Annotated in this window: 73 protein-coding genes and 5 tRNA genes; 35 read left to right on the top strand and 43 right to left on the bottom strand. The window is 37.1% G+C overall.

All coding sequences use genetic code 11. The features are described 5' to 3' along the window. Positions 1-59: 59 nt before the first annotated feature. The 8 genes from LIV57_RS18990 to LIV57_RS18955 all read left to right on the top strand — a co-directional run bounded on the left by LIV57_RS18990 (position 60) and on the right by LIV57_RS18955 (position 9,479). Entirely contained in the window at positions 60-965 is a 906-nt protein-coding gene (locus LIV57_RS18990; RefSeq protein WP_110008921.1) for a GLPGLI family protein, read from the top strand. A gap of 133 nt (positions 966-1,098) precedes the next feature. Further along, positions 1,099-1,353, top strand: a complete 255-nt coding sequence (locus LIV57_RS18985; RefSeq protein ID WP_082798751.1) for a ferrous iron transport protein A — start codon at positions 1,099-1,101, stop codon at positions 1,351-1,353. After that, on the top strand, positions 1,353-3,386 hold the full coding sequence (gene feoB / locus LIV57_RS18980; RefSeq protein WP_227943867.1) for a ferrous iron transport protein B: 2,034 nt from the start codon (positions 1,353-1,355) through the stop codon (positions 3,384-3,386). Before LIV57_RS18985 ends, feoB begins: the two co-directional genes overlap by 1 nt. A gap of 290 nt (positions 3,387-3,676) precedes the next feature. Next, positions 3,677-4,597 carry a DUF4421 family protein gene (locus tag LIV57_RS18975; protein WP_227943866.1) on the top strand — a complete coding sequence of 307 codons (921 nt, stop codon included), beginning with the start codon at positions 3,677-3,679 and terminating at the stop codon, positions 4,595-4,597. 69 nt (positions 4,598-4,666) lie between these two features. Next, positions 4,667-6,049: a phosphoglucosamine mutase gene (gene glmM, locus LIV57_RS18970; protein ID WP_227943865.1), complete on the top strand. Its 1,383-nt coding sequence runs from the start codon at positions 4,667-4,669 to the stop codon at positions 6,047-6,049. Between the two features lie 47 nt (positions 6,050-6,096). After that, complete coding sequence (locus LIV57_RS18965; RefSeq protein ID WP_227943864.1) at positions 6,097-6,675, top strand: Crp/Fnr family transcriptional regulator; 579 nt, start codon at positions 6,097-6,099, stop codon at positions 6,673-6,675. A gap of 245 nt (positions 6,676-6,920) precedes the next feature. Continuing rightward, the gene (locus LIV57_RS18960; protein WP_227943863.1) at positions 6,921-7,889 is read left to right on the top strand and encodes a zinc-binding alcohol dehydrogenase family protein; all 969 of its coding nucleotides are present in this window, start codon (positions 6,921-6,923) and stop codon (positions 7,887-7,889) included. 207 nt (positions 7,890-8,096) lie between these two features. Continuing rightward, a complete protein-coding gene (locus tag LIV57_RS18955; RefSeq protein WP_227943862.1) occupies positions 8,097-9,479 on the top strand; it encodes a tetratricopeptide repeat protein in 1,383 nt (460 codons plus the stop codon). Between the two features lie 44 nt (positions 9,480-9,523). Here LIV57_RS18955 and LIV57_RS18950 read toward each other — a convergent pair whose 3' ends face one another. The 4 genes from LIV57_RS18950 to LIV57_RS18935 are packed head-to-tail and all read right to left on the bottom strand — an operon-like array spanning position 9,524 to position 12,394. Then, positions 9,524-10,390 carry a hypothetical protein gene (locus LIV57_RS18950; RefSeq protein WP_227943861.1) on the bottom strand — a complete coding sequence of 289 codons (867 nt, stop codon included), beginning with the start codon at positions 10,388-10,390 and terminating at the stop codon, positions 9,524-9,526. Between the two features lie 47 nt (positions 10,391-10,437). Continuing rightward, the gene (locus tag LIV57_RS18945) at positions 10,438-11,316 is read right to left on the bottom strand and encodes a DMT family transporter (RefSeq protein WP_137904585.1); all 879 of its coding nucleotides are present in this window, start codon (positions 11,314-11,316) and stop codon (positions 10,438-10,440) included. Beyond that, entirely contained in the window at positions 11,303-11,956 is a 654-nt protein-coding gene (gene aat / locus LIV57_RS18940; protein ID WP_202842248.1) for a leucyl/phenylalanyl-tRNA--protein transferase, read from the bottom strand. The genes LIV57_RS18945 and aat overlap by 14 nt, the downstream gene beginning before the upstream one ends. Positions 11,957-12,016: 60 nt before the next feature. Further along, positions 12,017-12,394 (bottom strand): DUF3127 domain-containing protein, encoded by a 378-nt coding sequence (locus LIV57_RS18935; RefSeq protein ID WP_041461994.1) that lies wholly within the window; start codon positions 12,392-12,394, stop codon positions 12,017-12,019. 178 nt (positions 12,395-12,572) lie between these two features. Here LIV57_RS18935 and LIV57_RS18930 point away from each other — a divergent pair. From LIV57_RS18930 to LIV57_RS18910, 5 genes are all read left to right on the top strand, one after another. After that, positions 12,573-12,654 (top strand) — tRNA-Leu (locus LIV57_RS18930). A 4-nt stretch (positions 12,655-12,658) separates the two neighbouring features. Further along, a tRNA-Gly gene (locus tag LIV57_RS18925) sits at positions 12,659-12,734 on the top strand. Between the two features lie 6 nt (positions 12,735-12,740). Next, positions 12,741-12,824, top strand: a tRNA-Leu gene (locus LIV57_RS18920). A gap of 119 nt (positions 12,825-12,943) precedes the next feature. Beyond that, positions 12,944-13,025 (top strand) — tRNA-Leu (locus tag LIV57_RS18915). 77 nt (positions 13,026-13,102) lie between these two features. Beyond that, positions 13,103-13,186 (top strand) — tRNA-Leu (locus LIV57_RS18910). Positions 13,187-13,235: 49 nt separating this feature from the next. On the opposite strand, the gene LIV57_RS18905 is transcribed toward LIV57_RS18910, so the two are convergent. Then, positions 13,236-13,874: a helix-turn-helix domain-containing protein gene (locus LIV57_RS18905; protein ID WP_227943860.1), complete on the bottom strand. Its 639-nt coding sequence runs from the start codon at positions 13,872-13,874 to the stop codon at positions 13,236-13,238. A 205-nt stretch (positions 13,875-14,079) separates the two neighbouring features. On the opposite strand from LIV57_RS18905, the gene LIV57_RS18900 reads away from it, so the two are divergent. The 3 genes from LIV57_RS18900 to LIV57_RS18890 are packed head-to-tail and all read left to right on the top strand — an operon-like array spanning position 14,080 to position 16,405. Beyond that, positions 14,080-14,448, top strand: coding sequence for a hypothetical protein (locus tag LIV57_RS18900; protein WP_227943859.1), 369 nt, complete (start codon positions 14,080-14,082; stop codon positions 14,446-14,448). 41 nt (positions 14,449-14,489) lie between these two features. Beyond that, positions 14,490-15,908, top strand: a complete 1,419-nt coding sequence (locus tag LIV57_RS18895; RefSeq protein ID WP_227943858.1) for a PLP-dependent aminotransferase family protein — start codon at positions 14,490-14,492, stop codon at positions 15,906-15,908. A gap of 11 nt (positions 15,909-15,919) precedes the next feature. Beyond that, complete coding sequence (locus LIV57_RS18890; RefSeq protein WP_227943857.1) at positions 15,920-16,405, top strand: GNAT family N-acetyltransferase; 486 nt, start codon at positions 15,920-15,922, stop codon at positions 16,403-16,405. Between the two features lie 74 nt (positions 16,406-16,479). On the opposite strand, the gene LIV57_RS18885 is transcribed toward LIV57_RS18890, so the two are convergent. The 6 genes from LIV57_RS18885 to LIV57_RS18860 all read right to left on the bottom strand — a co-directional run bounded on the left by LIV57_RS18885 (position 16,480) and on the right by LIV57_RS18860 (position 25,876). Further along, complete coding sequence (locus tag LIV57_RS18885) at positions 16,480-18,333, bottom strand: alkaline phosphatase family protein (RefSeq protein ID WP_227943856.1); 1,854 nt, start codon at positions 18,331-18,333, stop codon at positions 16,480-16,482. A 398-nt stretch (positions 18,334-18,731) separates the two neighbouring features. Beyond that, positions 18,732-19,400: an HAD-IA family hydrolase gene (locus LIV57_RS18880; protein WP_227943855.1), complete on the bottom strand. Its 669-nt coding sequence runs from the start codon at positions 19,398-19,400 to the stop codon at positions 18,732-18,734. Between the two features lie 7 nt (positions 19,401-19,407). Next, on the bottom strand, positions 19,408-20,562 hold the full coding sequence (locus LIV57_RS18875) for a TIGR03364 family FAD-dependent oxidoreductase (protein WP_227943854.1): 1,155 nt from the start codon (positions 20,560-20,562) through the stop codon (positions 19,408-19,410). Between the two features lie 11 nt (positions 20,563-20,573). Beyond that, on the bottom strand, positions 20,574-21,872 hold the full coding sequence (locus LIV57_RS18870) for a DUF5690 family protein (RefSeq protein ID WP_227943853.1): 1,299 nt from the start codon (positions 21,870-21,872) through the stop codon (positions 20,574-20,576). A gap of 9 nt (positions 21,873-21,881) precedes the next feature. Further along, positions 21,882-24,707 carry a TonB-dependent receptor gene (locus LIV57_RS18865; RefSeq protein WP_227943852.1) on the bottom strand — a complete coding sequence of 942 codons (2,826 nt, stop codon included), beginning with the start codon at positions 24,705-24,707 and terminating at the stop codon, positions 21,882-21,884. A 599-nt stretch (positions 24,708-25,306) separates the two neighbouring features. Further along, entirely contained in the window at positions 25,307-25,876 is a 570-nt protein-coding gene (locus LIV57_RS18860; RefSeq protein ID WP_227943850.1) for a helix-turn-helix domain-containing protein, read from the bottom strand. Positions 25,877-26,068: 192 nt separating this feature from the next. On the opposite strand from LIV57_RS18860, the gene LIV57_RS18855 reads away from it, so the two are divergent. The 10 genes from LIV57_RS18855 (at position 26,069) to LIV57_RS18810 (ending at position 35,448) form a co-directional block, all read left to right on the top strand. Further along, positions 26,069-26,776: a response regulator transcription factor gene (locus LIV57_RS18855; RefSeq protein ID WP_227943849.1), complete on the top strand. Its 708-nt coding sequence runs from the start codon at positions 26,069-26,071 to the stop codon at positions 26,774-26,776. A gap of 3 nt (positions 26,777-26,779) precedes the next feature. Beyond that, the gene (locus LIV57_RS18850) at positions 26,780-28,192 is read left to right on the top strand and encodes a sensor histidine kinase (RefSeq protein WP_227943848.1); all 1,413 of its coding nucleotides are present in this window, start codon (positions 26,780-26,782) and stop codon (positions 28,190-28,192) included. 214 nt (positions 28,193-28,406) lie between these two features. Then, complete coding sequence (locus LIV57_RS18845) at positions 28,407-28,901, top strand: hypothetical protein (RefSeq protein WP_227943847.1); 495 nt, start codon at positions 28,407-28,409, stop codon at positions 28,899-28,901. 29 nt (positions 28,902-28,930) lie between these two features. Then, positions 28,931-29,758, top strand: coding sequence for a YoaK family protein (locus LIV57_RS18840; RefSeq protein WP_137904592.1), 828 nt, complete (start codon positions 28,931-28,933; stop codon positions 29,756-29,758). A gap of 315 nt (positions 29,759-30,073) precedes the next feature. Next, a complete protein-coding gene (gene mutL / locus LIV57_RS18835; RefSeq protein WP_110011301.1) occupies positions 30,074-31,870 on the top strand; it encodes a DNA mismatch repair endonuclease MutL in 1,797 nt (598 codons plus the stop codon). A 5-nt stretch (positions 31,871-31,875) separates the two neighbouring features. After that, complete coding sequence (locus LIV57_RS18830; RefSeq protein WP_202842281.1) at positions 31,876-32,631, top strand: rhomboid family intramembrane serine protease; 756 nt, start codon at positions 31,876-31,878, stop codon at positions 32,629-32,631. A 9-nt stretch (positions 32,632-32,640) separates the two neighbouring features. Continuing rightward, positions 32,641-33,630, top strand: a complete 990-nt coding sequence (locus tag LIV57_RS18825; RefSeq protein WP_227943846.1) for an endonuclease/exonuclease/phosphatase family protein — start codon at positions 32,641-32,643, stop codon at positions 33,628-33,630. A gap of 73 nt (positions 33,631-33,703) precedes the next feature. Beyond that, positions 33,704-34,675 (top strand): endonuclease/exonuclease/phosphatase family protein, encoded by a 972-nt coding sequence (locus tag LIV57_RS18820; RefSeq protein WP_227943845.1) that lies wholly within the window; start codon positions 33,704-33,706, stop codon positions 34,673-34,675. A 4-nt stretch (positions 34,676-34,679) separates the two neighbouring features. Continuing rightward, the gene (locus LIV57_RS18815; RefSeq protein ID WP_227943844.1) at positions 34,680-35,042 is read left to right on the top strand and encodes a hypothetical protein; all 363 of its coding nucleotides are present in this window, start codon (positions 34,680-34,682) and stop codon (positions 35,040-35,042) included. A 28-nt stretch (positions 35,043-35,070) separates the two neighbouring features. Then, entirely contained in the window at positions 35,071-35,448 is a 378-nt protein-coding gene (locus LIV57_RS18810) for a hypothetical protein (protein ID WP_227943843.1), read from the top strand. Positions 35,449-35,690: 242 nt separating this feature from the next. On the opposite strand, the gene LIV57_RS18805 is transcribed toward LIV57_RS18810, so the two are convergent. From LIV57_RS18805 to mraZ, 17 genes are all read right to left on the bottom strand, one after another. After that, the gene (locus LIV57_RS18805; RefSeq protein ID WP_227943842.1) at positions 35,691-37,205 is read right to left on the bottom strand and encodes a GH3 auxin-responsive promoter family protein; all 1,515 of its coding nucleotides are present in this window, start codon (positions 37,203-37,205) and stop codon (positions 35,691-35,693) included. Positions 37,206-37,310: 105 nt separating this feature from the next. Then, positions 37,311-37,721 (bottom strand): BrxA/BrxB family bacilliredoxin, encoded by a 411-nt coding sequence (locus LIV57_RS18800; RefSeq protein WP_047099553.1) that lies wholly within the window; start codon positions 37,719-37,721, stop codon positions 37,311-37,313. Positions 37,722-38,175: 454 nt separating this feature from the next. Then, on the bottom strand, positions 38,176-38,622 hold the full coding sequence (locus tag LIV57_RS18795) for a GatB/YqeY domain-containing protein (protein WP_227943841.1): 447 nt from the start codon (positions 38,620-38,622) through the stop codon (positions 38,176-38,178). Positions 38,623-38,713: 91 nt separating this feature from the next. Further along, positions 38,714-40,627, bottom strand: coding sequence for a cell division protein FtsZ (ftsZ, locus tag LIV57_RS18790; RefSeq protein WP_227943839.1), 1,914 nt, complete (start codon positions 40,625-40,627; stop codon positions 38,714-38,716). Between the two features lie 125 nt (positions 40,628-40,752). Next, complete coding sequence (ftsA, locus tag LIV57_RS18785; RefSeq protein WP_110011294.1) at positions 40,753-42,138, bottom strand: cell division protein FtsA; 1,386 nt, start codon at positions 42,136-42,138, stop codon at positions 40,753-40,755. A gap of 77 nt (positions 42,139-42,215) precedes the next feature. Next, positions 42,216-43,184 carry a cell division protein FtsQ/DivIB gene (locus LIV57_RS18780; protein ID WP_227943838.1) on the bottom strand — a complete coding sequence of 323 codons (969 nt, stop codon included), beginning with the start codon at positions 43,182-43,184 and terminating at the stop codon, positions 42,216-42,218. Between the two features lie 63 nt (positions 43,185-43,247). Next, a complete protein-coding gene (gene murC, locus LIV57_RS18775; protein WP_227943837.1) occupies positions 43,248-44,606 on the bottom strand; it encodes a UDP-N-acetylmuramate--L-alanine ligase in 1,359 nt (452 codons plus the stop codon). Between the two features lie 149 nt (positions 44,607-44,755). Further along, positions 44,756-45,850, bottom strand: a complete 1,095-nt coding sequence (murG, locus tag LIV57_RS18770) for an undecaprenyldiphospho-muramoylpentapeptide beta-N-acetylglucosaminyltransferase (protein ID WP_227943836.1) — start codon at positions 45,848-45,850, stop codon at positions 44,756-44,758. A 1-nt stretch (position 45,851) separates the two neighbouring features. Next, a complete protein-coding gene (locus tag LIV57_RS18765; protein ID WP_202842300.1) occupies positions 45,852-47,090 on the bottom strand; it encodes an FtsW/RodA/SpoVE family cell cycle protein in 1,239 nt (412 codons plus the stop codon). A 22-nt stretch (positions 47,091-47,112) separates the two neighbouring features. Next, positions 47,113-48,450, bottom strand: coding sequence for a UDP-N-acetylmuramoyl-L-alanine--D-glutamate ligase (murD, locus tag LIV57_RS18760; protein WP_227943835.1), 1,338 nt, complete (start codon positions 48,448-48,450; stop codon positions 47,113-47,115). Positions 48,451-48,512: 62 nt separating this feature from the next. Further along, entirely contained in the window at positions 48,513-49,754 is a 1,242-nt protein-coding gene (gene mraY / locus LIV57_RS18755) for a phospho-N-acetylmuramoyl-pentapeptide-transferase (RefSeq protein WP_114819545.1), read from the bottom strand. A 43-nt stretch (positions 49,755-49,797) separates the two neighbouring features. Further along, positions 49,798-50,175 carry a four helix bundle protein gene (locus tag LIV57_RS18750; protein ID WP_227943834.1) on the bottom strand — a complete coding sequence of 126 codons (378 nt, stop codon included), beginning with the start codon at positions 50,173-50,175 and terminating at the stop codon, positions 49,798-49,800. 41 nt (positions 50,176-50,216) lie between these two features. Continuing rightward, positions 50,217-51,677, bottom strand: a complete 1,461-nt coding sequence (locus LIV57_RS18745) for a UDP-N-acetylmuramoyl-L-alanyl-D-glutamate--2,6-diaminopimelate ligase (protein WP_227943833.1) — start codon at positions 51,675-51,677, stop codon at positions 50,217-50,219. A gap of 57 nt (positions 51,678-51,734) precedes the next feature. Continuing rightward, a complete protein-coding gene (locus LIV57_RS18740; RefSeq protein ID WP_227943831.1) occupies positions 51,735-53,726 on the bottom strand; it encodes a penicillin-binding transpeptidase domain-containing protein in 1,992 nt (663 codons plus the stop codon). Then, positions 53,710-54,075: an FtsL-like putative cell division protein gene (locus LIV57_RS18735; protein ID WP_002981890.1), complete on the bottom strand. Its 366-nt coding sequence runs from the start codon at positions 54,073-54,075 to the stop codon at positions 53,710-53,712. Before LIV57_RS18735 ends, LIV57_RS18740 begins: the two co-directional genes overlap by 17 nt. A gap of 91 nt (positions 54,076-54,166) precedes the next feature. Next, positions 54,167-55,060, bottom strand: a complete 894-nt coding sequence (gene rsmH, locus LIV57_RS18730; protein WP_227943830.1) for a 16S rRNA (cytosine(1402)-N(4))-methyltransferase RsmH — start codon at positions 55,058-55,060, stop codon at positions 54,167-54,169. Between the two features lie 50 nt (positions 55,061-55,110). Further along, a complete protein-coding gene (gene mraZ / locus LIV57_RS18725) occupies positions 55,111-55,569 on the bottom strand; it encodes a division/cell wall cluster transcriptional repressor MraZ (protein ID WP_227943829.1) in 459 nt (152 codons plus the stop codon). Between the two features lie 272 nt (positions 55,570-55,841). Here mraZ and LIV57_RS18720 point away from each other — a divergent pair, with 272 nt between their 5' ends. The 3 genes from LIV57_RS18720 to LIV57_RS18710 all read left to right on the top strand — a co-directional run bounded on the left by LIV57_RS18720 (position 55,842) and on the right by LIV57_RS18710 (position 57,730). Next, positions 55,842-56,603 (top strand): alpha/beta fold hydrolase, encoded by a 762-nt coding sequence (locus LIV57_RS18720; RefSeq protein ID WP_047426276.1) that lies wholly within the window; start codon positions 55,842-55,844, stop codon positions 56,601-56,603. A gap of 61 nt (positions 56,604-56,664) precedes the next feature. After that, entirely contained in the window at positions 56,665-57,288 is a 624-nt protein-coding gene (gene yihA, locus LIV57_RS18715) for a ribosome biogenesis GTP-binding protein YihA/YsxC (protein ID WP_202842310.1), read from the top strand. Then, positions 57,281-57,730: a GNAT family N-acetyltransferase gene (locus tag LIV57_RS18710; RefSeq protein WP_227943828.1), complete on the top strand. Its 450-nt coding sequence runs from the start codon at positions 57,281-57,283 to the stop codon at positions 57,728-57,730. Before yihA ends, LIV57_RS18710 begins: the two co-directional genes overlap by 8 nt. Positions 57,731-57,877: 147 nt before the next feature. Here the strand turns inward: LIV57_RS18710 and LIV57_RS18705 are convergent, their stop codons facing one another. The 5 genes from LIV57_RS18705 to LIV57_RS18685 form a co-directional block, all read right to left on the bottom strand. Next, entirely contained in the window at positions 57,878-58,177 is a 300-nt protein-coding gene (locus LIV57_RS18705) for a hypothetical protein (RefSeq protein ID WP_227943827.1), read from the bottom strand. A 20-nt stretch (positions 58,178-58,197) separates the two neighbouring features. Then, the gene (locus tag LIV57_RS18700; RefSeq protein WP_227943826.1) at positions 58,198-58,578 is read right to left on the bottom strand and encodes a DUF6232 family protein; all 381 of its coding nucleotides are present in this window, start codon (positions 58,576-58,578) and stop codon (positions 58,198-58,200) included. Positions 58,579-58,784: 206 nt separating this feature from the next. Further along, on the bottom strand, positions 58,785-59,450 hold the full coding sequence (locus tag LIV57_RS18695) for a response regulator (RefSeq protein WP_110011280.1): 666 nt from the start codon (positions 59,448-59,450) through the stop codon (positions 58,785-58,787). A gap of 12 nt (positions 59,451-59,462) precedes the next feature. Beyond that, on the bottom strand, positions 59,463-61,148 hold the full coding sequence (locus tag LIV57_RS18690; RefSeq protein ID WP_227943825.1) for a tetratricopeptide repeat-containing sensor histidine kinase: 1,686 nt from the start codon (positions 61,146-61,148) through the stop codon (positions 59,463-59,465). Positions 61,149-61,212: 64 nt separating this feature from the next. Continuing rightward, positions 61,213-61,389: a hypothetical protein gene (locus LIV57_RS18685; RefSeq protein ID WP_202842316.1), complete on the bottom strand. Its 177-nt coding sequence runs from the start codon at positions 61,387-61,389 to the stop codon at positions 61,213-61,215. 363 nt (positions 61,390-61,752) lie between these two features. Here LIV57_RS18685 and LIV57_RS18680 point away from each other — a divergent pair, with 363 nt between their 5' ends. Then, complete coding sequence (locus LIV57_RS18680; RefSeq protein ID WP_227943824.1) at positions 61,753-62,589, top strand: hypothetical protein; 837 nt, start codon at positions 61,753-61,755, stop codon at positions 62,587-62,589. Between the two features lie 225 nt (positions 62,590-62,814). Here the strand turns inward: LIV57_RS18680 and msrA are convergent, their stop codons facing one another. The 9 genes from msrA to LIV57_RS18635 form a co-directional block, all read right to left on the bottom strand. Next, positions 62,815-63,369, bottom strand: a complete 555-nt coding sequence (msrA, locus tag LIV57_RS18675) for a peptide-methionine (S)-S-oxide reductase MsrA (protein WP_227943823.1) — start codon at positions 63,367-63,369, stop codon at positions 62,815-62,817. 850 nt (positions 63,370-64,219) lie between these two features. Continuing rightward, a complete protein-coding gene (locus LIV57_RS18670; RefSeq protein ID WP_227943822.1) occupies positions 64,220-65,188 on the bottom strand; it encodes an ROK family protein in 969 nt (322 codons plus the stop codon). 79 nt (positions 65,189-65,267) lie between these two features. Beyond that, positions 65,268-66,479 (bottom strand): PepSY-associated TM helix domain-containing protein, encoded by a 1,212-nt coding sequence (locus tag LIV57_RS18665; protein WP_227943821.1) that lies wholly within the window; start codon positions 66,477-66,479, stop codon positions 65,268-65,270. Between the two features lie 50 nt (positions 66,480-66,529). Then, positions 66,530-68,644 carry a TonB-dependent receptor gene (locus LIV57_RS18660; protein ID WP_227943820.1) on the bottom strand — a complete coding sequence of 705 codons (2,115 nt, stop codon included), beginning with the start codon at positions 68,642-68,644 and terminating at the stop codon, positions 66,530-66,532. Further along, a complete protein-coding gene (locus tag LIV57_RS18655; RefSeq protein ID WP_227943819.1) occupies positions 68,644-69,846 on the bottom strand; it encodes a PepSY-associated TM helix domain-containing protein in 1,203 nt (400 codons plus the stop codon). Before LIV57_RS18655 ends, LIV57_RS18660 begins: the two co-directional genes overlap by 1 nt. A 40-nt stretch (positions 69,847-69,886) precedes the next feature. Beyond that, positions 69,887-72,043 (bottom strand): TonB-dependent siderophore receptor, encoded by a 2,157-nt coding sequence (locus tag LIV57_RS18650; protein ID WP_227943818.1) that lies wholly within the window; start codon positions 72,041-72,043, stop codon positions 69,887-69,889. A gap of 151 nt (positions 72,044-72,194) precedes the next feature. Continuing rightward, positions 72,195-75,269: a preprotein translocase subunit SecA gene (gene secA, locus LIV57_RS18645; RefSeq protein ID WP_202842337.1), complete on the bottom strand. Its 3,075-nt coding sequence runs from the start codon at positions 75,267-75,269 to the stop codon at positions 72,195-72,197. 122 nt (positions 75,270-75,391) lie between these two features. Further along, positions 75,392-75,613, bottom strand: a complete 222-nt coding sequence (locus LIV57_RS18640; protein WP_002662059.1) for a DUF2795 domain-containing protein — start codon at positions 75,611-75,613, stop codon at positions 75,392-75,394. A gap of 136 nt (positions 75,614-75,749) precedes the next feature. Then, positions 75,750-76,778, bottom strand: a complete 1,029-nt coding sequence (locus LIV57_RS18635; protein ID WP_227943817.1) for a GDP-mannose 4,6-dehydratase — start codon at positions 76,776-76,778, stop codon at positions 75,750-75,752. A 76-nt stretch (positions 76,779-76,854) separates the two neighbouring features. On the opposite strand from LIV57_RS18635, the gene LIV57_RS18630 reads away from it, so the two are divergent. From LIV57_RS18630 to LIV57_RS18620, 3 genes are read left to right on the top strand one after another with little or no spacing between them, the layout of a single operon-like run. Further along, positions 76,855-77,910, top strand: coding sequence for a DUF389 domain-containing protein (locus LIV57_RS18630; RefSeq protein ID WP_227943816.1), 1,056 nt, complete (start codon positions 76,855-76,857; stop codon positions 77,908-77,910). A gap of 35 nt (positions 77,911-77,945) precedes the next feature. Beyond that, a complete protein-coding gene (locus tag LIV57_RS18625) occupies positions 77,946-78,752 on the top strand; it encodes a DUF2797 domain-containing protein (RefSeq protein ID WP_227943815.1) in 807 nt (268 codons plus the stop codon). Positions 78,753-78,776: 24 nt separating this feature from the next. Beyond that, positions 78,777-81,428 (top strand): hypothetical protein, encoded by a 2,652-nt coding sequence (locus LIV57_RS18620; protein WP_227943814.1) that lies wholly within the window; start codon positions 78,777-78,779, stop codon positions 81,426-81,428. A gap of 109 nt (positions 81,429-81,537) precedes the next feature. Here LIV57_RS18620 and LIV57_RS18615 read toward each other — a convergent pair whose 3' ends face one another. Continuing rightward, a complete protein-coding gene (locus LIV57_RS18615) occupies positions 81,538-81,888 on the bottom strand; it encodes a hypothetical protein (protein ID WP_110011835.1) in 351 nt (116 codons plus the stop codon). Between the two features lie 175 nt (positions 81,889-82,063). Between LIV57_RS18615 and LIV57_RS18610 the strand changes: the two genes are divergently transcribed. Beyond that, on the top strand, positions 82,064-82,258 hold the full coding sequence (locus LIV57_RS18610) for a hypothetical protein (RefSeq protein WP_047426218.1): 195 nt from the start codon (positions 82,064-82,066) through the stop codon (positions 82,256-82,258). Between the two features lie 122 nt (positions 82,259-82,380). After that, on the top strand, positions 82,381-83,427 hold the full coding sequence (locus tag LIV57_RS18605; protein ID WP_227943813.1) for a PA0069 family radical SAM protein: 1,047 nt from the start codon (positions 82,381-82,383) through the stop codon (positions 83,425-83,427). Positions 83,428-84,433: the final 1,006 nt, after the last annotated feature.

Below are 84,433 nucleotides of genomic sequence, written 5' to 3'. Positions count from 1 at the left end.
TTTGAAAAGAACTGTAACAAAAGAAGACATATGATTACTAATTATATAAACTTGCTACAATGAAAAAGTTATTCTCTATATTTTTGATCACTCTGTTTGCTTTTGCAGGCGCTCAGGAATCTAAAGAAACAGCCAACCGTTTCTTTTATGAACTGACTTTTAAGCCTAAGAAAGATTCAGCAAAATTGGATAAAGTCATTACAATTTTAGATATTACAGATAAAAACAGATCTATTTATCAGGATTATACAGTGATTGCTCAAGATTCTATCATGAAAATTGAAATGGAAGCAATTAAGAAATCAGGAATGATGAGAGACTTTTCAAAATCTCTTAAAACACCAAAAATTTCATCCAGAATATATAAGTCTTACCCAAGTATGAAAGTACAATACGTGGATAAGATAGCTAACGGATTTACTCCAACAAATATTGGTTATAGTGAAGAATTAAAATTCAATTGGAATATCTTAGCTGATAAACAAAAAATAGGAGAATATAACGCACAAAAGGCGACAACTGATTTTGGAGGAAGAACTTGGACTGCTTGGTTTAGTACAGATATTCCATTTCAGGACGGACCTTATAAGTTTTACGGGCTTCCCGGTTTAATTGTAAAAATTGAAGATGCTGATAAAAATTACTCTTGGGTATTGCAGGGAAATAAAAAAGTGAAAGATTATACGGAATTCTCTTACATTGAAAATTTAATGCACGCTTCAGGAGGAAAAGTAAATGAGTTAACAAGAGAAAAATTTGAAAAAACTTTTAATGACTTTAAAAAGGATCCGTTTTCTTCTGTAAGACCTATGATGACACAGGAAATGATGTCTAAAACCATCCCTGGAATGGATGGGACGGTAGGAGATATGATGAAAAAGCAGGAAAAGCAGTATAAGGATTTTTACAATGCTAACGACAATCCAATAGAAAAAGAACAGCCTTCTGACAAGAAGAAAAAATAAGACTTCATATCAACTAAATTATATTTTGAATCACCCCAGATACAGCAATGTGTTTGGGGTGATTTCTTTTATGCTAAAACGTTATTTAGATTAAATTTAAATAGCGTATATTTGCAGGACTAAAAATTAGGCTTTGAAAGAGAAAGGATTACATAAATTAAGTGGATTCCCTAAAAATAAAATGGGGAAGATATTGGGATATGATAACGACCATCTTAAAATGCCCAATAAAATTATTGAAATGGGACTTCTTCCGGAGACTATTTTCAGAATTTTGTATCAGGCTCCGTTCAGCGGGCCAATGTATGTAGAATTTGGAGCAGAAAAAAGCCGGATTGCTCTTCGTGAGGAGGAAGGAGATTACATCATTGTTGAAGAATTGAATTAATGCAGGAAAACAAGAAAAAACAGATACTTTTAGTCGGGAATCCTAATGTAGGGAAGTCAACGGTTTTTAACACGCTTTGCAACAAAAAGCAGAAGACCGGGAACTACGCCGGCGTTACCGTTGCAAGTCATTCGGGGAACTATGTTTACAAAAACGAAGAAGTAGAGGTTATCGACCTTCCAGGTTCTTACAGTGTATACCCGAGTTCAGAAGATGAGGCTATTTTTTCCAAATATCTTATTGATGAGCAGAAAAACTATGCAGGAGTTGTTTATATTCTTGAAGCATTAAGTTTAAAAAGAGGACTGCTTCTGTTTCAGCAGATTCAGGATCTTGGAATTCCAATGATTCTGATTGTCAATCAGATTGACCAGGCAGAAAGAAGAGGAATTACTATAGATATTCAAAAATTTTCCGAAGCATTAGGTATTCGTATTATTCAAACCAATGCCAAGGAACAGATCGGGATTGATACAGTAAGGGAAGCTGTTTATAACAATGAGTTTGTAAAAACAGATAAAGTTTCTTTCGAAACCCCAAACGAACACAGAGATTTTATTCAGAAACTGGCTGCCCATAAAGGGTTTGACAATGAATATAAAGCATGGATGAGCCTTTCACTGGGAACCGATCTTGGAAGAATAGGCTCTGTCATGGAACAGCTGAATGAACCGGATTCTAAAAGCTTAGTACCGAAAAGGCTGCAGGTTCAGGAAACCGTAAGAAGGTATCAGAATGTGGACAAAATTCTGGCTGATGTCATTTCTAAAAAGGCTCAGTTCAAAGAATTATTAACCGAAAAACTGGATAAAGTTTTAGTTCATAAATTCTGGGGTTATGTAGTCTTTTTGGCAATTCTGCTGATTATTTTCCAAAGTGTTTTCTTCCTTGCAGAATATCCGATGAGCTGGATTGAAGATACATTCTCCTGGCTGGCTGCATTTACCAGCGAACATCTTCCCGAAGGACCGATTAATTCATTGATTTCAAATGGAATCGTTCCCGGAATAGGAGGAATTGTGGTTTTTGCACCACAGATCGGAATTCTCCTGTATTTCCTTTACCTGCTTGAAGATTCAGGATATATGGCAAGAGTAGTATTCCTGATGGACAGACTGCTGCGTCCCTTCGGACTTAACGGTAAAAGTATCGTTCCGCTTGTATCAGGAACTGCCTGCGCCATTCCTGCCGTGATTTCTACAAGAAATATTGAGAATGTAAAAGAAAGATTGCTTACGATATTGGTAACACCATTCATGACATGCTCTGCCAGACTTCCGGTATACAGTATTATTATCGGACTGATTATCTCAGAAGGAACATTTTTAGGAATAAAATATAAAGCCCTGGTATTGATGGGAATGTATCTTCTTGGTTTCCTGGTCGCTTTATTCTCCGCATCAATTCTCAAAAGATTTATTAAAAGCAAAGGAAAAACCTATCTTGTAATGGATCTTCCTGCTTATAAAAAACCGCTTTTCGGATATGACTTTAAAATGGTTTTGGGAAAAGTATGGGATTTCATTACCGGAGCAGGAAAAATAATTTTCATTGTAAGTATCATTATCTGGTTTTTAAGCTATTTCGGGCCAAGCCAGAAAACAAATGAATTTGTAGCTACAGATGTTCACTTAGACCATTCTTATCTTGCTAAGATGGGTAAAGGAATAGAACCCGTAATTGCTCCTCTTGGTTACGACTGGAAAATGGGTGTAGGAATCCTTACAAGCTTCGTGGCAAGGGAAGTCTTTGTGGGAACAATGTCTACGCTCTATAGTCTGGAAGATGATGCTCCGGAAGTGAAAGTTATTGATAAAATGAGAAGAGATGTAAAACCCAACGGTGAAAAAGTCTTCAGTTTTGCAACCGGAATTTCGGTGCTTCTTTTTTATGCATTTGCAATGCAGTGTGTTTCTACACTTGCAGTAGTCTACAGAGAAACCAAAAGCTGGAAATGGACCGGCTTTCAGGTAGTCATGATGACAGGTTTGGCATATTTTGTGTCGATGATAGTATATCAGATTTTAAAATAATGGAATCATCATTAATCATTCAGTACGTACTTATTGTATTAATCGTGGCATTTGCTTGCTACTCTTTATTTAAAGTACTTAAAAAGAATTTCGCACCAAAGAAATTCAGCTCCAAAAGAACCAATTGCGATAAAGATTGCGGCTGTTCTTAAACAATACTTAACCGGAATATTAAAAAAATAATAGTACTTTCATCCTTTGAAAATACTATTATTTTGAATTTAAAAAACACAATTTCGGTTCTCCTTTTGTTCTCATGCATTTTTTATGCTAAATGCCAGACAGATACAATGCTTGTTAAATCCTATAGAGATAAGGTGATGATCCGCCTTAATCTGGATACCAATCTTGAAAAGTATATTCTTTCCCAAGGAGGAAACGATAAAATGGAGCTGTCCATCAATAACAAAACAAGAACGTCTGTATCTATTGACTACCGCGCCATTAGCGCAACCCTTTCTTTCTCACCCAAATTTATCCCGGGAAATAATCAGGATGATCTGAAAGGAAAAAGTTCTTATACAGATCTGAGCTTCAGGTTTTTTCCAAAAAGATTTATCCAGACTCTTTATTATAAAAAAGTAAAAGGGTTTTACGTGGAAAATATGAAAGATTTTATTCCGGATTGGAAAGAGACAGATGCATATTTACAATTCCCGGACTTAAAGGTATTGAGCTTTGGAGGAACAACATCGTATGTGCTCAATAAAAACTTCTCGGCCAAAAGTGTATATACTCACAGTGAATGGCAGAAAAAAAGCAACGGAAGCTGGATTCCCTATCTGGATTATGATGTCAGCTTTTTCACCAATACAATAAATGAAGTGAAAAGCAAGGAAGTTCAGTATAAAATAGGGGCCAATATGGGATACTTTTATAATTGGATTATAAGAGATAAAGTGAATGTTGCTCCCTACCTTTCTGTAGGACTTGGAGGACAGTTTTCAAGCTCCCGGCAGAACAATCAGCAGAAAGAAAACGAACAGTTTGTAACCCTGAGAATGGAAGGAGGTCTTCACGTGGGATATAATTCAGACCGCTTTCTTTTTGGAGGAAGGATGAACTTTAGGGCTTACACGTATCAGAAAAACGGAGAAGCAGTTGAAAATAATAACCTTTATGGACTGTTATATATTGGGTATCGTTTTGCACCACCGAAAGTTGTGAAAAATACCTATGATAAAATCCAAAAAAAGATTCCGGTTTTATAAGTTGAAGGGTCTTTTAAGTATCTTTGCGTTGGAAAATTTAGAGAAAACAAAATAAATTAAAAAAACATCATGTCATTAATAAAATCTATTTCCGGAATTCGCGGAACCATTGGTGGTAAAGTAAATGATAACTTAACACCGCTGGATGTTGTAAAATTCGCATCCGCTTTCGGAACCTGGCTTCAGAATAATAAAAACAAAAAAGATCTTACTCTTATCATCGGAAGAGATGCCAGAATTTCCGGCCAGATGGTTTCTTCCTTAGTTACAGCTACATTGCAGGGATTGGGGATTAATGTGATAGATCTTGGCCTTTCTACAACCCCTACTGTTGAAGTAATGGTGCCTGAGCTGAATGCAGACGGAGGAATTATCCTTACCGCTTCTCATAATCCAAAACAATGGAATGCCCTTAAATTATTAAACGAAAAAGGAGAATTCATCAGCGGTGAAAACGGTGCTGAAGTTCTGGCGCTGGCAGAAAGTGAAGACTTCAACTATGCAGAAGTGGATGATCTTGGAAAATATGAAACAAGAGACGATGCTTTCGATATCCATATTCAGCAGATCCTGGATTTGCCAATGGTAGATGTGGATGCGATCAAAGCGAAGAACTTTAAGGTTGTTCTGGATGCGGTAAACTCTACAGGAGGGATTGCTATTCCAATGCTTTTAGATAAATTAGGTTGTGAAACCATCAAATTATATTGTGAACCTACAGGACACTTCCCACACAATCCTGAGCCTTTGAAAGAACATTTGGGAGATATCTGCGAATTGGTGAAGAAAGAAAATGCAGATTTGGGAATCGTTGTAGATCCGGATGTAGACAGATTGGCCCTGATTGATGAAAAAGGAGAAATGTTTGGAGAAGAATACACCCTGGTTGCCGTTGCAGATTACTTACTGAAACATAAAAACGGAGTAGCTGTTTCTAATCTTTCTTCAAGCCGTGCTCTAAGAGATGTGGCACAGGCTCACAACTCAGAATACTTTGCGAGTGCTGTAGGAGAAGTAAACGTTGTTACTTTGATGAAAGAGAAAAATGCTGTCATTGGAGGAGAAGGAAACGGAGGAATTATCTACCCTGATTTACATTACGGAAGAGACTCTTTAGTGGGAGTTGCACTGTTCTTAACGCATTTAGCCAAAGAAAACAAAACTGTTTCTGAACTGAGAGCAGGATATCCAGGCTATTTTATGGGTAAAAAGAAAATAGAACTTACACCGGAGATTGATGTAGATGCTATCTTAAGCAAAATGGAACAGGAATACCAGAATGAAGAAGTTTCTACAGTAGATGGTGTAAAAATAGACTTTGAAAACAACTGGGTTCACCTTAGAAAATCCAATACAGAGCCAATCATCAGAATTTATACTGAAGCTAAATCTCAGGAAGAGGCAGATCAGTTAGGAGATGATATCATTGCTAAAATCAAGAGTTTAATCTAAAAATATAGGAAGAACGGGCATATTGTCCGTTCTTTTTTATATCAGAAATGTTTGAACATATCAAAGACAGATTTCCTTTCCCCAAAGAAAAGTGGGGAAAATTTCTGGGCAGTTTCCAGCGTATGGAAGTCCCTGCCAAGACTTTGCTTTTAAAAGAAGGCGAAGTGTCCTGTAATGCCTATTACATTGAAAAAGGTATAGTAAGAGCCTGGTACAATAACGACGGAAAAGATGTAACATTCCAGTTTTTTCTTGAAAGTACCATGTTTTCATCCCTTGAAAGTTTTAAAAAAGGTCTGCCGAGTATGGTGTCGTTCGAGACCATAGAACCGTGTATTTTATACAGAATCAACAAACCTGATGTGGAAGTTTTCTTTGAAGAAGTTTATGAAAATCCCGAGCTCAGAAATTTCTTTATGGATGCTCTTTTTGAAAGAGTATTCGATTATATGAAACATTTCTTTTCATTCATTAAAGACTCACCACAGCAGCGATACCTGAACCTTGTCAGGCAAAAACCGGAAATTATAAAAAGAGTTCCGCAGCATTATATCGCTTCCTATCTTGGGATTACAACCGTACATCTCAGCAGAATCAAAAGTAAAATATTAAAAGAAAGACTTTAAGAGGCTGGAAGATGGAAGTCAGAAGCTAGAGGTTTAAAAAGATACACATAATTTCGGACTCATATTAAAAGCGATGTCCGCAAATAATAATGCATAATACTTGCTGTATAGCGAGTTCTGCAACTTTTAGCTCTATTTCCGGCTTTATAAACTCCCATCTTCCAGCTCCCTTTCCTTAAACTCATAACAAATGTTATCGCCCGACAGCAGTCATTCCTCATAATTTTGTATAAAAATTAAAAAGAATGAAAGCAGCAGTAGTATTTGAAAAAGGAAGTATTCCACAATATGCAGATTTTCCAGACCCTGAAGTAAAGGAAAATGAAATTTTGATTTCTGTAAAAGCAGCGTCGATTAAAAACCTCGACAGGGCCAGAGCAGGCGGAAATCACTATTCAACCGAAAACCAGGAACACCGGCCAATGGTTATCGGAACAGATGGAGCAGGATATCTTGAAAACGGAGATAAAGTGTATTTTTTCAGCAAAAAAGGGACCGTAGCGGAAAAGGCCGTGGCTGATAAAAAAATGATTATTCCAATTCCCGAAGAACTGGATTTTTCTTTAGCAGCAGCCTTACCCAATGCAGTAATGGGATCTGCAATGGCCTTAAAGTTCAAAGCAGGATTGCAGCCGGGAAATACCATTCTGATTAACGGAGCAACAGGAATTACAGGAAGAATAGCTGTTCAGATGGCCAGACTATACGGAGCTGGTAAGATCATTGTTACCGGAAGAAATGAACAATCTTTGCAGTCTTTACTTGAATTAGGTGCCGATGAGATCGTTTCTCTAAAACTGGAGGACAATGATTTTAAGCAAAAAATAAAAGAAATTCATAAGGTAACCCCTATAGATATTATCATAGATTATATCTGGGGACATTCTGTAGAAATGTTATTGTCTGCCCTTAAAGGTGACGGAACCTTCTCCCACAAAACAAAACTGGTAACGATCGGAGGGATGAGCGGAGATACCATTCAGCTGTCTTCACAGATTCTCAGAGGAACGGATATTCAGATTTCCGGATCAGGATTGGGAAGCTGGACGAAAGAAGAATCTCACCTTCTGTTCTCAAAAATCATCCCTGAAATGTTTCAGGCAGCAGCAGAAGGAAAAATTAAAATGGAAACACAGGATGTTGATATTAAAAATATCGAAGCCGTATGGAATGCTGAGATACAAAGCAGAAAACGCCTGGTCATAAGAATTTAACCCCAATTTCCGTTTTTTTATCCACAATCCTTTTATCGGTTTTCTTTTTTTACTATTTTTATAATAGAAATTTATGAAATGGAATATTCAAAAAAAAGTTGCAACTTTGCATAAATATTTGAATATCAGTTTCAGATATATTATTAATTAAACGTTTGCCGAGGTTTGTAAGCAAATTCAGACATCAGGCCGACAAAGAGGACACTATTGGAAGAGTATTTTGGAAATGAACTTGTAAAAAAGTTCGAGGAAATGATGGAAAACAATGACGAATTCTACTTTGATACAGAGGAGTTGGAAGATATCATTGTTTATTATTTGGAGCTTGGTGATTTTAATTACGCTGACATGGCTGTTAATTATGGACTGAAGCTTCACCCTAATTCGTTGGATATTAAGATCAAAAGACTTGAAATCCTTTTGGAGTGGGAAGACTATAATACGGCGAAAGAACTTATTGACGAACTGAAAGGCGCTTCTATGGAGAATACAGACTTTTTGGTTTGTTACGCCAAGTATTATTCGAACCTAGGAAATCCCAGAAAATCCATTGAAATCTGCAAAAAAGCTTTGACATTAGAGGAAGAAGAAAACTTTCTCCACAACTTTATTGCGGACGAATATGTGAATCTCGGAGATCCTTTTAACGCTCTTAAACATTACAGGAAAGCACTGAAGGAAGATCCTACGGATGAATATTCGCTGGAAAATGCTATGGTATGCTTCAGTGACCTGAATAAGAGCGAGGAGGCTATTGCCTTCCTTAATGAGTATTTAGATGAATTCCCTTATTCTGAAACCGCCTGGTTTGAATACGGACAATTCTACTTCAACAGAAAAAATTATGATGAAGCGATAAGAGGCTACGACTATTTACTGGCAATCAACTCAAACTCTGTGGGAGTATATGCCAATAAAGCAGCTTGTTATGAAGCTTTGGGACAATACCAGAAGGCGATCGAAACGTATGAAGAAATGCTGGAGCTGGAATACACAAAAGCATTTACTTATTATAAGATCGGATTATGCAATAAGGCCTTGAAACAGCCTATTTTAGCTTTAAATGCATTCCAGAAATCATTAAGAGAAGACCCTCAGTTTTATCTTGCCATGATGGAACAGTCTTATCTTTACGAAGAAATGGGAGGAATGTCTGAAGCATTGCATTTTGCCAAAGAAGCTACCCAGCTGAATGAAAACAATCTTGATTATCAAAAGAGATTAGCGTTCTTATTCATTGATTCAGGAAAATTTGAAGAAAGCCTTTCCTGTCTTAAAAAACTGGTAGATGCAGAACCTTCAAGGTTTTACAACTGGTATGCCTATTCAGAAGTTTTGATGTTGGTAGGAGAGTATGAAGATGCGGTAACAGTCTTGAACAGAGCCATAAAAAAACATTACAGAGCAGAGCTTTTTTATCAGCTGAGCAATTGCTATTACAATCTGAAAGATCAGGATAAAGGTTTTGAATCTCTTCAAAAAGCATTGGAACTTGACCCTTCTTTAGCAAAGGATATGCAGAAAAAATATCCTTTCATTAAAGATGAGGTGAAAAAGGTAAAAGCCAGCAAAGTGAAAAAAAAGAACTAGAATAATCTGAAATAAAAGAAAAACCTGCAGAAATGCAGGTTTTTTTATTGATAATTGTATTCGTAGAAAAACTTATCCGGAGCGCTGCTGTTTGCATTTCCGTTCATATCAAGCGTCTGTCTGCTTTCTTCAGACGGATATCCTGCAGTGTTAAATGTTGTAGTATACTTATGAGAAGTTGTTCCGGTGGCTGTTCCCCCTCCGGCTGCGGTGCTGGTAAACTCACCCTTATAAGCACTTAAGCTGTTTTTTATATTCGAAAATAACATGCTAACGCCATCACTGCTTTCATTTCCATTGAATATGATTTTGTCAAAACCTTTCACATTTTTAAAAGGATAATTTTTATCAGTATAGGTATAGGTCTCTTTTTCCGTATAATTAACTGTATTTCCATTGACAATTCCGGTTCCTGAACCTGCATTGCTTACCATATTTCCATTATTATAGGTAAATACACTGTTGATAATAGAAGAGCCTGCCGCTCCTGAATTCGTTTGTTTTTTTACGCTGATTTCTGTAGTGCTGGTGTAGGTATAAGAAAACGTAACGGTGTTCTCTATGGTTCCGGTTGTAGAATATTCCTTCGTAACCGCTGTAGCCATACGTCCGTTAGTATATCCGTATTCAACAGCACTTTCAAGAACATTATTTTCGTAATGTTTAATACCCGTAATATAATCATCGGCATAGGTGAACTCAATTCTTTGCCCGTGATTAATATTGTTAATCATGCTTATGATTTTAGTTCCGTTGTAATTGATTTTCATGACAATCCCGTCCATTGTCATCTTTGTAGGAAGAATCACATTTTGATTAGAAGGATCACTGTTATCAAAAGGGGTATCATCAGAACTGTAGCATGATATTGCAGATAAGGCTACAGACCCAAAAAGTAGAAGTTTTTTCATAGTTATAAGTTAAATCATCCAAATATAATTTAATTTATAATATGATTTTATTTTTTCGGATTGGTTCTTAAAAAGATGAGGCCGCCAATGATAATACCTGCTCCTATAAATTGCAAATAAGTCAGCTTTTCACCATCTATAATTCCCCAGATAATAGCCACAATGGGCATTACCAAAGTTACTGTTGAAGCAAAAAGAGGGCTGGAAACTTTAAGTAAACGATAATTCATCATCATCGCCAGACCTGTTCCGAAAACTGATAACAGGCTGACAAACATAAGCCCCATCAGATTATCTTTCGAAAAACTGAATTCCGAAAAGAATCCTGTCCCTGTAAGCGCAAGAATGGAAGGCAGCAATAAAACAAAAGAGAATACAAAAGCAGATAAAACCGTAGAAGAGACTTCCATAAGCTTTGATTTAACAGTGGTTGTACTCAACGCATAGCATAAAGTAGCTAATAAAAGCAATAGAATCGGAATCATTTTCAGTTCTGCGCTGTCACCACCACCAAATGCCAGAATACAGACTCCTGTGAAGCTTATCAGTGTCCCTATAATCTGTTTTTTCGTAGTTTCGAACTTCCAGACCAATGCGCCGACAATAATCACAAAAATAGGCATCATTGAGTTGATAATTCCGGCAATGCTGCTGCTTACTTCAGTTTCTGCAATCGGAAATAAAAACATAGGAATGAAATTTCCTGTAAAAGCAGCCAGAACTAGCCACTTCAGATGTTTTCTGGGAAAAAGTTTATAATTGGAAATCGCGACCGGAAGTAAAATAATTCCGGCAATAAGAACCCTTAAAGAACCTACCTGAAACGGATTGAAATGTTCCAGTGATTTTTTGATCAAAATAAATGATGATCCCCAGATAATACTCAGGACAATCAGAAGAACCCACTTTTCTTTATCTGCGTTCATTATTTTCGTGTAAGATTTTTAGAAATTCTTTTTTGGGAATCATTTTTGCCCCTAAGCTTTCCAGGTGCTCTGTATGGGATTGACAATCAATTAATTCAAGACTATTTTTATTGCTTTCCACAAAGTTGATAAAGCCTGCTTTTGAAGCATTACTTACTTTGGCAAACATGCTTTCTCCGCAGAATACATTTCCAATCTGCAACCCGTAAAAACCCCCTACAAGTTCTCCATCCTGCCATACTTCAATACTTTTGGCCAAACCGTATTGATGAAGCTGGATAAAAGACTCCATCAGTTCATCAGAAAGCCACGTTCCCGACTGCCCCTTTCTTGTAGCCTGCTGGCAATTTCTGATTACCTCCCTGAAATTCTTATTCTCGGAGAAAGTAAAAACATTTCTGTTGAGTATCTTTCTCATAGATTTTGAAACTTTTAATTCTTCAGGAATAAGCACAAACCTTGGATCGGGACACCACCAAAGGATTTCCTCTCCGGGGTTGTACCAGGGAAAGATACCGAGCTGATAGGCAAACCAGATACGCTCTACGGACAGGTCGCCACCAAAAGCAACCACTCCCTCATGGCCATCATACAGCTCCGGGTCGGGAAATGAAATCTCGTTTTCGTCTAATCGGACCATTTTTAGCAAAAAAATCCCACTTCAAAAAGCAGGATTTATAATTGATCTTTTATTCTTTAATTAGAAAGGTAAATCATCATCGTCGTCTCCGGCAAAAGGATTCTCATTAGAAACTGGAGATGCAGACTGCTGAGGCATTGCCTGAGTTGGTTCTGAAGCATTATCAAAAACTTTCTCTACTCTCCACCCTGTAATAGAGTTGAAGTATTTAGTTTCACCCTGCGGAGAAACCCATTCTCTACCTCTGATGTTGATTCCTACCTTTACGTTTTCTCCTTCTTTAAGGTTATCTAATAAACTGATTTTATCAGATAAAAATTCTATGTTTATCGGCTGTGGATACTGTTCCTGGGTCAAAATAACCATTTCTCTTTTTTGAAACCCGCTCGCAAATGTTTGAGCATCAAAAAGTTTCTTTACCGTTCCTTGTAATTCCATATCGTAAATATTAACGATGTAAAAGTAAGAAAATGAAATGTAATAAAAGAAGCTGTGAAAAAAAAATGTGGAAATTTTATTTTTTTTTCCTGAAAAGTTTGGTAGTAAAGGAAATTGTCCTATATTTGCACTCACAAAAACGAAGCAAGCTCTTTAAAACTTACAATATAAAAAACCAGCGGATGTGGTGTAATTGGTAGCCACGCCAGACTTAGGATCTGGTGCCGTGAGGCGTGGGGGTTCGAGTCCCTTCATCCGCACTATGCGAAAATAGCTCAGCTGGTAGAGCACAACCTTGCCAAGGTTGGGGTCGCGGGTTCGAATCCCGTTTTTCGCTCCACACCATGCCCTGGTGGTGGAACTGGTAGACACGCAGGACTTAAAATCCTGTGTCCGCAAGGACGTACGGGTTCAAGTCCCGTCTGGGGTACAAGACCCTCTGTAATATCTTACGGAGGGTTTTTTGTTTTAATAGAGAGTGTTCTTTAAATAAAAATCTTATATTTGTAAGAAATCAGGTTGAATCTGAGTATTCAGATCAGCGAATCAGCGGATGTGGTGTAATTGGTAGCCACGCCAGACTTAGGATCTGGTGCCGTGAGGCGTGGGGGTTCGAGTCCCTTCATCCGCACAATTCGAAAAGACTCTTATTGAGTCGTTAAGAAGGTTGGAACCTCTGGTTCGAATCTTTTTTTTTGCCCACACCATGCCCTGGTGGTGGAACTGGTAGACACGCAGGACTTAAAATCCTGTGTCCGCAAGGACGTACGGGTTCAAGTCCCGTCTGGGGTACAAAGCCCTCTGTAGGTTATTACGGAGGGCTTTTTTGTTTTTGTAACCTTTAGAGGATCAGACTGTTTCCCGCTTTCTTTTCAAGTTTTTCCAGCCTTTCAAAAATACCAGTGAAAATATTCTTGTTTCCTGTCGAAATGTATCCTACAATCTTATAATATTCCTGATGATTTTTGTTTGTGCGTTGATTTTCAATTGCATATTGAAGATTTCCATTGATATAAACCACTAGATTGCTAATGGGATCTGCTGCCAGATTTGTTTTATTCAGAAATAAAATATCACCGGATTGATACTGGGGAAGCAGTATTTTTTCAGGAGAAAATTCATAGACCAGATCAACAAATGCTAATATTTTTTGCAATATTACTGAGTTGGCATTATTTACGGACTGTGTTTTCTCTATTTCCAAAATAGTCTCTCCTGTTGATTCAGGGAAAAGTACGGGCTGACTGGCACCAGGAGTGCCTGCCAGCTGGTTTGCCTGCACTGGCTCAGTCAGTAATTTGTCAAGACTAAGGTTAAAGTGATTCGCAACTTTCAGTATGGTTTCAATTTTTGGCTCAGCACGTCCTTCCTCATATGAGCTTATTACGCCTCTGTTGAGATCAAACAGATCTGCAAAAGCCTTTTGACTCAACCCTTTCACCTGTCTTATTTTCTTAATATTAATTCCAAATAAGCTCATCCTGTCCAATATTTTTTGCAAATATAGAAAATGTAAATAAATGTTGCTAAATATATTTGCATGGATGCTATTTCTGATGGAGCTAATTTTTAAAAGAAAAAGGTAAAGCACATTATATAAAAATCTGTACCCATAATATTGTATAGTTCTGTATCTGTATCCAGGATTAAATACTCCATAATTTTGTTTAGCTAAAGAAGAAAATATGGAAACAATCACTCAACAACAGAAACAGTTTCAATATGCTGAGGCTTACATATCAGATATGTGGATGCTGAAAAATATTTTTCTGGAAACACAGAATCTGAAAATAGCAGATCAGAATTTCGGACTTCCTTTTCTTTTGGCTAAAAATGGGAAGCAGATTGTTGCTTTTGCCAGTCTTATCGTGAACGAAAAGGATGAAATATCTTTCAGGATCTATGATAAAAATAAGATGTCAGGTACCGAAAAGAGAAATTTCTTTTCCCGTGCTGAAAGATATCTTAAAAATACTCACACCCCCAATTTTAAGGATCCGGAACAGTTAAAAAGCAGTATCAGCAGTATGATCAGCTGGCTGAATCCCGAATAAAGACCGGATAAAATTGTACATTTACCTAAAACCCGGATTCTATGCATAAAGATGTTCTGTACCTCAAAATAGCCAATTCTGTCACAGAGCAGATTAAAAGTGAAACCCTCCAGTTTGGAGACAGGCTGCCTTCATTGCGAAGTGCCCAAAAACTCTATAATGTAAGCCTGAATACCGTAAAGCAGGCTTATATGGAATTGGAAAGCCGTTCTCTCGTAGAATCGCGGCCGAAATATGGCTACTATGTAAGCCAGACTTCCCAGCGAAAACTGGCACTGCCTTCCGTGGCACCGATGAAAGATTCAGAGAAAAAGAATACACCACAGGACCTTATTGATAAAGTATTTGGTGTCATCGGGGGAACAGATATCACACAGTTTGGATTGGGCATTCCGGGGAAAAGCCTTCTTCCGGTGGCCAAGATGAAGAAATGTATGATTGATGTGATCAAAAGAAAGAGCGACAGCGGAACCAACTATGAACCTGTACAGGGAAGTGAGGTGCTTCGCCGGGAAATTGCCAAATGGTCGATGGTGATGGAAGGGAAAATCACAGAAGATGATCTGGTGATTACATCCGGAGCTATGAACGCCGTTTATAATTGCTTAATGGCAGTTACTCAGCCGGGAGATTCCGTGGCGGTGGAAAGTCCTGTATATTTCGGAATTCTTCAGGCTATCCAGTTATTAGGACTTAAGGCTGTGGAAATTCCTACGCATCCCATTACAGGAGTAGATCTGGATGAGTTAAAAAAGGTAATGCCAAAGCTTTCTGCGTGCTGTTTTGTGGTGAATTATAATAATCCGTTGGGATTTCAGATGCCTGATGATAACAAGAAGGAACTGGTAAGGATGCTTACTGAATATAATGTCCCTTTGGTGGAGGATGATGTCTATGGTAACATTTATTTCGGGGCGGGAAGACCCAAGCCGTGTAAATTTTATGATGAAGCAGGAATTGTGATGTGGGTAGGCTCGGTTTCCAAAACACTAGCACCGGGTTTCAGGGTTGGATGGGTAGCTCCCGGAAAATTTAAAGAAAAAATTATCCGTCAGAAACTGGTTCAGACGGTAAGCGGACCTTCTTTGTTTTCTGATGTAATTACGGATTTTCTTGCCCACGGGCGTTATGATCACCACCTCAGAATGTTCAGAAAAAAGCTTTATGCAAATTACCTTCAGATTCAAAAGGCGGTGACTGAGTATTTTCCGGATAATACAAAAATTTCAGAACCCAAAGGAGGCTTTATGCTTTGGCTGGAGCTGGATAAAAGAATTTGTACGGAAGATCTCTACGATGTGGCTTTTGAGCAGAAAATCAATTTTGCTCCCGGAAGAATGTTTTCACAGCACAATCAGTATCAGAACTGCATGCGTTTGAACTATGCACTGGAATGGACAGACAGGGTGGAAAATGATCTGGAAAAGCTTGGAAAAATGATAAAAAACAGAATTAAATAAACCTTATAGCGATGAATGATAACAATAATGAAGTAAAAATCGTAGCCTATGAACCTCAGTATAAAGAAGCTTTCAAAGCTTTGAATGAAGAATGGATCAAAACATACTTTGTCATGGAAGCCGGCGATTATAAGCTGCTGGATAATCCTGATGAGCATATCTTACATAAAGGAGGGCACATTGTTTTTGCTTTGCTGGATGGAGAAGCAGTAGGAACCTGTGCATTAGTAAAAACAGAAGACAGTCCTCTCACTTTTGAATTGTCAAAAATGGCAGTAAGTCCCAAAGCGCAAGGGAAAAAACTAGGCTACCTTTTGGGAAAAACTTTAGTGGAAAAAGCAAAGGAATTAAAAGCTGAAAAAGTATTTTTGGTTACCAATTCTATACTGGTTCCGGCCATTACACTTTATGAAAAGCTGGGCTTTATCCATACTCCCATCAGCAATGCTGAGTATGACCGTGCCGATGTGCAGATGGAGCTGATTTTCAATAAATAAGAAAAAAATATTAGAACTCGGATAGGAATATCCTTGTTCTAATATCAAAATTTAAATCTAATTGCTTTACTGTTTTATTTCTTGATAAAAGTCCTGGTCAGTGACTTTCTGCTGCCGTTGATTTTTATGAAATACACTCCTGAAGGAAGGTTTTCAATATTAATTTTTTCATCATAATATCCTCTTAAAGACTGCAAATGCGAAGTTGAAACAACCGATCCTTTATTGTCAATGATTTCTGCCTTAATTTCCTTATCTTCAGATTGATACTGGATTCCAATGAAGGTAGAAACGGGATTTGGATATATTTTTAAATCATCAGCGGTTACCTTTGTCTCTTTTGCTGTCAATACTTCTTTGGAACATGCCGGAATTCTGTTTACTCCGTCAATTCCCCATGAAGACTGCACGGGAATACAAAGCCAGTTCAATACAGTTGGAAAATGATCTGTTTCTCTTGTTGTAGAGGTATAATCATACACTTTAAAATTATTAACAGTATTGGCATTATAGGTTGGAGAGCCTGTAACAGTCATATGATTCGCGTTCGGACTAGAATCAGTCAATGTATTTCCTGAAGTTCCATTACATTTCCAGTTGGCCAGTAATTGAGAATAATAAGGGTGCGAAGAGGTAATATCCTGGTTGGCCCAATTCACAATAACATCATTGGGAAGAGCAGATTTCCAGATTCTTATGTCTTTATAAGAAGCCGCCAGATTGATTCCATAAACATTGGTTCCATCCTGATTTAATGTAAAAGGAAGCCCGGAATCAATATTTCCGATGGTATTCATTTTAGCAAAAGTTACCGGAACGCCATCTTCATACAACGTTACAAGACCATCTCTGTCAAAACTTGCAGCAATATGTTTCCATTTGTTGGTTTCTGCTTTTCCACCAACAAGGTCAATCCTGTTAGTGCCATCGCCAATATTCATTTTAAAAGTCTGTCCTGAATATCCTGAAAAAACAAATCCTTTATTTTTCCCATTAGCCCAGTTTTTATTACTGATCATAACCGGATCACTTGAATAAGAAGCATTAGGTTTTACCCAAAATTCAATGGTAAAATCCTGACTGGCTCCAAAATTGAAAGAAGTCTGGCTGGCTGGTTTGGCATAAGTCCCTGCCGGGAAATTCAACTGATTGAAGGTTTTATTGGATTCCAGAACGGTTTTGCTGATTTGTTGTGGAGTAAATCCCGGGTTGGAATATACTGTAAAAATGTTTCTTTCAGAAAGGTTTCCGCCCCCGTGTGAAGAGTCTATAGCTCCATGATCTGTTGTCAATACCACCAACCAATCTTCATTGTTGTATGATGGCCTGTTTTTCATCGCTGCAACAATTTCTCCGATATAAGAATCTGTTGTTTTAATGGAATTTACATACTGTGAAACTGTTGATGAGAATCCATAAGAATGGCCTGCATGGTCTACATCATCAAAATCTACAAAGAGAATATCAGGATTGTCATTCTGCAAAGCCGTTACAGCAGCATTTTTTACGGCAAGATCCGTTGCCAGATTGGTTTTTACATCTGCGGTTTGGATGATTTTGTCGTTGATGGGTGACCAATGCGCCAGGGAGATTGTTCTTAAACCAGGGTTGTAATTTTCTGCTCTTGTCAGAAAATCAGGGTAATTGACATAGTTTGGGCTTGTGAAATTATTGTCCTGAACATTATGTTTGGTGTGCCATACTCCGGTCAGCATGGTGCTCCATCCGTTTCCGCTCCAGGTCGTAGCAGCACAAAGCCCGTCGGTAGAATAGATCGATTGGCTGATGAGGTTTTGAATGTTGGGAGTAGGTGTAGACATCATGACATCTGCACGGCATCCGTCAATACCAATAAAAAGGACTTTTTTAGTCTGAGCTCCAAGGAAACAGCTCATTACAACAGCCATTGAGAATAGTTTTGTTTTCATGGGGAAAAAGGGTTTTTAGAATTGTGAAAGTTTACAAATAGTAATTTATTTTTTAACTATTGTAAAATTAGTTTACTATTTGTAAAAATTTATGAACTGAAAGTTAATTAATTGATAATTAAAAAGTTCACTCAAAAAGTTTAGATTTTAACCACAAAAGTCACAAAAGAAAAATGACTTTGTTTATTTTAAATTTCAGGCTTTGCGAATAGAAGATCAAAAAAGATTGCCGGATATGTAGGTTATAACAAATACCTAATGATCCGTACTACATTCCCCTCCTCCGGAGGGGTGTCAAATTGGAAATTTGACGGGGTGGTAAAAACACAAACATTTTCTATAGAAAAACCATGAAAACGTTTGTGTCAAGAAGTATTTAAAAATAATCTGAAAAGTGTTTAAAGAATCCCCTCAGCTTCAGAAATCGTGTTCAGAATATAATCAGGAGCTGCCTTTTCAAGCTCTGACTGCGTCTGAGCACCAGAAAGAACGGCTACCGTTAATCCGCAGCCTGCATTTTTACCCTCTTCAATATCAATGACAGAATCTCCTGCCTTTAAAACCTTATGCGCTTCAGTGATATTGAATTTCTTCATGGCAAGGTAGATCATCTCCGGGCTTGGACGGCTTTCCGAAACATCATCTGCGGTAATCAAGGCATCAAAATGAATACTTTCTTTCCAGTTCAGTTTATGTAAAAGCTGGTGGGCGATTTCTGATGTATATCCTGTATTTAAAACGATCTTCTTGTTCTGAGACTTCATGTTCAGCAGAAAATCTTCTGTTCCGTTGATGGGTTTTACATCCAGATTTTGATAAGATTCTTTCAGTTGGTCAGAAAAATTCTCAAAAATAGCAGGAGCATCCTCTTCGTTCCCATTGATTTCCTTTAAAAGACTTGTGATGGCTTCCAGTTTTTCCATTCCGGCACAACTGGATAATACTTTTTCCAGGCTTACTGCGTAGCCGTAATCATTTACGGCATTGGTAAGTGTTTTGTAAACTACATTATCTTCATCAATTGTTGTTCCGGCCATATCCAGAACCAGTAATTCTATATTTTTCATGTAAAAGTTATGCGTAAATTTTTTCAATATTAAACTTAGAGAAGCCACCGCTTCCCGTCATTCCCTTTCCTCCGATACCCGTTACAATATGAATATTGGCAGATGGGCTGTGCTCAAAAATATCTTTTGTTTTGCACTGGGAATAGATTCCGAACCATCTCCTCTGAATTTCATAAGTAGGAAGATCAATAATTTTCTTAGCCTCATGAATCATAAATTCATCAATCTCCATATTAAGGTCGTACCCAAGGTCATCTGCATTTTTAGCATCTGCATATTCGTGAGAATCTCCGATGATGACAGAGCCGTCAAGAGCCTGTTTGAATAAAATGTGAATGCCGTATTTCTTTTCAAATGAGTTTGGATCTTCTAAAGCCTTGATTTTCTGAAAAGAAGGACATTCGCTGAAAGACTCATATCTTCTCACAGAAAGCCCTGTAAGGATATTTCCCTGAAGTGAATAGATTCCCTGCGGCATTGTCTGAAGCATCTGCAGTTTACTTACTTCCAGATCGCTGTCATTGAATACGTTAGGGTATAAAGTCTTGAACTCATGTCCGCCGCAGACAATGATTTTAGAAGCATTAAATTCTGTTCCGTCAGCAGTTACAGCTGTACATTTCTGATCATCTTCATGGGTTTCAAGAACCGTTGTATTGTAGAAAATCTGCAATCCCATTTTTTCCTGAAGCAGCTTGTGTAGCTTTAGAATCATATCTGCAGAATCTACGGAAAGTTCCTGAGGAAAAAACAAACCTCCCTTGCAATAGTCTGAACGGAGACCGTCAAATTTCTTGATGCAGTCGTTCTTAGATAATAAAACAGATTCATACTCATTATTTCTGTTGATTTCATATAACTCTTCAATCAGTTGAAGCTCTTCATCATTGGAAGCAATATAGATGGAACCGTTTTGCCTGATGGTAAGATCTGCCTGATCATGAAGTTCATTGTAGATGGCCAGACTTTCCCTTCCGAAGTTTTGCCATTTAAGATCCATTCCGGAGGGTACTACCTGTCCGAAATTTCTTACCGTGGCACCCTGAGGAACAGAATTCCTTTCCAGTAAAGCTACCTTAAGATTTTTCTTCAGCGCATGATAAGCATGGAATGTTCCTAAAATTCCGCCTCCTACAACGAGTAAATCAAATTTTGTTGTCATTGTACTATTGTTTATAAAATTTTCGACGTATCGAAATTGATGAATTGATTAGATTTAGATTTGGGTTTTGACTTTTTTCTGAAAGCCAGACAAGCAATCACCGAAAGAATGAAAACCGTTATGGTGATGATATAATTTAAGTTAATATAAAAATGTAACCACGAAGTCTGGGCCGAGCCAAAGTTTTTATACAAAAGAATCAGAACACTTCCCAGGTAACCGAAAGAATCTACAATATAAATCAGAAAACCTACATTTCCTTTGATTTCAAAAGCGGCGATCATCCGGTCAAAATAAATTCCATTGAAAGGAATATAGCAGATGTACATTCCGAAGCCGGAAATTGTCATCCATAAAAAAGGCGACAGAGAACCCTGCTGAAACAGATAAGTAGAAAGTCCTACCGTAAGAATTCCTGCAAAAAGAATGTAATGATAATAGGCAAATGCCTTTTTATTATTCTTTACTTTTACCATAAAGCTTAAAATCACCAAAACCATTACGGCGATAGGAATTTCCGTTAAAGTGAAAATAGAACTGTCGAAACCAAAATGCAGTCCGTCCCAGATTTCCCGGTTGAAATTATCTCTGAAATCCCTTAAAACCGTTAAGCTGATATATAAAAATATGATGCAAACAATCGGAACAAAAAACTGCTGGATCAAAGCTTTTCTTTCCTTACTATTCAACGGTTGTCTCTTGTTTTTGAGTAAAATATCTTCTTCTGAAGGTTGAGGAATTCTTTCAAGAAGCAGGCCGAAAAGAACCAATGGAATGATAAAAACAAGGCCGGCTGTAAATGGCATCCAGAATTCGGAAATCGGGAAGGTATCCATTAAAAATTTTCCTACTGATTTTGTAAACCCTGAAGAAACCACAAAGCTTGAACATAAAAACAATCCGATGATTTCAGTGGCTTTCCGTCCTTCAATATACGAGAAAACAATTCCCCAGATCATTCCCAGTGGAATACCGTTGATAAACATAAACAGAATATTGTAAGGAGCAGGAACGGCTGCAAATCCTAACAATGCAAGCTCTGCAACAGTAATAAAAATAAAAAGATAAGTAAGTCTTTTCTGGGGTTTCAGCTCGGAAATAAATTTGATCCCGATGAATTTGGAAACAAAGTAGCCTACGGCCTGTGCAATGATAATCAGAATCTTATAATCTACCCCAAAATAAGAAAGTCCTTCGAAGGATGCTACGGTAAAAGGTTTCCTGAAACCGTACATGCAGAAGTAAACACCGAAAGCAGCAAAAGCAGCCTTCAGTGTTACCAGTGTTTTTTGATTGATGGTTCTGGCCATGGTTCTGGTTTAAAAATTCAGTTTTACTCCAAGATTGAATCGGACTCCATAATATTCCACCTGTTCCGGACGGTCTTCACTTTTTCCGAAGTGATAGATCAGTGGTTTGTTCAGGATATTGTTCACATCCGCATATAAAGTCAGGTATTTGGTAAATTGATAAGAACCTCCGAAGTCCAGATTACTATACTTGCCATAGTAAGAATCATTGATATCTTCCTCTGCATATTCTACAGCATATTTTCCTTTATAATTATAAGCCAGCCTTGCGTTGAATCCTTTTTTCTCAAAGAAAAGCTGCGCGTTGTACAGTTCCTTTGCCTGATAAGGGAGGGCAACCTTTCTTCCGCTTGGTTTTTCCATTTCAGAAGTCATGAATGTAGCGTTCAGTTGTACTCCAAAGTACTGTAACAATCCTGGTAGGAAATCAAATCTCTTATTAATTCCAAGTTCAAGACCTCCAAGCCATGCAGCTTTTCCGTTATTGGGAGCGGTAAACTGTACTCCGTTGTTTCCGTTATAGTTTCCGATAAAAGAGTCCTGGAAAATAGGATCTGTAATGGATTTATAGAAAACACCGCCACTCAGAATCCCTACGTTGGAAAAATAATATTCTCCCATCAGGTCAAAATTCAAAGAATAGGTAGGATTAAGATTTGGGTTTCCCCCTTTGAACTCGTTATCTGCTTCAATATAAGTTCCGCCCGGAGTAAGATCTCCGAAATTAGGTCTTGAAAAAGTTCTCGTCGCAGCAAAACGAAGATTGGTTTTATCGTTCAACGTATATTTTAAATGAATCATCGGAAGAACAGCCAGATAGTTTTTAGTATTTTCTACCGGTGTCAGTACGTCATCATTCACGCTGTATCCTCTTACTTTAGTATTGGTATTGGATAGCCTGATTCCTCCTAAAATGATGATCTTATCATTCAGTTTGTACGTTGCCATTCCATAAGCATCTGCATGTTTTTCAAACACATCAAAGTTTCTTCCTAATGCTTTATTGTATTCCAGTGCTTCGGAATCAGCAGTATTGATCTTCAGATTACCCTGATTCTGATACCAGAACTGATTCATTCCATTGGTGGAAAGTACGGGTCCGAAAGTATTGCCGATGTGTGCATTCATTTCACTTAAATATTTTGGTCCGTTGGACTGTGTTGTGATATATTGTGAGAAATCAGACAGAAGAGGCGATGTTCCGTTGTTCCAGTTGTAGAAAATATCAGAGAATTTTGCATTACGTTCTTTATCTCTGTATTTAAAACCATACTTTAAATTCAGTTTATCAGAGGCATTGATCTCATGGTTAAAAGCTGCAACAATTTTATCCTTTTCTTCTACAAAAACTTTGTAAAATTCAAGATCCGTAAATCTCATCTGGGAAGCATCCATTTTAAAGTTCGGATCGCTGTAGAAACCAAATAACGCATCAGGATTTTTATAATCTAATTTTCCACCATCAGCTTTCCAATAAGCTCTGGGGCCATTTCCATGGTCTGAAATATAATCAGGATTGATGCCTACACCAGATTGAGTGTACTTGATGACATAATATGAGTTGTTCTGTTTGTCAGGAATATTCCCATACTTGAATTGGTTGTCGTAGTAAGATAAATCCCAGTCGATTTTTCCTTTATTGAATTGATGAACCGCTCCCAAAGAAACAGAAGTAAGCTCCGTTATCAGTAAATTGTGGATATTCTGGAGCTCTACTCTTGCTGTATTATTAGCACTGCTGAATTTATCAAAACGGATTCTGTGTTTATAATGGGTCTCGTCATCCGATAAGGTACCATACATTCCTTTTAAATAGAAAGTCGTTTTTGGAGATAGTACGTATTCGAAAGCAGTATTGATCCCTGTTGTTTTTCTGACTCCGTTATAATCACGAAGTTCCAGTCTGAAAACTCCTTCATCGCCACTTCTTCTAGCCTCAAAATTATCTGTAGACCAGTTTCTTATGAAATGCGCAAAGTTGAATAAATACCCGAACTTTTTATCCTTCGTTCTTCCCCCATACAAAAATCCAAGGTTGTAAACGCCTTTATCAGCTTTGGCATTGTAACCACTTCCTATGGTCGCTTTGAATTCTGTTTTCATCGGTGGGGTTTTGGTAATAAAATTGACACCGCCGCCTATTCCGTCAGCTTCCATATCTGGGGTAAAAGACTTGTTTACATGTACATAGGAGATCAGTTCTGTAGGAAAGAAATCAAATGCCGTAGCTCTGGAAGTCGTTTCTTCCTCTGCGGTGGGAAGTCTGTTTCCATTAATGGTTGTGGATGCCCAGAATGGCGGAAGTCCTCTCAGGGACACAAATCTTCCTTCTCCCTGATCCCTTTCAATAGAAACTCCTTGTACACGCTGTACGGTTTCTGCTGCATTTCTGTCCGGTAGCTTTCCGATTCCGTCAGAAGCGATGACATTGGTGATATTAATGGCATTCTTCTGAAGGTTTAAAGCTCTCGCTTCCGTATTTTTTAACGTTCCGGTAACGACAATTTCGTCAATATTTTTTCTCGGTTGAGATAGTTTGATAATTCCTAAGTCAACCGTTTGTTCCGGTTTAAGATCTACATTGATATCTGAAGATTCATAACCGATGTAGCTGATTTGTAAAGTATATTGGCCTTCTTTAATATCGTTGATGGTAAATTTTCCTTCAATATCAGTTGTTATATTTTTAAATAAGCCTTTTATTTTGACGGTGGCCCCGGGGAGAGGCTGGCTGTCGTCAAGCACAGTTCCTATAATTAACTGTTTTTGCGCTGTAACAAAGACTATGAAACAGACAAAAACAAGGGTAAGTAATTTCTCTAATTTTGTTTTCATTTTTACATATATTAAATTTTTTATGCAAATCACGCTAATAATTTTAATATATATAAATATTTTGTATTAAGTATTGTTTAACAAATAAGCCAGGTTTGTTACGCTTTTTTTACTTTAAAACCAATATAAGTTAACCTTTGAAAATTCAAGAAAACAAGCTTTAAAGTGACTGTTTCAACGTTTTTAGTAAATATTTCCTAACAATAAAAGGAATTGAAATCGGTTGAAAATTGGTCTGTTTTAGTTCATATTTCGTTCATCTTGGAAGAATGACGAAAATCAAAAGTTGCATATTTGTAAACTTTTGTATGCTTCAGAAAATCAAAATTAAAGCATGATGTAAAATTGAAATATGATTTAAACGCAAAGTTTAATAATTATAATATCACATTATAAGTGTGCAAAGGTTACGACGTTGTCGTTAAAGAAGCTTGATTATTATATGTGTATTTATAAGGAATCTACACTACAATTGTCATTCTGAATGAAATGAAATGTAATGAAGAATCTCGCGTTATTGAATGCAAATAAGAGATTTTTCCTTCGTCAGAATGACAAAAGCAAATAATAAAAAACTTTGCGTTAAAAAAATGAAATAGTTAAGCAGTATAAAAATAAAGAACAAGCATCACACAGCTCTCATCACTGATGCTTACCGGAACGTGAGGAAACTTTCCGTTGAAATACAAAGAATCTCCTTCTTTTAAAATGACTTCTTCATTATCAATCACATATTTCACTTCTCCCTTCAGAATATATTTAAATTCCCAGGCATCCGTAATGACCTTTTCCCTTTTAGAATTAGGTTCTAGAGTCAATAATACAGCTTCAAATCCTAAAGAATGAAGGCTCTTGCTGAAGATGTGCATATATCTGAATCCCTCAGCTTCCACTTCTTTTTCAATGATTTGCTGGCTTTCCTTTGGAACATAGATGAATTTGGCGTTGGACTTTTTCTCAACCCCTTCAAAAAAATAACTGGCATCAATCTCCAGCGACTGAATCAGATCCAATAACACAGGCAGCGAAGGAATCGTTCTTCCGTTTTCAATTCTGGAAACAAGTCCGTTGCTTACATTCGCTTTGAAGGCCAGCTCATTAATGGTTAAATTATTCTTTTTTCTAATATCCTTTAATCTCTTGCCGATACCTATTAAAAAGTCATTCATACTGTGTGTAATTTAACCTGAATTATTTTTTCATCATTCTATTAAAGCAAAGGTAATATTATTCTATAGAGTTTAGGTACAGGAGGGAATCAATTCATTGAAAATTATTATTTGCTACTTGACTCTCTGATATTCCTCGCTTTTTCTCCCCAGGAAAATTTCCCTATTTTTGTAAAACTCCTTATTTCATCTATGAAAAAAATTATTCTTATCGAAGACGAAACCAGTGTAGTATCTTTTATAAAAAAGGGACTCCAGGAAAACGGATATGAAATTTCTGTAGCTTTTGACGGCCGTACAGGAGTTCAGCTGGTGCAGGCTAACGATTTTGATCTGGTAATTTTAGACATTATGCTTCCGGAAATGAACGGTCTGGATGTGTGCAAAGAAATAAGAAAAACCAATCAGAGCGTTCCTATTTTATTTCTGACTGCTTTGGGAACTTCTGAAAATATTGTTCTCGGATTGGAAAGCGGAGGAGACGATTATCTGGTGAAGCCATTTAAATTCATTGAGTTGGTTGCACGTGTAAAATCCCTGCTAAGAAGGAGCAATAACAATGGTCCGCAGGAAATTGCTGAACCGGAGCCGGATAATGAACATATATTCCAGTTTTCGGATCTGATGGTGAATGATTATACCAAGAAAGTAACCCGTGCCGGAGAAGAGATTTCTCTTACTTCCACAGAATATAAACTGCTGCTGTATTTCCTGAATAATCCTGAAAAAGTAATTTCAAGAGCAGAAATTCTGGATGCGGTCTGGGGAGTAAACTATGAACTGGGAACCAACGTGGTAGATGTTTATGTCAATTATTTAAGGAAAAAACTGGACAGCCAGGATGATAATAAACTGATTCATACCGTGATAGGAATGGGTTATGTGTTGAAAAAGACATAATGAATGTTTAACAGAGTCATTACAAATCAAACCAAAACGATGGTACTTTTGATGTTGGTTTTTACCGCCATCATTTTGCTGTTCAGTGGTTTGGTGTATTTTTCTATCGTTAATTTTTCACATCAGAGGTTTTATGAGCTGCTGAAGATAAGGACAGCGACCATTGTTCAGATCGAAAAAAGTAAAGATCATCTCGACCTTCCTGAAAACTATATTCTCAGCAACCTGAATGATGAGGAACTTCCGATGGAAAAAGACTATGTTTTTGCGGTTCCTGCCGATTCCAATTTCAAAAAAATATCTCAGGAAGTTCATATCCCCGATTATTTCTTTAAAAATATTATCAGAGAAGGAGAATCCAATTATAATGACGAAGAATTCTATTATATAGGACAAAGTTTCAGATATGATGATAAAGATTATATTGCCATCGCTTCTGCCAAAAACCATTATGTGGTTTATTATCTGGGCTTTTTAAAGAGAACACTGCTTACCTGTATCGTACTGTCTCTGTTTTTTAGTATGATTTTTTCTTTTTATCTGTCCAAAACCTTATTCAGGCCGATCTTAAAAATTACAGGAAAAGTAAAAGAAATCAGTTCTGAAAACCTTCACTTAAGATTGGAATCACATCCTGATAATAAAGAGCTTAATGAGCTGGTAGATACCTTTAATGATATGCTCAACCGCATTGAAACGTCTTTTGAAACCCAGAACCACCTGATTGGCAATGTTTCCCACGAATTGAGGACACCTCTTACATCCATTATGGGGGAAGCCGACGTTGCCCTTTCCATCAGCAGAACGGCTGATGAATACAAAGAAACCCTCGGAATCATTCTGGATGAAGCTGAAAAGCTGGATAAAAAGATTAAAGCCCTCTTAATGATTGCCCAAACCGGATTCGACGGGAAAATCCAGAAAATGGATAAGGTGAGAATTGATCAGCTTCTTTGGGACGTTATTGAAACTTTAAGGAGAATTGACTCCCGAAACAATATCTATCTGGATATCAGCATGCTTCCCGATAATCCTAAGAAATTAAAAGTTCAGGGGAATGAGCAGCTACTGCATCTTGCAGTGGCTAATATCATCAGTAATGGCTGTAAATATTCTAATTTTCAGCAGGTTAAAGTCTCTCTTGGCGCCACCAATACAGATGTCTACATCATTATAAAAGACAACGGGATCGGAATTCCTGAAGTGGAAATGAATAAAATCTACGATCCGTTTTTCAGAGCTTCCAATACCAATAATTATGAAGGCTACGGAATCGGACTTCCACTGGCAAGAAATATCGTCAGAATGCACCACGGTGAACTGATTGTAAGCTCTCACGAAAATCAGGGAACAACGGTACAGATGCGTTTTCCTAATTTCTACAGCACTCAGAAGGGCGAACAAGCCAAAGTGTAAACCAGAATAACAATAGGCAAAATCGCAAATTGACGAAAAAGCGAAATGGCAAAATGCAAAAGAGCTTTTCGGCATATTAACTCCTGTTAACAATTTTCTAATCTCATTTTAATCTCTTTAATCACATTTTAATTCCATTCCAAAGATCTTCTAATATGGTCGTTCTAGTTTTGTATCATCAAAAAAGATAAACACAATACAAAATAATAAGAACATGACTAAAACAATTTTAATTGCAACAGATTACTCTCTTGAGTCATTGAATATATTGAAAAAAGTACTTAAAGAGAAAGAAGCAGCAGAAGATCAGAACCAATATAACATTCTTCTTACTTCCGGCTATGATTCCGGAGATTCTATCAGAGATCTTTTGTTCAGTACCAAAACATCGATATTCAATAAAATAAGACCTGCGGAATTTTGTGATGCTTTGGGAATTATCAGCAATAAATATCCCCATCTGGTCAATAAAATCATCTGCGACATTTTTACAGGAAGTTTCCAGAGAACATTCAACCAATATGTAAAGGCGGAAAACATTGAGGAAGCTTATTATTCTTCATCCATCAAAAGCAGAGGAAACGGAAAATTCGATCTGACTCCTTATATCAGGAAATGCAAAGAACTCAAATCTCATGAAATTACGGTCGAAGTAAGAGAAAAACTTCCGGAAAGAGGAAGGCTGGCAGAGATTTTTGTAGAAGTCTGAAAATTAAACACAATTTAAAAAAATAAAAAATGTTAAGAAATTATAGTAACAGCAGAACATTGGGAGACAACATCAGGTTGGGAACGCTGACTGCCTTCACGGCAGGTACTATAAACATTGCTTCCCTGTTGATATTCCTCTCTTTTACGTCAAACGTAACAGGACATTACGCTATTTTAGCGGCAGAAATCAGTAAAGGAAACTGGACACAGGTAGGAGTTGTAGGAGGATGGATCTTTTTGTTCTTCTTCGGAAGCTTCCTGTCCAACTTTATTGTTATCAATTTTAATAAGAAAAGTAAATATTTCGCCCATGCCATGCCGATTGTGCTGGAAATCATATGTCTTTTGTTTGTAGGAATATACGGACAGTTTTATTACCAGAAAACATTGGAAGAAACAGAATATTTAGTGGCATTGATGCTTTTTGCCACCGGACTTCAGAACGGTCTTACCGCAAGTATTTCCAACTTCTCTGTGAAAACGACCCACCTTACCGGAACCACTACCGACCTGGGAATTCTGGTATCCATGTTTACCCAGAAAAAATACAGAAAAAACGGAGAGCTGATTGGCAGGGCAAAACTTCTCATGAGTATTATGCTTGCTTATGTAATGGGCGCTGTATTCTCGGGGTTAACATATTATTATCTGGAATTCAGAGTATTCTATGTAATCAGCATATGTCTTCTGATTGTCATCGGATATGATGCTTATAAAATTCATATTCGTCATTTCAACACGAAATACAGATACAGCAGGATTTATAAAAAACCTAATCTCTTTGCTTATCTGTATGATAAAATCCACGGAATTCCTAAAAGAGAAAAGAAAAGAAAGCTTGTCTTTGAGGATTAAAATATAAAACACACTATTAATTTTTTGTATAAACTAGCTGTAAGTGCCCTTATTTTATCATAGAATAGGGGCATTTTTCTTAAAAATTAATTTAATTATATAAAAATGACTTGTTTTTGTCCTGTTTTTAACGATTGTTGAAATAAAGATTTCCGGATTGGAGCAATAAACTTGCTAACGCCCTTCATTACAAACATTAAAAAAACCGGTTGGGGATAAATAGGCAAAAATGTTGATAATTAAATATTAAATCACGATTTTAGTATTTTAATTCCCGTTTTCATTGACTATTTTTGTAAGTTGATTTACGTTTTTATGTCAGATATTATTCAGCTTTTACCGGATCATGTAGCCAACCAAATTGCAGCAGGAGAGGTGGTGCAGAGGCCTGCATCCATCGTGAAAGAACTTTTGGAAAATGCTATTGATGCAGATGCAACGAAAATTGAACTGATCATCAGAGATGCCGGGAAAAACCTTATTCAGGTGGTGGATGACGGAAAAGGAATGTCTGAAACAGATGCCCGTATGGCGTTTGAAAGGCATGCTACCTCCAAAATCAAAGGAACTGAAGATATCTTTAAGATAGCCACCAAAGGATTTCGTGGTGAAGCGCTGGCTTCTATAGCGGCAGTTTCCCAGGTGGAGCTCAGAACAAAACAGAAGGATACTTCCATTGGTACCAATATCTATATCGAAGGAGGGGTTTTCCAGTTTCAGGATCCGGTTCAGACAGCAGACGGATCAAACTTTTTAGTAAAAAACCTTTTCTATAACGTTCCTGCAAGAAGGAAATTTTTGAAAAATAATAATATTGAATTCAGACACGTAATTGATGAATTTCAGCGTGTTGCACTAGCCCATGAGAACCTTGAGTTTTCCCTTTTTCATGATGATGAAGCTGTTTTCAGACTGAGGAAAGGGAGCCAGATGCAGCGTATTGTGGATGTTTTCGGAAGAAAGCTTCAGCCGCTTCTGATTCCTATTAAAGAAGACATTATCTGGTGTAAACTTCATGGTTTTGTTGCCAAACCTGAAGGGGCCAAGAAAGCAAGAGGCGAGCAGTTCCTTTTTGTTAACGGAAGATACTTCAGAAGTCCATACTTCAATAAAGCAGTACAGGAAGCTTTTGAAGGCTTGCTTCAGCCTGGATATGTGCCATCCTTTTTCCTTTTTCTGGAACTTGATCCGGAGAAAATAGATGTGAACATCCACCCACAGAAAACTGAAGTGAAATTTGAGGACGAGCATCTTATTTTTGCTTTGCTTCGTTCAACCATTAAGAGATCTTTAGGAATTTATAATGTTTCTCCAAGTCTGGATTTCGACAGAGATCCCGAACTGGATGAAATGATGAATAAACCGATTCCGAGCAAAGGAAATGGAGGAGGTTCCGGCGGAGGTGTTTTCAAAATGCCGGAAATCATTGTAGACAAAGACTATAATCCGTTTCTGGAAGAGAAAAATGTAGTACATCCGGAGGAAATTCAGAACCTTACGGAAATGTACCATCAGAATATTACAGCAGAGCCTTCAAAGATTAACCTGTTTGAAGATGAGGATTTTGATGAAGATCTGATGAGGCTTCCCAATGGATACTGGCTTTTTAACAAAGGAGATGTTACTTTAATGCTGGATTTGGGAAGAATGCACAGACTGTTGGTTTCTGAAGGAAACAAATCCACCAGAAAATCAAGCACAAACAGCCATGCTCTTCTTTTCTCCCTGGAGTATCATATGAATGAAATCGAAAAGACAAAATACAATTCGATCAAAAAATATTTGCCGGAATTGGGGTTTGACATGAAAATTGCTCATGAAAGTGTACTTCGAATAGATTCACTTCCGGAAGGACTGAAAGAAACCCAGGCCATGAAGTTCCTGGAGAACCTTTTTGAGATCCTTGATTACAAGACGGAAGAAGAATTCATGCAGTATTACCATAACCAATGGAATAAAATGCAGTCGAAATCCAGATTTGACTTTATTTATAAAAAAGATGCGGAACAGCTTATTAAAGACTTTACAGCATTAGGCTTCCCGGAATTTTTGCCGGATGGCAAAAGATGCTTTTATGAAGTTCCGTTTAATGACTTTAAAAACAAATTTTAAAAAATATGTTTAACAATATACCACCCATTACAAGGAACATAATTATTATCAACATTATTGTTTATTTGGTTGCTAATTTTATGCTTCCGAATTTATACGATACACTTTCTGGGTTTTATCCATTCTCTCCCAATTTTAAATCCTGGCAGGTTATTACCCATATGTTTATGCACGCTCCATTTAGAGAGCCTGGGGGTATAATGCATATTTTATTTAATATGTTTACATTATTTAGCTTTGGACCTATTCTGGAGCAAACATTGGGAGATAAAAAATATCTGATACTATATTTCGCAAGTGGACTAGGCTCGTTTTTCTTATTCAATCTTTGGAATTTTGTAGAAGCTCAGCAAATTATTTCTGGTTTACAAGATATGGGACTTAGCGCGGCCGAAATTTATCCAAAAGCCGCACTTGATTATGTGGGAAGTCTGAAGATCAGTGCTACAACAGTTGAAGGACAGGAATTATCCAGTCAATATTATAACCTGCTTATATCTCGTATGATGGGTGCTTCCGGCGCTATTTTCGGAGTAGTAGCTGCTTTTGCCACATTATATCCGGATGCAAAAATTGGAATCATGTTTATTCCTGTTCCAATAAAAGTAAAATATCTTTTACCAATTATTGTTGTCATTTCAATATATCTTGGGGTGTCAGGAAACGGAGGAGGCATTGCCCACCTTGCTCACGTAGGAGGAGCTTTGGTTGGATGGCTTTTGGCAAGGATATGGAAAAAGCATTTATACAGATTCAACTAAAGTAACATTGTGAAGATTTTCCGACTCATAGTATTGATTATCCATCTGGGAATTTTGTTTCTGCTGCTGGGTACTTTACTGAACGGTTACGTACCGCCAAAGATTTTTCCATGGTTTAATCTGCTATCATTAGGATTCCCGGTTCTTATGATTCTGTATATCATCCTGACCATATTCTGGGTATTAAGCTGGAAAAAAAGGGCTTTTGTATTTATGTTGGCGGGTTTGGCATTTATGAATCCTGTAAAACGTTGGGTTAACTATTCTGATCAGAAAGGAAACGCTGAAATAAAAGTGATTTCTTTTAATACAAGGGCTGGCAGAATAGGAAACAAAGAGGTCGGACCGTACCTGAAATCTCAGGATGCGGATGTTATTCTTTTACAGGAGGATGCAGGTATTAAATATCAGTTTGATGGCTATCAGAAAGCAAATCCAGGTGGAGGTTTAACGATTTTAACCAAGCACAAAATCATTAACCAGCAGATTATTGATCCTCAAGATGAAGAAGTAAGAATTCCCGGTGTGCTGGCTGATATTGAAATTAAAGGCAAAACCTACAGGTTCATTGATGTCTATCTCAATCCTTTTCGCTTTCAAAAAGATATGGTGAGGCTTAATGGAAATACTGATACCGACGAACAAAAAATAAAAGATGTTGTTAAAAGGCTGATTCCCACCTTTAAAAAACATCAGGATCAGGTAGCGCTTATTCGTGCAGTAATTGACAATTCGCCTTACCCTGTTATCCTTACAGGTGATTTCAATTCTGTACCCAATTCTTACGAATATTATCATTTATCTGATGGGCTTGACGATGCATTTCTGACTGCAGGAAAAGGAAGTGCAACCAGTTTTCACGATTATAAATTCCCCATCAGGATCGACTATATTTTTTCTTCAAAGTCATTAAAGGCAATATCTTACGAAATTGACCGTTCTGTAAGTATTTCAGATCATTATCCTGTCGCAGTAACATTTTCTACGGAGAATAAATAATCATAAAAAGAGTTAAAATTGTTTGCTTGGTAGGGTTTTTGTTGAAAGAAAATCGTACCAAGACCGTTTTTTCATGAAGTCGAACCAGATATTACTATTTATACATATCGTTGTTGCTGTTTTGCTGTTATGCACATTGGGGAATGCATGGATTCCACCAAACATTTTAGGCAACCTGAATCTTCTGTCTCTTGGTTTTCCTTATCTGATACTGGCACATGTAATTCTAACGCTGATCTGGATCTTCAAAAAAGAAAAAATAGCCATTGCTTTTGTATTAGGTACATTTATTTTCTATAATCCGATCAGACGATGGATCAACTTTTCCCCAAAAACAGAAAATTTAAAAACAATCCGTGATATTAAGGTATTGACTTTTAATGTGAAATACGGAGAATATGGCTGGGATAAAGTAAAAGATTATATCAAAGCACAGGATGCAGACATTATTCTGGTACAGGAAAAAGATACAAACCGTGTTATAAAACGTGATCTTATAAAATACCCGTCGGTTATTCTTAAAACCAAGCATAAAATTGTAAGACAAGCAGAGCTTATTGACGAAAAAGCCCGCGGAAATTCATTTTATGCTGATATAGACATTAATGGAAAAGTAATCAGAATTATTAATGTGTATCTTGAACCTTTCAGACTTCATAAATCTATGTTTACAAAACTTGATAAACTAGGTTTGGGAAATGTTTCAACGTTACTTTCTCATATGACTCCTACATTTCAGGCACATGAAGACCAGGTAAAAAGAATCAGAAAAATGATCGATTTATCACCTTATCCTGTTATTCTGGCCGGAGATTTTAATTCTGTTCCCAATTCATATGAGTATTATAACCTTGGAAAAGACCTTCAGGATGCATTCCTGGTAGCCGGAAAGGGCAGTGCCAGCAGTTTCCATGATTATAAAGTACCTTTGAGAATTGATTATATTTTCAGTTCGAAATCAATCATTCCGCTAAGCTATAAAGTAGACCAGTCTGTGAAATTATCGGATCACTATCCTGTAATTGCGGAATTTCTATTAAATTAGTTCCATGAAAAATTTACTGGCTGCGATTTTTATTTTTATCATTCTTTTTACTGCTTGTTCGAAGAAAGAATCACCGGGATTCGGGGCTGAGCAGGAAGTTAAAATAAGTTATGATACTACTGCTGTAGATTCCTTTTCTACAGGAGCCGTTTCAGTGGATATTGCACGCAAAATACGAATGTCTTCTCCCCAGTATATTGATTCGGTAAAACAGGCTAAAAAGCTTCAGGACGAAGAAAATAAAATTAAAGCCGAGCTTGAAAAAGAAAATAAAGCAAAACAGGAAGAAGAAAAGAAAAAAGCAGAAGCCGAAAAGAAGCTAAAGACAGCTGAAAAGACGGCTGTGCAGGAAACCAAATCAGAATAAATCCAGATTCCATTAAAAAATAAACAATATGAAAAAACAAATTTTAGCTGCAGTGGTGATCTCAGTATTCACGGTAGCATGTACAAAATCAACAACAAAAACAGAACAGGTAGAAAATCCTGACGGATCAGTTACAACTACAACCACTACCACTACAGAAACACCGAACGTTGTGGATACTGCAAAGATCAACAATGCTAAAGAAGATGTGAAAGCTAAGGTAGATGAAGCAGGTAATAAGATTGATGATGCCGCGCAGAAAGCAAAAGATAAAATTGATGCTACTGCAGATAAGACAAAACAGGATCTTAATAAAGTAGGGCAGGACGCCAAAGAGGCCGCGAAAAAAGGAGCTTCGAAAGTTGAGGAAGCTGCCAAAAAAGTGCAGGAAGATCTAAGTAAATAAATAATAAAAAAGCCGTAGTTCAACAGAATTACGGCTTTTTATTTATGATTTGTGAATAGAGTTTCTTAACGCAAAGTTTCTGTTTTGATACCGTACTATTTCGAGAGAGCAAAAGTTGAATCAATAGGTTGATTCTAACGAAGTATACGTATAGCCATTACGACTAATAAGTGGCGAAGTTGCCATATTCTTAGCCTCCTTAAATATTCGGATTACTAATTCTTTGCTTTTTAAAAAAAACTTTATTTATTCATTTCCAGCAACGGATCAATATATTCTCTGTCATTGCTTAGCCTTGGTACCTTATTCTGTCCGCCCAATTTCCCTTTAGCTTCCAGCCAGTGATAAAACAGATTTTCTTTAGCGATATGTACAATCGGCCTTTTCAGAGTCATATTGTTGTATCGTTTCGCCTCATAGTCTGAATTGATGGTCTTTAAATGCTTGTCAAAAGCATCAATAAAATGGTCCAGATTATCCGGGTGCTGGCTGAATTCAAAAATCCATTCATGGGCGCCTCCTTCGTTTCCTTTCATGAAAACCGGTGCTCCCGTGAAATCTGTGATCTGTGCTCCCGTTGCTTCGCAGGCTTTTGCAAGAGCAGATTCTACATTGGTAATCATCAGTTCTTCCCCAAAAGCATTGATATAGTGCTTTGTCCTTCCTGTTATTTTTATTCTGAACGGATTGATTGAAGTAAAGACAACGGTATCGCCAATCAGGTACCTCCAGAGTCCTCCATTGGTGGTGATCACCATTGCGTAGTTTTTCCCAACTTCCACATCTTCCAGGCTTACGACCTTAGGATTTGAAAAATGGAACTGATCCATTGGAATAAACTCATAAAATATCCCATAATCCAGCATTAAAAGCATCTCATCACTGTCTGGTCTGTCCTGGATACCGAAGAAGCCTTCGGAAGCATTATAAATTTCGTAGTAATTGATGTTTTTTCCGATGATCTGTCTGAATTGTTCCCTGTAGGGCTTAAAGCTGATTCCACCGTGAAAAAACACCTCTAAATTAGGCCACAGCTCCGAAATACTTCCTACATTGGTTTCCTTTAATACTCTTTGCAGAAGAACCATCATCCAGCTTGGTACTCCAAGAATGCTTCCCACATCTTCATTTTTTACTTCAGAAGTAATTGCTTTAAGCTTGCTTTCCCATTCTCCCATCAAGGAAACTTTCTTGCTGGGTGTGGTGGTAATTTCTACCCAAAAGGGAAGGTTATCAATAAGGATGGCGGATAAATCTCCAAATTTTGTATTAAAATCCGCATAAAGCTCGGAACTTCCGCCTAAGCGTAAATTTTTATAATTAAAAAGCTGGTTTTCGGGATGGTTGTTGGCATAAATCGAAACCATGTCTTTTCCGGCTTTCATGTGGCAGTATTCAAGGCTTTCGGCAGAGATCGGAATGAATTTGCTTTTAGCATTGGTGGTACCCGATGATTTGGCAAAATGTTTAATAAGTCCCGGCCAGCTTACGTCTTTATGTCCCTGTCTTGCTTTTTCAATAAAAGGCTCCATTTCTTCATAGGTAACAATAGGAACTTTGTTTTTAAAATCCTGATAACTTGAGATAGAATTGAATCCGTATAATTTACCATATTCCGTATCTTCCGCATGAAACAGCTGAGAAAAGAGTATACCTTTCTGAGTTTCAATCGGATGGTCTATAAAATTCTGTATCTGATCAATCCTTTGACGGATAAACCAGTTAACTACGGTATTGAAAAGTGCTTTGGTTGCCATTTCAACAAATATAATGATATTTGAATTTTCAGAAAATTTTTTACGGTATTAAATAAAAAAACCGTTACAAAATTTGTAACGGTTTGGTATTTAGTTGATTGCTTGTTAGCAATATTCGTCGTATGCTGCCTGAAGATTTGCTGCGATAGCTCCTGCAGGGTTTCCTTCAATGTGATGTCTTTCCAGCATGTGAACCAATTCACCATCCTTGAAAAGTGCTACACATGGAGAACTTGGAGGGAATGGAGCAAGGTGTTTTCTTGCTTCTACTACCGCTTCAGTATCAAATCCTGCAAATACAGTCGTTAAATGATCTGGTTTTTTATCTCCTGTCAAAGAGTATACTACTCCTGGTCTTGCAGCACCTGCCGCGCAACCACATACAGAGTTGATAACCAATAATGTGGTTCCGGACTGCTTCAAAGCTTCCTCTACCTGAGCCGGAGTTGTTAAATCCTGAAAACCTTTATCTGTAAGCTCTGCCTTCATAGGCATTACTAAATCTGTTGGATACATATATTTTGTTTTTTATCCCTACAAAGTTAAGCAATTCTTTGCGTTTGTTCAATATATAAAAACTATCAATTGATTAGTCATATAAAATTAACTAACTATTAATATTGCAATAATATTCTAAAAAACATGAATTAACTATAGGAATATTGAAATATTATTATTAAATTTGAAATGATTCTGAAAAACAAACGACCGTGAAAAAAACATTTAAAGCTTTCCCTCAAGCAATCAACCACTTAAATACTCTCTGAAATATGGTAGTAGTTTAATTCTTTTTCAGTTTAGAATTAAAAACTGATCAACAAACTTTAATATCCAAAGAAAGTGAAGCCCGGAACTGAACAGTTCCGGGCTTCTAATCAAATCGATATGCAAAGGTTGTATATCCTAAGTTATGGAATGAGACATAGTTTTGCAGGATTGAGATCAACTCAAAATCCCAAAACCGATCACATTAAGAAAGGAGCTTTTTAGCCATCTCGGAAATACTTTTTCCGTCTGATTTTCCGGCTAATGCTTTTGATGCAACTCCCATTACCTTCCCTAAATCTTTAACGGATTCAGCTCCGGTTTCAGAAATAATATTTTTCATTTCTGTTTCCAATTCTTCAGCAGAAAGCTGTTTGGGCAGAAACTGCTCGATAACTTTCATCTGAGCATCTTCTACTTCTGCAAGATCATTTCTTCCCTGTGCAGTAAATTGGTCGTAAGAATCCTTACGTTGTTTTACCATTCTCTGAAGAATAGCAATTTCCTGTTCTGCTGTTACTTCGGCACCGATAGCCTCTGTTTTAAGCAGTAATATCTGAGATTTCACAGCACGAAGAGAATCCAAAGCCACTTTGTCTTTAGCTCTCATTGCTGTTTTTATAGCTTCGTTTATGGTATTTTCTAAACTCATGGTTTGTTTGCTTTTGGCTTCTGGCAGTTGGCTGATAGCTTTTATAATGGTCTCGAAAGCCATTTGCTAGTAGCCAGCTGCCAATAGCAATTTAGTCTACATCTTTATTTAAAAATCTGTTTTCTCTGATCTGCATGGATCCGTTGTTATCAGACAGGTAAGTATTGATGTTCTGGTCTGAAGCATTGTTTCCGTCAATTGAGATGTTTTTTCTTTTAAAAGCCGGAATAGATTCGAATTCACTTGTGCTGTCAAAATTCTGGTAGCGCGAGTTGAATTCTTTTAATTTATTTCTTCTTTCAATAACTCTATCCTGATCAATCGTTTTATTCACGAAAGTGAATTCTGATTCTTCAGTTTTTGGAGTTTCAATTTCTGTTTTGTTTTCAAAAGCTGGCCTTGTTTCAACTTTTGGCTCTTCCTGTTTCTGGTAGAAAGTTTCAATCTTTTGAGCTGGTTCTGCTACAGCGGCATTTGTAGGTGTATTAAACTCTGCCTTTGGCTGTCCGAAATCCGTATTTGGTTCATTTCTGATAGGCTCATTTACAAAGAAACTGAATTCAACAGGCTTTTCATTTGAAAACGAGTTGTTAAAAGGAGTTCCCGATTGTGGTTCTTCTTTTTTATTTTCAAAATCAAATGAGAAAGACTGGATCTCAAGATCATTAGGATCTTCATTCTCTTCATCAATAGAGAATAAGCTGTATTCTTCTTCTCCTTCCTCCTCATTTCTCCAGTTCTGTTCAGGAGTATTTACCGTATCTTCCTCTTTATCAAAGAATTTTATTTCAGTTCTTGGCTGTTCTTCTTCAATAATCATTTTTTTTTCAGTAGACGTCACATTGAAAGGAGTGTCGTGTTCTTCGTCATCAAGTCTGAAAAGGTTTTTCCCGCCAAAATCATGCGTTGCCTCAGGAGCTGATTCTCTTTCTTCTCTTGTTTTGAAAGGAGAATTTTTAGGAGCCTCAAAACTGTCGTTAAGACTGATTCTGATTTTCTCTGTAGGTCCTGCAAACTTTTTATTGTCATTAGAGAATCCTGTGGCGATCACAAGAACGCTTACCGCATCTCCTAATTCTTCATCTGCACCTACCCCGAAAATGATATCCGCTGTGTTTCCAGCTTCTTTCTGAATGTGGTCCATGATAATACCGATCTCATCCATAGTCACTTCTTCAGCACCACTTCTGATCAATAACAATACGTTTTTAGCACCTGTAATCTTATTATCATTCAATAATGGGGAATCAAGTGCTTTTCTTACCGCTTCTTCAGCTTTATTTTCACCTGAAGCTGTTCCTGTAGACATCAATGCAGTACCTGAATTCTGAAGTACAGACTTAGCATCTCTAAAGTCAATGTTTACATCAAAGTAACCGGTAATAACCTCTGCCATACCTTTGGCAGCATTGGTTAACACTTCATCGGCTTTTGAGAATCCCTGCTTGAATCCAAGGTTTCCGAATTGCTGTCTTAGTTTATCATTGTTGATGACAATAAGTGAGTCAACATTGTTTCTTAATTTATCAAGACCGTTTTCTGCCTGTTCCAGTCTTCTTTTCCCTTCAAAGCTGAAAGGAACGGTAACAATACCTACGGTAAGAATTCCCATGTCTTTCGCTACTTTAGCAATGACAGGAGCGGCTCCGGTACCTGTACCACCACCCATTCCGGCAGTGATGAACACCATTTTGGTGTTTTGACCCATAGCAGCTTTGATATCTTCAATACTTTCGATGGCTGATTTCTCACCAACTTCAGGATCGGCACCAGCTCCAAGACCCTCTGTGATAGAAGTTCCCAACTGAACTTTATTGGCTACCGGGTTATTATCTAAAGTCTGAGCATCCGTATTGCAAATCACGAAATCTACTCCGTGGATTCCTTTCTCGTACATGTGCTTCAGAGCGTTATTTCCACCGCCCCCTACACCGATTACTTTTATAATGGATGAATTTCCTTTTGGTAAATCAAATGAAAATCCTTGTGTACCTATATTTTCCATAACTATACTTTTAATAATTGATAAGTGATAGATGATAATTGATGAATGATATTCGTCTTTAATTTAATAAATATTAATCTATTTCAGGTATCATTGATCATTAATCTTTTATCATTTATATTTATTTACTCTACTTCTTCAAAGAATTTTTTTACTTTTTCCATCAGCGACTGCCCGAAGGTCAGTTTCGCTTTTCTGTTCTCTTGCTTTTCATTTTCGAAAGACTGCTGCTCCTGAACCGGGGCTGCCTGCTGAACAGGTTGAGCTGTTTCTGTCTGTGCTGCAGTAACTTCCGGTTTTGGCTGCTCTGTAACAACTTCTACAACTTCGTCAATATTCTGCTTTTTATCTCTGATCTTTAAACTCTCCATCAGTAATCCGATAGAGGTAGCAAATTCAGGGCCTTTCAGGTATTGATTTTTATCATTGGCGATATATTCATTCGCAAAACCGATTCTGCTGTCAAAACCTGTCGTATAATTGGCCAGCTGACGAAGATGTTTCAGATTTGAACCACCACCCGTAAGAACAATTCCGGCAATCAGTTTTTTCTTTTGTTCGAAAGCACCGTAAGCTTTTAGCTCTGTATTCACCATTTCCAAAACTTCTTCTACTCTCGCATTGATGATCTGAGCCAGAGTTTTTAAAGAAATTTCTTTGTCCGGTCTTCCGTGAAGCCCGGGAATAGTTACAAAAGTACTGTCTTTTTCTAATTCGGGAACAGCCGAACCAAACTTTACTTTCAGTTGTTCTGCATGTTTCTCTATGATGGAACAGCCTTCTTTGATATCTTCGGTAATAATTCCGCCTCCGTATGGAATCACACAGGTATGACGGATGATATTATCTTTAAAGATCGCAATATCTGTTGTACCACCACCAATGTCAACAATGGCTACACCGGCTTCTTTTTCTTCTTTTGTAAGGACAGCTTCTGAAGATGCCAATGGCTCTAAAGTAAGGGCTTCCATTTCTAATCCGGCTTCACGAACACATCTTGCAATATTTCTGATGCTGCCCATTTGCCCAACTACAACGTGGAAGTTGGCCTCTAAACGTTTTCCGTGCATTCCGACAGGTTCCTGAATTTCCCCCTCGGAATCCACTTTATATTCTTGAGGAAGTACGTGGATAATTTCTTCTCCGGGAAGCATAACCAGTTTTTTTACCTGATCTTTTAATGCTTCGATGTCGTCGTCTGTAATAAATTTGTCAGGATGTTCACGCATAATATAATCGGAGTGCTGCAGAGAACGGATGTGTTTTCCTGCAATACCTACCGTAACTTTGCGGATAGGAACTCCGGCGCTGGATTGTGCTTCGGAGACTGCAGCCTTGATTGAATTAATGGTTTGTGAAATGTTATTCACAATACCTTTATGAACACCAAGACTCTTAGCTTTTCCTACACCGAGAACTTCTATCTTCCCGTGTGCATTCCTTCTTCCGACAATCGCGACTATCTTCGTTGTCCCGATGTCCAGACCTACTGAATACTCTTGATTTTCCATTTTATATCGATTTGATTTTTTCTACTTTTTATCTATAAGGATAGTTTCCTATTTGTGTATTAAATGCCCTGAGGGACTTATTCTATTTTTACTTTTGCCTTAGGCTTGGACTGCGCCTTGACGGGTGGCTTTTTCTCCGCTTTTTTGGTTTCTTTTGCTTGTCCTTTCGGTTTGGTAATCTCTTTCGGTTTTACCGAGGTGGAGCTGCTTTTTTTTACCGCTGCTATTTTGGGGTTTGCTTCCGTCTTTTTAGCGGCTGTTGGGGAAGGAACTTTTGCCAGTTCCATCTTTCCTGCCTTTAAAATACTGTCATTTTCTTTAAAATAAGGGTTTAAAGTAGTGACAATCTGATTCTGATATTTTACAGAAACCATGCTGTATTTCTGAGGGTCCTGATACACAAGGTATTTTTCCACAAACGTTTTAAATCCTCTTACTTTAAAATCAATATTATCAAGGTCTCCGATTTCAACTCTGTAGTTTCCTTCGCTGGTCAAAAGACTGTAACTGTCTTTACTTTTAGAGATTCCGATAAAATATTTTTTACTGAAATCATCTTTGTCAATCTTTTCTACCAGTTCTGCCAGTTTTTCATATTCATCCGGATGTACGTTTCCGGTTACCAGCATACATGGGTGTGAATAGGTTCTTGAAATTGGGAATTCAATTCCTTTTTCGTCCACATAAAAGTCTTTTCCATCTTTATTCAATCTGAAGACCGGAACCCTCTGTTTGATATCCAGGTTCAGTTTTCCGTTCAGGTTCAGATAAACATTGGCACTGTCTACTGCCGGTAAGGAATTGATCTTTTTTTCTAAAGCAGGAATATTAAGGTCGCCTACTTTCCCTGATGGGTTTTCTTTTTTTACAATCTCCCTGATGTCCTTTTCATCCACGAAATACACAGGTGTTTTCTCACTCATTTTTACAGAAATCTTATTGTCCGTAATCTGCTCACGGCTGAATCTCCTCAATGAGAAGCTCAGTAACAATCCCAGGATAATTACAGTGACAACAATTTTTAATATTCTGTATTTATTTTTCATATTTTTATTTTAACGCCTTTGCGAACGATTTTATATTTTTCTTCGCGAGCATTGCGTTTATATTCAAATTTTCTCGATCCAATCACAAATAGGGTCATACAGGGTGTCTATATTTCCTGCACCTACAGTAAGGAGGATGTCAAAATCTTTTTCTTTTATTTTTTCAAAAGCATCGGATAAAGCCGATACCTCTTTTTTATCTAATGTTACTTTCTCCAGCAGCCAGTTTGAAGTAATTCCCTCAAAATTTTCCTGCAGCTCTCTTGCAGGGTAAATATCAAGAAGAATGAGTTCATCCGCTTTGCTTAAACTTTCCGCAAATCCGTCTGCGAAATCTCTTGTTCTGCTGAAAAGGTGAGGCTGGAAGGTTACCAGAAGTTTTTTATCCGGATAAAATGTTCTGATTGAGCTCATTACAGCATTGATTTCTGTAGGATGGTGAGCATAATCGTCAATATAAATTTTACCGTTTTGATAAATATGTTTGGTATATCTTCTTTTAATTCCCTTAAAATTGGCAATGGCCTTTTTCAGCGTATCAAAATCTGCGCCTAAATTATGCAGAATAGCCAGTGCTGCAGTGGCATTTTCCACATTATGGATTCCCGGTATTTCCCAGACAAAATCTTTCACTGTTTCAGTGGGGGTATGGAAGTCAAAATAAATTTTATCATGTTCCATACGCAGGTTGTCTGAATAATAATCCGCGGGCTCATTGACTGCATAAGTCTGATGTCCTCTGCCAATCTCCAACCCTTTTCTTACAAAAAGTTGTTTGTCCTGAGGAACTAAAGCAGCAAACTGTCTGAAACCTTCTTCGATATGGTTCTTATCTCCGTAAATATCAAGATGGTCCGCATCTGTAGAGGTCACCACTGCCCAGTCCGGAGACAGGTTCAGGAAGCTTCTGTCGTATTCATCTGCTTCTACTACGGAATAGGTGGAACCGTTGTACAGGAAGTTGGATTTAAAGTTTTCAGAAATTCCTCCCAGAAAACATGAGAAAGGAAGGTCTGCTTCTTTACACAAGTGGGCCACAAGGGTAGACGTGGTGGTTTTCCCATGAGTTCCTGCAATGGCAATACAGTCTGTATTTTCAGTAATTAAGCCTAAAACTTTAGCACGTTTTAAAACTTCAAACTGATTTTGATTGAAATAATCCAATATTCCAAGCGTTTTGATCGCCGGAGTATAAATTACCAACGTGTCTTCTTTCTGAAGGGATATGATCCTTTCATCAATAAGGTCTTCAAAAACAATATCAATGCCTTCATTCATCAGATTCTGAGTAAGCTTTGTATTGGTTTTGTCGTAACCCAATACTTTTTTTCCGGACGCATTGAAATAACGTGCTAATGCACTCATTCCTATACCTCCGATTCCGACGAAGTAAAAAGTCTGATATGTTTGTAAAATGTTCATTTATATTTTAATCTTTAATAACTCTTTAATCAGTTCAGAGTTTTATTACTATATTTTGTATTATAAGGCTTTCATCAACTTACGCTAGTGACTCGTTAATGAATTAAATTTTAACGGTGTCAGGCTGAGCTTGTCGAAGCCTTTCCTAATTATTTTATTACGTTTAAAATCTCGTCTACAATCTCTTTTGCGGCATTTGGCTTGGCAAAATATTTCAGATTGTCCGACATTTCTTTTCTTACATTTTCATTTTCGCAGATTTCTGACAATGTATTCCAGAATTTTGCCTGCATTTCAGAGTCTTTCACCATTCTGGCTGCGTTTTTTTCAACCAGGTTCATCGCATTTTTGGTTTGATGATCTTCCGCTGCAAACGGGAAAGGAACCAAAAGCACCGGCTTTTGTGCTACAGCCAACTCTGAAATGGCAATAGCTCCGGCTCTGGAAACAATGATATCAGCAGCAGAGTAGGCCAGTTCCATGTCTTTGATGAATTCTTTCAAATGAACAGAAGATGGAAGCTGGAGGCTGGAAGACAATTCTCTGTAATCCAACTTTCCTGTTTGCCAAATTAATTGATACCCTTTTTCTTTCAGATTCTCAATATTTTCTTTCCAGGCATTATTCAATGTTCTGGATCCTAAAGAACCTCCTACAGAAAGAATCGTAAGTTTGTCTTTATCCAGTCCCATTTTTTCTTTTGCCTGAGCGGTATCCTGCATTCCTGAAACGATGTTCTCACGAATCGGATTTCCCAGAAACTTTATTTTCTCCGTTGGAAAACCTTCAACTTTAGGATAAGCTGTGAAAACGGCTTTCGCTTTCTTGCTTAAGATTTTATTGGTAACTCCTGCGTGGGCATTTTGTTCCTGAATAAAAATCGGAATTCCCATTTTACTCGCTTCATAAAGCGCGGGTCCACTGGCAAATCCTCCTGTTCCTACTGCAAAATCAGGAGCGAAGTTTTTGATAATCTTTTTAGATTTTGATAAACTTTTCAGAATCTTGAAAGGAAGTCCCAGATTGGAAAGCAGATTCCCCCTGTCAATTCCTGCGATATCAATTCCTTCTATTTTGTAGCCTGCCTGAGGAACTTTTTCCATTTCCATTTTCCCGTTGGCACCAATGAACAAAAATTCTGCATCAGGAAATCTTTTTCTGATCTCATCTGCAATGGCAATGGCAGGGAAGATATGTCCTCCTGTTCCTCCGCCGGATAATAATATTCTTAATTTTTTGTCCATTTTAAGCGATATCGTTTATTTCTGCTATACTTTGTTTTTTGCCCATTCCTTCTTCGTCATAAATCTGAATTCTTGAGCTTATATTTAAAATAATACCTAACTGTAAATAGGTCACCAGCATGGATGTTCCTCCATAACTGATCAAAGGCAGAGGCTGTCCTGTCACCGGGATAAGGTTGACAGCAACGGCTATGTTGACCGAAAGCTGGATAAAGATCATTACCCCAAGACTGAGCACTAGCAACGATCCGAAGAATGCCGGCATTTTACTGGCGATCATGACAATCCTTATCATCATGATCAGATATAAACTGATCAGGAAGGCGGCTCCTATCACCCCGTATTCTTCTACGATAACCGCAAAAATAAAGTCGGAGGCAGATTGAGGAAGCATTTGTTTCAATGCACTTTTTCCTGGCCCCATTCCGGTAATTCCGCCGTGTACAATGGCTGCTTTGGCCTGCATTACCTGATAATTTTTTGCTTTTACGCTTTCATCATCTACATCTGCTGTTTTGGCTTTGCTTGATGTAAAGGTTTCGATACGGCTCATCCATGTGTGAACACGGTTTCCACCTATCATATTGGTATTTAAAGCAATCAATAAAAAGAACACAATGGCTACAAATGATGCGGAGATAAATCCTGCAATGTATTTCCAGTGAAGCTGTCCTATGATAAGAACCACCACGGAAACCATTAAAATCATCAATGCTGTTGAACCGTTATCTTTGGCTACCAATACAAAAACAAGCAGGATAGGCCCAAAAATATACATGATATTCTCTATCGGAAGCCTTTCCCTGGTGATCTTTTTGGTCAGATACCTGCACAGATAGATGATCAGCATTAAAAAGGCAAATGATGAAGGCTGAAAAGAGATTGGTGTTCCCGGAATTTTCAGCCATCTGGAAGCACTTGCTCCATCAATGGTTTGTCCGGTGAACATAGTGACAATCAACAGAATAATCATCAGGCCGAGCAGGATACTGCTGAGCTTTCCTATGTATTCATATTTTATAGTTCCTACCAGTCTCATAATGGCTAGTCCCAGAACTACAAAGAACATATGTTTGATAACGTGGCCTGTTGTGGTCCCGTTATTGACAATGTATTCGAGATTTGAACTTGCAGAGTATACCGGGAAAATAGAGAAAATGGAGATCACAAGGATGACCATCCAAAGTACTTTATCGCCCTTTAGAAATTCAAATCTGTTTTCTGTGTTCTGTTCGTCCATATTTAATGCTATTGGCTAATGGCTAATGGCCATTGGCATTTAATACCTGTTCTTTAAACTGGCGTCCTCTGTCTTCATAGCTTTTGAACAAGTCAAAGCTTGCGCAGCATGGAGATAATAAAACGGTATCGCCTTTTTTAGCCAGTGATTTTGAAATTCTCACGGCTTCTTCCATGCTTGAAGTATCATAAATAAGCTCTTTTTTATCTTTAAAGAAATCAATGATCTTCTTGTTATCCACTCCAAGACAAACAATTGCCTTTACTTTTCTTTTGACTAAATCTTCAATTTCGGTATAGTCATTTCCTTTATCTAATCCACCAACAATCCATACAGTTGGTGTTTTCATACTTTCTAAGGCGTAATAAGTAGCGTTAACATTGGTTGCTTTACTGTCGTTAATGTATTTTACGTTATCAATTTCAGTAACGAACTCCAATCTGTGTTCTACGGCCTGGAAAGTCATCAATGAATGTCTGATGCTTTCATTGTTGATTTTTAATATCTTACCGGCAATAGACGCTGCGAGACTGTTGGCTACATTATGATTTCCCAGCAGAGACAATTCATCAACTTTCATTGCGAATTCGTCTTTCATTTTTACCACAATTTCATCATCACTCACAAAACCTCCTTCCGTTAATTTCTCTTTGGTTGAGAAAGGAATCATTTTCGCCTTTATTTCAAGCTTTTCCAGAAGATTTTTACTCATTTCATCATCCTTGTTGTAGATGAAGAAGTTATCATTCTCCTGATTTTCTGTGATTCGGAATTTGGCCAATGCATATTCTTCATAATTGTAGTTGTACTGATCCAGGTGATCCTGAGACAGATTCAACAATAAAGAAATATAAGGTCTGAAATTCTGAATATCATCCAGCTGGAAAGAGCTTACCTCCAGTACATAATATTCATGGTTTTCATCTGCCACCTGCTTGGCAAAGCTGTATCCGATATTTCCTCCTAAACCTACATTCAATCCGTCATTTTTCAGGATATAGTAGATCAGGGAAGTTGTGGTTGTTTTTCCGTTGCTTCCGGTAATGGCAATGATTTTGGCATCTGTAAATTCAGAAGCAAATTCAATTTCAGAGGAAAGTCTGATTCCTTTTTCATGAATTTTATTGATGATATCAGCCTTTTTCGGAATTCCCGGGCTTTTTACGATCCAGTCAGCATTTAAAATCCTTTCTTCATCGTGGTTTCCTTCTTCAAATTCAATTTCATTTTCGGTAAGAAACTGCTTATAGTTATCCTTAATGGCTCCTTTATCTGAAAGAAATACTTCCAGACCTTTCTTTTTAGCCAGATAAGCAGCTCCGCATCCGCTTTCTCCTCCTCCTAAAACAACTATTTTCATATTATAAAAGCTTTATGCTATAGGCTTTAAGCTTTAGGCTTATTGCTTACAGCTTTTATTTTTTATCTCATTTTTAATGTGATCAGACATACAATGGCCAATATTACTCCGATGATAATCATTCGGTTCACGATTTTACTCTCGTGGAAACCTTCTTTCTGATAATGATGGTGTAATGGTGACATTTTGAATAGTCTGTTGTTTTGAGCATATTCCAGCCCATATTTTCTTTTTCTGTATTTGAAAACAACTACCTGAAGCATTACAGAGAGGTTTTCAATTAAGAAGATTCCGCATAATACAGGAATCAGCAATTCTTTTCTTAAAATAATGGCTAAAACAGCAATTACGCCTCCCAGCATTAAGCTTCCGGTATCTCCCATGAAAACCTGCGCAGGATAAGTGTTGTACCAGAAGAATCCAATTACAGCACCTACCATTGCGACTGCAAAAATGGTGGTTTCCCCCATGTTGGGAAGGAACATGATATTGAGATAGTCTGCAAAGATGATGTTCCCGGAAAGGTAAGCGAAAAGAGCCAGCGTGAGCAGTATAATAGCACTTGTTCCTGCTGCAAGACCATCAATTCCGTCGGTGATGTTGGCTCCATTGGAAACGGCTGTTACAATGAAGATTACAATGGGAATAAAGACAATCCATGCCCACTCATGGGCATCTTTATCATTCATCCAGAATAAAATTCCACTATAATCGAATTCATTATTTTTGGCAAAAGGAACAGTGGAAACGGTAATTTTTTCTGTAGGCATAAAGTTTTGCTCTACATTGTTCCTGTTCACTACTTTAGCATCTGCATATTTTCTTTTAACGGTAATGTCCGGGTGGAAATACATTGTAATTCCGACAATTAGCCCTAATCCGACCTGACCAACAATTTTGAATTTACCACTTAAACCGTCTTTATTTTTTTTAATTTTCTTTAAGTAATCATCAAGGAAACCAATAGCACCCATCCAGAACATAGAAACCAACAACAGCACAATGTACACATTGGTAATTCTCGTAAACAGCAATACCGGAATGATGGTTGCCAAAATAATAATAAGCCCTCCCATGGTAGGAGTTCCTTCTTTTTGTTTCTGCCCATCCAATCCCAGATCACGCACCAATTCTCCCATTTGTTTTGTTCTCAGGTAATTGATTACTCTTTTTCCGTAGACAAGAGCAATAATCAATGAGAATAGTACAGCCATTCCGGCACGGAAGGAAATGTATTTTAACATTCCTAATCCCGGAACGTGAATTCCATGGTTGGTTAGATATTCGTATAGATAGTATAGCATGTTTCTGTTTTTTATTATTTAAAAATTTAATTTATTTAAAGATTTAAAGATTGGGTTTCTCAATATTTTCACTTAAATACTTAATGAACTTTGATATGTTTGAAGAAACTTCTCTTGAAAGGACAATAATTTCTTCCGCTTTATTTTCGTCACCTAATTTTAATCTTTTACTTACAATCAGCATGCTTTTGACTTCAGCACAGCTGCCTTTCGCAATTTTTAAATATCTAATAAATTGTCTGTTATTATTATATTCTGAGCCTTCTGCAATATTATTACTTATAGAAAAACTCGCTCTTTTTATCTGGTTAATAAATTCATATTCTTTTTCAAAACTTTGACTTTGAAGAAAAATATAGACTTTTTCAATAAGATCTAAGCTTTTGATGTATACAGGAAAATTTTCAAAATTCTTTGTCATTATCAAATTTTTAAATCTTTAAATGAATTCAATCTTTCAATCTATTTGGACATTAATTTCCAAAGCTCATTAATTACTTCTTTGTCGTCAAAATGATGTTTCACACCATTGATCTCCTGATAGTTTTCGTGGCCTTTTCCGGCAACTAAAACGATATCTTTAGGTTCTGCAAACTTGATGGCCATTTTTATGGCTTCTTTTCTGTCCGGAATTGAAGTGTATTTGCTGAAGTTCTGTGGTTCAACGCCTGCTTCAATTTCTTTGATGATCTGTGCAGGATCTTCTGTTCTCGGATTGTCTGAAGTGATGATTGCCAGGGTTGATTTTTTAGTGGCAATATTTCCCATTTCAGGTCTTTTGGAGTGATCTCTGTCTCCTCCGCAGCCGAATACGGTGATTAATCTTTCGTTTTTGGTTCTGATATCGTTGATGCTGTCCAGAATGTTTTCCAAAGCATCCGGAGTGTGTGCATAATCTACGATAAAGAAAATTCCACCATCGGATTTGAAGGTTTCAAATCTTCCGGAAACTCTTTTTAATTGGCTGATAGCCTGAAGAATTTCATCCTGCTCAAATCCTAGTTCAGCAGCAATTCCGAAGACAAGCAGTAAATTATATACATTGAATTTCCCGGTCAGTGTCGTCCAGAATTCTTTTCCGTTGAAGTTCAACAGCATTCCGTTGAAATCCACTTCCAATAATTTTCCGTGATAATCTGCCATGGTTTTCAAAGCGTAAGACTTCTTTTTAGCCTTGGTGTTCTGAAGCATGACATTCCCGTTTTTGTCATCCACATTGGTGATGGCAATGGCGGTATCTTCTAATTGATCAAAGAATCTTTTCTTTGTTTTTAAATATTCTTCGAACGTTTTATGATAATCTAAATGATCATGAGTAAGGTTGGTGAAGCCTGCTATTTTGAAGTGTAATCCTTCAATTCTGTTTTGGGCAATTCCATGTGAGCTTACTTCCATGAAAGCAAATTCACATCCTTTTTCTACGGCCTCAGCTAGGATCCTGTTGATGGTAATCACATCAGGAGTGGTGTGGGTTGCCGGAATAACTTCTTCACCAATTCTGATTTCAACAGTAGAAAGTAACGCAGCAGGATAACCCAGGTTTTTAAAAACATCAAAAAGAAGGGTCGAAACGGATGTTTTTCCGTTAGTTCCTGTAACTCCTATCAGTTTTAATTTCTGAGAAGGATTTCCATAGAAGTTTGAAGCAAGATGACCAAGGGCTTTAGAAGAATCTTTTACCTGAACATAGGTTACATTTTCCACCAATGTTTCAGGGAGTTCTTCGCAAACAATTGCGGAAGCTCCTTTTTCAATAGCAGATGCAATGAATGAATGTCCATCCACCACTGTTCCTCTCATGGCAATATAAAGAGAGTTTTCTGTAACCTTTCTGCTGTCGATCACCAATTCAGTTACCTCACGGTTGCTATCGCCGTGGATTTCCATTACTGGGATTCTGTTTACTAATTCTGTTATAATCATCTTTATCAATAAGGCTTTGCCCTATTCCGGTTTAAATGGTTCTTCCGAACCTCGTTTTTAATTTTGCAGAGATAAATAAATTCTCTGGTTTTTACTTATCGTGGTGCCTTCCAGAGGGAATTGTTCTTTGATTCTTCCGACTCCTTTATAATCGACACGGTAGCCTAAGTTTTCCAACTGCGGGATTACATTTTTCCCGATTAATCCTACCACATTAGGCATCTGTTTATCATTGACCGCTACTTTGACATTAGGCTCCACCATTTTGCTAAGGTTTACCTTTTTGTCTACAAGCATTTCTTTTTCAATATTCTGAGGCGTTTTCAGGAATGTTTTTCCTGCAATTTCCTTAAACACCGGCGCTGAAACGGAACCTCCATAAAATCCTTTTGCGGTATTGGGTTCACTGATCATGACATAGCAAGTATATTTTGGAGCATCAGCCGGATAAAATCCTGCAAACGATGCACGATATTTCATTGGGCCAGGCAGCCAGTATTCAAATCTTGCGGTACCTGTTTTTCCTGCCATTTTCAGGTTGGGAGTAAAGATGCTACGTCCAGTTCCTTTTTCTACTGCTTTGGTTAATGCACTGGTCATCATTTTAATAGCTTTTTCAGAAGCCATTTTGTTTACCATTACTTCAGGTTTTGCGCTGTACATCACTTTTCCGTCTTTCATGATTTTATCAATGAATAAAGGCTTAAGCATTTTTCCTCCGTTGGCAACTCCGTTGTAGAAGGTTGTCAATTGCAAGAGGTTGATGTTGGAAGAGTATCCGTAAGAAATAGAAGCCAGTGTTGCAGCATTCCATCTTTTATTTTGCGGTGTTACGATCTTCGGTTTTGTGATTCCCGGAAGCTCGATATCCATTTTATCGAATAATTTCCAGCGTTTCAGGTGATCAAGGAAAATCTGTGGCTTTTCAGCATAATACTTTGTGATCAGTTTAGCTGTACCCACATTACTGGACTTCGCCAACACATCACTGATATCGTATGTTCCTCCACCGTGGCCGTCAGAGATTCTTTGTTTTGCATAGACCCAAACTCCGTTTCCTACATTTACTGTTGTATTTTCATCAATGAATCCGTCATCCATTGCTGCTAAAAGCGAAATGGTTTTAAAAGTAGATCCAGGTTCGATATTATCTTTCAGGGCATAGTTGTAAGAGTCTTCATAATCTCCTGATTCTGTTCTTCTTAAATTAACAAGAGCACGTACTTTTCCGGTTTCAACTTCCATGACAATTACGGTGCCATGTTTGGCTTCGAAATTAATCAGTTGTTTCTCAAGAGCAGAGTGTGCAATATCCTGAATTCTAAGATCTAAAGTCGTATAAACATCCTCACCGTCTACCGGTTCCTGAACCTTCCAGAAGTCGATAGGTTTCCACTGGGAAGAATTGATTCTTTGTTCGAGTCTTTTGCCGTCTGTCCCGGTTAAATATTTTGAGAAAGCACCTTCCAGTCCTGACTTCAGCTCTCCGTTGTCCATACCGATGGTTCCGGCTCCGATTTCTGATGTTGCTAACTCTCTTTTATAGTTTCTGTCAACGATAAATCCTCCTTTATTTTTACCTTTTTTGAAGATCGGGAACTTTCGGATTCTGTCATATTGATCAAAATCAAGTCCTTTCACCAAAGTGTAATACTGGTTTTTCTTTTTCTTCTGCTCGTCAAACTTCTTTCTGAATTCACTTCTTGGTTTTCCGAACATTTTGCTCAGAGAATCAGTAAGCGCTCCGATGTTGTTGGAGTACACCGTATCTTTCATTGTTTTGAAGTCAAGATAGATGTCATATCTCATTACCGTGGTGGCAAGGATAGAGCCGTCAGAAGCAAAAAGGTTACCGCGGGCAGCTTTTAAAGTGGCTTCACGATAGTTTTTATTAATGTAATCATCTTTTATTTCCTGGACATTGGTATTCTGGAGGATCACAATCCTCGCCAAGAACATGACAAACACGCACAAAGCTACCACTGCAAAGAGGTAGCCCCATCGTAACGTTTTCTTACGTTTATTGTCGTATTCATTTTGCTTTTGCATCTGTACTATCCAGTTTTATTAGCAATTTGTGAGGGTGGTTTTCCAGGGTCATCAATGAATCCCGTGCAACCTCTTTTCCCAGCTCTGATTCCATTTTTACCTTGATCAGCTTACTTTGGGCGTAAGCGTTTCGTGATTTGTATTCTTCCGTTTCTTCCTTTAAGGCGTTTACAATTTTTATTTTTTTATTGACGAGATGGTTGGTATAAATCATGGCCATCATCAGAACAAACAAGAGGAGAAAATACTTGTAATGTATTTTGATCTCATCACGATTCAGAAAGTTTCCTTTTATAATGTCTATAAAAGTGAGTCTTTTCTGAGGGCGATTTGTTGTTCTTTTTGCCAATTTATTACGTCAATTTGCTTCGCAGTGAATTTACTTCGTGTCAATAGTCAATTTTATTTTGCTAAATGATTCACGATTCACTCATTCACATTTATACTTTAATTCCTGTTCTCATCTTGGCACTTCTTGCTCTTGAGTTTTCTTCAATTTCCTTTTCATCAGGAATGATTGCTTTACTCTTGATCAGCTCAAATGCTTTTTTATAATTTCCGTAGATATCTCTTTCCGGTTCTCCTTCAAACATTCCGTTTTTCAGGAATCTTTTTACCAAACGGTCTTCCAGAGAGTGGTAAGAAATAACGACTAATCTTCCTTCCGGTTTCAACACATTGAAGGCTTGAACCAGCATTTCTTTCAATACTTCAAGCTCCTGGTTGACTTCAATTCTTACTGCCTGGAAGAGTTGGGCATAGAATTTATTCACTTTGTGAGGCGGAATGTAGTTGAAAAGCTTTTTCAGATCCTCTGTGGTCTCTATGCTTTTTGTTTTCCTGTGGTGAACAATCTCTCTCGCCAGCTTCCTAGCTTCTCTCAATTCGCCGTAGTGGTAAAAAATGTCTGCAAGTTCTTCTTCCCCATATTCATTAATCACTCTTTTGGCATCAAGATTCTGCATCACATTCATTCTCATATCCAAAGGAGCATTGCTTCTTGTTGAGAATCCTCTGTCTGCTTCATCAAACTGATGGGAAGACACACCTAAGTCTGCCAAAACACCATCCACCTGTGAAATGCCATACATCAGCAAAGAGTTTTCCAGAAATCTGAAATTCTGATTAACTAATGTAAACCTTGGGTCATCAATTGTATTTTTAAGTGCATCCAGATCCTGATCAAAGCTGAACAATCTCCCTTTATCGGAAAGTCTGCTCAGGATTTCTCTTGAGTGGCCTCCGCCTCCAAAGGTGCAGTCCACATATATTCCGTCAGGATTCGTCACCAAATCATCAACACTCTGCTTCAACAAAACGGGGTTATGATACATGCTTAATTGTGTTTTTTATTTACTACTAATCAATTAATAACCTACTGCTATTATTCTTCATCGAAAGTGCCCATCACATCTTCAGCAAGGCTTGCAAAATCAGCTTCGTTGGTGGCAATTACCTTTTCATAAGCTTCTTTATCCCAAATCTCAAATAGTTCTCCTGCACTGGTGATCACAATATCTTTCTGAAGATTTGCGAAAACCGTAAGGTCTTTAGAAATCTGTAATCGTCCTGCATTATCCAACTCTACTGTTTTTACTCCTGCCGTAAACATTCGTATGAAATCAGCATTCTTTTTTATGAATCTGTTCAGTTTATTAATTTTACCCATCAGTTTGTCCCATGCATTCATAGGATAAACTTCCAGACAAGGTTGGAACACAGATCTTTTGACTACAAACGCCTTATCGTCGAAGTTTTCCATCTGTTTGATTAAAGATGAAGGAACTTTTAAGCGGCCTTTGTCGTCAATTTTACACTCATATGTTCCAATGAAATTTTTCATTTGGGACAAATTTATATAATAATTTCCAAAATTTCCCACTTTTTCCCACTTTTTGACTCAATGTTAATAAGTTTTATTAAAGATTGAATTTCAATAATGTAAAATACTGATATGAAGAGACTTGTTGAAAGTGTTATTTAATCCATAATAAAGAGGTTCTGAAAAAAAAAGTTAAAAAGGAGAATATTATATTATTTTTATCTTAAATTAGGATTATCAAAATTTTTTTGAGGTTTAATTTGTATTTTTGCAGGGCTTTATTAAGGCGTTTTATGATATTTAGTACAAAAAAAGAAAAGAAATATTCCTATGTAGAAGCGGGAGAAGGACATCCATTAGTGCTGTTGCACGGGTTAATGGGTGGTTTGAGTAATTTCGATAAAATGGTAGATTTTTTTTCGGATAGAGGCTTTAAAGTATATGTTCCTCAGCTGCCGATCTATGATCTGCCGGTACTCAATACGAATCTTACCACGATTGCAAAATATATTATCAAGTTTATAGAAAGTCATATTTCCGGTCCCGTAACTATTGTAGGAAACTCAATGGGTGGGCATGTAGGACTTATATTGACTTTGGCGAGACCTGATCTGGTTAAGAATCTTGTTCTTACTGGAAGCTCCGGTCTTTATGAAAGGACTTTCGGAGACAGCTTTCCAAGAAAAAATGACCGTTCTTATATCAGGAAGAAGACGGAGGAAGTTTTCTATGATCCAAAGGTAGCCACAGAAGATCTTGTAGATGAAGTTTTTGCTGTCGTTAATGACAGAATGAAGGGAATAAAGACGGTAATGCTGGCAAGAAGTGCCATCAAACACAACATGCTGAATGATCTTCCGAAGATTGTGACACCTACCTGTCTGATCTGGGGTAAACAGGATAATGTTACTCCACCGGAAGTGGCAGAAGATATGCACAAGTTTATTCCGAATTCCGATTTATTCTGGATTGACAAATGCGGCCATGCTGCCATGATGGAAAAGCCGGATGAATTCAATGAAATCCTGTACAACTGGATAAAAGATAAAGTTTAAAACATATAATGACCATTAAGAGCTTTTCTTAATGGTTTATTTTTCTAAAATACATTCAAAAATGATTATCAAAACAGCAGAGTTTGTAAAGAGCAGTGGAAAATGGCAGGAATGCCCTGAACCCAATATTCCCGAATATGCTTTTATCGGAAGGTCGAACGTAGGAAAGTCATCACTGATCAATGCCATGATGAATCATAAAGATCTGGCCAAGACATCGCAGACTCCCGGGAAAACCCAGCTGATCAATCATTTTTTAGTGAACGAAAACTGGTATCTTACCGATTTACCGGGATATGGTTATGCAAAAGTTTCAAAAGTTCAGCGAAAGGATTTTGAAAAGCTGATCACCAATTATATTCTGAACAGAAGAAATCTGGTCAACCTTTTTGTATTGGTAGATGTAAGGCATACTCCGCAGAAAATTGATCTGGAATTTATCCAGTGGTGTGGTGAAAGCGGAATACCGTTTTCGATTGTCTTCACAAAGGCAGATAAACTGAAACCAAATGCCGTTATCAAAAATGTTGAAGACTATAAAGCTGAACTTCATAAAACATGGGAAGATCTTCCCGAATTGTATATCACCTCAGCAGAAAAGAAAGAAGGAGGAGATAAAATTCTTGATTTTATCCAAAAGACCAATGAGTTTTTAACTAATAATAATATAAGTTTCGATGAGTAATATGATCTGGAAAATCAAAACATTTGATGAGTTTACTGTTCCGGAATTATATGCAGTACTGAAAGCTCGTATTGATGTTTTCGTTATCGAGCAAAATTGTCCTTATCCTGATCTGGATAATTATGACCAGAAAGCCGTTCATATCTGGGCTGAAGAAGAAGGACAGGTACTGGCCTACTGCCGGATTTTTGATAAAGGGATAAAGTATAATGAAACTTCTATCGGAAGGGTTCTGACCACAGAGCTGGCGAGAGGTAAAAGTCTGGGTAAACAGTTGATACAATATGCCGTAGAAACTATAGAAAACCGTTTTCACACTTCTGAAATCAAAATATCCGCACAGGATTATCTTTTAAGATTTTACAGCGGGTTCGGATTTGTAGATACAGGGAAAAAATATCTGGAAGATGATATTCCGCATACGGAAATGATAAGAAAGTAAAAAGGTATCTCAGACGAGATACCTTTTTCGAACTGTATAAAATTATATTGGGTGTTATTAGTTTTTTTCATCATTTCTTACATCAAAATTAAGTCTATTGTGAAAAAGAACCTTACGGAAAACCGTAATTAACTTAATTTTTTAATATTAATTGCAGTTGGTACAATATGATCTGTCCACATATTGTTTGCTGCTTCCTGAATAATAATAACATCCTCCTCTGGATCCTACATATAATTGTTGACCATTATACGAACATCCTTTACTGGAAGTGTATGATCTTGCATAAACTTGTCTTTTCGACTTGTTTTTTTTATTCATCTTACTTTTTCTGGGTTTTTTGCCAGAAAGTTCTTTGATAAAAATCACATTGGCGCTATAAGCTGAAAGGCTGTCGGGAAATAATATTGCTAAACCAAAGAGGCCTGTAAAAAATAGTTTTTTCATGGTATTTATTTAATTTTTACTTATCCTCGATGAATAATTGCTTCATTTAATGCGTTTACAATTTTTTGAATGTAATCTCTGTCTTTTGATACAATACTATTAACTTCTCCAGCATTTGTGCTTATTCGTACTGCATATTGATTTTTAATAGTAAAAAACCACCAAAAACCTAGAATTAAAATTATTATTCCCATCCAAAAAATCTCTTTTGAGAAAAGGAGTATAAAACCTACAATGATCAGTAGAAGGGCCTTGTTTTTACTTTTAATAATTTCAAAAATATAAACAGAAGAGATATTCCTCATAGCATATGTTTTTGAATGTGTTATATATCTTGACTGCGTAACTTTTATAGAGCTGTCATGATAAAATATTGTTTCATTTTGGGTGATCGCTTCCATTATTTAGTATTTTTAATTATTGTAAAGGTTTAGATCAAAATCCTAATTCTGAGACTTTCGAAAAGCTATCTGTGAACTCATAAAATTATTTATTGATTAACATCCCAAAAGTACAATCCTCTAAAAACCAATCCTTACGGAAAACCGTAAAGCAAAAACCTTCCAAAAAATGAAAGGTTTGTATACGAAAATGACTCTGATAAAGTTTAAATTATTCCCAGATCTTTACAAAAAGCAACAAGCTGTTCATTACTTGTTATCTGAAGATCTTCTTTCATACTGTTGAGTTTTTTCTCTACGCTGCTTAAGCTGTTGGGCTTAATATCGTTGTTTTGAAGATAAACAGGTATATTTTTCTGTAAAACTCCCTGCGATAAGAGAGACACCAAAGTAATGTCATAGTTGGAAAACTCATAATTGTTGAGCTTCTTTACTTCCTGTTTAAGATCCAGGGAAAGATAATTTTCATTCACGTAGGTAGAAGCGATGGCTTTTTTCAGTTCTTTTGAATCATTTCTGGCCTTACGGACAAAACCATTGATTTTGTATTCATTAAACAGGCTATCTATAATCCCGGATCTGTGCTCAGCTGAAAATACAATAACTTTCAGCGAAGGATGAAGCTCTCTAACGGTTTTTATCAGTTCTTTTCCATCTTTAAGATTCTGTATATTATGGTCTTCTTCAAAAGAAAGGTCTGTAATTAACAAATCATAAAGATCATCTTCACGAATGGATTTTTGAATTTTAGCTAATGCATCATCACAATAATAAACATAATCTGTGTTGGAAATATGGAGGTCTTCTAATGTTTTCTGTACAGAAATACTGCTACTTTCGTGATCTTCAGCTATTAAAATTTTTTTGAACATTCTTTTTCTTTTTTAAGAAGCAGGAAATGAAATATAAATTTTCAATCCCTTTTCGGTTTCAGTGTCAAAAATAATTTCTCCATGAATAGTTTCAATACGGGAATCCGTATTTGTTAAACCATTTTTGTAGATAATTCCTCCCGGAATACCGATGCCATTGTCTGTATACTGAATTTGTATAATGTTATTTTTTCTTTCAAATTTAAAGGCAACAAGGGTGGCATGACTGTGTTTTTTCATGTTGATAAGAAGTTCCCGCATCACCTGATAAATTTCTTCCCGGGTAAAATCATTCAAGGTCTTCCATATAGTTTCGTCGTTTCCGGCAAGATAAGTTTTTACATTTTCATTATTAAACGATGCAATAAGGGTAGATATTCTTTTACTGAATTCCGGCTTATTTTCAGAAGCGGTCTTCTCATAAGAAATATCCCTGGACTTTTCGTAGACAAATTCCAGCTCATCAAGTACTCTTTCTTTGTCAAAATCTTCCTGATTTTCGATCTTCGTCATCACCTGGTAAATCCCATTGGCCACCACATCATGTACTTTTTTGGAAAGATGAAGTTGATTTTCTTTTATTCTTAATTCGTTTTCCCGCTGCAGTCCTTTTTTTCTTCTCTTGTAAACAATCCAGCCGCCAATCAGAGTTAAAGACAGAATTCCTAAAATCACATTCTGCTTCAGAATCCTGTTTTGTTTTTGAACAGTAATAATTTTTAACTTTTGGTTTTCTGCATTCTTCTTTTCTACATCAAATTCTATTAATGCAAATCTGTTTTTTGCTTTATCTTTAGATAGCTGGATGCTGTCATTCAGATACTGATATTCTGCAAAATAGTCTTGTAAGTTGCTTTTTGTATCACTTTTTACCAGAAATTCGATGGCTTCTATTCTGTCCCCTGGGTTTTTGATTACTTTTGCTAAAAGATATTTTTGATGGTTATGATACAAGGCTTTTGATTTATCCGAGTGTAAGTAATACTCAGCAAGATGAGAATGACTGGATATCATACCCGCTTTATCGTTGATTTTTTGTCTGAGAGCAAAAGCTTTTAACAGATTGGGTTCTGCATTGTAGTTTTTGTTTTCAAGCCAGCTTATATAACTGTAATTATCTAAAATCCGGGCATAATCAATCTCATTTTTTTGCAGGTTTTTTTCCTTAAGAAGAGTTTGATAGATATGAATTGCCTTCGGATAATTTTTCAGCTTTCCGTAGGTGTCTGCAATATTATTTTTAATAGTGATTTTCTGAGAATTATCCGAACTCAGCTGTAAAGCTTTATGATACCAGTTGAGAGCCTCAGAATAATGCTTGAGATTTTTTTCAGATATTGCAAGGTTATTATAAATGGAAGGAAGATAGGCAGAGTCTCTGGGCAGTTTTAAAAAGGACAATGCATCGATAGCTCTTTCATTACTGCTAAGGTAATCTCCGATATCATTGAGGATAATAGCCTTGGTAATTAAGCACGATGCAATATCAGCTGAATCATTTTTTAGTTTATAAATGCTTTCTGCTTTAGATAGAAGGGTAAATGCCTTTTCATTATCATTATTATATAAAGCTGCCGCTTCATTATACATTTTGTCCGCTTCAGTGGAAGGGGCTTTTACCGGAGGATTTCTGTTTTCAGAAAAATTGCAGCTAATGAATAAAAGAAAAATTCCTACAAATTTAAAACCGGGATACATGATAGTAATTGATAACAACTAAAGATATTAAAAAAAGGACAATTTTCATTGCCCTTTTGTTTAATTATTTTTTTGGAGGCAAAATCTGCCCTGTTTCTCCACTGGTGTCTTCCGGAGCCATTCCTGTTTCGGTTGTAAAACTCATTGTAGAGGATTCGTAGTTATTGTTATCAGTTGCTGTTGTATTGGCATTATTATCTGAAAATGCTAAGCCTAATAGCATCATTATAATTTGGATCATTTCCTTTAAAATTTTCGAAATTGAAATCGTATTTCTTCCTCTCACGATGCATTGATCATGAGCTGTACACTGTTAAAATTTCGAAGCGCTTCTTAATTTTTTAGGGAAGTGAACCTTTAAAAACGGAGGCGAAACATCTGCTTCCCGATCCGGAGTTTAATCTCTGTTTTCTCTGGTTTTTTTGAAATCAGTTTTTGGTCATGTTTTGTTGATTTCTAAGGCAAATTTGCGGCAAAAAAGAATAGAGATGTTAGACAAAACATAGACATCAATAGACAGTAATGAAGTGTGGAGTTATTACGGAAATCCGTAATGAGGTATGACTGAAAATCATCTACTTTGTAATGCCCGAAAACACTGTTTATGTCCAAGAAAAAACTACTGATTAATGAAGTATTTGAGCAGGCAAGAAAAGAGTCGGAGAAAACCACAAAAAGTGGATTGGCTTCTTATCTGCATCTTTGTTTTATTGATAATCTGAAATTCTATGATATTTCAGAGAAAACATTCATCCGATATTATGAAGACTTTGTAGAAGGGAATAGCTGCAGGAATATTGAGGCAGAGAGGCTCAACAAGATGAGCCAGTATATAGGCTATAAAGACTTCACTGATTTTTCAAGGACTTTTATCAGAAATGATGAAAAAAAGAATCTGACCACGGTAAAAATAAGTGTGGATCAGGATGAGGAGGTTATATCAGAGAGGCTGTCTAAAATCAATATTAATATCATTAATGAGCAGCACTTTAAAATGCCGGAATTTGCCAGACAAAATAGTTTTGGTCTCTTAGGGATATTAATGCTTGGAGGATTTTTGATCGGAAATTATTACTGCTCATCAGGAAACAGAAATGTATATGAACCATTCGGTTTTTTGACTCTTCCCGCAGTTGAAAAGAATTGTATGTACTGGGATCAAAATGAATACAAGCTTGCCGATTGCAATGAAGAAAATCTTGTATTGAATATTGTTCCTAAGGATGATATTCAGATTAAGTACTTTAAACGGGTTACAAGAAAAGATACACTTACAGTAGAAAATGCTTTGGGAAAAATGTGGTATTCAAAAGTCAGAGGGAAAGTTGAGTTTTTTACTATGGATGGAGTTGATCCGGAAAACAAAAAAGAATTAAAACCGGCCACAGAATACATCATCAGAAAATATTCGGGTAAAAATGAAATGATACAGGCAGAATAGAATTCCTTCACCAATATTTAAAATTCAATACGAATGTTTCCCGGGTACTCATTTTTGTATCAGACAAAAAAGCGAAGAGATTTCCTCTTCGCTTCTATTATTTATATTGATCGGTAGATGTCCGAACTACATTTTGTAAAAAATATCAATAGGAACGGAATTTAGTCCGTTTAATAAAATATATATGTCAAATCCTGCTTTAGCCAAAACTTAAAAATGTAAGGTTTATTCTGCATTCAGCATTCCTAGTTCTCCGAAATGCTTTTTGAACTTCTGGATTTTTGGTCCCACTACAGCGCTACAATACGGCTGTGTCGGATTTTCATTATAATACCCCTGATGATATTGTTCTGCCGGCCAGAATTTGTCGAATTTCGTTAATTCCGTTACATAAGTACCAGCCCATCTTCCTGATTCCTGAGATACTTTGATGGCTTCTTCGGCTTTTGCCTTCTCTGCATCATCTTTATAATAGATAACAGAACGGTATTGAGTTCCTATATCATTTCCCTGTCTGTTCAGTTGAGTAGGATCATGAAGGAAGAAAAATACATCCATTAGCTGTTCGTAAGAAATAACAGCCGGATCATAAGTAATCTGTACCACTTCTGCATGTCCGGTTTCTCCTGTACAGACTTCCTGATAAGTCGGATTGTCTTTATGTCCTCCTGAATATCCTGAAATAGCAGATTGTACCCCTTTCAGCATATTGAAACAGCTTTCTACGCACCAGAAGCATCCGCCTCCGAAAGTAATCTGTTCTAAATTATTGTTTTCCATTGTAGGTAATTATATTGTTTTATGATCTCTTCCTTTATCCGGAAAAGCTGATCAAAAATAGGAAAAACTTTTTCATTTGAACACGATTTTATGTCTGAAACGTAAATTACAATGATAGATGTGACAAATGGTTTTCAAACACAAATAACACCAACGTTTTCACAAATAGACACTAGAAAATATAGCATAATCATCTGTAAAAATCTGTGCGATCTGTGGTCAAAATGGATTCAATACAAATGTGAATGGTTGATATCTGAGACATTTTAAAGCAGCCGGTATTAGCACTGTCATGTTGAGTTTAGTCGAAGCATTTTAATTTTAAACACGAATAACACGAATGTTTTTCACAAATCATCACAAGAAAATATAGAATAATAACCCGTGAAAATCTGTGCGATCTGTGGTCAAAATGGATTCAATACAAATGTGAATGGTTGATATCCGGGACATTTTAAAGCAGCTGGTATTAGCGATGTCATGCTGAGCTTTGTCGAAGCATCTTAATTACGCTAATTTAATTTTAAACACAAATAACACCAATGTTTTCACAAATCACCACAAGAAAATACAGGATAACCATCTGTGAAAATCTGTGCGATCTGTGGTCAAAATGGATTCAATACAAATGTGAATGGTTGATATCTGAGACATTTTAAAGCAGCCGGTATTAGCATTGTCATGTTGAGCTTAGTCGAAGCATTTTAATTTTAAATACGAATAACACGAATGTTTTTCACAAATCACCACAAGAAAATACAGGATAATCACCTGTGAAAATCTGAGCAATCTGTGGGAACAAAAAAAGCACCCTAAAAGGATGCTGTGAATTATTTAAAATAGCGTTCAGTTATTTTTCCCAAACCAAAGCACTTGCTCCAAGAATGGCAGCATCTGCTTCGTCAAGCTCACTGAATACCAGTTTTACCTTATTTCTGAAAATAGGAAGAAGGTTTCTTTCCATATGCAGTTTAGCAGGCTTTAAGATAAAATCTCCCGCTTTGATTACTCCTCCAAACAGAAGAATAGCTTCCGGTGAAGAGAACATAACAAAATTAGCCAGGGCTTCACCCAGTTTCTGACCCGTATATCTGAAAACCTCAATCGCAATAGGATCTTCCTTGATAGCACATTCGTATACTGTTTTAGAATTGATCGCATCTTCAGGATATTGGTTCAACATGGATTCCGGGAATTCTGCCCTCATTTTTTTGGCTGTAATGGTAATTCCCGTAGCAGAAGCATAGGCTTCGAGACTTCCTTCTGATCCTGTGCTCCAGTGCTTTCTACCACCCGGTTTTACAATCGTATGACCCAATTCTCCGGCAAACCCGTCATGTCCATAGATTAAACTTCCATTGGCAATGATTCCGCTGCCTACCCCTGTTCCCAGTGTAATCATGATGAAATCCTTCATTCCTCTTGCTGCTCCGAAAAGCATTTCTCCAAGAGCTGCCGCATTGGCATCATTGGTTACTGTACAATGAAGATTGAATTTTGCCGTCATCAGTTCAGCGAAAGGAATAACGCCTTTCCAGGGAAGGTTAGGAGCAAGTTCTATCGTTCCTTTGTAGTAGTTTGCATTAGGTGCGCCTACTCCAATTCCGTCAAAATGTGCTTCAGTTCCATACTTTTCCATCATTGGATAAACATGGTCATATAAAGCATCAATGAAATCCTCAACTTTGTCATAAGCATCGGTTCTCAGGTTTCCTTTATCCAGAACTTCTCCACGGTGGTTTACGATTCCGAATTTAGTATTGGTTCCGCCGATGTCAACTCCAAGGGCAACTTGTTTTGATAAATCTATTAATGACATTTCTATTATTAAATTCTAGGCGCTAAAATTATAAAAAAGATTGTATTAATGGATTATTAATAGGGTTTTATTTAATATGTTAACCCGTTTTTACTGTTTTTTTCTTTTTTCTGCCCCACCAGATCATAAATCCGGTAACCGGAAGCGAGGCACAAATGATACTTACAATAAAAGCAATGATCTTGGTGGGAAGTCCCAGAATAGCACCTACGTGAATATCATAATTGGCGTTCACAACCTTTTCTCCGAAGTTTTTGTCTTTCGGGTCATGAGTGTGCAGCAATTCTCCTGAGTTTTCATCAAAGATTAAGTTGCTGCTTTTATGGTATGAATAAGAAAGATGCTTTACGTATACTTCAAAGTTGGGGTGCTCGTGATCATCCATATGCGGATGTCCTAAATCGATAGCGAAACCATAAGATTCAGGATATTTTGTCTGTACTGTATTGATGATTTTATCCAGTGTTCCTTCTGTTCTCAATTCGATAGGTGCCTTTGTTTTAATATGTGAGAAGTCGGGATATTTTGTTTCTCCACCGGAAAATATCACATAGATCATCGCCTGCACCACAAAGAATGCATAGAAAAGTCCCGTGATGGAAAAAATCAGAGCAAAAATCGATGCGTAAAATCCTAAGACATTATGAAGGTCGTAGTTTTTTCGTTTCCAACTTTTAATATTTTTCCATTTGAAGGCAAAACGCTGTTTTCTGGCTGCTTTGTTCTTGGGCCACCATAGAATGATCCCGGAGATCAGCATAATAATAAAAATAATAACAGGAATTCCCACTACATAAGTTCCCCAGTCCTGTTTCAGGAGGTAGCTCCAGTGGATCATTTTTACAATATTGAAGAATCCGTTTTTCTCATCATAGACTCTCAGTACTTTTCCGGTGTATGGGTTTACATAAGCCTGTTTATAGATGGGAAATTCATCAAAATAGTTCCAGGCATCCGTATTATGTTCATACCAAAAGAACATATAGGACATTTTTTTATCAATAGGAACATTTACCCAGTGGATCGGATATTTCTCTTTTACCTGTTCCGCAACAGCCTTTTCCATTACTCTGATGGGAAGGACCTGTTTCTGCTCTATATTTTGCTCATGATGGTAGATAACATCTTTTCGGGTGATATTTTCCACTTCATCCTTAAAAACATACAATGCCCCGGTAATAGAGATAATAAAGATCAGGAAACCTATTCCCAACCCGAACCAAAGGTGTAGCTTGGCAGACCATTTCTTAATGAACCCCGGCTTCTTTTTATGATGATGTTTTTTCTTCATATAACAATAAAAGTAAAGCAAATATATGCTTTACTTTTTATTTAGTTTAATTAAAATCTATATTCAACCATGAATGTTCCTCTCAGTCCAAGAGCATTGGTAAAATCACTGTCTCTTGCTGTCCACCATGAAATGGCAGGCTGGTACAGTTTGTTGAAAAGGTTTTCAATACCTAATGATACTCTCCAGTTGTTGTTAACCTCATAACTGGATTTGAAATTGAAAACAGTATACTCAGGTACATATCCTTCACCATAAGCATACAATCCTGTCTTGGCACTAGGTTCAAACCTGTTTTGCTGGAAAGAGTGGAGCATATCAAGCCCAACTGATAGAGCAGGGATAGGTCTGGCCTGAACATATGCCAATACTTTAGGGGCAGAAATTCTGCTGTTGTTGATCTTTGTGGAATAATCACCATCGTCTTTTACAGAAGTAATTCCTTCCATCCAGCTATAGCTTCCGCCAAACTGAATCCATTTTACCGGAGTAAAGTGTAAGAATCCTTCCACTCCGTACACGATTTCAGGAGATCGCTGAATCATTAATGCTCTGTCCGGACTTTGTACAAATGATGCACCCAGTTTCGATGTGCTTACATAAGAAGTTAATTCATAATTCAACCAGCTGGAAAGCTGTCCTGTTGCTCCCAATTCGTAATTATTAACGATGATGGGTTTTGTTTCCAGATTTTTGATCGTTTCAGAAGTTGAGGTTCTTAAAATTCTTCCTAACTCATTGATAGAGTAGGCCTGAGAGAAGCTTCCAAAGAGGTTGATATAAGGCTCAATATTATAGCGGATACCAATATTTCCTACCAGTGCATTGTAGCTCAGTTTTCCGCCTGCAACAGGAATACTTTTCGTGAAAGTTCCGTCACTTTTAAGGGTAGAAAGGGTATTGAAATCATCAACATTTACTTTGATGTTCTCATAGCGAAGTCCTCCTTTGATGGTAATTTTTTTAAACAGATCAATTTTGGCCAGTACGAAAGGCGCAATATTGGTCATGTTCATATTGGGAGTCCAGAAACGTCCGTCTTCCAGCTTTTGAACGGTTTCATCATTCAGAATATCGGCTCCGTAGATGATTTCCGCCTGAGAGTTCGCTGAATTCCAAAGCTGGGTATCAAAATTGAATCTTGCTCCTGCTTTTTTTGAGATTACATTCGACTGCCCGCCGTTGAAAAAGGTGTCGCTGTAGCCGTAAACGGTTTTAAAATCCTGATAATAAAGGTTGATATTCAAAGATGTTCCTGCAAACAGGTTCTTATTGTCGTAGCTTACTCTTATGTTATGGTTTTTCGGAGTTCCCTGGGGAGTTGTTTCCAAACCTTTCCCAATTCCTTCACCAATCGTTGGCTTGATGCCGTATTTTCCTGTTTTTAATCCTACATTCAGATCTGATCTTGAAGAATAACCAATATAAGAAGCCTCAATTCTCTGATTTTGGTTGATATCATAACCTATTTTCAACAGTCCGTTGTAGTTGTCCATCTTCGCGATGCTGTAGGTAGGGCTTATCAAAACTCCATCACCGTCTTTTGTATATCCTGTTCTTTCGTAGGCTAATGAAAGGGTATAATCAAACTTGTTGATCTTTCCTGATAAAAGCTGACTGGCTCTTACTCCTAAAGTGCCTCCATAAGGCTGTCCTGTAAGCCCGACCTGTGAAATTCCGGAGATTTTTTTATCTGTTTTGCTTCTTTTTGTAATATAATTAATGATCCCTCCGTCTGCTCCGTTACCATAAATGGAAGAAGCTCCTTTGATTACCTCTATTCTTTCGATCGCTGAAGGGTCAATGGTTCTTAAGTCTCTTGCTCCGTTACGAAGTGGGGTAGACTGTGGAATTCCATCAATCAAAACCAGAACCTGACGTCCTCTTAAGGTCTGTCCTGTATTGGATGTCTGCCCCGAATTGGTTCCTAAACTGGGAACGGTATACTGCAGGATGCTTGTGATATCTGAGTTAACGGTCAGCTGAGACTGAATTTGTTTCTCTCCTACCACCGTTATGGAGCTTGGAACTTCTTTGATGCTTTCCTTTTTTCTGGAAGCAGTCATGACAACCTCGTCTACATTTTTAGTTTGTAAACTATCTTTTACCTGAGCAAAAACAGTAGTAGTTCCTAAGCAGGCAGCTGATAAAAGCACTTTTTTCATTATATTTTCTTTCCTTTTTTCTTTCTTTTTCCCCACCAGACCAGAAATCCGGTTACAGGGAGCGATGTACATGTGAGGCCGGCTATAAACCAGATGACTTTCCCAATGATTCCGAAGTAGGAACCGGTATGGATGTCATAATTGGCGTTGGAATATTTCTCGGCAGTATTGAGATTGTGATGAGGTTTATTGGCGAGTAGTTTTCCGGAGTATTTGTCGAATGTCAGAATGTTTCTTTCACTGTATCTTCCATCCATCCCATAAACCGTTACCGGAAGATTCTTCAGTTCTTTTCCTTTTTTATTCTTTCCGTTCAAAGTCATTCTGAAGCTGGATGATTTCGCGTACAGCTTTTGAGTTTGTACCGCAGCGAGATCAAAAACAGCTTCATTCTTAGCCATCAGAGAGTCCGGGGATTTTCTTTCTTTTTCCTTTGGCAGTTCCCATGAACCTGATAATGCAAAAGTAAAAGTGTTTTTTACATAGGGATAAGCAAAATAAAGTCCGGTAACACTTAAAAGCAATGCAATAAATGATGCATAGAATCCAAGAACATTATGAAGATCATAATTTTTACGCTTCCAGTTTTTTACATTTTCCCAGTTGAACCAAAAACGTCCTTTTCTTGCATTTTTGTTTTTTGGCCACCATAAAATGATTCCTGTAATCAGCATAATGACGAAAATAACAGTTGGGATTCCTACAGTATACGGTCCCCATTCTGAATTAAGCAGAAGTCCCCAGTGGATATATTTGAGAATATTGAACACATCATACTTTTCATCATAAACTGCCAGAATTTGCCCGGTGTACTGATTCACATAGACTAGTTTGTTGATGTGTACCTGCTGAAAATAATTCCATCCCTTTTTGCTTTTGTCATAGTATTCAAACTGATAGGATTTTGTTTTGTCTAAAGGAATTTCTACAGCACTTACGGGATATTTTTCATTAAGTTCCAGCGTTACTTTTTCACGAAGCAGATTAATAGACAATGGCTTTTTTCCGATATCCTCCTTTTTCAGATAAATGGCTTCTTTGCGTAAGCTATTCTGTACTTCATCCTTAAAAACATATAAAGTCCCTGAAAGAGAGACTATAAATACAATGATTCCAACAGATAAACCCAGCCACAAATGCAGCTTTGCAGACCATTTTTTTGCGGGAGACACTTTCTTTTTATGGTGATGCTTTTTTCTCATAGCAAAAAGTTAACCCCATGAGGGGCTAACCTTTGATTTTTTAAAATTTATATCCTATTGATACTCTCCAGTTACGAGGAGCATTGTAGATCCATGCATATTCTCCTCCATCTCCTCTATATCCGCTGTAAAGCTTCCTGTTAAGAACATTGTTCAACATAAAGTTAACATCGAATTTTTTAGCAACATAAGAAACGCCGAAGTTGGTATCAAAATAATCAGGAAGGCTCTGATCTTTTGTGGCACTTACCCCATACCAGGATTGTCTTCCTCCCTGATATTGATATCCTGCAGAAATACCAAAACCATTTAAAATACCATTCTGGAATCTATAGTTGATCCAGGTATTCTGAACATTTTTTGCATTTCCGGGAGATTGAACTCCAATTCTTGCAGGATCTGTGTCTTTGATGGTTTTTGCATCAGTGTAGGCATAGTTTACAATGATGTTCAATCCTTTGATGATTTCTCCTTTGATATCGGTTTCAAAACCTCTTGCTCTTTGCTCGCCTGTAGCAACTTGAAAAGCAACCCCATTGTTTTCGTTTGCATTTCCTGCTACAAGAATATTTTGTCTTCTGATTTCGTATACTGCGAAGGTAGAGTTCCATTTTCCACCGAACCAGTCTTTTTTCAATCCAAATTCAATATTCTGTCCTCTGAAAGGATCGGTAATCAATGTTTGATTGATTCCTGTTCCCGATTGAGGTACAAAAGTTTTGTCATAAATACCATATGCTGAGAAGTTTTCATTAATAGAATAACTAATTCCCACTCTTGGTGTAAATTCTCCTGCTTCATCCGGGACGATAGGAGTACCAGGACTTAGATTAGGATATGCAGAATAGGTTTTACCACTTGTGTATCTTCCTGCTAATGTTAATCTTAACTTATTATTAAACATTTCAATCTGGTCCTGAGCATAATAAGAAGTATATTTTACGCCCTGATCGTTATAAAACGGAGCAGAAGTGTTTAATGTATAAAAATCAGAAGAAGGAAGTTGAGAAGGATCTACTCCATAATTTACATTATAAATATTAACAGGGAATGGTCCTCCGGCAAAAGAAGAGAAGTCTGCATTATACTTTCGGTCTCCATAATCGAATCCGGCAATAATTTTATGTACAATGTTTCCTGTATTAAGCTTTCCTCTTACATAGGTCTGGAAAATGTGATTTTTTCCTTTTGCCTGCCAGTTGCTTAACGTTCTGTTTAAAACATCCTTGTTGTTCGGGTCAAAAGTTCCCCACCATGATCCTCCGTCATAATTCAGGTCCATATAAGCATATTGTGTGCTCCAAACCCAATCTTTGAAAAGTTTTTGGTCTAAACTTAAAAATAAACTCTGATCTTTTACTTCAGTTTTCTTGAAGTTCGGATCATTAAAGTTGGTATGTACATTCAGTGAAGCATATCCGTCATTTGACATCAGATAAGCTCCCGGCTGGTTGAATTTTAAATACTGATAATTGTATTGTGCTGTAAATGTAGTCGTCTTTGTAGGTCTGAAAGTAACAGACGGTGCGACAATGATTTTGCTTGTTTTATCATTTTCTACCCATGAATTATTGGAACTTCCCATTAAGTTAAGACGGTAATCTAACACTCCATCTTTCACAAGAACTCCGTCAAGGTCTACCTCTCCTCTGAAAAGGTTATAGCTTCCTGTGGTGAAACGTACACTGTTGGCAAATTTCCCTGTTGGCTTTTTAGTGACCACATTATAAAACCCGGCAGGATCTCCCATAGAACCCATAAATCCGGCAGGACCTTTTACGAACTCTATTCTGTCTATGATAGACGCATCAGGATTGATAGGTCCCCAAGTAGAAGAAACATTCATTCCGTTCATGAAAGTGGCAATACTGGCTCCTCTCATGAAAACATTGGAATATACATTATCCCAGTGTTCTACTTTTCTTGCTCCACTTACGTTGCGGACAATTCCTTCAGACATATTTAGTGTCATGTGATCAGCAAGGACCTGCGAACTTACAGACTGCACGTTTTGTGGCAGCTCTAGAATAGGAGTCTGAATTCTCAGTGAACCTGAAACCTCATTCAGCTTGTACTTCTGATAATATCTTCCGTTAACAATTACTTCTTCAATATCATTGGATTTGATGGTGTCTTTTTTTTGCGCAGAAACCAGCATTGTTCCCAGTGCGGAAGCACAGATCAGTACATTTTTCATGAAACTCAAATTTTCTGCAAATATATTATTTTTAACTGTTCTAAATAAATAATAATATTGATATTTATCATAAAATTATTATATACTGAATAACAAAAAACCGCTATGGCCAATGCCAGAGCGGTTTTTAGATGATATTATTAAATTTTTCTTACGCTGGAATTTCTCCTTTATATAAGAAAGAAATAATTTCTTTGTTTAATTTATCGATCATTTCACTGAATAAGTGGAAAGATTCCTGCTTATAGATTACCAGTGGATCTTTCTGCTCGTAAACAGCTCCCTGTGATGATCTTCTCAAGTCGTCCATTTCACGAAGGTGAAGCTTCCAGTTTTCATCGATAATCGATAAAGTGATATTCTTTTCAAAATCATTCACTAAACTTTCACACTGAGTATCATATGCTTCTTTAAGATCAGCTACAATAGTCATTGTTTTGTGTCCGTCTGTGAAAGGAACCTGGATCATTTTGAACATTGAACCCTGATTTTGGTACACATTCTCAATGATAGGGAATGATTTTTCTTTCAACAGATTCAGCTTCATTCTATAATCCTCCTGAGCGGCTTTGAATAAAATATTGGTCAGATCCTGAACATTCTTATTATTAAAATCACTTTGGGAAACCGGAGATTCCATCGTAAATGTTTTAATGATTTCATATTCAAAATCTTTATAATTTCCTGAAGCTTTCCCTTTCGCAACGATAGAATTAGCTACATCAAAAATCATATTGGTGATGTCATACTTCAAGTGGTCTCCGAAAAGAGCATTCTTTCTTCTCTTGTAGATTACGTCACGCTGTTTGTTCATAACGTCATCGTACTCAAGAAGTCTTTTTCTTGTTCCGAAGTTATTTTCTTCCACTTTCTTCTGAGCTCTTTCAATAGACTTACTGATCATAGAGTGCTGAATTACTTCACCCTCTTTGTGACCCATTCTGTCCATCATTTTAGCAATTCTTTCAGAACCGAACAAACGCATTAAGTTATCTTCAAGAGACACATAGAACTGAGAACTTCCCGGATCTCCCTGACGTCCCGCTCTACCTCTCAACTGTCTGTCAACACGTCTTGAATCGTGTCTTTCCGTACCGATGATCGCTAAACCTCCTGCATCTTTTACTTCCTTGGAAAGCTTGATATCCGTACCACGACCTGCCATGTTGGTTGCAATGGTTACAACTCCCGGCTGTCCTGCTCCAGCTACAATTTCCGCTTCTTTTTTGTGAAGCTTCGCGTTCAATACCTGGTGTGGGATCTTTCTTAATTGAAGTGCTTTTGATAGTAATTGAGAAATTTCAACAGAAGTAGTACCTACCAATACCGGTCTTTTCTGTGCTGTTAATTTTTCAATTTCTTCGATGACAGCATTATATTTTTCTCTATTCGTTTTGAAAACCAGGTCTTGTTTGTCATGTCTTAAAATAGGACGGTTGGTAGGAATTACCACAACGTCTAATTTGTAGATTTCCCAAAGCTCTCCAGCTTCGGTTTCAGCAGTACCTGTCATCCCCGCAAGCTTGTTGTACATACGGAAATAGTTCTGAAGCGTGATGGTTGCAAAAGTTTGAGTAGCTGCCTCAATTTTTACATTCTCTTTCGCTTCAATTGCCTGGTGAAGACCGTCTGAATAACGACGTCCCTCCATAATACGTCCTGTCTGCTCATCAACGATTTTTACTTCACCATCAATCACCACATACTCATCATCTTTTTCAAATAACGTGTAAGCTTTCAATAGCTGGCTCATGGTGTGAACACGCTCAGATTTTTCAGCAAATTCAGCGAAAAGTTTTTCTTTAGCTTCGAACTCTTCTTCTTTGGAAAGATTTTTAGCTTCTACTTCAGCAATCTCGGTCCCGATATCCGGAAGTACGAAGAAGTTAGGATCAGAGTTTCCTTGAGACATGTATTCAACACCTTTGTCTGTAAGGTCAACCTGATTGTTTTTCTCCTCGATTACGAAGTAAAGATCTTTATCTACAATCGGCATATCACGGTTGTTGTCCTGCATGTATTGCGCTTCAACTTTCTGAAGCAATGCTCTGTTTCCGCTTTCCGATAAAAATTTGATTAATTGTCTGTTTTTTGGAAGACCTCTGTATGCCTGAAGTAATTTGAATCCTCCTTCTTTTGTATTTCCTGCAGCGATTAATTTCTTTGCTTCATTGAAAATAGCAGAAACGGTTTTCTTTTGTACTTCAACAATTCTGTCGATAGAAGGCTTAAGAACATCAAACTCCTGTCTGTCTCCCTGAGGAACCGGACCTGAAATGATCAATGGTGTTCTGGCGTCATCTACCAATACAGAGTCCACTTCATCCACGATAGCAAAGTTAAGTTCTCTTTGTACCAGTTCTGAAGGTGATGTCACCATGTTATCTCTCAGATAATCGAAACCGAATTCGTTATTCGTTCCATAGGTAATATCCGAGTTGTATGCTTTTCTTCTTCCATCAGAGTTCGGCTGGTGGTTATCGATACAATCGATAGACATGCCGTGGAACTGATAAAGAGGACCCATCCAAGCCGAGTCTCTTTTTGCAAGATAATCGTTCACGGTTACAACGTGTACTCCTCTTTCTGGAAGTGAATTTAAATAAATAGGTAATGTTCCTACCAAAGTTTTACCTTCACCGGTTGCCATTTCGGCAATTTTACCACTGTGAAGAATAATCCCTCCGATAAACTGAACATCATAGTGGACCATATCCCAAACTACAGGAGTTCCGGCAGCGTCCCATGAGTTTTTCCAAACAGCTGTGTCTCCCTCAATGCTGACGAAATCTTTCCCTGCAGCAGCCAGTTCTCTGTCCCAGTCACTAGCCGTTACACGGATTTCTCCATTCTGAGCCCATCTTCTTGCCGTTTCTTTAATCAATGCAAAAGCTTCGGGAAGAATCTGAACCAGAACTTTTTCTTCAATTTCGTAAGATTCTTTCTTTAAAGACTCAATTTTTGAGAAAAGAGCTTCTTTCTCATCAACGTTGGTTGAATTTTTTATCTGCTCTTTTATCTGTTCTATTTGAGCGGTGATCTTGCTGGTTGCAGATTTTATATTCTCTTTAAACTCAGCCGTCTTTTGTCTCAACCCGTCATCCGACAATTGTTGGATGTTAGGTTCTACTGCTCTGATTTTTGTTACAACTTTTTTTACTTCTTTTAGGTCCTGCGCTTTTTTGTCTCCCAAAAACCCTTTAAGAACTTTGTTTAAAAAACTCATAAATTTTTTGCTTTATGCTTAATGCAAAATGCTTTAAGCGTTTTAAATAACACTTATCGTGTAAATTATATATAAAAAGGGCAAAAAAGCTCTAAGCACGCAGCCTAAAGCTTATCGCTTTATTAATATTCGTCCTCGTTCCAAAGGAAATCCTCGTCAGTAGGATAGTCACTCCATACTTCTTCGATAGATTCATAAATTTCTCCTTCGTCCTCAATGGCCTGAAGGTTTTCTACTACTTCCATTGGTGCACCAGTTCTGATTGCGTAGTCAATAAGCTCTGCTTTTGTCATTGGCCAAGGTGCGTCACTTAGATATGAAGCTAATTCTAATGTCCAGTACATAATTTTCTAATTTTTTGCAAAAGTATAAAAATAGGTTGTATAATAAACTTTTTTATACTTGATTTTCAATTCTTTTTATAATTTTTTCTTATAAATGGCTGTCACAAACTAACTGGCAGCTATGTCAGCCATTTACTTATTGTCGTTTTCTCAAAAACCATTCCACAAATTTTTTTATGCCATTTTGGAAGTCTGTGGCCGGATTATACCCTATTAAATCCCTTGCTTTTGTAATATCGGCATTCGTTTTTGTGACATCTCCCGGCTGCATTGGCAGAATTTTTTTGATGGCAGATTTTCCCAATGCCTTTTCAATAGTAGCCACCATTTCAGACAAAGTGATTACCTGGTTTTCACCCAGATTCACAATTTCATAAATTCCTGAATTGTTTTCCAGATAAAGAATAGATTTAGTAATTCCGTCAATGATATCATCTACATAAGTATAGTCTCTGGCCGTATTTCCGTCACCATAGAAAGGGATTTCCTGATTTTCCGAAATAAGCTTTGTAAACTTGTGTATGGCAAGGTCAGGTCTCTGTCTTGGTCCATATACTGTAAAAAACCTGAGCTGGATCATATCTATATGGTATAGATTATGGTAAACATGTCCTATAATTTCTCCGCTTTTCTTGGTAGCAGCATACGGAGAGATAGGATTGTCTACATTATCTGTTTCCGTAAAGGGAATTTTTTCATTGTTCCCGTAAACACTTGATGAAGACGCACAGATGAATTTTTTAATATGGAAATCCTTACACAGTTCCCAAAGATTCATAGTACCCCGTACATTCACTTCTTCGTACTCCAGAGGACGTTCAATAGAAGGGCGAACACCGGCAAGTGCAGCAAGATGGATCACCATGTCAATATGATGATTCTTAAAGATGTTTTCAAGACCTTTTAGGTCCCTGATATCCAGCCAATAGAGGGAATATTGGTCAGAATGGGTGAGGGAAACCAAACGCGGAATATCCGTCTCTTTATCCGAGAACTCAAAATCCGAATTTTTACCGATTGACTCTAAAGTATTTTTAATTTTTACCTGATAGTCATAGAAATTATCAAAATTGTCAATGTTTATGACAGAATGTCCATTTTTTAATAATTTCTCTATTAGATGGGAACCAATAAAGCCGCTTCCTCCGGTTACAAGATAATTCATTTGTTGATTTTAATAGACAAATTTATTAATAAAACTTGAATGACGTTTTTATACTTTTGTCTGAAAATATAAATCAATGATAAATCTTCAAAAGTTATTTGTACTTCCCAAGGAAGAAGATGAAGAATTTACATTTGGCGAGATAGAGGAAGGTATTTATTTCCGCGGTCATAATCTCTGGCTTCTGGTAATTTCCATGGGTATTGCCTGTATTGGGTTAAATGTTAATAGCCCGGCTGCGGTAATTGGTGCAATGCTTATTTCTCCATTGATGGGACCTGTTGTTGGAATTGCATTTGGGTTTTCTATAGGAAACAGGAGGCTTATAAAGCTTGGTGTTTATAACTGGCTTCTGATGATTGTCGTGGCCATTTGTTCTTCTACATTATATTTTCTGGTTTCTCCTTTTCATTCAGAAACTTCACAGCTTGAAAGCTTTAAAACGGCAACGATTTTTGACTGTTTTTTAGCCCTGCTTGGAGGACTTGCATGGTTTCTGGGTATCGTAAGGAAAGAAGCAATCAAAGTTATCGCGGGGGTGGCAGTTTCTACAGCATGTATACCTCCTTTGTGCACAGCAGGATTTGGTATTGCTAATGGAAACTGGGAATATTTTTGGGGAGGCTTTTATTTTTATCTTATCAATTGTTTTTTTATAGCGGTGGGAACCTGGGTATTAAGTCTCGTGTTAGGATATCAGAAGTATTACAGAGAAAAAAACAGCAATAATCGTAAAGTTTCTGTATGGATCAGCTTACTTTCCGTTATTATTTTGATTCCGAGTATACTGCTTACCAAAAAGAAATGGGAGAATGAAACATTGAAAGAGAGGTCGGAAAAATATATCAGAATTATTAAGGAAAGCCATCCTGAGCTGGCTATTATTAATCATGAGTCATTTAAAGAAAAAACACAGAATTTTTTAAAGATCACCCTTTTGAACGACAGTGTTACCATCAGTAAAAAAAGACTGGATGAACATAATGAATTAGTGAAGGATATTCATCTGATATGGCAGTATTCGCCTCAGTCAAAAAATATAAATAATCCGGAATTGCAAAAACTTCAAAGCCAGATAAATGCTCTAAAAAAGGAGCTGGATGAGATTAAATTGCAAAAAAAGATCAAATAAAATTTCTATATTTACTTATACTTAAAAACATCATTATGCAGTTTCAAGGGCAAATTTTAAAGATGACAAGCTACGATGCTAAGCCAATCCAATACTATCTCAATCTTTCCGGGGATCTGATCCACATGAATGAGCTGTTTGGAAAGGACTTAAGCATAAAACATACAGGATTCCAATGTGTAAATTGTGGTGAAAATAAACCAATTTACAGAATGGGATTCTGCAAAAACTGTTTTTTTGAAAGCCCTTATGCAAGCGATACCATTATCCGCCCGGAACTTTCTACAGCACATTTAGATATTGCAGAACGCGATCTTGAGATCGAAAAACAAATTCAGCTGCAGCCACACACTGTTTATCTGGCATATACAGGAGATGTAAAAGTAGGCGTAACCAGAAATACACAGATTCCTACAAGATGGATTGATCAGGGTGCAACTTTTGCATTACCCATCGCAAGAACAGAGAACCGCTACGAAGCAGGAATGATAGAAGTAGCTTTAAAAGAACATCTGGCAGATAAGACCAATTGGAGAAAGATGCTGCAGGATGATTTTGAAGGAGAAGTAGACCTTGCCGATTTCCGACAAAAGATAAAAGAATATTTTCCTGACGATTTCCAGAAATTTTACAGCGATGGTGAAGAGCTGTGGATGTTTGATTATCCTTTTGAAAAACCGGAAAAAGTTTCTTCATTTACTTTGGATAAAAAACCTGAATTTACAGGAAGGCTTACCGGAATTAAAGGACAATATCTGGGATTTGAAGGTGGGAACTTTATCAATGTAAGAGGACATGAGGGATATGTGATCGAGCTCGAAATAAAAGACAGATTGATATAATTAAGAAAGAACAAATCACAAAATATGAAAAAATGGGTTAAAAGGCTTTTGATAACTTTCGGAATTCTGGCAGTAATTCTTCTCGCCGCGAATTTCGGATTAAATATATGGCTCAAAACCCAGCTTCCGGAGTATATAAAAAAGAATACTGCTTATAAAGTTTCCTATAAAACCCTTGATGTCGATCTGGGAACCGGAAATATCTTCGCAGTCGGGATTACCATCAACAGTAAAAATCCGCAAAATACAGACGTTATTGGTTTGCAGGGAACTATTGATACCTTGAAAATAAGCCGTTTCGGAATTTATGATGCTGTTTTTAATAAAAGAATCAGCTCGTCAGATTTGTTGCTGGCAAAACCTGTTTTAAATGTCATTCTTGCCAAACCTGTTGACCGCAAAACCGGAAAGAAAAGAAATCCGGTTTTATTTGAAAATATCAGGATTAATAAGGGTAAAATTGCTGTTTTCAGACACACCAAACAGAAATTTCTATCGGTACAGCAATTGGATCTGTATGTAGAAAATTTACAGATGACGGAAGAATCTGTAGAAAATAAACTACCCGTTGTTTTTGACAAATACAGCATTAAAGGACAAAAATTCTTTCTTCGTCCAGATGAAACATATGCGGTTACGATCAGCCGTATCAATACAAGTAACGGGCAGATGGCTGTTGAGAATTTCAGACTGACTCCGCTGCTCTCTTTGGCTCAGTTTAAAAAGTTTTATCCTAAAAAGGCTCAATTATTTGAATTTGCAGTTCCCAAAATGGATTTTACAGATGTCATTTTAAACAAAAATAAAGTTTCACTTACGAATGCAGAATTCCGAAACCCTGTTCTGACAGTCTATAATACAGGAGTAAAGACTAAGAAAGCTGAAAAAAAATCAAATTTTGAAGTTGATTTAAAAAATATAAAGCTGAATAATGCCATAGTAAAGATCACAAAGCCGGATGGAAATAATCTTCTGTCAGTAGGGAATCTTAGTGTAAATATCAATCAGTTGATGTTTAATAAAGAAACTTCTGAACAAATCATTCCGATAGGTTACAAAGATTTTACCATTGCCGGAAGGAATATTGAATACTCCAATGCTCAGGATATTACAATACGTAGTCTTGCAATGAAGCCTGCAAACGGCGAAATATGGGACGTCGTACTGAAACCAGGGCATCCTGCAGAGAGAAAAGCAGCAGTAGTGTTAAAAACAGATCATATTGCTTTTAATATCAATAAACTGGAATTCGTTGATAAAAAACTGAATGTTGATCTTAAAGATCTTCTTGTAGAAAATGTAAACGGAACCTTTAAAGCAGGTGAAAAACCAGCCAATAAATCTCCTGAACCTGGTATTATTAAATCACTTATTATAAGAAAAACATCTTTAAAAAACTCAAACATTACTTATGATAAAGGAAAACAGCCTTTGACTTTCCACGATCTTAATGCAACGGTAAATAATATTGAATTATCACCTAAACCCAATCAGCCGGGAATGTCCTTCAAAGTGAAAGATTATTATATCACCACCAGAAACCTCGCTTATAAAACTCAGTTTTACAACATGAGCCTTGGGCTTCTTAAGTTGAATAAAAATAGGGTGCAGATTAACAATTTTGCCATGAAACCTCTCGTTTCAAGAGCGCAGTTTATCAAAATGATACCTGTTGAGAGAGATCTCTATGATATAAAAGCCGGACAAATTACCGCAGAAGGAGAATGGGATCTGTTTTCTCATAATAAAATGATAAACGTATCACAGGTAGGCATTGAGTCTGCAAATGCCAATATTTTCAGAAGTAAAATCCCTAAAGACGATCCAAAAATAAAAGCATTATATTCTAAAATGCTGCGCTCCATTAAGATTCCGATGACCATTCATAATCTGGATCTGAAAAACTCTGTACTGGTCTACGAAGAAGATACTCCTGAAAGTATGGGACCGGGAAAACTGACCTTCAGCAACTTTAATATGAACGTTAAAAACCTGAATTCAGCTAAAATTAAAGGAAAGCCAACAAAAGTGGATATCAACATCAATTGTTCTTTCATGAATCTGTCACCACTTTCTGTCAACTGGAACTTTGACGTTGCAGATCATAATGATAGATTTGCAATTTCCGGAAAAACAACCGGTCTTCCGGCAAATGGAATCAATCCTTTTATCAGGCCTTATCTTCATGTGACAGCTACTGCAGGAACTATTCAGGAAATGCTTTTTAATTTCAAAGGAAACCCTGCGGGATTGCACGGAACCTTTAATCTTAAACATAAAGACTTAAAAATTGCCGTATTAAATAAGAATAATCATGAGAAAAAAGGTTTTCTGACTGCTGTTGCCAATGTTTTTCTGAGATCGGATTCAGGACGCTTTCCGGAAGCCGTTACTGTAGAAAATGTGGAACGTGATCCCACAAAGTCTTTCTTTAATCTCTTCTGGAGAGGAATAGAGCAGGGATTGAAGAAAACCCTGATTGGTAAAAATGTTGAAAAAACAGAAAAGAAAGTCAAAGAAGCAGTTTCTTCTGTAAAGGACATGAAACAATCGGTAAAAGAAATAAAACAGGAATTAAAAAATAAAAAAGAAACTCCCAGTGCGGAAAGAGAGAAAAAAGAAAAGAAAGGCTTCCTGAATAATGTGTTCAGAAAAAAAGGAAAAACTGAAGAATAATTCTTTAAACCATTAAGACAGATCCGTTGGCTGCCAGTCATTGCTACTGTACAGTATTTTAATTGAAAACAACCTTAATGGTTTAAAAAATTAATATAAGATTGAGTTGTTAAAAATTGAATTCATCACTTTCCTGAATAGGGATATCTCTTAAAAACTTATCAAATTCTTCACCTGGATAATTGCTGTCTGCACCATAAGAATCTATAATCATCCCACGATTTCCTGCATTGTCCTTCACTACATAAAGTACGGCGTTATCATCAGGATTGCTGTCTCCCTCGAAGCGATAAGTTTTTAAAATAACAAGTTCAGAGGGTTGATACACTTTCTCAGAATTTTCAAACTTCATTTCACATTTTTCGTTCATTCTGAACTCCCTGTGTATTCCTCGTTCAGAAAGCGTTTTCATCACTTGGCTCAAGGTTGTCATTCTGTCAATGTTTTCTGGATTTTCCATAATAATATTTTTATTTTTAAGTGCAATAATTAAACCATTGCCATCTTTAAATATAAGAAAAATAGCAGATTGTAATTTTCCTAAAAATAAAGTTGAATGTTAACAAAATTTATAATTTAAAAAAATAAAATGGGTATACTTTTTGCAATGGTATCAATAATAAATCAGAGAAAATATGAAAAAAGAAGTTGGAGTTTTACTGGCAGGAGGAGTTGGTCTTTTGGCAGTATTGAGTTTAATAAGCATTAAAAAAATTTTGACTAAAAAAGATAAAAAATATAGTGATTCCTATTCGGATTATCACAGACACTTTGATGAAAAAAATAATGATGATGAAACTCATGGAGTAGAATTATTCGCGCTGAAGTAGTAAAAAAATATATTTAATTATGTTTAAATCCAACGCTTTTGAAAGTGTTGGATTTTTTTGTGGAAAACTTTAATGTTAAAACTCATTATTTTATAAAAATTCCATTCTAATTTTACACCGGAATGCAAAACGAAAATTTCATAAAAGGTCAGGGAGCTCAGCGAAACGTTGTCAATCGTTTCGAAAGGTATACCTATGAACCAGAAGATGAGGATTTCGAAACCGTAAAGACTTCTTTTACGGAAGTATTTCCCAAAACCATTGTCAATCAGGTCAAAAGTGAAGACCTTCCAATGGAATATTCGATGAACCCCTATCAGGGGTGCGAACATGGCTGTTCTTACTGCTTTGCAAGACCAACCCACGAATACTGGGGTTATAGTGCCGGAATTGATTTTGAAAGAAAAATCATGGTAAAGAAAAATGCCCCTGAGTTACTGGAGAAGTTTTTTCAGAAAAGAGGATACAAAGCTGCCCCGATTCTATTGTCAGGAAATACCGACTGCTATCAGCCGGCGGAAAGACAATTTGAAATTACCAGAAAATTACTGCAGGTATGTCTTGATTACAGACATCCTGTCAATATTCTGACAAAAAATGCCCTGGTATTAAGAGATCTTGATATTTTAAAACCTATGGCAGAACAAAATCTGGTGTCAGTTTCTCTAAGCATTCCAACCATCAACGAAGAATTGAGACGAAAGATGGAGCCGAGAACGAGTTCTGCAAAAAATAAATTAAAAGCAGTCGAAATCCTTTCCCAAAACAATATTCCCGTACATGTTATGGTAGCGCCCATTATCCCGGGACTCAATAGTGATGAACCTTTAAATATATTGAAAGCCATTTCGGATGCCGGTGCTTTAGGTTTCGGATATACTTTGGTACGCTTAAATGATACCGTAGAACCTGTTTTTGTTAACTGGATTGAAGCCCATTTTCCGGACAGGGCACAAAAAGTTTTAAATCTCATCAGGTCTATGCGGGGCGGAAAACTTGGAGATAAAAGATATTTTGAAAGACAAAAAGGAGAGGGAAATATTGCAGAAATGATTCATACCACCTTTAAGATCGGCAGAAAGAAGTTTTTTGAAGGCAAAGAATTTCCAACGCTTTCAACATCCAACTTCACGGGAACCCGCGACCAGCAGCTTAGATTGTTTGATTAAGCTTATCTTATATATAGTATAATCTTGTTGCCATTTCTTCAAACCCGCCCACTCTCCAACCCTCCAACACTCGAACTTTACTAGGAGCTATTTCCTGCTATCCATTCATACTCCTCGCGCCCTCGCACTCCAACGCTGTCACCCTGATCGAAGCCGAAGGGCTTCACACCAAAAACCCACCCACCCTCTGACGCAAGCTGCGGGGTAACCATTGCTATCAGGGCTAGGGTAGGAGTCGTTAATGATGAATGATGAGGTTCGGGTTATTGTGTTTCGAGGTTCGGATCTCCAGGTAGAAAAGGAACATTGGTCTTGAATTTTCATATTGCAGATTTCTATGGAAACATATTATTGAGTATCAATCCCTATTCCCATTGTATCATTCCGCAGGAATCCAAGCTTCTTTACAAGAGCCTTAAAGGAAGTAAAATGACAGTATAACGTCTAAGATTTTTTTAACAGTTAGTATTAGCCATGTCATGCTGAGCAGAGTCGAAGCATTGTAATTAATTACGGGTATAGGAGTTAAATCTTATTGCTATATTAAATATACTCTTTAGTCTTAATCGAAGGAAGCTCGTTCTTTATATGGTAATCTCTCTATTATATAATATATACCCTATTTAATCATAGTCACCCCAAACCCCGCATCCCGCACCCCGAATCATACCTCTCCCCTCAAACCCTCAAACACTCAAACACTCCCACACTCTCACCCCGATTCTCCAAACAAATGTTTAAAATTTTTCACCCTGCTACCCAGTCCTTTAGGAACAAATATCATCGTAATGTAAAATTTATGTTAAATAAACTTGTTTTGCGTTGTAGGAAGTTCCTATCTTTGCCCCACTGAAAACGAGAGTAGAACAGTAGCGCAAAAGCGCCTTTAGATAGGCAGAGACGATATTACTTCAAAAAAGAAACAGACGAAAAAAAACTTTAAAACTTTTTGTAAAAAAAGTTGTCAGTTTAAAAAGAGTTTGTATCTTTGCAGTCCCAATTAGAG

The sequence above is a fragment of the Chryseobacterium sp. X308 genome (assembly GCF_020733145.1).
In the GTDB taxonomy this organism is placed as follows: domain Bacteria; phylum Bacteroidota; class Bacteroidia; order Flavobacteriales; family Weeksellaceae; genus Chryseobacterium; species Chryseobacterium cupriresistens.
This window is presented reverse-complemented; position numbering and strand designations above follow the sequence as displayed.

What these genes read in the sequence shown, in the direction of transcription:
- yihA (WP_202842310.1), top strand. Translation starts at nt 56,665, where the DNA reads ATGATTATCAAAACAGCAGAGTTTGTAAAGAGCAGTGGAAAATGGCAG.
- LIV57_RS18800 (WP_047099553.1), bottom strand. Translation starts at nt 37,721, where the DNA reads ATGTATCCAACAGATTTAGTAATGCCTATGAAGGCAGAGCTTACAGAT.
- LIV57_RS18745 (WP_227943833.1), bottom strand. Translation starts at nt 51,677, where the DNA reads ATGATTATAACAGAATTAGTAAACAGAATCCCAGTAATGGAAATCCAC.
- LIV57_RS18840 (WP_137904592.1), top strand. Translation starts at nt 28,931, where the DNA reads ATGTTAAGAAATTATAGTAACAGCAGAACATTGGGAGACAACATCAGG.
- LIV57_RS18650 (WP_227943818.1), bottom strand. Translation starts at nt 72,043, where the DNA reads ATGAAAAATGTACTGATCTGTGCTTCCGCACTGGGAACAATGCTGGTT.
- LIV57_RS18855 (WP_227943849.1), top strand. Translation starts at nt 26,069, where the DNA reads ATGAAAAAAATTATTCTTATCGAAGACGAAACCAGTGTAGTATCTTTT.
- glmM (WP_227943865.1), top strand. Translation starts at nt 4,667, where the DNA reads ATGTCATTAATAAAATCTATTTCCGGAATTCGCGGAACCATTGGTGGT.
- LIV57_RS18845 (WP_227943847.1), top strand. Translation starts at nt 28,407, where the DNA reads ATGACTAAAACAATTTTAATTGCAACAGATTACTCTCTTGAGTCATTG.
- LIV57_RS18635 (WP_227943817.1), bottom strand. Translation starts at nt 76,778, where the DNA reads ATGAATTATCTTGTAACCGGAGGAAGCGGCTTTATTGGTTCCCATCTA.
- LIV57_RS18830 (WP_202842281.1), top strand. Translation starts at nt 31,876, where the DNA reads ATGTTTAACAATATACCACCCATTACAAGGAACATAATTATTATCAAC.
- LIV57_RS18875 (WP_227943854.1), bottom strand. Translation starts at nt 20,562, where the DNA reads ATGACAACAAAATTTGATTTACTCGTTGTAGGAGGCGGAATTTTAGGA.
- LIV57_RS18620 (WP_227943814.1), top strand. Translation starts at nt 78,777, where the DNA reads ATGAAAAAATGGGTTAAAAGGCTTTTGATAACTTTCGGAATTCTGGCA.
- LIV57_RS18945 (WP_137904585.1), bottom strand. Translation starts at nt 11,316, where the DNA reads ATGAACGCAGATAAAGAAAAGTGGGTTCTTCTGATTGTCCTGAGTATT.
- LIV57_RS18610 (WP_047426218.1), top strand. Translation starts at nt 82,064, where the DNA reads ATGAAAAAAGAAGTTGGAGTTTTACTGGCAGGAGGAGTTGGTCTTTTG.
- LIV57_RS18665 (WP_227943821.1), bottom strand. Translation starts at nt 66,479, where the DNA reads ATGAAGAAAAAACATCATCATAAAAAGAAGCCGGGGTTCATTAAGAAA.
- LIV57_RS18705 (WP_227943827.1), bottom strand. Translation starts at nt 58,177, where the DNA reads ATGAAAAAACTATTTTTTACAGGCCTCTTTGGTTTAGCAATATTATTT.
- murC (WP_227943837.1), bottom strand. Translation starts at nt 44,606, where the DNA reads ATGAACATTTTACAAACATATCAGACTTTTTACTTCGTCGGAATCGGA.
- LIV57_RS18655 (WP_227943819.1), bottom strand. Translation starts at nt 69,846, where the DNA reads ATGAGAAAAAAGCATCACCATAAAAAGAAAGTGTCTCCCGCAAAAAAA.
- LIV57_RS18865 (WP_227943852.1), bottom strand. Translation starts at nt 24,707, where the DNA reads ATGAAAACAAAATTAGAGAAATTACTTACCCTTGTTTTTGTCTGTTTC.
- LIV57_RS18880 (WP_227943855.1), bottom strand. Translation starts at nt 19,400, where the DNA reads ATGAAAAATATAGAATTACTGGTTCTGGATATGGCCGGAACAACAATT.
- LIV57_RS18690 (WP_227943825.1), bottom strand. Translation starts at nt 61,148, where the DNA reads ATGTATCCCGGTTTTAAATTTGTAGGAATTTTTCTTTTATTCATTAGC.
- feoB (WP_227943867.1), top strand. Translation starts at nt 1,353, where the DNA reads ATGCAGGAAAACAAGAAAAAACAGATACTTTTAGTCGGGAATCCTAAT.
- LIV57_RS18625 (WP_227943815.1), top strand. Translation starts at nt 77,946, where the DNA reads ATGCAGTTTCAAGGGCAAATTTTAAAGATGACAAGCTACGATGCTAAG.
- LIV57_RS18660 (WP_227943820.1), bottom strand. Translation starts at nt 68,644, where the DNA reads ATGAAAAAAGTGCTTTTATCAGCTGCCTGCTTAGGAACTACTACTGTT.
- LIV57_RS18905 (WP_227943860.1), bottom strand. Translation starts at nt 13,874, where the DNA reads ATGAGCTTATTTGGAATTAATATTAAGAAAATAAGACAGGTGAAAGGG.
- LIV57_RS18850 (WP_227943848.1), top strand. Translation starts at nt 26,780, where the DNA reads ATGTTTAACAGAGTCATTACAAATCAAACCAAAACGATGGTACTTTTG.
- LIV57_RS18820 (WP_227943845.1), top strand. Translation starts at nt 33,704, where the DNA reads ATGAAGTCGAACCAGATATTACTATTTATACATATCGTTGTTGCTGTT.
- rsmH (WP_227943830.1), bottom strand. Translation starts at nt 55,060, where the DNA reads ATGTATCATAACCCCGTTTTGTTGAAGCAGAGTGTTGATGATTTGGTG.
- LIV57_RS18630 (WP_227943816.1), top strand. Translation starts at nt 76,855, where the DNA reads ATGATAAATCTTCAAAAGTTATTTGTACTTCCCAAGGAAGAAGATGAA.
- LIV57_RS18685 (WP_202842316.1), bottom strand. Translation starts at nt 61,389, where the DNA reads ATGATCCAAATTATAATGATGCTATTAGGCTTAGCATTTTCAGATAAT.
- msrA (WP_227943823.1), bottom strand. Translation starts at nt 63,369, where the DNA reads ATGGAAAACAATAATTTAGAACAGATTACTTTCGGAGGCGGATGCTTC.
- LIV57_RS18640 (WP_002662059.1), bottom strand. Translation starts at nt 75,613, where the DNA reads ATGTACTGGACATTAGAATTAGCTTCATATCTAAGTGACGCACCTTGG.
- LIV57_RS18990 (WP_110008921.1), top strand. Translation starts at nt 60, where the DNA reads ATGAAAAAGTTATTCTCTATATTTTTGATCACTCTGTTTGCTTTTGCA.
- murD (WP_227943835.1), bottom strand. Translation starts at nt 48,450, where the DNA reads ATGAAAATAGTTGTTTTAGGAGGAGGAGAAAGCGGATGCGGAGCTGCT.
- ftsZ (WP_227943839.1), bottom strand. Translation starts at nt 40,627, where the DNA reads ATGGAAAATATAGGTACACAAGGATTTTCATTTGATTTACCAAAAGGA.
- LIV57_RS18860 (WP_227943850.1), bottom strand. Translation starts at nt 25,876, where the DNA reads ATGAATGACTTTTTAATAGGTATCGGCAAGAGATTAAAGGATATTAGA.
- LIV57_RS18695 (WP_110011280.1), bottom strand. Translation starts at nt 59,450, where the DNA reads ATGTTCAAAAAAATTTTAATAGCTGAAGATCACGAAAGTAGCAGTATT.
- LIV57_RS18720 (WP_047426276.1), top strand. Translation starts at nt 55,842, where the DNA reads ATGATATTTAGTACAAAAAAAGAAAAGAAATATTCCTATGTAGAAGCG.
- LIV57_RS18870 (WP_227943853.1), bottom strand. Translation starts at nt 21,872, where the DNA reads ATGGCCAGAACCATCAATCAAAAAACACTGGTAACACTGAAGGCTGCT.
- LIV57_RS18740 (WP_227943831.1), bottom strand. Translation starts at nt 53,726, where the DNA reads ATGCAAAAGCAAAATGAATACGACAATAAACGTAAGAAAACGTTACGA.
- LIV57_RS18700 (WP_227943826.1), bottom strand. Translation starts at nt 58,578, where the DNA reads ATGGAAGCGATCACCCAAAATGAAACAATATTTTATCATGACAGCTCT.
- ftsA (WP_110011294.1), bottom strand. Translation starts at nt 42,138, where the DNA reads ATGGAAAATCAAGAGTATTCAGTAGGTCTGGACATCGGGACAACGAAG.
- LIV57_RS18670 (WP_227943822.1), bottom strand. Translation starts at nt 65,188, where the DNA reads ATGTCATTAATAGATTTATCAAAACAAGTTGCCCTTGGAGTTGACATC.
- LIV57_RS18805 (WP_227943842.1), bottom strand. Translation starts at nt 37,205, where the DNA reads ATGGCAACCAAAGCACTTTTCAATACCGTAGTTAACTGGTTTATCCGT.
- mraZ (WP_227943829.1), bottom strand. Translation starts at nt 55,569, where the DNA reads ATGAAAAATTTCATTGGAACATATGAGTGTAAAATTGACGACAAAGGC.
- LIV57_RS18895 (WP_227943858.1), top strand. Translation starts at nt 14,490, where the DNA reads ATGCATAAAGATGTTCTGTACCTCAAAATAGCCAATTCTGTCACAGAG.
- LIV57_RS18615 (WP_110011835.1), bottom strand. Translation starts at nt 81,888, where the DNA reads ATGGAAAATCCAGAAAACATTGACAGAATGACAACCTTGAGCCAAGTG.
- LIV57_RS18605 (WP_227943813.1), top strand. Translation starts at nt 82,381, where the DNA reads ATGCAAAACGAAAATTTCATAAAAGGTCAGGGAGCTCAGCGAAACGTT.
- aat (WP_202842248.1), bottom strand. Translation starts at nt 11,956, where the DNA reads ATGGTCCGATTAGACGAAAACGAGATTTCATTTCCCGACCCGGAGCTG.
- LIV57_RS18890 (WP_227943857.1), top strand. Translation starts at nt 15,920, where the DNA reads ATGAATGATAACAATAATGAAGTAAAAATCGTAGCCTATGAACCTCAG.
- LIV57_RS18885 (WP_227943856.1), bottom strand. Translation starts at nt 18,333, where the DNA reads ATGAAAACAAAACTATTCTCAATGGCTGTTGTAATGAGCTGTTTCCTT.
- LIV57_RS18960 (WP_227943863.1), top strand. Translation starts at nt 6,921, where the DNA reads ATGAAAGCAGCAGTAGTATTTGAAAAAGGAAGTATTCCACAATATGCA.
- mutL (WP_110011301.1), top strand. Translation starts at nt 30,074, where the DNA reads ATGTCAGATATTATTCAGCTTTTACCGGATCATGTAGCCAACCAAATT.
- mraY (WP_114819545.1), bottom strand. Translation starts at nt 49,754, where the DNA reads ATGCTATACTATCTATACGAATATCTAACCAACCATGGAATTCACGTT.
- LIV57_RS18710 (WP_227943828.1), top strand. Translation starts at nt 57,281, where the DNA reads ATGAGTAATATGATCTGGAAAATCAAAACATTTGATGAGTTTACTGTT.
- LIV57_RS18795 (WP_227943841.1), bottom strand. Translation starts at nt 38,622, where the DNA reads ATGAGTTTAGAAAATACCATAAACGAAGCTATAAAAACAGCAATGAGA.
- LIV57_RS18780 (WP_227943838.1), bottom strand. Translation starts at nt 43,184, where the DNA reads ATGAAAAATAAATACAGAATATTAAAAATTGTTGTCACTGTAATTATC.
- LIV57_RS18965 (WP_227943864.1), top strand. Translation starts at nt 6,097, where the DNA reads ATGTTTGAACATATCAAAGACAGATTTCCTTTCCCCAAAGAAAAGTGG.
- secA (WP_202842337.1), bottom strand. Translation starts at nt 75,269, where the DNA reads ATGAGTTTTTTAAACAAAGTTCTTAAAGGGTTTTTGGGAGACAAAAAA.
- LIV57_RS18750 (WP_227943834.1), bottom strand. Translation starts at nt 50,175, where the DNA reads ATGACAAAGAATTTTGAAAATTTTCCTGTATACATCAAAAGCTTAGAT.
- LIV57_RS18765 (WP_202842300.1), bottom strand. Translation starts at nt 47,090, where the DNA reads ATGGACGAACAGAACACAGAAAACAGATTTGAATTTCTAAAGGGCGAT.
- LIV57_RS18815 (WP_227943844.1), top strand. Translation starts at nt 34,680, where the DNA reads ATGAAAAATTTACTGGCTGCGATTTTTATTTTTATCATTCTTTTTACT.
- LIV57_RS18810 (WP_227943843.1), top strand. Translation starts at nt 35,071, where the DNA reads ATGAAAAAACAAATTTTAGCTGCAGTGGTGATCTCAGTATTCACGGTA.
- LIV57_RS18680 (WP_227943824.1), top strand. Translation starts at nt 61,753, where the DNA reads ATGTCCAAGAAAAAACTACTGATTAATGAAGTATTTGAGCAGGCAAGA.
- murG (WP_227943836.1), bottom strand. Translation starts at nt 45,850, where the DNA reads ATGGACAAAAAATTAAGAATATTATTATCCGGCGGAGGAACAGGAGGA.
- LIV57_RS18900 (WP_227943859.1), top strand. Translation starts at nt 14,080, where the DNA reads ATGGAAACAATCACTCAACAACAGAAACAGTTTCAATATGCTGAGGCT.
- LIV57_RS18935 (WP_041461994.1), bottom strand. Translation starts at nt 12,394, where the DNA reads ATGGAATTACAAGGAACGGTAAAGAAACTTTTTGATGCTCAAACATTT.
- LIV57_RS18975 (WP_227943866.1), top strand. Translation starts at nt 3,677, where the DNA reads ATGCTTGTTAAATCCTATAGAGATAAGGTGATGATCCGCCTTAATCTG.
- LIV57_RS18950 (WP_227943861.1), bottom strand. Translation starts at nt 10,390, where the DNA reads ATGAAAAAACTTCTACTTTTTGGGTCTGTAGCCTTATCTGCAATATCA.